This window comes from Chroococcidiopsis sp. TS-821, assembly GCF_002939305.1.
Lineage (GTDB): Bacteria > Cyanobacteriota > Cyanobacteriia > Cyanobacteriales > Chroococcidiopsidaceae > Chroogloeocystis.
This window is the reverse complement of sequence record NZ_MVDI01000002.1, coordinates 230,687-346,029: the sequence shown is the minus strand read 5'-3', so window position 1 is coordinate 346,029 and position 115,343 is coordinate 230,687. Positions and strand designations below refer to the sequence as shown.

105 protein-coding genes, 1 tRNA gene and 3 pseudogenes (2 of these 109 running past the window's edge) are annotated in these 115,343 nt (G+C 42.9%); 52 read left to right on the top strand and 57 right to left on the bottom strand.

Features of this window, described 5'->3' with window-relative positions; genetic code table 11:
• The 7 genes from B1A85_RS24475 to B1A85_RS09140 all read left to right on the top strand — a co-directional run.
• Positions 1 to 204 carry the 3' portion of a hypothetical protein gene (locus tag B1A85_RS24475; protein ID WP_210404331.1) on the top strand. It extends 90 nt beyond the left edge of the window, so 204 of the gene's 294 nt are visible here — the last part of the coding sequence; its start codon lies off the left edge, out of view; it ends in the stop codon at positions 202 to 204.
• Between the two features lie 680 nt (positions 205 to 884).
• Positions 885 to 1,490: a hypothetical protein gene (locus B1A85_RS09165; RefSeq protein WP_104546598.1), complete on the top strand. Its 606-nt coding sequence runs from the start codon at positions 885 to 887 to the stop codon at positions 1,488 to 1,490.
• A gap of 344 nt (positions 1,491 to 1,834) precedes the next feature.
• Positions 1,835 to 2,845, top strand: a complete 1,011-nt coding sequence (locus B1A85_RS09160; protein ID WP_246841381.1) for a PstS family phosphate ABC transporter substrate-binding protein — start codon at positions 1,835 to 1,837, stop codon at positions 2,843 to 2,845.
• Positions 2,846 to 2,971: 126 nt separating this feature from the next.
• Positions 2,972 to 3,898, top strand: coding sequence for a phosphate ABC transporter permease subunit PstC (gene pstC / locus B1A85_RS09155; RefSeq protein ID WP_104546596.1), 927 nt, complete (start codon positions 2,972 to 2,974; stop codon positions 3,896 to 3,898).
• A gap of 2 nt (positions 3,899 to 3,900) precedes the next feature.
• Positions 3,901 to 4,821 carry a phosphate ABC transporter permease PstA gene (gene pstA, locus B1A85_RS09150; protein ID WP_210404329.1) on the top strand — a complete coding sequence of 307 codons (921 nt, stop codon included), beginning with the start codon at positions 3,901 to 3,903 and terminating at the stop codon, positions 4,819 to 4,821.
• Entirely contained in the window at positions 4,815 to 5,594 is a 780-nt protein-coding gene (gene pstB / locus B1A85_RS09145; protein WP_104546594.1) for a phosphate ABC transporter ATP-binding protein PstB, read from the top strand. Before pstA ends, pstB begins: the two co-directional genes overlap by 7 nt.
• Before the next feature lie 142 nt (positions 5,595 to 5,736).
• Positions 5,737 to 6,477: a hypothetical protein gene (locus B1A85_RS09140; RefSeq protein ID WP_146087160.1), complete on the top strand. Its 741-nt coding sequence runs from the start codon at positions 5,737 to 5,739 to the stop codon at positions 6,475 to 6,477.
• Here B1A85_RS09140 and B1A85_RS09135 read toward each other — a convergent pair.
• The 3 genes from B1A85_RS09135 to B1A85_RS09125 all read right to left on the bottom strand — a co-directional run bounded on the left by B1A85_RS09135 (position 6,467) and on the right by B1A85_RS09125 (position 7,977).
• On the bottom strand, positions 6,467 to 6,868 hold the full coding sequence (locus B1A85_RS09135) for a biopolymer transporter ExbD (RefSeq protein WP_210404328.1): 402 nt from the start codon (positions 6,866 to 6,868) through the stop codon (positions 6,467 to 6,469). The genes B1A85_RS09140 and B1A85_RS09135 overlap by 11 nt on opposite strands.
• 5 nt (positions 6,869 to 6,873) lie before the next feature.
• Positions 6,874 to 7,242, bottom strand: coding sequence for a biopolymer transporter ExbD (locus B1A85_RS09130; protein ID WP_210404327.1), 369 nt, complete (start codon positions 7,240 to 7,242; stop codon positions 6,874 to 6,876).
• 63 nt (positions 7,243 to 7,305) lie between these two features.
• The gene (locus B1A85_RS09125) at positions 7,306 to 7,977 is read right to left on the bottom strand and encodes a MotA/TolQ/ExbB proton channel family protein (RefSeq protein WP_104546591.1); all 672 of its coding nucleotides are present in this window, start codon (positions 7,975 to 7,977) and stop codon (positions 7,306 to 7,308) included.
• 163 nt (positions 7,978 to 8,140) lie between these two features.
• On the opposite strand from B1A85_RS09125, the gene B1A85_RS09120 reads away from it, so the two are divergent.
• Together B1A85_RS09120 and B1A85_RS09115 are read left to right on the top strand one after the other, a co-directional pair.
• On the top strand, positions 8,141 to 8,491 hold the full coding sequence (locus B1A85_RS09120) for a GNAT family N-acetyltransferase (RefSeq protein ID WP_210404326.1): 351 nt from the start codon (positions 8,141 to 8,143) through the stop codon (positions 8,489 to 8,491).
• Between the two features lie 154 nt (positions 8,492 to 8,645).
• Complete coding sequence (locus B1A85_RS09115) at positions 8,646 to 9,149, top strand: GNAT family N-acetyltransferase (protein WP_104546590.1); 504 nt, start codon at positions 8,646 to 8,648, stop codon at positions 9,147 to 9,149.
• On the opposite strand, the gene B1A85_RS09110 is transcribed toward B1A85_RS09115, so the two are convergent.
• From B1A85_RS09110 to B1A85_RS09050, 13 genes and pseudogenes are all read right to left on the bottom strand, one after another.
• Positions 9,137 to 10,507 (bottom strand): AtzE family amidohydrolase, encoded by a 1,371-nt coding sequence (locus B1A85_RS09110; RefSeq protein WP_104546589.1) that lies wholly within the window; start codon positions 10,505 to 10,507, stop codon positions 9,137 to 9,139. The two genes, B1A85_RS09115 and B1A85_RS09110, sit on opposite strands and share 13 nt — an antisense overlap.
• Positions 10,504 to 10,686 carry a DUF4089 domain-containing protein gene (locus B1A85_RS09105; protein ID WP_104546588.1) on the bottom strand — a complete coding sequence of 61 codons (183 nt, stop codon included), beginning with the start codon at positions 10,684 to 10,686 and terminating at the stop codon, positions 10,504 to 10,506. The genes B1A85_RS09110 and B1A85_RS09105 overlap by 4 nt, the downstream gene beginning before the upstream one ends.
• Before the next feature lie 400 nt (positions 10,687 to 11,086).
• Positions 11,087 to 12,628: an AbgT family transporter gene (locus B1A85_RS09100; RefSeq protein ID WP_104546587.1), complete on the bottom strand. Its 1,542-nt coding sequence runs from the start codon at positions 12,626 to 12,628 to the stop codon at positions 11,087 to 11,089.
• Positions 12,629 to 12,741: 113 nt separating this feature from the next.
• Positions 12,742 to 14,178, bottom strand: a complete 1,437-nt coding sequence (locus B1A85_RS09095) for a sodium/glutamate symporter (RefSeq protein WP_104546586.1) — start codon at positions 14,176 to 14,178, stop codon at positions 12,742 to 12,744.
• A 549-nt stretch (positions 14,179 to 14,727) separates the two neighbouring features.
• Positions 14,728 to 16,449 (bottom strand): calcium-binding protein, encoded by a 1,722-nt coding sequence (locus B1A85_RS09090; protein WP_146087159.1) that lies wholly within the window; start codon positions 16,447 to 16,449, stop codon positions 14,728 to 14,730.
• A gap of 576 nt (positions 16,450 to 17,025) precedes the next feature.
• Positions 17,026 to 17,214: a hypothetical protein gene (locus B1A85_RS09080; protein WP_146087158.1), complete on the bottom strand. Its 189-nt coding sequence runs from the start codon at positions 17,212 to 17,214 to the stop codon at positions 17,026 to 17,028.
• Between the two features lie 10 nt (positions 17,215 to 17,224).
• A complete protein-coding gene (locus tag B1A85_RS25545) occupies positions 17,225 to 17,353 on the bottom strand; it encodes a hypothetical protein (RefSeq protein ID WP_256387443.1) in 129 nt (42 codons plus the stop codon).
• A gap of 40 nt (positions 17,354 to 17,393) precedes the next feature.
• Entirely contained in the window at positions 17,394 to 18,671 is a 1,278-nt protein-coding gene (locus tag B1A85_RS09075) for a S9 family peptidase (RefSeq protein ID WP_104546582.1), read from the bottom strand.
• Positions 18,672 to 19,122: 451 nt separating this feature from the next.
• Complete coding sequence (locus B1A85_RS09070) at positions 19,123 to 19,476, bottom strand: DUF952 domain-containing protein (RefSeq protein WP_104546581.1); 354 nt, start codon at positions 19,474 to 19,476, stop codon at positions 19,123 to 19,125.
• Positions 19,477 to 19,487: 11 nt separating this feature from the next.
• Positions 19,488 to 20,086, bottom strand: a pseudogene (locus tag B1A85_RS26070) (Uma2 family endonuclease).
• Positions 20,087 to 20,283: 197 nt separating this feature from the next.
• Entirely contained in the window at positions 20,284 to 21,921 is a 1,638-nt protein-coding gene (locus B1A85_RS09060; protein WP_210404324.1) for a CocE/NonD family hydrolase, read from the bottom strand.
• Positions 21,915 to 22,370, bottom strand: coding sequence for a cupin domain-containing protein (locus tag B1A85_RS09055; protein ID WP_210404323.1), 456 nt, complete (start codon positions 22,368 to 22,370; stop codon positions 21,915 to 21,917). The genes B1A85_RS09060 and B1A85_RS09055 overlap by 7 nt, the downstream gene beginning before the upstream one ends.
• Positions 22,371 to 22,373: 3 nt before the next feature.
• Positions 22,374 to 23,150, bottom strand: a complete 777-nt coding sequence (locus B1A85_RS09050; protein ID WP_104546579.1) for a cysteine hydrolase family protein — start codon at positions 23,148 to 23,150, stop codon at positions 22,374 to 22,376.
• Positions 23,151 to 23,383: 233 nt separating this feature from the next.
• Between B1A85_RS09050 and B1A85_RS09045 the strand changes: the two genes are divergently transcribed.
• The 5 genes from B1A85_RS09045 (at position 23,384) to B1A85_RS09025 (ending at position 27,853) form a co-directional block, all read left to right on the top strand.
• A complete protein-coding gene (locus B1A85_RS09045; RefSeq protein WP_104546578.1) occupies positions 23,384 to 24,802 on the top strand; it encodes an amidohydrolase in 1,419 nt (472 codons plus the stop codon).
• 189 nt (positions 24,803 to 24,991) lie between these two features.
• The gene (locus B1A85_RS09040) at positions 24,992 to 25,537 is read left to right on the top strand and encodes an adenylate kinase (protein ID WP_104546577.1); all 546 of its coding nucleotides are present in this window, start codon (positions 24,992 to 24,994) and stop codon (positions 25,535 to 25,537) included.
• 216 nt (positions 25,538 to 25,753) lie between these two features.
• Positions 25,754 to 26,041 (top strand): hypothetical protein, encoded by a 288-nt coding sequence (locus B1A85_RS09035; protein ID WP_210404322.1) that lies wholly within the window; start codon positions 25,754 to 25,756, stop codon positions 26,039 to 26,041.
• A gap of 75 nt (positions 26,042 to 26,116) precedes the next feature.
• On the top strand, positions 26,117 to 27,430 hold the full coding sequence (locus tag B1A85_RS09030; protein ID WP_104546576.1) for an NAD(P)/FAD-dependent oxidoreductase: 1,314 nt from the start codon (positions 26,117 to 26,119) through the stop codon (positions 27,428 to 27,430).
• A 33-nt stretch (positions 27,431 to 27,463) separates the two neighbouring features.
• Positions 27,464 to 27,853, top strand: coding sequence for a DoxX family protein (locus tag B1A85_RS09025; protein WP_210404321.1), 390 nt, complete (start codon positions 27,464 to 27,466; stop codon positions 27,851 to 27,853).
• Positions 27,854 to 27,945: 92 nt separating this feature from the next.
• On the opposite strand, the gene B1A85_RS09020 is transcribed toward B1A85_RS09025, so the two are convergent.
• The 3 genes from B1A85_RS09020 to glsA form a co-directional block, all read right to left on the bottom strand.
• Positions 27,946 to 28,542 (bottom strand): hypothetical protein, encoded by a 597-nt coding sequence (locus B1A85_RS09020; protein WP_104546574.1) that lies wholly within the window; start codon positions 28,540 to 28,542, stop codon positions 27,946 to 27,948.
• Complete coding sequence (locus B1A85_RS09015; protein WP_104546573.1) at positions 28,542 to 29,171, bottom strand: ParA family protein; 630 nt, start codon at positions 29,169 to 29,171, stop codon at positions 28,542 to 28,544. The genes B1A85_RS09020 and B1A85_RS09015 overlap by 1 nt, the downstream gene beginning before the upstream one ends.
• A gap of 328 nt (positions 29,172 to 29,499) precedes the next feature.
• Positions 29,500 to 30,504 carry a glutaminase A gene (gene glsA / locus B1A85_RS09010; protein WP_104546572.1) on the bottom strand — a complete coding sequence of 335 codons (1,005 nt, stop codon included), beginning with the start codon at positions 30,502 to 30,504 and terminating at the stop codon, positions 29,500 to 29,502.
• Positions 30,505 to 31,434: 930 nt separating this feature from the next.
• On the opposite strand from glsA, the gene B1A85_RS09005 reads away from it, so the two are divergent.
• Positions 31,435 to 32,037, top strand: coding sequence for a VWA domain-containing protein (locus tag B1A85_RS09005; RefSeq protein WP_104546571.1), 603 nt, complete (start codon positions 31,435 to 31,437; stop codon positions 32,035 to 32,037).
• Positions 32,038 to 32,042: 5 nt separating this feature from the next.
• Positions 32,043 to 32,351 carry a salt stress protein, Slr1339 family gene (locus tag B1A85_RS09000; protein ID WP_104546570.1) on the top strand — a complete coding sequence of 103 codons (309 nt, stop codon included), beginning with the start codon at positions 32,043 to 32,045 and terminating at the stop codon, positions 32,349 to 32,351.
• A gap of 182 nt (positions 32,352 to 32,533) precedes the next feature.
• Here B1A85_RS09000 and radC read toward each other — a convergent pair whose 3' ends face one another.
• The 3 genes from radC to B1A85_RS08985 form a co-directional block, all read right to left on the bottom strand.
• On the bottom strand, positions 32,534 to 33,265 hold the full coding sequence (gene radC / locus B1A85_RS08995) for a DNA repair protein RadC (protein WP_104546569.1): 732 nt from the start codon (positions 33,263 to 33,265) through the stop codon (positions 32,534 to 32,536).
• Between the two features lie 130 nt (positions 33,266 to 33,395).
• Positions 33,396 to 34,352 (bottom strand): phosphoribulokinase, encoded by a 957-nt coding sequence (locus B1A85_RS08990; RefSeq protein WP_104546568.1) that lies wholly within the window; start codon positions 34,350 to 34,352, stop codon positions 33,396 to 33,398.
• Positions 34,353 to 34,532: 180 nt separating this feature from the next.
• Positions 34,533 to 34,605: transfer RNA gene (locus tag B1A85_RS08985), tRNA-Val, on the bottom strand.
• Positions 34,606 to 34,696: 91 nt separating this feature from the next.
• Here B1A85_RS08985 and B1A85_RS08980 point away from each other — a divergent pair.
• The 3 genes from B1A85_RS08980 to B1A85_RS08970 are packed head-to-tail and all read left to right on the top strand — an operon-like array spanning position 34,697 to position 36,589.
• On the top strand, positions 34,697 to 35,257 hold the full coding sequence (locus B1A85_RS08980) for a metal-binding protein (protein ID WP_104546567.1): 561 nt from the start codon (positions 34,697 to 34,699) through the stop codon (positions 35,255 to 35,257).
• Between the two features lie 9 nt (positions 35,258 to 35,266).
• Positions 35,267 to 36,127 carry a nucleoside triphosphate pyrophosphohydrolase gene (mazG, locus tag B1A85_RS08975; protein ID WP_104546566.1) on the top strand — a complete coding sequence of 287 codons (861 nt, stop codon included), beginning with the start codon at positions 35,267 to 35,269 and terminating at the stop codon, positions 36,125 to 36,127.
• A 12-nt stretch (positions 36,128 to 36,139) separates the two neighbouring features.
• On the top strand, positions 36,140 to 36,589 hold the full coding sequence (locus B1A85_RS08970) for a DUF2141 domain-containing protein (RefSeq protein WP_104546565.1): 450 nt from the start codon (positions 36,140 to 36,142) through the stop codon (positions 36,587 to 36,589).
• Between the two features lie 94 nt (positions 36,590 to 36,683).
• On the opposite strand, the gene B1A85_RS08965 is transcribed toward B1A85_RS08970, so the two are convergent.
• Positions 36,684 to 38,669, bottom strand: a complete 1,986-nt coding sequence (locus tag B1A85_RS08965) for a M48 family metalloprotease (protein WP_104546564.1) — start codon at positions 38,667 to 38,669, stop codon at positions 36,684 to 36,686.
• Positions 38,670 to 39,014: 345 nt separating this feature from the next.
• Between B1A85_RS08965 and B1A85_RS08960 the strand changes: the two genes are divergently transcribed.
• Positions 39,015 to 40,319: a glutamate-5-semialdehyde dehydrogenase gene (locus B1A85_RS08960; RefSeq protein WP_104546563.1), complete on the top strand. Its 1,305-nt coding sequence runs from the start codon at positions 39,015 to 39,017 to the stop codon at positions 40,317 to 40,319.
• Here B1A85_RS08960 and B1A85_RS08955 read toward each other — a convergent pair.
• On the bottom strand, positions 40,311 to 41,714 hold the full coding sequence (locus tag B1A85_RS08955; protein ID WP_104546562.1) for an isochorismate synthase MenF: 1,404 nt from the start codon (positions 41,712 to 41,714) through the stop codon (positions 40,311 to 40,313). The two genes, B1A85_RS08960 and B1A85_RS08955, sit on opposite strands and share 9 nt — an antisense overlap.
• 337 nt (positions 41,715 to 42,051) lie before the next feature.
• Here B1A85_RS08955 and menA point away from each other — a divergent pair, with 337 nt between their 5' ends.
• The 3 genes from menA to B1A85_RS08940 are packed head-to-tail and all read left to right on the top strand — an operon-like array spanning position 42,052 to position 45,325.
• Positions 42,052 to 42,957, top strand: a complete 906-nt coding sequence (gene menA / locus B1A85_RS08950; RefSeq protein ID WP_104546561.1) for a 2-carboxy-1,4-naphthoquinone phytyltransferase — start codon at positions 42,052 to 42,054, stop codon at positions 42,955 to 42,957.
• A 38-nt stretch (positions 42,958 to 42,995) separates the two neighbouring features.
• Entirely contained in the window at positions 42,996 to 43,973 is a 978-nt protein-coding gene (locus B1A85_RS08945) for an o-succinylbenzoate synthase (protein ID WP_104546560.1), read from the top strand.
• Positions 43,943 to 45,325: a 2-succinylbenzoate--CoA ligase gene (locus tag B1A85_RS08940; protein WP_246841380.1), complete on the top strand. Its 1,383-nt coding sequence runs from the start codon at positions 43,943 to 43,945 to the stop codon at positions 45,323 to 45,325. The genes B1A85_RS08945 and B1A85_RS08940 overlap by 31 nt, the downstream gene beginning before the upstream one ends.
• 15 nt (positions 45,326 to 45,340) lie before the next feature.
• On the opposite strand, the gene B1A85_RS08935 is transcribed toward B1A85_RS08940, so the two are convergent.
• The 5 genes from B1A85_RS08935 to B1A85_RS08915 all read right to left on the bottom strand — a co-directional run bounded on the left by B1A85_RS08935 (position 45,341) and on the right by B1A85_RS08915 (position 51,908).
• A complete protein-coding gene (locus B1A85_RS08935; protein ID WP_104546558.1) occupies positions 45,341 to 45,748 on the bottom strand; it encodes a thioesterase family protein in 408 nt (135 codons plus the stop codon).
• 72 nt (positions 45,749 to 45,820) lie between these two features.
• Positions 45,821 to 47,953, bottom strand: a complete 2,133-nt coding sequence (locus B1A85_RS08930; RefSeq protein ID WP_104546557.1) for a DEAD/DEAH box helicase — start codon at positions 47,951 to 47,953, stop codon at positions 45,821 to 45,823.
• The gene (locus tag B1A85_RS08925) at positions 47,950 to 49,266 is read right to left on the bottom strand and encodes an ATP-binding protein (protein WP_104546556.1); all 1,317 of its coding nucleotides are present in this window, start codon (positions 49,264 to 49,266) and stop codon (positions 47,950 to 47,952) included. The genes B1A85_RS08930 and B1A85_RS08925 overlap by 4 nt, the downstream gene beginning before the upstream one ends.
• 19 nt (positions 49,267 to 49,285) lie before the next feature.
• Complete coding sequence (locus B1A85_RS08920) at positions 49,286 to 50,572, bottom strand: tellurite resistance TerB C-terminal domain-containing protein (protein WP_104546555.1); 1,287 nt, start codon at positions 50,570 to 50,572, stop codon at positions 49,286 to 49,288.
• 49 nt (positions 50,573 to 50,621) lie between these two features.
• Entirely contained in the window at positions 50,622 to 51,908 is a 1,287-nt protein-coding gene (locus B1A85_RS08915) for an ATP-binding protein (RefSeq protein ID WP_104546554.1), read from the bottom strand.
• A 134-nt stretch (positions 51,909 to 52,042) separates the two neighbouring features.
• Between B1A85_RS08915 and B1A85_RS08910 the strand changes: the two genes are divergently transcribed.
• On the top strand, positions 52,043 to 52,363 hold the full coding sequence (locus tag B1A85_RS08910) for a TMEM14 family protein (RefSeq protein ID WP_104546553.1): 321 nt from the start codon (positions 52,043 to 52,045) through the stop codon (positions 52,361 to 52,363).
• A gap of 7 nt (positions 52,364 to 52,370) precedes the next feature.
• Here the strand turns inward: B1A85_RS08910 and B1A85_RS08905 are convergent, their stop codons facing one another.
• The 3 genes from B1A85_RS08905 to B1A85_RS08895 all read right to left on the bottom strand — a co-directional run bounded on the left by B1A85_RS08905 (position 52,371) and on the right by B1A85_RS08895 (position 56,406).
• Entirely contained in the window at positions 52,371 to 53,186 is an 816-nt protein-coding gene (locus B1A85_RS08905) for a Uma2 family endonuclease (protein WP_104546552.1), read from the bottom strand.
• A gap of 119 nt (positions 53,187 to 53,305) precedes the next feature.
• Complete coding sequence (locus tag B1A85_RS08900) at positions 53,306 to 54,454, bottom strand: AAA family ATPase (RefSeq protein ID WP_104546551.1); 1,149 nt, start codon at positions 54,452 to 54,454, stop codon at positions 53,306 to 53,308.
• Between the two features lie 182 nt (positions 54,455 to 54,636).
• Entirely contained in the window at positions 54,637 to 56,406 is a 1,770-nt protein-coding gene (locus B1A85_RS08895; protein ID WP_104546550.1) for a cyclase family protein, read from the bottom strand.
• Positions 56,407 to 56,504: 98 nt separating this feature from the next.
• Here B1A85_RS08895 and B1A85_RS08890 point away from each other — a divergent pair, with 98 nt between their 5' ends.
• The 6 genes and pseudogenes from B1A85_RS08890 to B1A85_RS08870 all read left to right on the top strand — a co-directional run bounded on the left by B1A85_RS08890 (position 56,505) and on the right by B1A85_RS08870 (position 64,507).
• A complete protein-coding gene (locus tag B1A85_RS08890; protein ID WP_104546837.1) occupies positions 56,505 to 56,921 on the top strand; it encodes a secondary thiamine-phosphate synthase enzyme YjbQ in 417 nt (138 codons plus the stop codon).
• A 55-nt stretch (positions 56,922 to 56,976) separates the two neighbouring features.
• Positions 56,977 to 58,410 (top strand): NAD(P)/FAD-dependent oxidoreductase, encoded by a 1,434-nt coding sequence (locus tag B1A85_RS08885; protein WP_104546549.1) that lies wholly within the window; start codon positions 56,977 to 56,979, stop codon positions 58,408 to 58,410.
• Positions 58,411 to 58,746: 336 nt separating this feature from the next.
• The gene (locus B1A85_RS08880) at positions 58,747 to 59,583 is read left to right on the top strand and encodes a metallophosphoesterase (RefSeq protein WP_104546548.1); all 837 of its coding nucleotides are present in this window, start codon (positions 58,747 to 58,749) and stop codon (positions 59,581 to 59,583) included.
• 221 nt (positions 59,584 to 59,804) lie between these two features.
• Positions 59,805 to 61,391: pseudogene (locus B1A85_RS26065) on the top strand (esterase-like activity of phytase family protein); the annotation flags it as partial.
• A 204-nt stretch (positions 61,392 to 61,595) separates the two neighbouring features.
• Positions 61,596 to 62,642 (top strand): glycerophosphodiester phosphodiesterase, encoded by a 1,047-nt coding sequence (locus B1A85_RS26060; protein WP_371681649.1) that lies wholly within the window; start codon positions 61,596 to 61,598, stop codon positions 62,640 to 62,642.
• A gap of 455 nt (positions 62,643 to 63,097) precedes the next feature.
• Positions 63,098 to 64,507 (top strand): MlaD family protein, encoded by a 1,410-nt coding sequence (locus B1A85_RS08870; RefSeq protein WP_104546546.1) that lies wholly within the window; start codon positions 63,098 to 63,100, stop codon positions 64,505 to 64,507.
• Positions 64,508 to 64,658: 151 nt separating this feature from the next.
• On the opposite strand, the gene B1A85_RS08865 is transcribed toward B1A85_RS08870, so the two are convergent.
• On the bottom strand, positions 64,659 to 64,955 hold the full coding sequence (locus B1A85_RS08865; RefSeq protein ID WP_104546545.1) for a DUF3288 family protein: 297 nt from the start codon (positions 64,953 to 64,955) through the stop codon (positions 64,659 to 64,661).
• Positions 64,956 to 65,152: 197 nt separating this feature from the next.
• On the opposite strand from B1A85_RS08865, the gene B1A85_RS08860 reads away from it, so the two are divergent.
• The 4 genes from B1A85_RS08860 to B1A85_RS08845 all read left to right on the top strand — a co-directional run bounded on the left by B1A85_RS08860 (position 65,153) and on the right by B1A85_RS08845 (position 69,325).
• A complete protein-coding gene (locus B1A85_RS08860; RefSeq protein ID WP_104546544.1) occupies positions 65,153 to 66,604 on the top strand; it encodes an AAA-like domain-containing protein in 1,452 nt (483 codons plus the stop codon).
• 191 nt (positions 66,605 to 66,795) lie between these two features.
• Positions 66,796 to 67,569 carry an aquaporin Z gene (gene aqpZ / locus B1A85_RS08855; protein ID WP_104546543.1) on the top strand — a complete coding sequence of 258 codons (774 nt, stop codon included), beginning with the start codon at positions 66,796 to 66,798 and terminating at the stop codon, positions 67,567 to 67,569.
• A gap of 477 nt (positions 67,570 to 68,046) precedes the next feature.
• Entirely contained in the window at positions 68,047 to 68,328 is a 282-nt protein-coding gene (locus B1A85_RS08850; RefSeq protein WP_104546542.1) for a Precorrin-3B methylase, read from the top strand.
• 106 nt (positions 68,329 to 68,434) lie between these two features.
• Positions 68,435 to 69,325: a hypothetical protein gene (locus B1A85_RS08845; RefSeq protein WP_104546541.1), complete on the top strand. Its 891-nt coding sequence runs from the start codon at positions 68,435 to 68,437 to the stop codon at positions 69,323 to 69,325.
• 7 nt (positions 69,326 to 69,332) lie between these two features.
• Here B1A85_RS08845 and metK read toward each other — a convergent pair whose 3' ends face one another.
• The 10 genes from metK to B1A85_RS08795 all read right to left on the bottom strand — a co-directional run bounded on the left by metK (position 69,333) and on the right by B1A85_RS08795 (position 82,665).
• Positions 69,333 to 70,514: a methionine adenosyltransferase gene (metK, locus tag B1A85_RS08840; RefSeq protein ID WP_104546540.1), complete on the bottom strand. Its 1,182-nt coding sequence runs from the start codon at positions 70,512 to 70,514 to the stop codon at positions 69,333 to 69,335.
• A complete protein-coding gene (locus tag B1A85_RS08835; protein ID WP_210404319.1) occupies positions 70,511 to 73,384 on the bottom strand; it encodes an HAD-IC family P-type ATPase in 2,874 nt (957 codons plus the stop codon). The genes metK and B1A85_RS08835 overlap by 4 nt, the downstream gene beginning before the upstream one ends.
• Positions 73,385 to 73,390: 6 nt before the next feature.
• Complete coding sequence (locus tag B1A85_RS08830) at positions 73,391 to 73,912, bottom strand: DUF5132 domain-containing protein (protein ID WP_104546539.1); 522 nt, start codon at positions 73,910 to 73,912, stop codon at positions 73,391 to 73,393.
• 22 nt (positions 73,913 to 73,934) lie between these two features.
• Positions 73,935 to 74,291, bottom strand: coding sequence for a hypothetical protein (locus tag B1A85_RS08825; protein WP_104546538.1), 357 nt, complete (start codon positions 74,289 to 74,291; stop codon positions 73,935 to 73,937).
• A 228-nt stretch (positions 74,292 to 74,519) separates the two neighbouring features.
• Positions 74,520 to 74,699 (bottom strand): hypothetical protein, encoded by a 180-nt coding sequence (locus B1A85_RS08820; RefSeq protein ID WP_104546537.1) that lies wholly within the window; start codon positions 74,697 to 74,699, stop codon positions 74,520 to 74,522.
• 832 nt (positions 74,700 to 75,531) lie between these two features.
• Complete coding sequence (locus tag B1A85_RS08815) at positions 75,532 to 76,536, bottom strand: zinc-dependent alcohol dehydrogenase family protein (RefSeq protein ID WP_104546536.1); 1,005 nt, start codon at positions 76,534 to 76,536, stop codon at positions 75,532 to 75,534.
• Positions 76,537 to 76,592: 56 nt separating this feature from the next.
• Positions 76,593 to 78,281 carry a GspE/PulE family protein gene (locus B1A85_RS08810; RefSeq protein ID WP_104546535.1) on the bottom strand — a complete coding sequence of 563 codons (1,689 nt, stop codon included), beginning with the start codon at positions 78,279 to 78,281 and terminating at the stop codon, positions 76,593 to 76,595.
• 424 nt (positions 78,282 to 78,705) lie between these two features.
• Positions 78,706 to 80,016: a dihydrolipoamide acetyltransferase family protein gene (locus B1A85_RS08805; RefSeq protein WP_104546534.1), complete on the bottom strand. Its 1,311-nt coding sequence runs from the start codon at positions 80,014 to 80,016 to the stop codon at positions 78,706 to 78,708.
• 190 nt (positions 80,017 to 80,206) lie between these two features.
• On the bottom strand, positions 80,207 to 80,656 hold the full coding sequence (locus B1A85_RS08800; RefSeq protein ID WP_104546533.1) for a YlqD family protein: 450 nt from the start codon (positions 80,654 to 80,656) through the stop codon (positions 80,207 to 80,209).
• A gap of 38 nt (positions 80,657 to 80,694) precedes the next feature.
• Positions 80,695 to 82,665 carry a long-chain fatty acid--CoA ligase gene (locus B1A85_RS08795; protein ID WP_104546532.1) on the bottom strand — a complete coding sequence of 657 codons (1,971 nt, stop codon included), beginning with the start codon at positions 82,663 to 82,665 and terminating at the stop codon, positions 80,695 to 80,697.
• 729 nt (positions 82,666 to 83,394) lie between these two features.
• Here B1A85_RS08795 and B1A85_RS23890 point away from each other — a divergent pair.
• Positions 83,395 to 83,559: a hypothetical protein gene (locus B1A85_RS23890; RefSeq protein WP_168192375.1), complete on the top strand. Its 165-nt coding sequence runs from the start codon at positions 83,395 to 83,397 to the stop codon at positions 83,557 to 83,559.
• A gap of 24 nt (positions 83,560 to 83,583) precedes the next feature.
• Here the strand turns inward: B1A85_RS23890 and recQ are convergent, their stop codons facing one another.
• A complete protein-coding gene (gene recQ, locus B1A85_RS08790) occupies positions 83,584 to 85,389 on the bottom strand; it encodes a DNA helicase RecQ (RefSeq protein WP_104546531.1) in 1,806 nt (601 codons plus the stop codon).
• A 168-nt stretch (positions 85,390 to 85,557) separates the two neighbouring features.
• On the opposite strand from recQ, the gene B1A85_RS08785 reads away from it, so the two are divergent.
• Positions 85,558 to 85,842 (top strand): DUF427 domain-containing protein, encoded by a 285-nt coding sequence (locus B1A85_RS08785; RefSeq protein WP_104546530.1) that lies wholly within the window; start codon positions 85,558 to 85,560, stop codon positions 85,840 to 85,842.
• Positions 85,843 to 86,086: 244 nt separating this feature from the next.
• Here B1A85_RS08785 and B1A85_RS08780 read toward each other — a convergent pair whose 3' ends face one another.
• Both B1A85_RS08780 and B1A85_RS08775 read right to left on the bottom strand, forming a co-directional pair.
• On the bottom strand, positions 86,087 to 87,187 hold the full coding sequence (locus tag B1A85_RS08780; RefSeq protein ID WP_104546529.1) for a Gfo/Idh/MocA family protein: 1,101 nt from the start codon (positions 87,185 to 87,187) through the stop codon (positions 86,087 to 86,089).
• 55 nt (positions 87,188 to 87,242) lie between these two features.
• A complete protein-coding gene (locus B1A85_RS08775; protein ID WP_104546528.1) occupies positions 87,243 to 88,022 on the bottom strand; it encodes a response regulator transcription factor in 780 nt (259 codons plus the stop codon).
• 558 nt (positions 88,023 to 88,580) lie between these two features.
• On the opposite strand from B1A85_RS08775, the gene B1A85_RS08770 reads away from it, so the two are divergent.
• Positions 88,581 to 88,829 carry a DUF6761 family protein gene (locus B1A85_RS08770; protein WP_104546527.1) on the top strand — a complete coding sequence of 83 codons (249 nt, stop codon included), beginning with the start codon at positions 88,581 to 88,583 and terminating at the stop codon, positions 88,827 to 88,829.
• A 135-nt stretch (positions 88,830 to 88,964) separates the two neighbouring features.
• Here B1A85_RS08770 and grxD read toward each other — a convergent pair whose 3' ends face one another.
• From grxD to grxC, 6 genes are all read right to left on the bottom strand, one after another.
• Positions 88,965 to 89,288, bottom strand: coding sequence for a Grx4 family monothiol glutaredoxin (gene grxD / locus B1A85_RS08765; protein ID WP_104546526.1), 324 nt, complete (start codon positions 89,286 to 89,288; stop codon positions 88,965 to 88,967).
• Positions 89,289 to 89,359: 71 nt separating this feature from the next.
• Positions 89,360 to 89,611, bottom strand: coding sequence for a BolA family protein (locus tag B1A85_RS08760; protein ID WP_104546525.1), 252 nt, complete (start codon positions 89,609 to 89,611; stop codon positions 89,360 to 89,362).
• A 65-nt stretch (positions 89,612 to 89,676) separates the two neighbouring features.
• Positions 89,677 to 90,309, bottom strand: coding sequence for a hypothetical protein (locus B1A85_RS08755; RefSeq protein WP_104546524.1), 633 nt, complete (start codon positions 90,307 to 90,309; stop codon positions 89,677 to 89,679).
• Positions 90,310 to 90,526: 217 nt separating this feature from the next.
• Positions 90,527 to 91,285, bottom strand: a complete 759-nt coding sequence (locus B1A85_RS08750) for a 1-acyl-sn-glycerol-3-phosphate acyltransferase (protein ID WP_210404318.1) — start codon at positions 91,283 to 91,285, stop codon at positions 90,527 to 90,529.
• 234 nt (positions 91,286 to 91,519) lie between these two features.
• Positions 91,520 to 92,044 (bottom strand): tRNA adenosine(34) deaminase TadA, encoded by a 525-nt coding sequence (tadA, locus tag B1A85_RS08745; protein ID WP_246841377.1) that lies wholly within the window; start codon positions 92,042 to 92,044, stop codon positions 91,520 to 91,522.
• A 3-nt stretch (positions 92,045 to 92,047) separates the two neighbouring features.
• Positions 92,048 to 92,362 (bottom strand): glutaredoxin 3, encoded by a 315-nt coding sequence (grxC, locus tag B1A85_RS08740; RefSeq protein WP_104546522.1) that lies wholly within the window; start codon positions 92,360 to 92,362, stop codon positions 92,048 to 92,050.
• A gap of 380 nt (positions 92,363 to 92,742) precedes the next feature.
• Between grxC and glpX the strand changes: the two genes are divergently transcribed.
• From glpX to B1A85_RS08725, 3 genes are all read left to right on the top strand, one after another.
• Entirely contained in the window at positions 92,743 to 93,780 is a 1,038-nt protein-coding gene (gene glpX / locus B1A85_RS08735; RefSeq protein WP_104546521.1) for a class II fructose-bisphosphatase, read from the top strand.
• Positions 93,781 to 94,056: 276 nt separating this feature from the next.
• Positions 94,057 to 95,343 (top strand): glutamyl-tRNA reductase, encoded by a 1,287-nt coding sequence (locus B1A85_RS08730; protein WP_104546520.1) that lies wholly within the window; start codon positions 94,057 to 94,059, stop codon positions 95,341 to 95,343.
• A gap of 86 nt (positions 95,344 to 95,429) precedes the next feature.
• Entirely contained in the window at positions 95,430 to 98,375 is a 2,946-nt protein-coding gene (locus tag B1A85_RS08725) for a UPF0182 family protein (RefSeq protein WP_104546519.1), read from the top strand.
• A gap of 30 nt (positions 98,376 to 98,405) precedes the next feature.
• Here the strand turns inward: B1A85_RS08725 and B1A85_RS08720 are convergent, their stop codons facing one another.
• The 3 genes from B1A85_RS08720 to B1A85_RS08710 all read right to left on the bottom strand — a co-directional run bounded on the left by B1A85_RS08720 (position 98,406) and on the right by B1A85_RS08710 (position 100,492).
• Complete coding sequence (locus B1A85_RS08720; RefSeq protein ID WP_210404317.1) at positions 98,406 to 99,140, bottom strand: carbonic anhydrase; 735 nt, start codon at positions 99,138 to 99,140, stop codon at positions 98,406 to 98,408.
• 70 nt (positions 99,141 to 99,210) lie between these two features.
• Complete coding sequence (locus tag B1A85_RS08715) at positions 99,211 to 99,519, bottom strand: P-II family nitrogen regulator (RefSeq protein WP_104546518.1); 309 nt, start codon at positions 99,517 to 99,519, stop codon at positions 99,211 to 99,213.
• 4 nt (positions 99,520 to 99,523) lie between these two features.
• Positions 99,524 to 100,492: a sodium-dependent bicarbonate transport family permease gene (locus B1A85_RS08710; RefSeq protein ID WP_104546517.1), complete on the bottom strand. Its 969-nt coding sequence runs from the start codon at positions 100,490 to 100,492 to the stop codon at positions 99,524 to 99,526.
• A gap of 627 nt (positions 100,493 to 101,119) precedes the next feature.
• Here B1A85_RS08710 and B1A85_RS08700 point away from each other — a divergent pair.
• The 3 genes from B1A85_RS08700 (at position 101,120) to B1A85_RS08690 (ending at position 103,654) form a co-directional block, all read left to right on the top strand.
• Complete coding sequence (locus B1A85_RS08700) at positions 101,120 to 101,836, top strand: heme oxygenase (biliverdin-producing) (protein WP_104546515.1); 717 nt, start codon at positions 101,120 to 101,122, stop codon at positions 101,834 to 101,836.
• Positions 101,837 to 101,956: 120 nt separating this feature from the next.
• Positions 101,957 to 103,012: a cobalamin biosynthesis protein CobW gene (cobW, locus tag B1A85_RS08695; protein WP_104546514.1), complete on the top strand. Its 1,056-nt coding sequence runs from the start codon at positions 101,957 to 101,959 to the stop codon at positions 103,010 to 103,012.
• A gap of 45 nt (positions 103,013 to 103,057) precedes the next feature.
• Positions 103,058 to 103,654: a chromophore lyase CpcT/CpeT gene (locus tag B1A85_RS08690; RefSeq protein ID WP_104546513.1), complete on the top strand. Its 597-nt coding sequence runs from the start codon at positions 103,058 to 103,060 to the stop codon at positions 103,652 to 103,654.
• 55 nt (positions 103,655 to 103,709) lie between these two features.
• Here the strand turns inward: B1A85_RS08690 and hemF are convergent, their stop codons facing one another.
• Positions 103,710 to 104,738: an oxygen-dependent coproporphyrinogen oxidase gene (gene hemF, locus B1A85_RS08685; protein ID WP_104546512.1), complete on the bottom strand. Its 1,029-nt coding sequence runs from the start codon at positions 104,736 to 104,738 to the stop codon at positions 103,710 to 103,712.
• A 480-nt stretch (positions 104,739 to 105,218) separates the two neighbouring features.
• On the opposite strand from hemF, the gene B1A85_RS08680 reads away from it, so the two are divergent.
• The 7 genes from B1A85_RS08680 (at position 105,219) to B1A85_RS08650 (ending at position 112,445) form a co-directional block, all read left to right on the top strand.
• The gene (locus tag B1A85_RS08680) at positions 105,219 to 105,743 is read left to right on the top strand and encodes a polyketide cyclase / dehydrase and lipid transport (protein WP_104546511.1); all 525 of its coding nucleotides are present in this window, start codon (positions 105,219 to 105,221) and stop codon (positions 105,741 to 105,743) included.
• A 236-nt stretch (positions 105,744 to 105,979) separates the two neighbouring features.
• Positions 105,980 to 107,050 carry an Mrp/NBP35 family ATP-binding protein gene (locus tag B1A85_RS08675; RefSeq protein WP_104546510.1) on the top strand — a complete coding sequence of 357 codons (1,071 nt, stop codon included), beginning with the start codon at positions 105,980 to 105,982 and terminating at the stop codon, positions 107,048 to 107,050.
• Between the two features lie 92 nt (positions 107,051 to 107,142).
• Positions 107,143 to 108,396, top strand: coding sequence for a rod shape-determining protein RodA (gene rodA, locus B1A85_RS08670; protein WP_104546509.1), 1,254 nt, complete (start codon positions 107,143 to 107,145; stop codon positions 108,394 to 108,396).
• 238 nt (positions 108,397 to 108,634) lie between these two features.
• The gene (gene psaC / locus B1A85_RS08665) at positions 108,635 to 108,883 is read left to right on the top strand and encodes a photosystem I iron-sulfur center protein PsaC (RefSeq protein ID WP_015189585.1); all 249 of its coding nucleotides are present in this window, start codon (positions 108,635 to 108,637) and stop codon (positions 108,881 to 108,883) included.
• A 271-nt stretch (positions 108,884 to 109,154) separates the two neighbouring features.
• Entirely contained in the window at positions 109,155 to 111,050 is a 1,896-nt protein-coding gene (gene glmS / locus B1A85_RS08655; RefSeq protein ID WP_104546507.1) for a glutamine--fructose-6-phosphate transaminase (isomerizing), read from the top strand.
• 78 nt (positions 111,051 to 111,128) lie between these two features.
• Positions 111,129 to 111,251 (top strand): hypothetical protein, encoded by a 123-nt coding sequence (locus B1A85_RS25540; RefSeq protein ID WP_255348352.1) that lies wholly within the window; start codon positions 111,129 to 111,131, stop codon positions 111,249 to 111,251.
• A 30-nt stretch (positions 111,252 to 111,281) separates the two neighbouring features.
• Positions 111,282 to 112,445 (top strand): pyridoxal phosphate-dependent aminotransferase, encoded by a 1,164-nt coding sequence (locus B1A85_RS08650; RefSeq protein ID WP_104546506.1) that lies wholly within the window; start codon positions 111,282 to 111,284, stop codon positions 112,443 to 112,445.
• Here the strand turns inward: B1A85_RS08650 and B1A85_RS08645 are convergent.
• Positions 112,439 to 113,122, bottom strand: a complete 684-nt coding sequence (locus B1A85_RS08645) for an SDR family oxidoreductase (RefSeq protein ID WP_104546505.1) — start codon at positions 113,120 to 113,122, stop codon at positions 112,439 to 112,441. The genes B1A85_RS08650 and B1A85_RS08645 overlap by 7 nt on opposite strands.
• A 112-nt stretch (positions 113,123 to 113,234) precedes the next feature.
• Between B1A85_RS08645 and B1A85_RS08640 the strand changes: the two genes are divergently transcribed.
• Positions 113,235 to 114,665, top strand: coding sequence for a bifunctional orotidine-5'-phosphate decarboxylase/orotate phosphoribosyltransferase (locus tag B1A85_RS08640; RefSeq protein ID WP_104546504.1), 1,431 nt, complete (start codon positions 113,235 to 113,237; stop codon positions 114,663 to 114,665).
• A 310-nt stretch (positions 114,666 to 114,975) separates the two neighbouring features.
• Positions 114,976 to 115,343: pseudogene (locus tag B1A85_RS08635) on the top strand (Na/Pi symporter); its annotated part runs 367 nt beyond the window's last position; the annotation flags it as partial.

The window sequence follows — 115,343 nt, the reverse complement described above, 5'->3', positions numbered from 1 at the left end:
GCTTTGATATATACTGGTTCCGATTTACCTGTACTCTGGGGTTTGACAGTAGAACCAAATTTGATGGCTCATCTTAGTGGATTAGCTCGCGTATTTGCTGATGATTACCAAATACAATTCCACGGTTTGTATAACAAAATGGCTTTAACTAATCATCAGCTTTTAGCTGATTTTGATACATCTGAAGGCATCAACTTGCAGTAGACAATGCAGATGAAATAGTACAGTTATATCGCGTGAGTTATCTAGAAAACTGGTTTGACTTGCAGATGATAGAAACTGAATGCTACTATGGTGTTCGACGCGAAAATACTCTCGTGAGTCTTGCTGGAGTCCACGTGTATTCCCCACAATTTCGCAGACAAGGATTGAGTAAAAAGTTGTAACTAAGTTTTGGCAAGGACTTTGCCAGACGGTGAATTGTATCGGTTTAAAGGTGAAAGCCGATAATGCGAGCGCGATTGCGTTTTATATAAAACTTGGCTGCGAGTGGATAGCTACATATGAAGAATGCTTATTGACTTTGTACTGACTATCAACAATTACTTTTACTAATCGTACATAATCTCTCAACAATAGACAAATATTCTGTCTATAATGAGTTTTTGATACGTTACCAAATTAATTTTGTTAACTGCTTGAATATGCAAACTAAATAATGCGATCGCTTGTGCAAGTTACAGCAAGTTTACTGCAAATATATTGCAACTTGCGAAGAACACTTGCTGGTCTTTGCGAAATATCAAAGTTACTTAACAAAGGAAACAGTAGCCATTTTTACTGAATATAGTTGTTAGTCGTCACAAAGACGAAAGCGGTATGTAGACTAACTAAGTCTAATTCCGCTCTGGAAGTAATTTGAATCAAAAATAGGAAAGAAACAGATGAAAACAGCAGTTGCTGGAGCTATTTTGGCTACCTTTAGCTTGAGCTTGCCAGCAGTGGCAGCTACTACAACTAAGTACCAGTTTAAAGGACAAAATGCTTCTGCTTCATTTTACCAGTATGATGATTGTAATTCAACCTCTGTTTATATTAACGCTTTTACTAGCAGAGTTAAAGACGGTCCAGGCGCACCGACTCCACAGATGGGAGCAGACTTATATTACGATACCTATAACTTTTGCAATGGAACATATTCATCTGGATATGGCTCTAGTCCGAATGCCAACTTCACAATCGATAATCAGCTTAGCTCAGCCTCTTTGAGAGGTACATTTGTAGTCTATGACTACTCGTCAGGAACTAATAAAAATGTATCGGTGGCGTTAACTTGGACAGGTATAGGATCTACATCCACAGGTAGATCCGATTACACTTATCAAACACAAAATTATTTTTCGCGCTATCGATCTAATGGTTCATATAGGGAAGCACAAGTTACAGGCAGCATTACGATAGATGGCACAAATCTGATTGAAAATCTATTTAGCTATGGTAGCCTAAGCTCTTCTAAAAGCGGGAGTTTAGAGCGTACCACTAGAAGATAAAGTAGCGAATCAGGTTTATCAGGAATTCAACGAGTTGAATCGTCGTTATTACTGTAGTTCTGATTTTATGGCGACAACTCGTTCTTTTCGCAAAATGGTATCACAGATGAAATCCCGTTCGATGATTTTATAGACTCAGCTAGCTCTAAGTCACATTAAGGACTTAAGTAACAACAAAGTACAATTAACCGAGAATTAATTTCTTTTTAACCTTTTATTATAACCTCTTAACCATAGCTCAGTATTCTATCTGTAGTGAGATTTTTACGCGTTTTTAAAATCAATACACAGATAATATGCTGGGTCACAAGATGAGTATCAAACTTGGTCGCTTCAAGGCAAGTATGACAAGTCGAAGAGCGATCGCATCGCTACTCGTAGCAGGTGCAACAATTGGTTTATCAGTACCCGCAGTAGTTCGTTCTCAAAACCCAACGACAATCCGCATTGATGGTTCTAGTACAGTTTTCCCAATTACGGAAGCTGTAGCCGAAGACTTTCAAAAACAAACCGGTGGGAGAACGCGCGTTACAGTTGGTATTTCTGGTACTGGCGGTGGATTCAAAAAGTTCTGTCGTGGCGAAACCGAAATTTCTAACGCTTCTCGACCGATTAAAACTGAAGAAATGGCAGCGTGTAAGAGTGCTGGGATTCAATACATCGAAATGCCAGTAGCTTACGATGCTCTAACCGTCGTTGTCAACCCCAGAAACAACTGGGTAAACAGCATGACTGTCGCTGAGTTAAAGCGCATTTGGGAACCCGCCGCGCAAGGTAAAATTACGAACTGGAGTCAGGTACGTCAAGGATTTCCTAACACGCCCATGAAGCTGTACGGTCCTGGCGCAGATTCGGGAACTTTTGAATACTTTACTGAAGCAATAGTAGGTAAAGCTAAGTCTAGCCGCACAGACTACACAGCTAGCGAAGATGATAACGTTCTGGTACAAGGAGTTAGTCGCGATCGCGGCGCGTTAGGTTACTTTGGCTATGCCTATTACGAAGCTAACAAAAATCGCTTAAAAGCTGTAGCAATTGATAATGGCAACGGTAAACCTGTATTACCTTCTAGAGAAACCGTAGAAAATGGTACTTATCAGCCTTTGTCGCGTCCTTTATTTATTTACGTGAACGCTAAAGCAGCAGCTAGAGATGATGTCAAACAATTCGTCAACTACTACATGAGCAACGCACCTAGATTAGTTGCTGAAGTTGGTTATGTAGCTTTACCTGCACGTGCTTACACGTTAGCAAGAAACCATTTTCAACAAAACAAAGTAGGAACAGTATTTGGTGGTAAAGAAGCTGTTGGACTTCGTATTGAAGAACTATTGCAACGCGAAGCTAGACTGTAAATAATCGTTGCTAAATATAGCAATTGCGATTAGTAGTTGACTCAAAGTTGATTACTAATCGCTCAATTATAGTTAAAGAAATTACTGCGAATAAATTCGCTAGGTATGCGCTGAATTCACATAATTATGGTAGAAAGGCAAATACAACTTACAAAAAGACCATTATCATCTAAATTACTGCGAAATATACAGGAAAAAGCAATTGAGATTTTATTATTTCTCGCAGCTTGTTCTTCTGTTGCCACAACGATCGCTATTCTGGGAATTTTAGTATACGAATCGATCGCTTTTTTTCGAGAAGTTTCTATAATAGATTTTCTCACAGATACACAATGGTCGCCACTATTTGATGATGCGCACTACGGAATTTTACCACTTCTTTCAGGTACTTTAGTAACAACGGCTGTTGCTTTGTCAGTTGCAGTACCCCTAGGAACTATCGCAGCAATTTATTTGAGTGAGTTTGCACCTTTTCGATTTCGTGAATTTATTAAACCGTGTTTAGAATTATTAGCTGGTATTCCTACAGTAGTTTATGGCTATTTTGCGCTCTTATTTGTAACACCACTATTACAAAACTTTTTATGGGATCTCCCTGGTTTTAATATGTTAAGTGCTGGCATTGTTATGGGAATAATGATTATTCCCTATGTCAGTTCAGTAAGTGAGGATGCAATGCGCTCTGTACCTGTACAACTACGCGAAGGTTCGTATGCTATGGGTGCGACGCGTTTACAAACAGCATTAAAAGTTATTTTTCCCGCAGCTATTTCAGGAATTACAGCAGCTTATATTTTAGGAATTTCGCGTGCAGTTGGCGAAACAATGATTGTGGCGATCGCTGCTGGTTTGCAGCCGACTCTCACCTGGAATCCGATGAACGAAGCTGCAACAATCACCGCCTATATTGTTTCTGTAAGTTTAGGCGATCTACCTCACGGTAGTTTAGAATACCAAACGATCTTTGCTGCAGGACTAACACTGGTATTAATGACTTTAGTTTTTAATATTTTTGGTTATTTTCTTAGCAGACACTTTCGCGAAAAATACTGATTATGCAGCAAGACTTACAACACATTAAAACAATTATTGCCCGCAATAAACTTTGGCAGGCAATGTTTGCTGTCGTTGGCTTGTTGTCTGTATTAGTTGGAATTGCCACACTAATAATATTAATAATAGATCTATTTATTGATGGCTTACCTCGTTTATCGTGGCAATTTTTAACATCTTTTCCTAGCCGAAAGCCCGAAGAAGCTGGAATTTTAGCCGCTTGGGTAGGTACGATTCTAGTGATGATTGTCACGGCGATCGCAGCCATACCTGTGGGAATTGCTTCAGGTATTTATTTAGAAGAATACGCTGGGAAAAATTGGTTAACAGGTTTAATTGAAATTAATGTGACTAATCTAGCAGGTGTTCCTTCAATTATTTACGGACTTTTAGCATTAGGGTTATTTGTTTATCAACTCAATTTAGGTGAAAGTATTCTGACTGCAGGATTAACTCTTGCATTACTTGTTTTACCAATTGTAATTGTGACTACCCGCGAAGCATTACGCGCAATTCCTAATAGTATCCGCGAGGCTGCTTATGCAATGGGTGCAAGTAAATGGCAAGCAATTTGGGATCACGTCTTACCATACTCGATTGGCAGTATTCTGACAGGTGTCATTATTGGGTTATCGCGCGCAGTTGGCGAAACAGCACCTTTAATTACAATTGGGGCTCTAACTTTTATTGCTTTTTTACCCGATCCGCCAATCAAAACAGAATTTCCCTACATTTCTTTCAGTTGGTTACAAGCGCCCTTTACAGTAATGCCTATTCAAATGTTTAATTGGGTATCGCGTCCTGAACCAGCTTTTCAATTAAATGCTGCTGCTGCTGGAATCGTATTAATTTGTATGACACTGGGAATGAATGGTTTAGCCATTTATCTCCGCTATCGTATCCGTCAACGAATCAAATGGTAGAAATAGCCTCCTTTAAAACTAAAGCTAAAGTTAATCACCTGAACTTTTATTACGGAAAAGTCCAGGCATTAAAAAATATCAATTTGCTTGTACCTGAAAATAAAGTGACAGCTTTAATCGGACCTTCAGGATGTGGTAAAACTACCTTACTGCGTTGCTTTAATCGGATGCACGATCTGTATCCTGGTAATCGTTACGAAGGAGAAATCTTCCTTGATTCTGAACAAATAAATATATTAAGTCGTCACATAGATCCAATAGAAGTAAGAATGCGGATTAGTATGGTATTCCAAAAACCTAATCCTTTCCCAAAATCAATCTATGAAAATATTGCGTATGGATTGCGCGTGAGAGGCGAGTCGCGACGAAGCGTTATTGATGAAAAAGTAGAACAAGCTTTATACAACGCAGCATTATGGGATGAAGTAAAAGATCGCTTATACGATTTAGCTTTTAATCTTTCTGGAGGACAACAGCAGAGGTTATGTATTGCCCGTGCCTTAGCAACGAATCCTGAAATTATCCTTTTTGACGAACCAACATCAGCACTCGATCCAATTTCTACAAGTAATATTGAAACCTTAATTACTCGATTAAAAGAAAAAGTTACAATTTTAATCGTAACACATAACATGCAGCAAGCTGCACGAATTTCTGACTATACAGCTTTTATGTATCTGGGAGAAATTATCGAGTTTGAACAAACAAAGCGAATGTTTACGCATCCTAATAATAAACAAACCGAGGATTATATCCGCGGTAGATTTGGGTAAATATGATGAAAGAGGTAGACCTAAGCACTGTAAAAGCATTATGAATCAACCTTATTTATTCCGAAAAAATCTACCTCCTCTCTTACAATTGTTATATCGACCCATGCTATTTATTTCTTTGGGTTTGCATGGGATACTTCTAATGCTACCAATACCACAGCCAACAAAATCACAAATTGAACAAAAACCAAAACAAGAGGAACTAGAAATTACCCAGTTACTCGCACCGCCAAAAAAACCTTCTCCTCAAGCATCTGTACCAACTAAACCTTCGCCACGTCAGCTTCCACAACCAAGCCCCAAAATTACACCACAACAGGTAACACCGCCAACAATATCGCAACCAAAACTATCTCCTAGTAGTTCGCCAACACCTCAAGCTACACCGAGTTCCACAACTACGCCTTCAGCATCTCCAACGCCATTACCTTCACCAGAGGAATCAACAACTCAGGAACCAACGCCCGAATTGACAACAGAAGCATCTCCTAACACCTCAGATGATAATGAGACATTCCAAAATCTCTTTGGAGAAATTTCGGGAGAGGTTGCGGAAGAATTGGGCGTCGATCCGAGTTATTTTGCACAGCCTGAATTATTTTTTACAGCAGAAAGCTTAGAGACAGATGAACCACAACAAAAACAGGAAATTACGCGAATTAAATGGATTTCACTAAAAACACCCGAACAAGTCTTTACTGAAATTGAACCACAGCTAACAAATAGTGGCATAGAAGTTTCCTTACATGGCGAGTACGGTGGAGGAAACATTTACAAGCTACAAAAAGGTAATTTTGTCAAGTATTTAAACTTAGTCCCTACAGCAACGAGTATCGGTACAATGATTGTTGTCTGGAATAGCGATCCGAATGCTAATCAATAGCTAAAGAAACGCGATCGCCTCCGACATCGCGCATTTCTGCCAATAGTTGAACGACAACTTCATAGGGTAATTCAAGATCAGGTTGAAGCACAACAGCAGCTTGGGGATTTTGCTGAAGATAAATTTGCATTTGTTGCAGGAGTTGCTGTTTACTCACCTGTTGTTGTTCAATAAAAATCTGTTGTTGTCTACTTAATTCTACAACTAGTGGTTCAGGGGCGTTTTGCGGTGATGTAGTATCTCCTGCGGGTAGCTGAATATCAACGCCTTGTTCGGTTGTCAATGTCATCGAAATCAAAACAAAAAAAGCCAGAGTTGCCATCATGACGTTCAACATTGGCGTTAAGTCAATTGTAGGTATTGCAGCACGTTGCTGTTTAAATCGCATCATCTTCTTTAATTTCTTTCGATAGCCAAAAAAACGCGATCGCCTCCGATATCGCGCATCTTTTCTAAAACTCGGACTACTTGTTTATACGATAATTTTTTATCAGCTTTTAGTACGACTAGTGCTTGCGGATTTTTCTCTAAATAACCTTGAACCTCTTTTTCTAGGAGCGTTAAAGTAATCAATTGATTTCCAATGATAATCTCGCCGCGGAAGTTTAATCCTACAACTAAAGGCTCGAAAGTCTTAAGTGAAGAACTTTGTTCGCGCACTTCACTACTTACTTTTGGTAAACTCACATTAGCAATTCTTCTACCAGATAATGTCATTGAAGTGATGATGAAGAACGTGAGAACAGACATCAATACATCCATCATCGGTATTAAATTAACTTCTGGTAGCTGCGAGGAGCGTCTGTGCTGATTTCTAAACAAAATAAATTACCCGTTACCGCGAATACTGTTTTGTCCAACAGAACTTAACATTGGTTCATACCAAGTTTGGCGATAGATGAGTTCTAATTCACTACCTACCTCTGAAAAGTAATCAATTTGCTGTGATTGCAGAGATACAAAAATTCGGAAAAAAATTAACGCAGTAATTGCGACAATCATTCCCGCAGCTGTAGTAATTAAGGCTTCACCAATACCCGCAGCTGCACGTGTAGCTTCCGCTGTTGTACCTCCACCAATATTTAAATTATTAAACGTACCTATTAAACCTGTAACTGTTCCTAGTAATCCTAATAAAGGTGCAAGCGCTACGACAGTTTCTAATAATTTATCACCTTTACGCATTTGCGTAAACTCTTTATCTCCTGCGGCTTCCATCGCGAGACGAAACGTTTCAGGAGTAGGTTGGTTTAACTTCAAAGGCGCAAGTAAAAAACGACCAATCGGTAAAGATTGAGCTTGATAAGCTATATTTGCAGCTTTGGCTAAATCAAATCGTGCTGCTGCTAACACCTCGCGAACAATTCGATCTTCTTTACTAAGTAATTGAAACCAAAACCAAGCTCGTTCTAAAGCACAAGCTAACGTCACAATAGAAAGCCCTAACAAAGGCCACATTACAGGACCACCTGCAATAAAAGTGTCATATACTCTAGCCATACTTATTTTCTCTGGCTCTGGAAATCAATATGTATGCAGATACCTGTTTTCCTTAAATACACTATGAAAGTTAAGGGAGGATTATCAAATTAACTAAAGAAGTCATGCTTGATGTGAAGCTTGGGTCTGGAATGCTTTCTGTAATTGCACGTACTTTGAGACAATGAGTATTAAAATTATTCAAGTACAAACAGAAGAACGCAAAAAACATATTTATAGATTATTTGAAGAGAATTTAACTGCAACTCAGTTACTTGTTGAACGTGATTTTAGTATCACTTTTGATGTAGAAATTCTTTTGCAGCAGGATCTCATAAGAATGCCACAGTTTGTCCCTCCAGCAGGGCGATTATTAATAGCAGAATATGACACTCATATTGCAGGGCGTGCTGGACTGCGGGAAATTGCCGAGGATGTGGGCAAAATTAAAAGAATGTACGTTCGTCCAGAATACCGCAGAAAAGGAATTGGTAAGGCTTTAGTGCAAGCTATTATTAGTGAACGCAACAAATAGGTTATTTAAAGTTACGTTTGGATTGCGCACCTTTTGCTAAAGCAGCACAAGCACTTTATCATTCAGTTGGTTTTCAGAGTATTCAACCCTATCCTGAAAGCGAAATTCCTGAAGCATATCACTCAAACTGGAAGTTTATGGAGTTAATAATCAAGTGATTCGTTGTGAAAGTTTACTAGATGCTTCTGCGATTCATAATGTTCATACTCAAGCTTTTGAACGTGAAAATGAGGCGCAATTAGTTAAGAACATTCGGCATTCAGATCGTTATATTCCGCAGTTATCTCTTGTTGCAGAAGTTAACAATACTGTAGTTGGTCACATTTTATTTAGCTATATTGACCTTGTAGGGAAAGAAACTTTACGCGTATTAGGTTTAGCGCCCTTAGCAGTCATTCCTAAATTTCAAAAACAAGGAATTGGTAGCGCACTTGCGCAAGTTGGTTTAGAAACTGCGGATCAGATGAGCGAAGCTTTAGTAGTTGTTTTAGGACACCCTCAATTTTACTCGCGCTTTGGTTTCCAACCATCAATTAATTATGGCATTGTATCGCCTTTTCCAGTACCAGAAGACGCTTTTATGGTGAAACTGCTGACAAATTATCAAGAAAAATATCAGGGGAAAGTTATTTATCCACCTGCTTTTCAAGAAGTATAAGTGGAAACGATGCCATTTGCTTCTAATGTAGCCGCAACACGTAGAATCATTGCTTCATTGTAAGGTGCAGCGATTAATTGTACGCCTAAAGGTAAAGAACCAGGGCGGTGAATTGGAATAGATAAAACGGGTAAACCGATAAAGGATAGTGGTTGGGTGAAAAGTCCTAAATGCGGACGAATTAAAATTTCTTCACCATCTAAAATCATTGTTTTTTGCCCGATGAAAGGTGCAACACATGGTGTTGTCGGCGCAAGAATGATGTCTACACTCTGGAAAATTTCACGAACTCGATCGCGAAACCACCTCCGAAAACGTTGCGCTTGAATGTACCAAGAACTCGGAATCAACGCCCCAGCTAAAAAGCGATCGCGCGTTGCGAAATCAAAATCTTGGGGACGCGATCGCAACTTCTCCATATGCAGATTTGCACCCTCACACGAAGTCATAATAAATGCGGCAGCACGGGCGCGGTGTGCTTCAGGGATCGTGATATATTCAGTAACATCCAACGCTTGCGCAACTTGTGCAACTGCGGCGAGCGCTTCTGGTTCAGCGCCTTTGGTAAAGTAATCACCTGCAACAGCAATTCGTAAATTCTCAATACCTCGATCGAGTTGCGGTAAACACAATTCGGGCGATCTTCGCGTACATACCGGATCGCGATCGTCGTGTCCTTGCAATACATCAAATACGGTTGCTATATCGCGCACTGAACGGGCAAATGGTCCAGTATGATCTAAACTACTTGAAAACAATACCACCCCCGCGCGAGATAACCTACCATATGTTGGTTTTAAGCCGAATATGCCACAAAAAGCCGCCGGAACGCGAATTGAGCCATTTGTATCTGTACCAAGCGTTATGGGGACTAAATTCGCCGCTACCGCTGCTGCGGAACCACCAGAGGAACCGCCTGCAACGCGATTGAAGTCGTGGGGATTGTGCGTCGCGCCGTAATGGGCATTTTCTGTGACAAAACCATAGGCGTACTCATCCATATTTAACGTACCGACGAGTATTGCGCCTGCTTGTTTTAATTTCGCAATCAGTGTCGCGTCGCGCGTCGCTGGTGGGTTTTCTGCGTTAATTTTTGCCCCTGCAAGCGTTGTAATTCCGGCAACATCGTATAAATTTTTGACAGCGAAAGGAACTCCCGCAAGCGAACCTGGGTGATTTCCTAGGGCGATCGCATCATCAATTCGTTTTGCATCGTGCAATGCAGATTCCGCAGTAATTGCCGTAAAACAATTAAGTTCTTGGCGTTGTGCAATGCGCTGGAGTGCATTTTGTGTCACTTCGACAGCGCTTATTTTACCTTCACCGACAGCAGCAGCGATCGAGACAGCATCGTTCATGGCTCAAACGTTGGTAATGCTTCAACAGTTTCTGGTAGCGTAAATTCATTCACAAGTTGCGCGATCGCGTATATGCGCTCAAAATTGGCGATGACATTTTCGCGATATTCTGGATGAATTTCTAAGTCGAGAATTGCAGCTATGCGATCGACATACTCTGCGGCATCAAATTTTTCCATATTGCACAATCTAGCTTACATAATAATGAGCGTGGGAAAATAGTATCATTTATAATTCAACCAAAGTAACATTAAGCGAGAAAATAATTTACAAGATTCATACACCTGATACTGAAAGGAACTTTAAAAACTCTGCCTTTGCGTCTACCCTGCGAAAACGCTATGTCAATGCGGTTCGTTCCAAAACCTGCATAACGTTCTTCTAAATTTAACCATCAATGCAAGAAGTTACTATTAACTCCGTCCCTGAATTTTTTGAGTGCATTAGCAACATTAATCGCAGTAAACGCGCGCCTTATCGCGGGCAAAGCAGTACTATTTCCTGATTTAGAAGGAATTTATACAAAGCTTGCTGATGGGTACAACTTACAAATCTACCGCTTCCTCAAAGGAATTAGCTTTAAATTCGGATTGGCGCACCAGGACCTAGAGGAATACCTAAGAATAACCAAATAAAGAATAATATTGTCCAGCTGATTAAAAAACTGACAGAATATGGCAACATTAATGAAATTAATGTACCAATGCCCAAGTTTTTATCATATTTTTGCCCGAAAGCGACAACGATAGGAAAATATGGCATTAAAGGAGTAATAATGTTCGTTGTAGAGTCCCCAATTCTATATACTGCTTGCGTTAATTCTGGAGAAAAACCAACTAACATTAACATGGGTACAAAAACAGGAGCCATGATAGCCCATTTTGCGGAAGCAGAACCCACAAATAAGTTGAGAACCACAGTTAACAAAACAAATAACAAAAGTATTGGCGAACCAGTAACACCTGTAGCCCTCAAAAAATTAGCGCCGTTAACTGCGGTAATTAATCCTAAATTACTCCAACTAAAATACGCTACAAATTGAGCAGCGATGAAAGCTAGCGCGATGTAGTAACCTAAAGAACTCATTGCATTACCCATCGATTGGGCAACGTCTTTGTCATTGCGAATTGTACCTGCTGCTGCACCGTAAGCGATCGCAGGAATGAGAAAAGCGATCGCAATCAAAAACACAATGCCATCAATAAACGGTGAAGGAATAATCTCGCCCTCAGGACTGCGTAAAACACCCTGCGGCGGTAGTAGCAATGCCAAAACAAAGACAACAAAGGCAAGCAAAGCATAACCCGCCCAACGCAATCCTTTACGTTCGCTGGCACTCAATTCTTCAATCGGTGTCTCTTCTTCTCCCTGATAGGTATCGAGGCGCGGTTCGACAATTTTGTCGGTAACGTACCAACCAACAAGCGTCACAAGCAAAGTGGAAAATGCCAGGAAATAGTAGTTCGCTGTTGCATTAACGACATAGTTGGGGTCGATTAGTTGTGCTGCACTTTGCGATAATCCGGCGAGGAGAGGATCTAAGGGGCTGAGAAGTAAATTAGCACTAAAACCACCAGAAACACCCGCAAACGCCGCTGCCATACCTGCTAGAGGATGACGCTTAAATGCTAAAAAGACGATCGCCCCTAATGGTACTAAGACGACATAACCTGCATCTGAGGCAATGTTAGACATCACCCCAGCAAACACAACTGTAGGCGCAATTAACTTCGCAGGAGCAATGAGTACCAACTGACGCAGTAAAGCTGCTAGTAATCCTGTAGCTTCCGCAACTCCTACACCTAGCATTGCCACAATCACGGTTCCCAAGGGTGGAAATTCTGTAAAGTTAGTAACGGCTTCGGTAACTATGCGGCGGATACCATCAGGTGTCAAAAGTGAAACAGCGGTGATGGTTTCATTAGTAGCTGGATTAACGACACTCACGTTCATAGCAGCAGCGATCGCACTAATCGCAATCACAGCTAGACAAAAGATAAAAAACAGCGTCAGCGGATCGGGTAGTTTATTACCTACTGCTTCAATAAACGCCAGAGACTTACTAATCCAACCTGATTTTTTAGGAGAGCTAGATTGTTCTGGAGGAGTTGTTTGTGTCATGAACCCCTTCCTTGATTAACTTGGTAATTGGGAATTGGTGATGTCCGCGATCGCTCATTTTGGTTGGTTGGTAATTGTAAAATCTTCACTATTACCCATTACCCCTTACCCCTTCACACGACTTGACTGCGTTTAGTAATCTGCTTGAAGTTGTACATCCCAAACACAAGCCAAAACGCTAAGATTCCTGTTGTTAGCAGTAGCACCGGAACAGGACCAAACTGCGCGATTAAGAGTGGTGCAGCCGCAGTAAATAAGCCACCACCAACGATCGGTTCAAACAATAGCTGCTTGTAGGCAAAACTTTCAAAAGCACCGGAACGGTTGTCAGGATCGACCATCCGCAGCAAGACTAAGCCCGTTGCCGTGACACCCATTGATTGCCCTAAATCTCCAATACCGCGCTCAAACCAGAATGTAGGTAGGATACGCGGTCCAAGGTAGATAAAGGCAAGCACGTTCCACGCGATACCAGCGACTGATAAGATTAAAAATGGACCAATATTGCTACCCAAGACAGCTAGCGAAATTGAAGCGAGTGCGGTAACAATTGTCACGTCTAAAGCGACTCCACCAATGCGCTCGATTAACGGACGACTAATGAGGTAACTGCGTCCTGTACGTTCTACAAGTAGCTGAACAATCAGCCCGCCAATGAGTGCGATCGGAAATAATGGCACATAAGAGAATAATTCGACGCCTGCACGTCCCCAAGTAATTGATTCAACGTAGATGAGTGCTTGTAAAATTAACCAGCCGATCGCGATCGCTAGTCCCACAAAGCTCAAGTTTAACGACAGCGGATCGATCAGTAAATCGCGCATGAGTCGGGCGCGGGCGACGCGAATTGTTTGAGTTTCAGTTGGGCGATCGTGCGAATCAAAGCTTCCTGCTTCAGGATCTTCGCTGCGGACAACTTGAATTCGTCCGGTTTTCCGCCCCCAGTCTGCAAGCATTGTCCCTGCAACAATACCAGAAACAATACCTACCGTAGCTAAACCTAAGGCTAAATCAGGTCCAACAGTAAACCCTAAGTTATTGAAAGTTTCTGCCATTCCTGCTGAAGTTCCGTGTCCGCCTTCAAAGGCGACTTCGATTAATGCTCCTGCGATCGGACTCATACCAAATACTGGAGTTAAGATCAGTATAGCTAGCAGTAGTCCGACTACGTATTGTCCCCAAGCAAGCGTTTGTCCAAAGGCGACTTGCGGTGAAGCTTTGCGCCAAATATCGCGCGGACTTGGAATCGATTCTCCGATAAAGAGTGTTGCGAAAACGACGTTAATGAAAACACTGGGTGATTGCGACCACACGGTACGCATAGTCTCTGGAAACAAACCTTGAGCAAAGGGTGCTTCTGGTCCTGCAACCGCGGAAACGATCGCACCTAAAGCTTGTGGACCTAATAGTAAGGCAATCACTCCTGCAACAATCGAACTGGGTAAATAGAGATCTCGCAGCAATTTAACGCGCTGTCGCACAAATCTCCCGACTAAGACTAACAGCGCGATCGTAATAAAGGCGAAAAAAACATCTATAAGTTGAAACATAGCACCCTTCCCCACAAACACCCGCTAGGCGTTTGCTGCTTATGTTAAGTTAGGCGTTTGCAGCAAGTTTACACTGTTAAGGTGTCACTAACACAAGTAATTGAAAAGTTTGTAACCTTATTGCGTTAACTCTGTTGTATTTGCAGATACAAAGCGAGTACTTATGATTGAATAGCTAAAAAAGAATCGACATAAATACTCTGCTGATAAACTCGCTATCTACAAAAATATACTTAATCGGTTTTACTTTCCCGAGTAGTTTTTGTTTCTTTATGATACTTGTTAACTAAGTTAATTAATGAACTGCTCGTAAAGCTCCTTTTTGTGCATATAAAATAAGTAGTGATTGCTCAAGAAATTTTAGGGAAGCTACTTTTAGAATTCAAACTCCATCACCAATAAACAACGATTCGTGAATTTAATAATACAGTATGAAAAAGGCTAATTGTTAAGTTTAGCAGTAACAAACAAGATTTTTATGCTTCTACTAACTACGAACAATTAGCCAGCAAGAATTTTTTCTTGATAACAGCGTTTTAGGCGTAATGTCTAAACAACCTCGATATCAGTACTAGGGCTAAACCCTGAATTTGATTGGAGGGTTACTAAAGCTGTTGTATCAAAGAACAACGTATTGTTACTAAAAGAGAACTTACTCGTATCGCCTACAGTAATTCCAAACCCCGCAGCCGAGACTTCTATTTTATCTCCCTGCCCAACAGAGAAATCTGTAATTGTATCCAGTCCTTCTGACGGAGACAAAAATATAAAAGTATCAGCACCTGTGCCACCAGCAAGCACGTCGTTGCCACCTTTACCTGTTAAACGGTCATCATCACTTCCACCTATCAGAGTATCGCTATTGAGCGACCCAACTAGCGTATCGTTACCAGCCCCACCATCGAGGTAATTGCTACCAGAAAAGAAAGTTGTCACCCATTCTCCAGAGTAGGAATACTCCGATCGCTTCCCGACACCAGCAACCAGCGAGTCGAATCCGTCACCGCCAATCAGAGTATCGCTACCGGCTCCGCCCTGTAAAGTATCGTTACCCGCCCCACCATCGAGGTAGTCATTACCAGAATATTCTACGCTGGCGTAAGGATTGGCTCCTCTGCCAACCACTGAAATCAACAAATCAGATCCAGCGCCACCCAACAGAGTGTCATTACCAACACCGCCTTTTAGCGTATCGTTGCCAGCCCCTCCATCGAGGTAATCGTTGCCTGATTCATCGCTAACATAACCCCAGCCAACGTCTGTAAAAAGACCAGCATCTAAGTTATCGTTACCGTTTCTGCCAAATAAAGTGTCATTACCAACCCCACCTTTTAGCACATCGTTGCCATCACCACCGTTGAGGTAATTGTTGCCCGAGTAGCTATAGAAAATACCAATGCCAGCGGGATCCTCATCAGAATTACCAATACCAGCAACTAAGGTGTCGTTGCCGTCTCCACCATAGAGGATATCGCTACCAAAGTTGCCAGCGATGTAGTTATTTAGCGAGTTGCCTGTGCCATTAATATTTTTGTTACCCGTGAGGGTTAAGTTTTCTAGATTATTGCCGAGCGTATAACTGACAGAAGACACAACGGTATCTGTACCTGCGTTAGCAGCTTCAATTATGACATCAGCAGTGGAAAACACAATATACGTATCATTGCCACTACCCCCATTTAGAGTATTTTTTGCTCCATTGCCTCCATGTAGCGTGTCGTTGCCATTGCCTCCGTATAGTACATCTGCACCGATACGGGAACTACCGCTTAGGAAATTCTTCGAGTACAAAACGTCATTGCCATCGCCACCATAAAGAGTATCATTGCCACTGTTGTTAACTGCTCCTCCCATTAAGGTGTCATTTCCTGCTCCCCCACGCAAAGTATTATTAGCATTATTGCCTGTGATGGAGTTGTTCAAGTTGTTTCCTGTACCATTAATCGCACTGCTACCTGTTAGCGTTAGATTCTCTAAATGACTACCCAACACGTAGCTAACTGAAGACACAACCGTATCTATTCCTGCCTTCGCCGCCTCTATAACTATGTCACCTGTGTTGTCAACAATATAGCGATCGCTGCCAGTTCCTCCCACTAGCGTATCGATGCCAACTCCACCCTTGAGTGTATCGTTACCACTTCCACCTTCAAGCCTATCTCTGCCTGCCAACCCACGTAAAATATCGTTGCCAGCCAACCCAAATATCGAATCAGCAAACGCTGTTCCTGTTAAAGTATCATTTCCAGGTGTACCATATATAATTGCCATTTTTGACCCTTTTAATTGTTAGATATAAAGACATGCTTCACGTTTATTAAACTTGAGGTTTATGATTTGCTTCCCAAATCTAGAAGCTATGTTTACTATTATCAGAGTTACTTTGAAACTTTATTTACTTTGATATAAGCTATTAATCTTTTGTAATAGTTTTTCATGATTGCTTAGACCATATAGAAGCTCAAGTATTTGCTATAGAATGACTTGTATTGGTAGCAAGGAGAAGTAGCACTTCAAGACTTCACTCTTTTTGATTTAATTACTCTTCGTTTAATCAATAAAACTTCAATGCTCAGGTATTATGTTCTTAACAAACTCCTCTCACAACTATTTATCTAGGTAGTCAACAGTAATTAATGTTTATGAATGTATTTACAAAAAATCACTTTATTGATTTTGCATCTATCAATAATTGCTGAAGTTTTTTGTAATTGCTAAAATTTTCAATTGCATATTGAACATTTTTGTTGAATAAAGTATCAAGACCAATAAAGGGAAGCTTTATATTAGCTGCCGCTTTTACATCCCAAGTTCCATCACCAAGAAATACAGTTTTTTGGAAATTCTTTACTTCATACCATTTTTCGATTTTAAAATGACTGTTTCTATGGTGTCTTCTCTTGAAAAACAGTCATTGGCTGAGGCTAAAGGAATATTAGTAATATCTATACCAACTTTTTGCAGTTTAAATATTGCAGACTTATACCAGCCTCCAGTTGCAATAATAATACAATAATCAAGCTGCTGTAGTGGCAAAACGCAGCTTTCATCCTTCCGCTGCCATGAAGTGTTGGAATGCTGGCTGCAAACCAAATTGAAACTCATGCCTAATCACTTTGCCTAGTGCCTCTTGAATCTCGATGATGCGTGTCCCCGTGGCGGTGCTTGAGTACATGACCGCCCCTACCTGTAGCTCACGTAAACAGGAAACCTCATTACGCCAAATCTCTCTTTGCCGCGAACACCTCATCAAGCCAGTCAAACGTTGTATGACGGATCGCCGTCAGGTTTGGTAGCATGTTTTTGCCGCCTGCCCCCATATCTGTCCGACCGATCGCCAGGTTCTTGATAGGGTTTTGTATCTTTGCGAGTGCCTCGTGCTGGAAGTGCTGCGAGTTGGGATAGGCATACTCATCCTCTCCGATAAGCAGCAGCGTCGGGCAAGTGATTTCCGACGGATCGACCACATACTCTTTGCACGCCTCCAGCCACTCGGCCATTGTCGAAACACCCCACTTGTATTTCCAGATATCCATTATGTTGTACAGACCAGCAAGCCACGAGCCAGTGAGGCGGGTAAACAGCTTGAAGCCTGGCATCCGTTCCAGTCGCGCAAGGATGAGCAGTTCCTTTGCCTGAACCAAGTAGTCGTACAGGTTCAGGATCAGACTGTTGACCACGATCGCCTTGATCCTCTTATCATGCACTGCTGCACGCGGCACCGCGTACCCGCCAAAACTCGGTCCAAACATGGCCAGCCGGTCAGGATCAACATCATTCCGGCTGAGCGCGTAGTCTACGATCGCCCCCAGCGGCTCTTCTGCTTGCGGTGTCATCTTCATACCCTCGATGAATGTGCTACCCTGCCCCGGCATATCGACAGTTAAGTGGTTATAGCCACGCGAGGCATCGCCAATGCCGAAAAGCAAACACATATCCTCGGCAAATGATTCCCCGCCACCAGCATTGATCAAGGTTGGGCGTGGTTCAGAAGAGGTATCCGTCTTGATAAAGTAGCCCCGCAGTATATGGTTGCGAAAGGGTATGCTCACTGGCTCAATCGGCGTATCAAACAGGGCAGCAGCCATGTTGAAATGTGAGCGAACACGCTCACAGATTTCCAGATAGCGATCGGGCTCCTTGTTTGGACTTAGGGACATGAGTGCAGCGCGATTGAGGTAGCTGGCGCGGAGGAATGTCTCACGGGCTGTGATGTAATGTCCAACTGCTTGCGCTTGTTCCGCCTGTTCTGCTACCCGTTTCGCCAGCGATGTGAACTCGCGAACCCACGATTCGGTGTCGTACTGCCTAATGCGGGATGCAGCGAAAAATGCCTCACCGACATCGGCCCCGCCGCGCGCGCCAAAAGCAAGAACGTAGGAGAAGTAGCCATCGACAATAGGGTTCTTGAAATAAAATTTGAGCTTCCCGACAAGCGGCATGTTGCCCCTCTCAATGGCGGGTTTGCTTGTATCGATGTTCGGCTTTTCCATGAAACCACTCCCTGATACCCAACGTTAAGCTCGCCGGACGCCAATAACTTTTGCGACTCAACCAACCATCTTTTCCGTTCCGGTGCAGCGCAATGTAGGGCAGCTGTTTCAAACTAGTCTAGCAACGCTTTCTAGACAATTAGCTACAAAGGCATGATTTAAGGAATGATATCTAATTAATCCTTCTCGTCGTTTTCTGACAACCCCTTCATCCACCAGTATCTTTGAGTGATGAAGGTATTGATGGCAACAAAATGAGATCTTTATTTGTGTTGCGATAATTCGATTGATGCTGCGTCAGCTCACCTACAACCAGCAGACTTGCCTTTCAGTTACAGTTCTTTATAAACTGCTTCTCAATATCAAAGATTACTATTGCATATGGTAATTTTATAATGAACCACTAAGTGCACAAAGTGCGCAAAGATTAAGAGATGAATAGAGAGTGGTGTTAAGACATAAAGCTAATAATCTCTAGAGGAAAGGCGAAACTTCCGTCTTGATTAGGTTGAAAATTAAGTACTTGAAATACAGCATCAAGATTTAACGCACCATAAATATGCGGAAAGAGTTCATCTTGTTGTGTTCCTTCGTAACGGATTTCTGCTTGAACTTTATCAGAATCAATACAAAGCAAAACTAATCCTTGTTGATTTCTAAAAAATGTATTGGCTACATTGATAACTTGCTGTGGAGTAGAACAGTGAATAAATCCTTCTGATTCTAGGGTGTTGCTGCGATAAATTCCAACTTTTTGTGCGGTTTCCCATTGAGCGCGTTGCGTGATATGTAAAATAAGGTTCATAATCTTTTCTACTACCAAACTTTATTTAATTCCAATACAAATCCAGGCAATACCGGCTCTTTACTAACTGTTACCGGATTATCGAGACATTTTAGAGGAAAATTAGGGCGAAAAACATAAACTTTCTGATGTTTGCGGTCAATTAACCATCCTAGGTGAACGCCATTATCAATGTACTTTTGCATTTCTTCTTGTAGCTTTTTTAAACTGTCACTAGCAGAACGCAGTTCTCTAACAAAATCAGGGGCGATGGGTGCAAATTTTTCTTGTTGTTTAACTGCAAGTGTGTTCTATCTTTTTAGCTTTATCCACGCTGCATCAGGAGAACGCATCGCACCATTTGGTAAAATAAATCCAGCACTAAAATCAAATCCAATTCCGGTTCCATCAATATCAGTCCAGTTTGCTAATTGCTGGCTAATTTTAAAATTACGATTTCCTGTGCTGAACCCGCAGGTAGCATAATAGATAGTTCTCCGTTAGCCGTACGTTCAATGCGTAAGTCTCGATTAAGTTGACAGAATTCAAAAAACTGGTCATCTGTCATTTCTATTACAGGATGCAACTGCGACACAATTGGGGATTCTACGAAGTCAATGACGTTTGTCATAAAGGGATGTGGGTGAAAAGAAGTGTAAGGTAACAAATGGTAACTGGTAATTGGTCATTGTAAAAATTTCTATTAATAGTATCTTGCACCAACTTCATCTATTACCCACTCTCCCTCCGCTAACAGCCCAAATCCGATCAATCAGACTGAATCAGCCTTTTAGTCCACTTTGAGTGGGCTGTCGGGTTAACTGAGAATTAAGAAGGTGTAACGACGGGTAACAAAACTTGTGAAGGGCGATCGCCTCCACAATGAACCATCAAAGTTACAATTTGCGAATCCATCAGTCGCGTACTTCCCATCGGCGAGCCTGTACCAGGATTAATCGGATACGCTGGAAAACACGCGGCGCTTAAACTGAGACGTAGGGCATGACCTTTAGCAATTTTGACACAAGTTGGTTGCAACACGACTCGTAAAGGCGATCGCATTTCATTTACGTGTAAATAACCTTGCGTTAGGTTATATACTTTACCATTGCTGCGAACTTCAGAAAGCACCGCACACAAGTCATGATAGGGAGTATCTGCACTGCACCAGATTTTTACTGCAACATCTCCTGCAAAATAAAGGTCAGTTTCCAAGGGATCTGTTGTATAAGTTAAAACATCCGAACGGCGGTCAATGTGCGATCGCTCAAACGAACCTGCGGGTAATGCGGCGTGACCTCCAAGTGCTGGAACCGGTCGCCACGGGTCATGCACTAAAACATCAGGTGGACAGGGGTCAGGATGAATTGTTACTAATTTACCTTCATCTTCGCGGACACTTGCTAGTCCTGTACTTGACAAATAATAAGGTTTATGGGTGTACTTGTCCCAGCTATCAAATTTGCGCCATTGATTGCTACCCATTTCAAATAAGCAGACTGCTGGTTCTTGCGATAATCCGCGATCGATTCCTTTAAGGAACTCATCAAACCATTTGATTTGCAAGCGATCGACAGGGTTTAAAGCTTCAATGCCAAAATCGACATCACCTACTTTGCGACTCCAAGGTAAATGCGCCCAAGGTCCGACGAGTAACTGTTGACGATACGCACTACGTGCTGCAAAATCTTTATACAGATGAATTGTCCCGCGCAGATAAGTGTCAAACCAACCGCCGATGTGAAGCATGGGTAGATCGACGTTTTGCAAGTATTTCTTGGGCGAAATTTCTTCCCAATAACTATCAGGCTGCGAATGTTCGAGCCATTCGTGATAAAAAGCATTCGGTGCGAGTTTGCGCAAGCATTCGTTTAGGCTAGGAACAGGGTCGTATAGTGGTATATTCTGTGCTGCGGCATAAAGTGTATGATGCGCCGCTGCATCACCTTGCAATCTTGCGGTTTCCGCTGCTAATTGAATCGCCCAACCTAAATTCGTTTGCAAACAAAACGCGCCACCCTCATATACCCAGTCGGTATACAAATCGTACGCAACCATCGCTGGACAAATCGTTTTTAATGCTGGTGGTTTTGCTGCGGCTGCATATAGCTGCGTCATTCCTTGATAGGAAAAGCCATACATTCCTACCTTGCCATTACTACCAGGTAAATTTGCTGCCCAGTTTACTGCGTCCTCACCGTCGTTGATTTCGTTGACGAATAACTTGAATTCGCCTTGTGAGGTTCCGCGTCCGCGTACGTCTTGAATCGCGACAATATAGCCGTGAGCAGCATACCAAATTGGGTGCGCGTAAACTACCGTAGATGCGATCGCTCTGCCATACGGCTGGCGCATCAACAATACTGGAAATTCTCCCTCCGCGTCAGGGCGGTAAATATCCGCATCTAACCGTACTCCATCGCGAGTCAGCATTGATGCGCTTTCTTTCGGACGCACCGTCAACATAATACTGGTGCAGGTAAGCGACGCAAAACAGCTAAATCCTCCGCATCGAGTTCTACAGGTGTACCACTGCGAATTAACTCCGCAAAGTCTTCATTCGGCACCATAATACACAATGCGTACAACCGCGTCGAGCCTGTGTTTTCAATCATGTGCGTTCCTGTGGGAGGTACTAACACGCTATCTCCTGCTCGAATTGCTACCGTTTTGCCATCACAAGTGGCGCGTCCTTCACCGGCTAAAATAAAAAACATTTCGACTGCCATTTGATGGCGGTTTGGTGGGGTTTTGCCACCAATTTCAAAAATTTCTACGCAAATGGTTAAGGAAATATTTGCAGTTGCAGTGTCGAAGACAATTGCTAGTTTATTCGTATCGCCAGGACTAATTTTAAAAGCTTGATAGTCTTGCGGCGATTTGGCAACGGGGATCATGCAGCGAGTTGTGTCCATATGCTAATTGCTAGTTGCTAGCGCATGAAGAATAGCTTGAGAATCGGTCACAAAGCCAAAACACTGCTTTACGTTATAAATTGTTGCTTGCCAGCAGTATTCTGGGGAAGTTGTCGCGGTGCAGTCTTTTATTAATACACAGTCATACCCTAAAAAATTGGCATCTTGCAAGGTGACTAAAACACATTGATCGGCGTTGACTCCTGCAAATAACAATGTAGTTCTACCCAAATTACGCAGGATGCTATCCAACGGTGTGTCCCAAAAGCCACTCATGCGATACTTATCAACACAGATATCTTGTGGTAACTGTTTGAGTTCGTCTACAACAGCCGCTGCCCAACTTCCTGCCATTAATACTCTAGCGTTATTACTCGGCAATGGATCGCCAAGTCCGATACCATCGCCTGTAGGATTGTAGACGTGACGCACGTGGGCGCTGATATTGAGTAAGTCAGAACGATTTCCCCAGTTGAGCCAAATCACAGGAACATCGCGATCGCGTAATTCTGGTAACAGTTTGTTAATCGGATCGATGGGCTGGCGGGCGGGGGTAATATCAACACCAATGTGTGCTAGCCAACCGTCAGGATGACAAAAGTCATTTTGCATGTCAATGACTAAGATGGCGGTTTTGGCTAAGTCGAGGTATAAGGTTTTAGTCTCGGTTTTCAGTGCGATAATTTGAGGGGTTAATGGCGGACGGGTAATATCGGCGATCGCTTCATCTACCGCCCACGCATTTGGTGGAATTCCTAAGGTTCGTAAGGGTCGATTCATCGTTTTAAATTTCGTTTCTCTATAATTGTCTTAGGTGAATTATGGTTGAATTTAAGTATTAATTTTTACGGTTGTGTGGGGGGAGAAGAGGTTATTTTGAATGAACCACCAAGGACACAAAGGACACAAAGGAATTATGAATTTAGAGGGTGTTTTGAAGGATTTTTGATAACAGTTTCTTTGTATAAGTGTTTTAGAATTAATTGATTAGTAGATATTTTAAGGTTAATTTTGTGAGTTTTACAATTCAGAATGTTTTGATTCCAGTTGATGGTGGTTATGAAACTGTAGATGTACAAATCGAGGGCGATCGCATTACAAAAATTGCTCCTAATTTGGAAATTGTTGGTACAGTTGTTGATGGTAAGAACAAGTTATTACTTCCTGGTTTTGTAAACGCTCACACGCACTCTTCGGAAATGTGGCAACGCGGGCTGATTCCGCCAGTACCACTTGAATTATGGATTGCGGAACTTTATGATTTTGCCCCTCTCGACCCTGAACAAGTGTATTTAAGTGCGCTGGGAACCGCTGTAGAAACCTTGCTGTCGGGTGGAACGAGTGTTGTCGATCACTTGGTATTAATTCCAGGAAAAGAAATAGAAACTGTCTCTGCTGTGGTTAAAGCTTATCAGGAAGTTGGCATTCGAGCATTTATTGGACCATTAATTCAAGATGAGGCTTTAGCAAGTGGAATTCCCAAGGGTGAAGCGCAGCGCGAAGCAACACCTTATTTTCGCTCGACGCAAGCAACGCTAGAACTGATGCAAGAAGTCGTCACGCAGTTTCACGCTCCAGAAGCTGGCGTGCATATTTTAGTTGCACCAACGGGAATTCAACTGTGTTCGGATGCGCTGTTTGCTGGATGTATTGAATTAAGCGATCGCTACAATCTTTGTCGTCACGCGCATTTGTTGGAGACGAAAGCCCAAAAGCAGCTAGCCCAAGAAAAGTACGGTTGTAGTGGAGTTGAACATCTGAAGCGCATTGGTTATTTAAGCGATCGCACCTCGCTAGCACATTGTGTCTGGTTGAGTGATGCAGATGTTGCAATCTTGGCAGAAACGCAATCTACCGTTGTTCACAATCCTTTGAGTAACTTGCGTTTGGGAAGTGGCATCGCCCCTGTTTTAAAATACCGCCAAGCCGGAGTCAATGTCAGTTTTGGTTGCGATGGTTCAGCTAGTAACGACTCGCAAGATCTTCTTGAAGCAATTAAAATCGGCTCAATGCTGCACAATATCACCGACTTCGACTACCGTAATTGGATTACTCCGCGTCAATCGGTAGAAATGGCTGCATTCGGTGGTGCTAAAGGCTTGAATATGGCTGAGGAGTTGGGTTCTTTAACCGCAGGAAAAAAAGCAGATCTCGTACTGTACGATCTCACTAGCTTATCACTGCTACCGCGTACCGATCCTATTGGTTTACTGATTCTTGGTCGTCCTACCCAAGCTGTCAATAGTGTTTGGGTAAATGGCAAGCAAATCGTTGCAAATGGCGAAGTTATAACAATCGATGTCAATGAATTGCGACAAAATTTATTTGAACGCAGTCAGTGGGATTTCAACCGTCAATCAAAAACTGTAGGTGAAATCGAAGCGCACTACCGCGAAGTTATGGGCTTAGGCTTAGCCAAAGACTATTCATAACCTTCCCGCTTCGTCTTGATTGCTCGTACTTCACACCTAGCACGTAAACTGTAATTTTAGCACTAGCCGATATTGATATTAAATCCAGTTGATTAGTTATGATAAAAATGGTGAAGAGTTACTAGTCACTAACCACAAACAAAGGCTATTTAACCAGAGATAATCTCATTGCTAGGTTACAAAATCGCTATGAAAAAAGTAGCAGTATTTGGCAATGCTGGCGGCGGTAAATCAACGCTTAGCAAGAGATTATCAGAAATAGCTGGTTTACCACTTTACGTCTTGGACAAAATTCAATATCCATCAGGAGATACTGAAGTTTCCCAGGAAGAATATCAGCATATTCATCAGAAAATTTTGGCGACTGACCGATGGATTATTGACGGGTTTGGTAACAAGGAAACCCTCTGGCTACGACTAAATGAGGCAGATACTCTAGTTTTTGTCGACCTACCGCTCTACGTGCATTTCTGGTGGGTGACTAAACGCCTAATTGTAGGTTACTTTAAACCACCAGAAGGCTGGCCTCAAAAGAGTTCCATCTTGAAAAGTTCGCTTCGTAGTTACCGCGTGCTTTGGTTATGTCACAAACGTTTAACGCCAAAATACCGCGAGTATATCCAGCAGGCTCAAAGTATAAAGAGTGTATATCACATTCAATCGCCTGCACAAATTTTGCAGTTTTTTAAATGCATTGAGAATAAGACTAACTCTAACAATGGTGCGTCAGCCTAATAGTAGGTTGGTACTTGATACGCAAAATTGCGATCGCTTTCACACCTCTCTACCGTGAGTTAAGGAAATCACTATGAGCATGAATCATAAACTTAAACAAAATGTGCCTTCGCTATAAGCAATAGATTTAAGGGGGTAAGGCGTACCTGACCCATAGTTCGCGCAGGGGTGTATTGAGTAGCGAATTTATTTGTAAGCATTCATGCAGGAGGTCTAATGAGTACCAAGTTAGCACTTGAGCACATGATTTCAACTGCTGTGGCGAGTCAACCGAGTTTTGCAACAACGAATCAAATCATGACAGGGCGGACACTTGTGGTGAAAGCAGTGTTGAAGGTAGCGAATCTAGCAATTTCCATTGCTAGGGGAAGTGCATTCTATCGTCAGCTCGGTTTGGAAAAATTGTTTTGCGATGTACAGGGAATTCGCTATCATCCTTTGCGCGAGAAGCAAGCATGCAATTTGTCGGGTCAACTCGCACTCAGGTGCGATGTATCTTCTTAACAGAGTCGTGTTCCCCAGCTTTACATTTCCCGCTACTATACAACCAGTAGATTGTGTAGACGAGAGCTATTCATAGTGCCAAGACGCCCTCGTGTTGTTGTTGTTGGTTCTGGTTTTGGTGGGTTGCGAGTAACCCAATTGCTAGCGCGCGCTGGTGTCAATGTCTTACTCATTGACCGCAACAACTATCATACCTTTATTCCGTTGCTATATCAGGTAGCTGTTGCCGAACTTCAACCCGAACAAATTGCTTATCCTGTGCGCAGTCTTCTGCAGCGATTAGCTTTTGCTAATTTTTTGATGGCAGAAGTGACACGCATCGATTTTGCTAATCAGGTTGTCGTCACCGATGGTTTAACAATTCCGTACGATTTTTTGGTTCTCTCTACTGGTAGTGAATCGCAGTTTTTAGGAATACCAGGGGCTGATAAGTATGCTTTACCCATGAAAACGCTGCAAGAAGCGGTGTACTTACGCAACCATATTTTGTCTTGTTTTGAACAAGCGGTACGCGAAATCGATCCAGAAGTGCGTCGCTTACTCTTGACGTTTGTCATCGTGGGTGGTGGACCTACTGGCGTAGAATTAGCAGGAGCGTTAGTAGAACTGATTCAAGGTCGGTTAGTTAAAGACTTTCCCACGCTAGAGATGGATCAAGTCCAGGTAATATTGCTGCAATCGAGCGATCGCCTACTTGCCGATCTGCCACTGCGCTTATCCGACTATACCTATAAACAGCTACAGCGAATTGGCGTGAAAGTTTATCTGCAAGCACGAGTTAGTAAAGTAACGCCAAATGCTGTATATCTGGAAAATGGTGCTGTTATTTTCTCGAAGACGATCGTTTGGACTGCGGGCGTACAAGCCTCTCCACCTGCACCAACAGCTGAACTCTTTCCAGCGGCTAAAGGACAAGTTGCAGTTTTACCAACGCTACAATTACCAAATCATCCACAAGTATATGTCGTTGGCGATTCAGCTTATGTGGAACAAGACGGCGAACCGCTACCATTAGTCGCACCCGTCGCTTTACAACAAGGTACGCTAGCCGCACAAAACATTTTGCGTCAAATTAAAGGTAAGGAACCAAAACCGTTTCGTTATGTAGATAAAGGTAGGGCGGCGATAATCAAACGCAATACGGGTGTTGCGCAAGCTGGAAACTTCACGTTTACAGGATTTCCGGCGTGGTTGTTGTGGTTAGGCGTTCACTTGTATTATTTGCCTGGCGGACGAAATCGCTTGATTGTGCTTCTCGATTGGCTGCGCGATTATTTCTTTGGCGATCGCGCCATTCGTCTCATCTTTCCCTCGATTCCCAGTCCAAAATCTACTAAAGCAGATTCGCCCAATTCTCCACTGAAAAATTGGCACAATCAACAGCATTGAGGTATTCTGTAGCTCTAACAAAGGAGAATAACAATGAAATATATTCCGCTTGTTGCGCGTGTTTTTCTCTCGGTTATTTTCTTACGTTCTGGCATTAATAAAATTTTTAACTTTGCTGGTACGCAAGGGTTTATGGCTAGCGCGGGGATTCCAGAAGGACTAACCGGCTTGTTGTTGGTTGGTTCGATTGTTTTAGAACTGCTCGGAGCTTTATCGGTAATCTTAGGCTACAAGGCTCGTTGGGGTGCGATCGCGCTCATCGTCTTTCTCGTCCCTACGACGCTAATTTTTCACACTAATTTTGCCGAAGACATGCAAATTAATCAATTCCTCAAAAATTTAGGACTGATCGGCGGCTTACTCATGGTAGTTTACTTTGGTTCTGGTCCTCTGAGCATAGAGCAACGCAAAGATATGACATAGTTAAACGCAAAATAGTTAGCGGTTAGAATCTGCATAAATCTTCCTAACCTCATCTTGCGCCTAGTCCGCGGAGGTGGACTTTGTTTGTAAAGCTACAGTAACCAAGTATTCCGCGCAAAATCAGTAGACTCTCCGTCCGAATCGACTTGCTCTTGTTGGGGAAAGACAACTGTTTGTCTTGCTGGTTTATATTTAGGCTGTGGCTGTGATTCGGTTTCTTTCTTCTGTAAAGGAGCAGGTTCTTTTTTCAAAGAATTCACTTGCTCAATCAACTTGGAATTAGCTTCTACAAGCTGTAAGATAGTTGATTTAGCTTGTTCGAGTTCAGCGTTGACAGCGTCAAAATTTGCGACATCTTGACGAAGTTGCTTGACTAAAGCTTTTTCATCCTCTAGCTCGACGAGTAGTTCTGCAATGCGATGCTCTAGCGATTTTTCCTTCTCTTGTGCTTGCTTTAAAGCTGCACGTAATTCCGCAACAATTCCTTCTGTATCTGATGCAGTTTGACTTTGTCGAGTCCGATTTGTATTACGCGATCTTGCCGTCGTTCTTGTTGATTTTACCACTTCTGTATTTTCCTCGTTGCTTGACTCCTCATTATTTGTAGCATCTGCCTCAGATGAACTTTGCTCAGATGTTAACTTTTCTCCTTCTTCGTTCAATAAATCTGCAATTCGTTTTCTAACCATTATTGCCTCCAATCGCGTTGTATTTCTGCTGCTACTCGGCGGTAATCTGCTGCGGCTTCGCGCGCATTTTTCCCTTTTAGTTGAGTGATTGGTAATCCTTCAAGTGCGGCTCTTTCGTGAGCTTTATAAATGCGGATAAATGTTTTACAAACAGGAATACCCAATTTTATAAGTGTATTTTGTGCTTCTAAAGCTTCTCCTATGCTTCTAACATCAACTTTGGTTAACAGTACGCGATGGGGAATTCCGGAAGGTTTAACGGTTGCTTTAACAACTTCAATCAAGGCTGATAAATCCATTGGCGCGCAAGGTGTTGGCAAAACCATGTAATCCGCGATCGCAATTACCGCTTTCAACGCATCCGAACGTAGTGCTGGCGCTGTATCTACTATAACGAAATCGTACCCCTCAACTTTTCGCAACCGCCCCAATAGCTTGGGGTCTGTTTCTTGCGCAACATCAAAGGGCATCTTACCGCGCGTTGCCCACCAAGAACAACTCCCTTGGCTATCTGCATCTACCGTTAAAACTTCGTATCGCTCAGAAAAGATCGCGGATAATCCCATTGCTGTAGTTGTTTTTCCTACTCCGCCTTTTCCATTCGATACAACGATAATCTTCGGGGGCATGACATTAACAAACGAGAGGTCAAAGATAAAATTTTGTGAGGTAGGTGTGTCTAGTTTGGCAATTTACAAAACTATTTAGTTATCAAATTCATAATTTTTGCTGTTCTGAGTGCTACGAATCGTACTCATAGCTTCTTGGCGCGATCGCCACTTTCCTATACCACAATACATCAATTTTTTACTCTACAGGTCATTGCGGCATTTAACTGACTGGCACAGGATAATATTGTAAGTTTTGTGGAAGAATTTGCAGTAATTTGTCAATATTTATGTCATAAAAAGTTAGCTTGAGTTGTCGAGATTAGTCAACTAAAATTGATGCAAAGCGCTAATTGCTCTGCGCCAGGATTTCAAGGAACTTCGTACAGCCCCGCGACGAATCAAACAAATGCAAGCCATATTCTTGCGAAATATCTTCGCAAACTTTGATGCCGCGAATACTATTACCGTTAGTATCTAGCAAGGGTGAAAAAACACCAATCCCAATTTGGTTGGGCACAATGACAATAATTCCTCCACTAACGCCACTTTTTGCGGGCAAACCAACTTTATACACCCATTCACCAGCAAAATTATACATTCCACAGGTATACATCACGCTCAGGACATCTCTGACATAGCGTGCATCGACAGCGCGTTCTCCAGTCATCGGATTTATACCATTATTGGCAAGCGTTGCAGCCATGACTGCTAAATCACGACAAGTTACCATGATTGAACACTGCTGAAAATAAAGATCGAGGGCTTCATCGATGCGTTCGTCAATCATGCCAAAATTAAGCATCAAATGTGCCATACCTCGGTTGCGGTGTCCAGTAGTACGTTCTGACATGAAAACTGAAATATCCACAAAAATTTCATGACCGATGTAGCGCTGAAACATATCCAGCATTCGATTGAGGCGTTCAGTAGGTCCAGAACCTTTAATCAGACTCGTGGTCGCGATCGCACCAGCATTGACCATTGGGTTATAAGGACGTTTTGAGCGTTCGTCGAGAATAATCGAATTGAAAGCGTCTCCGGTAGGTTCTACACCGACTTTGGTTAAAACGTAATCGCGTCCGTGTTCTTCTAGCGCCATTCCATAGACAAAGACTTTAGAAATCGATTGAATCGTAAATAACTGATTGTAGTCTCCAACCTGATAAACTTGACCATCGACGGTAATGACACAAATGCTGAATAAGTCAGGATCCACTTTCGCGAGTTCTGGGATATAACTTGCGACTGCACCCTCGCGGAGGTGTTTGTATTTGAGGTACAAGCTTTCTAGGTATTCTTGAAAAGCGTGTGAGTGCGAGGAAGGGCGATCGCATTGTCTCTCGTCTGCCATAAATAGTAGGGGCCAGAGGTCAGGGTTAGAACAATAGTTTTAAGACTTTATAATGTCACAATCATCTTGACCATTGCTATAAATAAAAAAAGTCCTCCTGCGTGGACTAACAATAAATTCAGATTCTGAGAAGCTTGCTAACTAATCGTTTGCTTAATATCAGTATCGATAAGTAGCGTTGCAGCACCAGAAGTGTCACGAATATCAACCGCGAGTGTATAGTACCACTATCACCATCAATCCGGCAATCAATTGCACCATAACTGATATGCTTTGCAGCAAGTCATGTTGGCAATACGGGGCTATTCGTTTTGAAAAAAACTTGAAATGAGTTAAAAACGAAATTCTTTTTCAACCTAATAAACTAGGTTAAGTCAAATAAGTCACTCAAACATAAAGATTTAATAAAGTTTAGTCGGATTAACTACTCTTTTATAAAGCTTAGGTGAATGATTGATATTTCAAGCACAGTACATTTACATGCAATATTTTCTGATGTATAACTGACCGCTTTTTGTTTTGTAGAAGACTAGATTCTATTAATAATAAACTTGCCTATTTTCTTAATTCAAAAGAGTAAAATACACTAAGTAAAGCCAACTTTTGAGATGATTTTTCAAAAACCAAAAGTTGTCTATTCCTGAGAAAGTAGGCAAATTAGCAAATGTTGTCAAACTATCTAAACCTACTTTGAGAAACTTACTTGTATTGCAGATGACAGTACAATCTCTTTAAGAAGTTTTACTAGGAACTCCAAGGCGATCGCATCAACACTCAACGCAAAGCTTACGCCTGTCTGCTTGGAAAGATTCTCAAACAAAGTGTGTTTTAAAATACTGCAAGTTTTTTTGGAAAAACCACCTTAACAGCTGACGTGCGATCGCATCGAGGTTAGACTAGACCAAACTCTAACTTGGAGGCATCAAAACCGTGCAAGACCGTGACTACACCTTAATCGTCGATAAAAGTGGCAGTATGTCTACACCCGATCAAGCAGGTGGTAAAAGTCGATGGGAAATTGCCCAAGAATCTACGTTAGCATTAGCGCGAAAATGCGAACAATTCGATCCAGATGGCATCACGGTTTATGTCTTTTCTGGTAAATTTAAACGCTACGATGATGTCACTTCGAGCAAAGTTGCTCAAGTTTTTCAAGAAAACGATCCGATGGGAACAACAAACTTAGCCATCGTTTTGCAAGATGCGATAAAAAACTACTTTCAACGCAAAGCCGCAGGAAAAACTAAACCTCAAGGCGAAACGATTTTAGTTGTCACTGATGGCGAACCAGACGATCGCCGCGCCGTATTTGAGGTGCTTATCAACGCAACTCGGCAAATGGAACGCGACGAAGAACTTGCCATTTCTTTTATTCAAGTTGGTTCTGATTTGCAAGCAACAAAATTCCTCAAAGCAATCGACGATCAACTCCTCGGAGTTGGCGCAAAATTTGATATATGCGACACGATTACCTTGGACGATCTAGAAGATATGAGTTTATCCGAAGTTTTGCTTAATGCAATTCATGATTAACCACAATGGACGAACTTGATAAACTATTAGCTCAAATTGATGCAACACCGCACCGAAAGATAGCACCACCAGCAAATAAATCAACTAAATCTACTTCAGATATTGAGCATATTTTAAGTGAAATTAAAGTAGATTATGCCCAAAAAGAAAGCGAATTAGAACAGCAGAAAGCTAAAGAGAGATACCAACGGGCGATCGCTTGGCTCAAAACTTTAGATCCACTGTCGAGTGAAGGATTGTGGTTTGAGCAATTTGCGGCAAAGTACCCATCCAAAATTGCAGCCGCAGTTGATTACTTAAACCTTTATATGTAATGGGCGATACTGGATTTGAACCAGAAAAATGCGAGTGCGAATGAATTTGCTGCTAATAAACAAAGTCCACTTCCGCGGACTTACTATTAAGAATCTTGTTTTAGTGTACCTTCTTACATTTTGTCTAGATAGGCTCCGACTTCAGTCGAAGGGCGCCTATGATTTATGCAGGAAATCTAGTGCTAATCTCCCTGCGGGTACTCATCCCATAAATTTGTGATTTCGCGCAGACTTTGATGATTGCCATCACCTAAAATTAGATGGTCGAGTAAGGGAACGTCTAAAAACTGCGCGCCAGCCAAAAGTTGTCGCGTTAATTCGATATCTTGCAGACTCGGTTCGACATTACCAGAAGGATGATTGTGAGCAACAATAACTCTGGTTGCACCTTGGCGAATCACTTCACGAAAAATTTCGCGGGGAGAAGCTAATGTTTCGGTGGCTGTACCAATTGTAATCACCTGCGTGCCAATGAGCCGATTTTTAACATCTAAAAGCAACACCGCAAATCGTTCTTGTGCTTGCCACATCAAGTCTTGGCTTAACGTTGCAGCAGCTGCTGCTGGGCTATCAATGATTGTACGCTCCAACGGACGCGATTGAAACGCTCGTTTACCAAGTTCAACAGCAGCAACAATTGTCGCTGCCTTGGCTGCTTTGATACCGTGAATTTGCATCAGTTCTTGAGGTGTAATCTCTCGAAGAACAGCAAGAGGGTCGCGCTGATTTTTGCCTAGTTCTTGTAAAATAAACTGCCCTAAACCTACTGCGGAAAGTTTTCCCTGTCCTTGACCTGTACCTAGTAAAATTGCAATTAGTTCAGCTGTGGCTAAGTTCTTTGCACCATGCGTTAACAAGCGTTCGCGGGGTCTTTCAGTTGTGGGTAAATCTGCAATCCTTAAACAGTAGGTCATGACAACAAGGCAATACTCATTACTTACAGTGAGACTACCTTTAGTTATGCCCTTTTTTGTCTAAAAAGTTACAACAAAGTTAAAAATATTTCATTGTGAGAAAGACCTTTATAACAAACCTCGTTTTCACTCAAATCATTATTGGCTGATAAATTTGTGTCGCTTTTAGCATATGATAAGTAATCAAAAGTTGCGTCATTGCCAGCGGATAACTCTGAATTGTTTCCCCCGTAGTACCAGCAACTTTACCGAGTTCGGGGTTACTTTCGCGACTGCAAAAGTGCGAGAGATGCGGTGGCATATCGTTACAGATAATCTTTTCTAGTTCGTCTACTTGTTCGGATGTTGCATGACCGTCAACTTCTAAAACATCTACCGGCTTATTCATATCTCGATCTAATTCTAGGCGGATTGCCGGATGCGGATGGCTGCTAATGATATCCAAAATTTGCGTAAAATCTGGATGTGGGATCGTCGGACGCAGTACTAAGCGAACATTTAAGTGACCGTTGCCTCGATCGGGTTCATCGCTTGGAGGATAAAAACTAACGACGACATCTGCCCATTGGCGCTGAGGACGAATAAATTGTTCGGAATCGGGTTCGCGCTTTTCGAGTTCTGCTTTGACTTGTTCTGCGGTATAGCCTCGTTTTTGCGTATCGCGCTTAATCTTCCACTGCGCGCGTAGTGGTTCGGGTGGTGCGAGATAAACTTTGACGTCAAACGAGTCTCTTGCACCCCGCGTCGAATAGCCGAGAAGTCCTTCTACGATGACAAATTTACTGGGCTTAACGTATTGTGGCGGCTCAAAAGTACCAGTTTTATGGCTGTAAATTGGTTTGAGGATTGGTTGTCCTGTCCTAAGTAAGGACAGGTGCTGTTGCATAATATCAAGATAGTTGCAGTCAGGATGTAGTGCAGTGATACCTATCTCAGCACGTTGACGGCGATCGTAGCGATGATAATCGTCTGTACAGATAACCGTAACATTCTCTGGACCGAGTACCTGAGCAATTCCCTTTGTTAAAGTAGTTTTACCAGCAGCACTGTCTCCAACAATGCCAAGCATAATCGGGCGATGACTCATGATTCCTCCAGGGCAAGAGCGCGGATCCGGCTAGATGCAAAATTTTTATCATTTTAAGCAGTAATCGAATGTAACTCAATACCACTAAATCTGCTTAAGCAAAAAGCATCTTTATCTTATTAAAACTGACTTTTACGCCTAAATGCTAACTTGTTAAGATGACTACAAAACAAGATTATATGGGCGGTACTGGACTCGAACCAGTGACATCCTGCTTGTAAGGCAGGCGCTCTACCAACTGAGCTAACCGCCCGTTTTGTACGCGAGTATTCATGGTAGCAAATTGTTGGCAGAAAAGCTAGTATTTTTGAAAAATATTTTGCTGACGATTGTCTTTAAACTCAATGCCCTCTGGTGGAACGCACGATCGCATTACTTTATGGGGCTTGCCGTTAGTTAGTGGTGTCACTTTTTTCCATACTCAAAGTGGTAACTTAACCTTAATTGTGGCTGGAGCCTATCTCTTTAGTGGCTTAATGTTTGGTCCAGATTTGGATCTGTACTCTAGACAATACCAACGTTGGGGTTACTTGCGGTGGATTTGGCGACCTTACCAAAAAGCTCTCCGCCATCGGTCAATATTTTCGCATGGGTTCCTGATTGGGACAACGCTGCGGGTTCTGTATTTAGGTATTTGGCTAGCGTTTATGGGGATTTTTATTCTAGGAGTGGTGCATTTGATTTGGGGAGTGGAATTAAGTTGGCAACAACTGGTTGCCCAAAGTCGGAGATCGCTGCTGCAAAATTCGACGGAATGGCTTTACTTGTTTCTCGGACTCGAATTAGGTGCAATGAGTCATTCAATCAGTGATTGGAGTAGTTCTGCCTACAAGCGCAGACAACAAAATCGTGCCAAAATGAAGAAACGTAAACGAAGCTCAACACAAGTCAAACGTCGTAAATAGCGTTTTCGGATGACTCACCCTCAAAAACCAAATCAACTGCAAGCTACTGACGAAACTTTGGTAGCCCTACAAGAACTTATCAATGTCGTAGCCAAACTGCGATCGCCTGATGGTGGTTGTCCGTGGGATTTAGCACAAACACCGGAAACGTTAATTCCTTACGTAATTGAAGAAGCCTACGAAGTCGTAGAGGCAATTCGCACTCAAGATCGAAAAGCGATCGCAGAAGAACTTGGAGATTTACTCTTACAAGTTGTGTTGCAAGCCCAAATTGCCTCAGAAAGTGGTCAATTTAGCCTCAAAGAGGTGGCGCAAGGAATTACGCAAAAACTGATTCGCCGTCATCCGCATGTCTTTGGAGACGTTAGCGTTCAAAATGTCGATCAAGTGCGGCAAAATTGGGAACAAATCAAAGCAGCCGAAAAAGGCACATCACCAACTGATGCGCAAAAGTTGAGTCACAAACTCAGTCGCTACGCGCGATCGTTACCACCACTTCTAGCAGGAATGAAAATTTCCCACAAAGCAGCGGCGGCGGGATTTGAGTGGGAAAACGTTGAGGGCGTGTGGGCAAAATATTACGAAGAACTTGCCGAATTTCAAGAAGCGATCGCGCACAAATCATTAGAAGAACAACAAGCCGAACTTGGTGACTTATTATTTGTGATTATTAACTTGGCACGATGGTATCAACTCGATCCTGACGCAGCATTGCAAGGAACGAACCAGAGATTTGTTCAACGTATCATCCAAATGGAAACTTTTGCAGAGCGTCCTTTGTCAGAGTATACGCTGGAAGAATTAGAAAATTTATGGCAACAAGCTAAAGCCAAATTAGCTAAAGTCCAGCCTTCTGAGGATACGGTTTAGTTTTCATATTTTATGGTAAAAATATTGCAAGTTTTCAGCTTGGCGATCGCAACTTCTACAAGTTTGATTGCCAGTACAACCTTAGCCCAACCAAGCCACAAATTAACCGTAGTTGTAGACGGAATTGCTCGTCCTAGAGGTCAAGTTTGCTTTAGACTTTACGATAAAGACAAAGGTTTCCCGCAGAGTGATGCGGGTGTGATTCAAAGTGGTTGCACGAATGCGCAACGGTCTTCAGTTGTAGCAGAGTTTCGCGGATTACAATCTGGGACTTATGCGGTAACAGTATTTCATGATGAAAATAACGACCAAAAACTCAACACAAACTTCTTAGGTATTCCGAGAGAAGGTTTTGCAATTTCTAATAATCCTCCTATCAAAATAGGTGCGCCAAAGTTTAATAATGCTAGTTTCAGTGTCGAGGGAGATACGACGATTCGAGTCAATATGCGATATTTGTAGAAATTGGGGTATAGAAGCGATCGCGCTAATGAAATGAGTTACCCATAAATGCACCAACAATACAGAAATAACGCGATCGCAGTTTACTGTTAAGTTAAGCAAGCATTGGTAGTACCAATACACCTAAAATAATTGCTCCAGTGCCCGTAAAATATAGCCAAAAGCGGTGATAGCTGTTAACAACGGTACCTGCATCAGTACGTAGCTGTGCTAAATCTAGCCAGGGCATAACACCACGGCGAAACCAACCAACGGTACTCACTGAAGAACCAATTAAGTTCTTAACGCGGTTCATACCAAACAAGAAGTTTCCAAACGAACCAAAACGCGAAGCATAGCGTAGATAAATCATCCCTGTACGATCTTGTAGCTTCAAATCAGAACCAAATTGATAACCAGCATCACCACGCCCGATTAATTCACCTTGGATTTGAACAGGTTTACCGCGTAAGGGACTTGCGTAAGGATTAGACATCAATTCCAGAACATCAAAACTCGCAGCAAATTGGAAATTAGGGAACATTACCGCAGTTTTGATTAAAGTTCCTACACCAAAACCAATTAAAACTGTTGCCAGGACGACTGTTCCACTGGCAACTTTGGCGGAAACTAAAGATATACCAACAATCAAACCACACAGAACTCCGATTGCTTGCGCAGCGTAAAGCAACACATCTAACACAAAGTTACCGTAGAGCTTTTTCTTATCAAGTCTTTTACCCTCAGCAACAACGCGACTAAGGTCGAATTCTGTTTCTAATCCTAGTTGTTCGGCATAAGTACTTAAGGCACGGACGCGTTTTCCAGTAAGGGGGTGAGTAGAATTTAATTCCATAAACCAACCCCAAGGATTAAACATATCCCACAAGAAAACACGCCCTAGTTGTTGCGGTTGCGCGATGCGATACGCGGTTCCGGTTGCTGTTGCAGCTTTAGCGTCGTAAATTCCTAACGCACGAGTCCCTTCAATTAAGCGACTCGGTTCAGCAGCGTGTTTGCTTTCTTCTAAGATTCCATAAGCAATCTTGACTAAAGCGCGAGATAGTGCATTGGGATTTCCTGTTGTTTCAGCCGCGAAATGATCGGCGTAGTATTCGCGCGTACGTGAGAGATAAAGAAGTAAATAAGTTCCGACTAGGTAAAACACATAGGCTGCTAGTGCAGCTGTACCTGCGGCATTTTTGATTTTTTCACCACCGCTTCTTCCTAACCTGCGAGCAAAGGTATAAATTAAGTAAGTGATTTGCACTAAGGTTGACGCAAGCGTCATTACCGCAAAGTCCCAGTGGACAATGTGACCGAGTTCATGCGCGTAGACTGTGGCAATTTCTTCGTCTTCTAAGTAGGTGAAAAGTCCTTGGCTGACGACTAATCGCGCTGTATTGGGTAATGAACCGTAGGTGAAGGCGGTAGGATTTTGATCGTCGATAATTCCCAATCGGGGCTGTTTTAGCTTTTGTTGCCCACAGATGCGCTGAATGATTCTGGCGGCTTCTGGGCTATGTTGCTGTATTTCTGCAAGAGATACCCAGCGGGTACGATACAGCCAATTTTGCATCAAGTCCAGAAGGAATGGTGATAGGAAAAAGGCTGCAATATTGAATAAAAGTGTGCCAGTAATCGCAATATTTAATCCATTCACCGGATCTTCGCTACTCAGGATGAATGTCAGTGCTAAAAATAAGACAAACACCATTCCTAAAAGCAAAGTTATCGTTACGCCGGATGCTAGCGTTAAATTACTAGCAACACCTGCTACAGCAAGTTTAATACCTGCTTGGGCAGCACGTTTGGGTTTGCTGTGTTTGACATTGTTTAAAGACTCAAGCGCAAGTTTTGCCCATTTTTGGGCTTCTGGGTTGGGGTGGGTAGAGAGTTGTTTTGCTAGCGCGATCGCTTGTTGGCTTTGGTGTGTTTTTTGGTACGCTTTGACTAACCAAAATTGTGCTTGTAGATAGTATTTACTGTTATGGTCGATACTGCTGTTGCAATAGTTTTCTAGTATTTCTACTGCTTCGCGGTAACGTTGTTGTTGATAGGCTTCTATAGCAGTTTGTAATAATTCAAATTGAAGAGACATAAATTCGCCTCTATACGTTCTTGTCTTTATATATACCCACAACTTCAACGTTATATAGAATGAATTCGGGGAATTTTGATGAAGATTGTGTAAATTAAGACATTTAACAAGAGATTAAGGTACAGAGAATGTAGAGGCAAAAGGTCGCAAGTAAGAGGTAGGAAGTAAAACCCTCTCAAGTAAAAAAAATTTAGCTGGCGATGCACAAGCCACAAATACAAGGTATCCTTACTCTCATCTCACGTTTTAAGTGTGGTTTCCTTCCGCCTTCCTTCAATTAATCTAAAATTCCCATTTGGAGCAGTGATTGATAGGATCGTAGAGCAGTCATTAGTGTGAGTTTTTATGACTACTCAAATTGACCTTCCTTTAACTGCGATCGCCCGCAAAACTCGTGACTGCGCGCAAACATTGGCAGTTTTATCTACTGAAAAGAAGAATCAGGCGATTGAGGCGATCGCGCAAGCGTTAGAATCGGCGGCGGATGAAATATTAGCGGCGAATGCGGCGGATTGTGCGGCGGCTACACAAGAGGGAATTCCAAAACCTTTGTATCATCGGTTGAAGTTAGATCGGGCAAAGTTGCAAAGTGCGATCGCCGGAGTTCGCGATGTTGGGAAACTTGCCGATCCGGTAGGGGAAGTGCAGATTCACCGTCAGCTTGACGAGGGTTTGATTCTCAAGCGCGTCACTTGCCCTTTGGGCGTGTTGGGAGTGATTTTTGAAGCTCGTCCTGACGCAGCGATTCAAATTTCGGCTTTGGCGATAAAATCAGGCAATGGCGTGATTCTCAAAGGTGGTAAAGAAGCCCTTCGCTCGTGTGAGGCAATTGTGAAAGCGATTCATCTTGGATTATCGCAAACTGCAATTAGTCCTGATGCTGTGCAGCTACTCACTACCCGCGAAGCAACTTTAGAATTACTGCAACTCGATCAATTCGTTGATTTGATTATTCCTAGAGGTTCTAATTCGTTTGTGCGCTTTGTGCAGGAAAATACGCGCATTCCGGTGTTAGGTCATGCGGATGGTATTTGTCATCTTTATGTTGACCGCGCAGCAGATTTAAGTCAAGCAGTGGCAATTACTGTAGACTCGAAAACGCAGTATCCAGCGGCGTGTAACGCGATTGAAACCTTGTTAGTCCATGAAGCGATCGCACCTGCATTTTTAACGCTTGTCGCCCCAGCTTTGCAACAGTACAACGTTGAGTTACGCGGCGATGCTAGAACTCGTGAAATTCTAGACGATATTACACCGGCAACGGAAGCTGATTGGTCAACGGAATACAGCGATTTAATCTTATCGATTAAAGTTGTCGATTCTTTAATAGAGGCGATCGCGCATATTAATGAGTATGGTTCGGGACATACAGATGCGATCGTCACCGAGAATGCAGATGCAGCAGCGACTTTCCTCTCGCAAGTCAACGCGGCTGGCGTGTTTCATAATTGTTCGACGCGCTTTGCCGATGGTTTCCGTTACGGCTTTGGTGCTGAGGTCGGAATTAGTACGCAAAAAATGCCCCCACGCGGACCTGTGGGCTTAGAAGGTTTGGTAACTTACAAATATCAACTTGTGGGGAATGGACACATTGTTGCAACTTACAGCGGTGACAATGCCAAACCGTTTGCGCACAAAGATCTAGACTAAAGCTTTGAGCAATGCTTGAAGTTTGAGTTGAATTTCTGCAACTTCGCGATCGGGATTAGAACCAGCAACGATACCTGCGCCTGCATAAAGTTTAGCGCGATCGCGATCGAGCATGGCTGAACGAATGCCGACAATAAACTCGCTGTTTCCTTGCGCATCTAACCACCCTATAGGCGCAGCGTATAAGCCGCGTTCAAAGGTTTCATAATCTCGAATTTTCGTGCAAGCCGCATCGCGCGAGACACCTGCTACCGCTGGCGTAGGATGTAACGCCGCAACGATTTCTAGCGGGTGAACGTGCGTTGGCAGTTGGGCTTGAATTGGCGTCCACAAGTGCTGAATATTAGTAAGTTGCCGCAGTCGCGGCGGTAAGATTTGCGGTGTAATTTCCAATTGATCCAAGCACTGGGTAATAAAATCACTGACAACGCGATGTTCGTGTCTTTCTTTGGCGCTTGTCAGTAAGCTATTGGCTAGTATGGTATCTTCAGCTAAAGTTTTACCGCGCGGTGCCGATCCTGCGAGGGCGTCAGTGCTTAACTGTTGGTTGTGGATACTAATTAAACGTTCTGGGCTAGCACCAATAAAGTTTTGCCCTTTACCGTTACTGATAGCAAAGATGTAGCATCCTGGATGAATCGTGCGTAAGTTGTCAAGCGATCGCCACAAGTCTATAGGTTTTGCATACGTCACGTCGAGAGGATGCGCTAAAACAATTTTCTGGAAATAACTCGACTCGATTAACTCTAGGCAAGATATAATCGATTTTTTAAAATTCTTAATATTTTGTTCTTTGTTGCAGATGATTGAATTAGTGTTATTGATTGCAGTTAATGTGTGTTTTAAGAAATTTATCGTTCTAATTTTTTGACACCAATTTTGGTATAATTTATCCAAATTTGTTTCAGCATTTATCAAAAAGTTAGCAACTAATGTGCAGCGATCGCGGTGTCGAGAAATTTGCCAGCGAGGTAAAAAAACTGTAGCTGCTGAAAACGGATAATTGCTTTGCGTTATCTCATCAAAAAAGCTAAAGCTACAGAAGAAGTGTGGACTTACAGCATCTTTGGTTGTCCCCGCAGTGATAGTTCGAGCGAGGCTGGAATTAATAAATTGTTGGGCTTGGACGAAGCGATTTGCACCACAAGTTTGTAATTGTATTAGTGCGTCAACTGCGGCGATCGCTTGGTTTTTACTTTTGTTCTCAAAGTAAAAACTCTGTTGATTTGGTTCGGCTATTTGCTGAAGTACGACTAATGGATCGACGCTATCAAGTTCGATTGAAACGCTTACGATCTGCGAATCATTTGCTGCATTTTGTTGACAATAGGAAAGAAATTGGTATAGCTCATTATGGTAAACAAAAGTATGCGGGTGACACGGTAAAACTGGCATGGATGGCGACAAAAGTAAATTTTTTTAAAGTTTTCTTCCTAAGTTGTGATTAATCGTGGTGTATTGCTAGTAACATAACTCATGCTGCGATCGACCACTTTGTTGTCTAATCTAAACACTAGACAGGCGAAGGAGGGCTTTTACCGTGTACTGCTTTTCTAGCAAGGTGTATCATCGCTTCCATTTGATATCTCATTTTATGTTACAGAATAATCGACAATGTTCAAAGCAGTTTTTATAATTTTCTGCGAACGCGGCGAAACTTTTATCTATCACAAAAAAAGTTTACTAAAATAATAGCTTTTGTGCGATTTAGCAGTTTAATCAAACTAACATAATGACTACAAAACTGATAGAATATCCAAATACCAAGTTATGGATGGCAGCAATTAAACCACCAATGTATAGCGTGGCAATTATGCCAATATGGGTAGGAAGTGCGGTCGCATTTGCTGAAACTAAATATTTTCACCCAGCAGTATTTTCGACTTTTATCGCTGCGGCAATATTCATTCTTGCTTGGGAAAATTTGAGTAATGATGTGTTTGATTCAGAAACTGGAATCGATAAAAATAAACCTCATTCGCTCGTTAATTTAACAGGAAATAAATCATTTATATTTTGGCTAGGAAACTTATTTCTAGCGTTAGGATTACTCGGAATTTTAGCAATTGCTTGGTGGCAACAAGATTTAACTGTTGTTGGGATTATCTTACTGTGCTGCGTGTTGGGTTATATGTACCAAGGACCTCCTTTTCGCCTAGGGTATCAAGGTTTAGGTGAAATTATTTGCTTTGTTTGTTTTGGTCCATTGGCAGTCGCAGCAGCATATTATAGCCAAACGCAATCATGGTCACTTACGAGTTTAGCGGCAAGTGTTATTGTGGGAATTGTCACGAGTTTAATTTTATTTTGTTCGCATTTTCATCAGGTAAAAGACGATTTAGCCGCCGGAAAGCGATCGCCAATTGTGCGGATGGGAACGCAGCGCTCTGCACAACTTTTGCCTTGGGTTGGTGGTAGTATTTATGTCATAGTTAGTTTATTTGTCATTCTCGGCGTATTTCCCGTTTGGACGTTACTCAGCTTGCTCAGCTTACCGTTTGCATTCAAGCTATTTCGTCACGTTTGGCAATATCACAATCAACCCGAAAAAGTGAGCAATTGCAAATTCTTAGCCGTAGAAATGCATTTTTGGAGCGGTTTGCTACTTGGTTTAGGGTTTATGCTAGCAGCAGGTTAAGTCATGCTGGTCATTAGTAACTGGTAATTGGTACTGCTATGACTGATTATCCAGTGGAAGCAACTTACCAGTTTGAGTTTCGTCGCTACCAACGACAGTTTCAGTCACCACTTCACACAAGTCACGGTAGTTGGAAAGTGCGTGAGGGAATTATTCTGCGTTTGATAGATGCGATGGGTAAGATAAGCTATGGTGAAATTGCTCCTGTAAGTTGGTTCGGTTCGGAAAGCATCGAACAAGCTTGGAATTTTTGCTGTCAGCTACCACCAAAAGTGACTCAAGGAATGATTGCTACGATTCCCGATACTTTACCCGCGTGTCAATTTGGATTTGAGTCAGCGTTGGAAGTTAGGGATAGGGAATCTTGTTTAACTTATAGTGGGTTGTTACCTGCGGGGGAAGCAGCTTTAGAGACTTGGGGGAAATTGTGGGAAAAAGGTTATCGTACCTTTAAATGGAAAATTGGCGTTGAGGCGATCGCCGAAGAATTAGAAATCTTTGCCAAACTGATGGAATTACCCGTGTCGGCGAAACTACGCTTAGATGCGAATGGGGGATTAAGTTACGATCGGGCGCAGTTGTGGTTGCAGACGTGCGATCGCTTTGCAGAAAATCCCGCAGGATCTGTAGAAGTTGAATATTTAGAACAACCCTTAGCGGTAGAAGAATTTGCAGCGATGTTGGAGTTGAGTCGCTGTTATCAATGCGCGATCGCCTTAGATGAGTCTGTCGCGACATTGAAACAATTACAAGAATGCTACGCCAAAGGTTGGCGGGGGATTTTTATTATCAAGCCTGCGATCGCGGGGTTTCCTTCACGTCTGCGTCGGTTTTGTCGTGAATATCAAATTGACGCGGTTTTTTCCTCTGTGTTTGAAACAGAAATTGGTAAGTCAGCAGCTTTGAAACTTGCAAGGGAATTATCTTCGCCAAATCGGACGGTAGGGTTTGGAGTCGATCATTTGTTTGCACCAGAAGATAGCCAATGGCTAGAAAGGTTATGGAGTACTCACTAGCAGATTTTAAGAACTACACCAAAAATCATTTGCTTTGTGAAAACAGCGATCGCCTACCGCAGTTAATTGAGGAGATTCATTTACAAATAACTCAATCTCCACAAAATTCGAAAATTCTGCTTGCTGAACGCGAACCCGTAAGATTTTTAGCAAGTTTTATCGCCGCATATACGGCTGGTTTTCCTATATTTCTATGTAATCCTGATTGGGGAAACTACGAGTGGCAACAAGTCATTGATTTAGTGCAACCCGACATTATCTTAGCAAGTCATTTAAAAATCCCTGCCACAGTTACGACGAATACCAATTACCGCTGTTCCGCCTGGGAAACCACAGGCGGCGTGCAGCAGCTTCGCCGATTACCTATCCCCAACTCCATCATGATTCCTACTGGTGGTTCGTCAGGCGAAATCAAATTTGCGATCCACACTTGGGAAACGCTTACAGCAGCGGTAACAGGTTTTAGAAAATATTTTCAACTTGAAGAAGTTCATTCGTACTGCGTACTGCCACTGTATCACGTTAGCGGTCTAATGCAATTTATGCGTTCCTTTCTAAGTGGGGGCGATCTCGTTATTCAAAACTTCCAGCAAATGGAACAAGCAATTTATCCGAACTTACAACGTTTTTTTATTTCCCTAGTACCCACACAACTACAACGACTTTTGCAATCGTCACTTAGCGATCGCTTAGCAGAATTTCAAACGGTATTATTAGGTGGTGCGCCAGCTTGGAGTGAATTGTTAACACAAGCCCGAACCCAAAACATCCGTTTAGCACTAACTTACGGAATGACAGAAACCGCTGCGCAGATTGCAACGCTTAAACCTGAGGAATTTCTGCAAGGGAAAACCAACTGTGGGAAAGTTTTACCTCACGCGCAAGTGACCATTTGCAATCAACAGGGTAACATTAAAATTCAAGCCGAATCTTTAGCGCTAGGCTACTATCCGCATATCTTTACCCAACCCGAACTTACCCTAGACGATCTAGGTTATTTCGATAGTCAAGGATATTTAAACATCATTGGGCGTAGCAGCGACAAAATCATTACAGGTGGCGAAAACGTTTATCCCGTCGAAGTTGAAACAGCAATCCGCGATACCCAAATGGTAACGGATATATGCGTCATCGGCATTCCCGATCCTCACTGGGGACAAGCTGTAACAGCGATTTACGTTCCCAAATCAAACACATCCGCAACAACCTTACAAACAACCCTCAAAAGCAAACTCAGCAAATTCAAAATTCCCAAACATTGGATTCCCCTCACCACCTTACCCCGCAACTCCCAAGGTAAAATCAATCGTCAATCTTTACAACAACTCGCTTTAACCTTACTCCAAAAGTAGATATATCTATCCCTGCTATCTGTCCCCCCACTGCTGCAACCATTGTTCCATTTCCACCGATAAACTTTGCCTTTTTCGACTTTCCGCATCAATACAAACGTGTTGAGTCATTGCTTTTGCGACAACCTTTTCCGTCGCCATCACCTCATAAGCAATTGTGAAACAATCTGCTTGTAATTTTTGCGGAATCAAGCGAATCGATAAGGAATCGCCACAAAATAGCGGGCGAAAAAAATCGACACTCGCACGCACAATCGGAAACGCCACCGCAGGATTGCTAAAAAAAACCTTCAGATCGAACCCTGATGTTGCTAGCGACGCTTCGTAAGCTTCATGACACATCGCCAAGACGTTAGCAAAGTAAACAACACCAGCTGCATCGGTATCTTGAAAGCGAACAGTACGGTGATAAGTAAACGCCATTTTAGGAAAAATAATTTGAGGAAGATGAAAACCTGCATTCGCACCTCACAATCGCAGTGTTCGATAAGTAGCTTACCAAACAGCTATACATTGCTTCAGTTCGTCAAGGTCGAGATAATCGGTTGTAAAAGCTTTGCGTAGTAATACTGGTGGGATAAATTCATCGTATTTTTGAATTCTTGGGGCTTCAGCTGCTGCTACTAAATCTTGGGTAGTAATGTGGCGATCGCCTAATGAAGTCATAACATCATAAAGCTGCGTCATCTTTTTGCCTTTAAGTTTAAGAAAGTAGGGATTCATTCCTGTCATGCTTTTTATTTCCAATTCTTCTCTCAAGCAGTAGTTTAAAACTCTTTCTAACGTTCTATAGGCAACTGTGCCCATCCAAGGAAAAAGATAACAAGCATCATCTTCTTGCACAATCTTATCTAAAGCAATTCGTTTTGCAAGTTGTCGTGCTTTTTGCAGGCGATCGCGTGCATTTTTTTGGAGATAACTATACTCTATATCTTCTAATAAAACCTTACGCATTCGTTGCAAAACTTTGGTGTGAATATTACCGCTTCCCCCACGCCAAGCGATGCTAGCGCTTCCCGTAACTTGCTTAACAACAATTGTTTTTCTTTTAAAATCTACATCTAAAACTTCCCAAGTTCTTCCGGCTAAACCGAATTGATCTCCCACAGGTGGTGGAGTTAGAATACTGCCAATTTCTGTAGAATCGGTTTTTACTGTATATTCTTCATTGTCAGGAAATACTGCATAAAACTGAAATTTTGAGATAATTTTTTCGCCAGCTAAACCAATAATTAACTTTCCCGACTCCTGCTGAATATGATCGAGATCGATTAAATAGCGTAGTAGGATTTTGTAGTCGTCTTTTGAGATCGCAGTAAACGGTGGTAAACTAAGAACTTGCTGGGCTAAAGCCGCAGGCGACAATTCTCCTGTTGCTGCTAAAATGCTCATCGTTTGGTGATACAGCAAGCTAAGCGGATATTTCAGGGGTTGTATCGGTTCAATCCAACGTTCTTCGAGATAAAGTTGAATAATGGCAATACACTGCAAAAGTTGCCAAGGAATTTGTGCGGGTAACGATGCTTCAAGCGATAACTCGTCTTCTGCACAAACAAAGCGCATATCCGCAGGTTCGCCGCGTCTTCCAGTACGTCCCAAACGTTGCAAAAAACTTGCTACACTCAATGGTGCTTCTAGCTGAATAACTCGTTCTAATTGTCCAATATCAATTCCTAATTCCAACGTTAATGTTGCGGCTGTCACTGCTAAAGTTGTATCGCGCATCGCCTTTTCAGCCGCTTCTCTTAAAGAAGCCGATATACTTCCGTGATGTACGTGATAAATATCTGGTAATCCTTCTATTTGTGCAAGTTGACGCAAAGAGGCGATAACTGATTCAGTTTGCGAACGATTATTTGCAAATATTAAACATTTACAATGACTTAAATTGAAAATATATTTGTAGTAATGACTACTATCTTGCGCGTTAACGTAAAAATGTTCTACAGCTAATTTAACTTGGCGCTTTTCTGCTGTTATCTGAGGAGTGATGACAATTCTATTTGTACCAGAAGCCAGCCATTTTTCTGCCAAAGAGTAATCGCCCAACGTTGCAGATAAACCAATTCTCCGAGGATAATTGTAAGTAGCATTTTCTAAACGTGCTAACTGACAAAGAATTTGATAGCCGCGTTCAGAACCCATAAAAGCATGAATTTCGTCAATAATGACAAATCGCAAGTCACCAAACAGGCGAGTTAAGTCGTAATTTCTGAGTAACAACCCTTCTAGAGATTCTGGAGTAATTTGGAGAATTCCTTGTGGGTTTTTCAGTAGCTTATTTTTACGACTTTGCGCAACGTCACCATGCCAATGCCAAACCGGAATATCAGCTTCTTTAACTAAATCATTTAACCGTTCAAATTGGTCATTGATTAATGCTTTAATAGGACCTATGTATAATGCGCCAATCGTTGACGATGGTTGTTCGTGCAGTAGAGTTAACACAGGTAAAAATGCTGCTTCGGTTTTTCCCGCAGCCGTACCAGCGGTAATTAATAAGTGAGCGTCAGTATCAAAGATAACTTCGCAGGCAGCAATTTGTACTGAACGTAATTCACTCCAGTTGCGATCGTATATGTATTGCTGGATAAAAGGCGCGAGTTTATGAAATGCATCTGGACTCATAAACTAAATTCCGCAGCGTCGTCAGCATCAACTTTACTAGAAGTTAGGTGTAAATCTGAACCGCGAATCAGTTGCGAAAATGCGATCGCTGGATTTTGGTGGGTAACATTAAGAACACCGATAAAGTCGCGGACGATTTCCCCTGGAGTTAATAACGCTTCTGCACCCAAACGATTTTCGACAGCTTGCACAAAATCTTGAAAATCTTGTTTTTTCAACTTGACTTCATAGCCAAAATTAACAGCATGAACATCAGCTATTCGTTGTAGAAGTGCATAAATTTCTGCTGAATTTAAAGGAGTCAAACGCACCACTGGGCTAAAAGTATCTTGCATACCAGCTTGTTTTACAAAACGGCTTTCTTTAGTGCGTCGTTGCCAAGCAGGGTTTTTAAAAAGTCCGCGATTGGGGTCTTCTAAAAAATTTGGAGTACCACTCACAAAAATTCCTAAAGATTCGGCTCTACCTTGCATCGTATCATTAAAAATTGCCAGGAGTTTATCGTAATTCTTTTCGCGGGCGATCGCATTCGCAATTCGATATAAATGTACAGCTTCGTCGAGAAAGACTAAAAGTCCCTGATAACCAATATCCGCAGTAAATTTAGCAATTAATTTAATATAGTCGTACCAAGTATCATCGTCAATAATTACGCGCACTTCGGCTAATGCCGATCTTGCTTCGGTTTTCGTATTAAATTCACCGCGCAGCCACCGTAAAGCTGCATTTTTTTGATCGTCATTTCCTAATCGATATCCACGCCAATACGCACTGATAACGTTACCAAAATCAAATCCGTGAACTAATCCTTCTATATTTGCAACAACTTCTTGAATGCGAGTTTCTACATAATCGTCAAAGCGATCGTCATGCGGGCGGGTTCCGGTTTCTTTTGCAACTTCTTGTTGAATTTTATTAATCCAACCTTCTAATATAGAAACTAATGCACCGCCTTCAGGGCGATTTTTAATTGCCATATTTCGCATCAATTCGCGATAAGTTGCTAATCCTTCTTGATTTGTTCCTGCTAGTCGCTTTTCAGACGATAAATCAGCATCAGCTACGACAAATCCTTGTTCCATTGCTTGATTGCGCAGCAGTTGCAACATAAAACTTTTCCCTGAACCGTAGTTTCCCACAATAAAGCGAAATGCAGCACCTCCTTGTGCAACATCTTCCAAATTCTGCAAAAGACTTTTGATTTCTTTCTCTCTACCCACCGCTACGTTGTCGATTCCGATTCTCGGTACAACGCCAGCACTCAAAGAGTTAATAATAGCACTCGCAACTCGTTTACTGATTTTTTTGGACATTTAATTTAAATCTCTATAGTTAGCTACCCATTATACCTTCATATACCTGAATGACTTGTTTCACATTTTCGCGGTAATCTTCGATAATTTCTACTTGCTTTGAGTCAAAATTGATGATGCGATCGCCAATAGTATTAATAGCGCGTTCATTAATATTATCAATTAACAGCGCAGGCATTGTTAATTTCGATTCGGCAACTTCTTTAATAAATTGGTTTGGGTTATTTTGCTCTAAAATAACTTTTAAAATTTGAATTTGATACCCAGGAAGCTGTTCCATAAACTCATTCCACTCTGGTGCCAGTTCGGGGGACAGATCAACTTCTATGTCTGGTGTTTCTAAGCTATCAATTAATTCGAGAAAGGGAAATTCTGTATCTTCCTGATGATTGTCGCTTACCGGTTCGGCGATTAAAGCTTCTATCTGTTGGTGAAACTCTAAAATTTGGCTTTGGAGTTGATTTCGTTCTTCTTGTAAAGCAAGTAATTCAGTTTGTTGTTGCTCTTTTTGAAGTTGTAACGCTTCTAGAATCGCGCGTACTTCTTCTTTCTCCGTTTTGAGGGAGTTAAGCTTTTCTTGAAGCTCTTTCTTATGGTGTTCGAGTTTTTCAACTTGGTTTTGAATGATGTAAGTTTTAAGTTCTATTTGTCGCTTTTGTTCTTTAAAAGTTTGTAAGTCAGCTTCTAACTCAGACTTTTGGTGCGTGAATTTTATTTGTTCTATTTGTATTTTTTTAACTATTTGATTATACTGAGAATTTAAACTTTCTAACTGAGATAATAAAGTTGATTTTTGCTGATGTAAGTTAGAAATTTCTTGTTCTAAAGCTTCTTTAGAGCGTGTTTTTGTAGTAAAATCTTCTTCTAATACTTTCTTTTCTGCAAACAGCGTTGCTTTTTCTTGCTCAAGTTCGCGGAGACTCGTTTTTAAAATCTCTAATTCTTTTTCTAAATCGTCTTTATATTGATGCCTAACTTCAAACTGACTGCGTAGTTGATGGCACTCGGTTTGTAGATAATTAATGCTATTTTCTAGTTCTTGTTTTTTTAAGTTTGCATTCGAGAGAATGCGATTCATGTTAACTTCTTGAGTTTCTAGTTCGTGAATTTTCTGGCGTTGAGATGCTAAGACGAGTAGTTCGCGATGTTTTTGACGCCGATCGACAACAATTGCAGCTGCGTAGGTAGCAGGGAGAGTGATTAAACCTGTAAGTAACGCCCGATTTGCGTTTCTGTTCGCCAGGAAGCTGATTCCAAAGCTGACACCAAAGGCAACTGCACCTAATACAATTCGATTGTTAACCATAGCGCGATCGCTTATCTTAATGGTTATAAAACTGCATCCAGATTAACAGTTAGGTTTGAGAAGAACCAAAAACTGCTAATTCGGCTTTAAGAAAATCAACAAACTGTCGTGCGGTACGTCCCGATCGTCCATTATGCCGCGTTGCCCATTGCAATGCACGATATTCTAAATCTTCTGGCGAAAGAGAAATTCCTGCTTGCGCGGCGAGATGACGCACAATACTTAGATATGTCTTCTGATCTGCGGGTTCAAAAGTCAAAGTCAAACCGAAGCGATCGCTAAACGACAGCTTTTCTTGCATAGTATCCCACACGTGAACTTCTTCACGATCTCTCGCCTGTGGTCGATCGTCAAAAAATTCTCGAATCAAGTGGCGTCGATTAGAGGTAGCATAAACTACAACATTTTGCGATCGCGCAGTTAAATTACCTTCTAAAACAACTTTTAAAGCTTTAAACGCGTCATCGTCTTCTTCAAACGAAAGATCGTCAACAAAGATAATGAATTTCTGGGGAACACTACGCAATTTTTCAACAATTTCCGGTAGATCTTTTAAATCTGACTTAGCCACTTCAATTAAGCGCAAGTTGCGGTCTTGATAGTGATTTAACAACGCTTTTACCAACGATGACTTACCTGAACCGCGACTACCGTAAAGCAGTACGTGTAAGGCAGAATATCCAGATAAAAGAAACTCGGTATTTTTGAGCAAAGTTTCTTTTTGCAGTTCATAACCTACAAGTTGATTGAGTTGAATCGAATCTGGATGTGCAATAGCAACAAATTCTCCAGCTTGCCAACGTAAAGCACGATTTACAAATAAACCTGTGCCAAATCTACGGTAATAAGCAGCTAAATCTGATACAAGACTTGCCCAATTTTCTGTTTGGTGGAAAGGAATTTCGTACGTTTCTTGCGCTTGAGTATCCCATACCGCAAGTGGTGTTTGTAATCCTGTGACAACTTGTACCCACTGACTCAAAGTCTCGCCACCGCATTGATAAAGACTCTGTAACGCTTGTAAGTCTTGTTTTGCAGCCGTTAAGAGAACTGGCGGTAAGGCGTCTGTTCGCTGAACTTGTTGCGAGAAGGGGTTATCGTCTTGCAGAATTTGCGCGATGAGGTAGTCTTGCCAACTTTGGTTACTTGCTGCTAAAACCTTGAAGTAGTTGCCATACGCTTGCAAACAACTGATTCGATCTCCACCGTTGCTGAGTGTTTGTAATAAATGTAAAAAAGCTTGACCAACTTCGTTATGCAGTACAGATTGATATAGTAGCAACGATGCTGCTTGACATCTTAAAGTTTGTATTGAGCTACTGATGTGATTATCCATGAATTCTTATAGCAATTTACCTCCGTTATGGTAAATTGTCTGCTGATAGTTAAATAATTTGTGTAGAAAACAGCTTACTATGAAAGCGTTTCAAACATTGATATAAATAACGCACTTGGAATCAGATCTTAGAAATGAATGTAGCTATTATTGCAGCGATCGCCTACGGAATTATTGCCATCATTGGCGGTATTATTGGTTACACGCAAGCTCGAAGTACGGCATCTTTAATTTCGGGAATCATTAGCGGTTTATTGCTGATAGCTGGGGGAGTTTTTTATCTACAAGGACAAGCTTGGGGATTCCTTTTAGCGTTAGTTGTTACGGCTATTTTAGTAGTTGTATTTACAATTCGATTCGTAAAAACACGTAAATTTATGCCAGCAGGGTTAATGCTGACATTGGGGGTTCTGACGCTAGTCATTATGGTAAGTCAATTAGGAGCGATCGCCTAAAGACTGATTACACTTCGGGTTCTACTCCTAATGCTCTTAATTGTGCTGCTAAGCGCTCCGCTTTTAGACGTTCTTGTTCAGCTTTCTGGCGTTCTTGTTCAGCTTGTTGAGTAGCTTGTTCCGCTTTTAGACGTTCTTGTTCAGCTTGTTGAGTGGCTTGTTCCGCTTTTGCTTGCGCTGCTTCTTCGGGTAATAAGACTAAATTGCCAGAACTATCAAAAAAACGCAACCAGGGTGCGGTTTCTCGCTCGATTGTTCCCTCCCAAATACCTAACCAAAAGCCCAAAGTTGCACACCACAGCCATCCGCGTTCGTTTGCTTCTAACGGTTGATAGCGGTGACTAGCATCTAATTGCCATCCTTGTAGCGAACTCGGATTAAAAGGATCGTACACGAAATAATTTGGCGTTCTAAACGTGCGTTCGTAAATCTCTTTCTTTGTTACCTTATCTACTTCCGCTGTTGACGGCGACATCAACTCGACGATCGCATCTGGATATCGCCCGTCTTCTTCCCACACTACCCAACCTTGACGCGATTTCGTGCCATCAACATCTAAAACAACAAAAAAATCTGGTCCGCGAAAGTCGCGATTGCGTGCTTGAGTACTGCTATAGTAAATGAACATATTACCGCCTGCAAAAAAGTCATTGCGGTCCGACCAAGCTTGTTCTAGCGATCGAATCAAGACATTTATGGCAATACGGTGGCGATTGCTTTCCAAGGGTTCACCATCATCGAATATCAAATCAGTGGGTGGCATCGGCGGTTCCCAATCCCACCCCACATCTTGGGAGATTGTCTTTTCTTCCGTAGACGACATCGTAAAACTCTCCCTCGCTAAATTGGCATTGTTAGTACATTTATATTACATGATGAGCATTGAGGAAGGCGATTTTAAGCAAAAAGTAACCACTCACTAGCCACTCAACTGAAAAAGTATTATTCCCGCAAAATTCCAATTCCCGCTTTCTGCTCGATATAATCTGCTAAGTTAATAAAATCTTCACGCGGATAACATCTTCCACCAATTAAGTTAAACGCTAATTCACTACGGGGATTGTCTGGACTTTCTAATATATGAATACCCCAGTAATAAAGAAGATCGCTTGCACGAATACACACTTCCTCAGGGTCGATACAGTGAAACTTATCGTCTATTTTACTCGTTTCTTTATAAACATCTGCGTAAGATCTTTTCAAAATCTGCAAACGTCTGTATCCAGGGTCTTTAAAGTTATTGACTAATACGAATAAATGTGCATTTTTATTAATTTTACGTATATCTTTTACCGTTTCTTGAATAACTTTTCCATGCTTATTAATACCCAAAGGATTTAAAGTTGTAGGAATAATACAATAATCAAATTTTGCTACCAACTCGGAATGATTTCTTTCCATTGCTGGCGAACAATCAAAAATCACAATCTTGGCATCGCGTGCCGCATCTTCATCCCAATCTTCACCTTTAAATACTTCAATAGTTGTTCCTATTCCTTTAGGATTAGGAACATAAACACCATCCCCGACAAGCTTCTGTAAATTTTCTTCAGGATCTAAATCGACAAGTGCAACGTTGAAACCTTGTAACGCAAATGCACCTGCTAAATGTGCTGCAACTGTTGTTTTACCTACTCCACCTTTGCATGTAAACACACCGAAATAGATTTTGCCAGGCTTGGGGGGTTCATGTGGTGGCGTTACTTCAACATCACCATTTATGAAGTTAAAACTACTATCAGTTGCAACACCACAACGGATCTTACTATCTTTGCCCCAAGATTTAATTAAAGCACGCGCTGGACCGCCGAAACCTTTTGTTGTGAGAAAAATCCCAGCATTAAACTTCTTACCTTCAGGCGAATCTAGATAATCAGCAAACTTTGATATTTGTGTTGATGTTGCATTATTTTTTAGCCATTTGACTTGTACAGCTGCAACACAATGATTCTTTTTAAGAACTAAATCGTATCCAGGTTGATTAGGTTTAGCAGTTTCTACAATCCAACCATGTTTGTGAAAAATTTTAGCAACGTGTTGCTCAAAATGAGTAAAGTCCTGTGTGAAGTTATGTTCTAATATTGCAGGCATAGTTAGAAATTTTAAAGAATATCAAGTTCAGTATATTTTGGGATAAAGCACTCCATAATTGGAGCTTCATTAGTATTTAAAAGCTATGCTAGCACCACAACTATAGTGAATATACGGAAGTGATGATGAAGAATCGATGAAACTTGATGAAGAAAATGCGAATTTAAAAAATGACTTCACAATTATGGAACAAATGCCATCACCGCAGCTGGCGAACCTGAACCATTTTGTAGGCGTAAAATCCCAATTACTAGCGTAGTTCCACGTACGGGTAATTGATCGAGATTTGTTAAATTTTCCAAGACAATTCTTGGTTTTTCCAACACTAAGCGATTTGTTGCAAATGTGGTATCTTGTCCAGGATCGACACCGTGCGTATCAATTCCTACTCCTGCAATTTGTCGTTGTAGTAAAAACTGCGTCGCCTCGCGGCTAAATCCTGGAAAATGAAGATTACCTGCTGCATCAGCATTGAGAAACGCAACTCGATCCCACCACTTGTTTTGCCAGCCTGTGTACAGTAACACCACGCATCCAGCATCAATTTCACCGTGTTGTTGCTCCCAATTTAGAATATCAGCAACGCTCAACGCGTAGTCAGGATTTGCTGCTTGCGCTTGGATATCCAACACAACCGCAGGGACAACTAACAAATCCGCAGGATATTGATCGATTCCTATTCCATCAGCGTAAAAACTTTTAGGCGCGTTGATATGCGTTGCAGTATGTTCGCCGAAAGCAAAACGTCGGAGGTAATAACCATCTTGATGCAACTCGGCAACAGTTTCAAATTCGACAGGCGGATCGCCTAGCCATTGAGGAATATGAGGGTGAATTACGTGACTGAGATGAATGACTTGTGAATAGGAGATGGTTTGAGTTGGTTTTGAGTGATATCGCGGTGGGGAAGTTAATTGCTTTAAAGTTGCTTTCATAATTGCGGGAGTTTGTCCCGAAACTGTGTATACGATCGCTTCGCGATAAACTCGTTGTGCTGGATGCGCAGTATCATTAGCACTACCACTCGAAACTGTTACTGCGGCGCATGCAATGCGTACTGCTAAATCAATCGCCCAGGCGCGAAGTTGTACTTTTTGTGTAAATGTGGAATGTTGTGCTTGCGCGATCGCCTCTCGACATTCACTCAATTCTCGTTCTAACGCCGCAAAAGCTTCATCAATAAAAGCTAAAGATTTCGTTTGTGCTGTTGCTTTGACAATATCCAACCCCGCCATTGCGCATCCTATAGCTAATGGAGTTGCGCGCAGCACATTTTTGATATCGTTATCATGAATCCACCCCGCAGGTTTTATAAAAACAACGCGATCGCTTGGTAAAAAGAACTGAGTAAGAGTCGCGCTAACTGTATTTGTCGACCGCATCGCGGCGAGTTGCATTGGAGGGCTAAAACGAATAACGCCACCTGTAGCTTGTTGCGTCTCAACAAAAGGGACAATCCCAAAAACAGCACCACCATCAGGTAAAGTTGCAGCAACGATAAATTCAGCAAACAAGTTCCAACCAGTTACCCAAGGAACAACACCATCGATTTGATAGCCTCCGGTGACAGGTATCGCGATTATGGAATCTTTTAGCCGTCGAATATGTGAAAAGCCAACACCGAGTAAAACGTCTCCGTTACCCATGCGTGGAAGATACGCTTGCTGTAGCGCCAAATTACTGCTTTGCATCAACATCCCCGCAGCGCTTTGGTGTTGTGTTTGCAAAAAAGCTAATGCACCAGAATACCTAGCTACCAATTCTTGAAAACTGGCAAAATCTCGGTCGCTAATACCAACTCCACCCCATTGTTGCGGTACTCGTAGAGCAAGTAAACCGAGATTACCTAATCCCTTAAGAGCTTTCAGTAATATATCGGAGTTTGTGTCGATTTCGTTAGCGAAGGGTGCAACTTCTGCGAGTAGATAAGATTTAGCGGTGTCTAAGATCATTGGTAACAGGTAATGGGTAACTGTATCTGCATCAGATTTGTGTCTGACTTGCTAGTGTAGGATTACGCCAGATTAGAGTTTTTTGAGTGTTGTCGATCGTGATTTACCAAAACCACATCACTTTATCAACGCAAACGCACGGGGATATGCATGATATTACCGATCAGGTTAACTCGATTGTGAAAAAGTCGGGAATCAAAACCGGAATGGCGCACGTATTTAATGTGGGTAGTACTGCCGCGATTGGTACGATTGAATTTGAACCAGGATTGCAGCGTGACTTACCCGAACTGCTTGATAAACTCATTCCACCGAGTCGCGAATACGGACACGAGCAAATGTGGCATGATGGCAACGGACACTCGCATCTGCAAGCTACATGGCTAGGTCCATCGTTAACAGTACCTGTGCAAAATGGCAAGCTTGAGTTAGGTACTTGGCAACAAATCTTTCATCTAGAATGTGACATCAAACCACGCCAGCGGAAAGTCGTCGTTACGATTTATGGGGAGTGAACAGTGGCTAGCGATTAGCAAATCAATTTAATAAAAGTATGTAGCAAGAAATATTATGGCAGTAGAATACGATCTGGTTGTGATTGGCGGTGGTTCGGGTGGTTTAGTCGTTGCGGGAGTCGCTGCTGCACTCAAAGCCAAAGTTGCTTTAGTTGAACGCGATCGCTTGGGTGGTGATTGTTTGTGGTATGGTTGCGTTCCGAGTAAATCTTTAATTCACGCATCTCGCGTTGCTTACGAAGTTAAACACGCCGCGCGGTTTGGAATTCACTGTCACGATCGCAAAATCGATTTTGCCAAAGCCATTGGACACGTGCAAAGTGCGATCGCAGCGATTGAACCGCATGATTCACCCCAGCGATTTGCAGCTTTGGGTGCTGAAGTGATTTTTGGGAATGGGGAATTTGTCGATTCACGCACCTTTGTCGTTAACAATCGTCGCTTAACAGCTAGAAGATTTGTAATTGCGACAGGTTCGCGCCCTGCAATTCCTGCAATTCCAGGATTACAAGCAGCAGGGTACATTACGAATGAAGAAGTTTTTGAAATTACGGATCGTCCCGACACTTTAGGTATTATTGGCGGTGGACCAATCGGGTGTGAATTAGGGCAAGCTTTTGCACGGCTAGGTTCTCAAGTTACGATTATTGGCAGTAGCGATCGCCTTTTACCCAAAGAAGATCCCGAAGCCGCCGCTGTAGTTCAGCAGCAACTCATTTCCGAAGGAATTCGCGTTTTGACAAAAACACGAGTGGAACGTGTCGAAGTTGTCAATGGTAAAAAGTACTTAATTACTAACAATGAAAAGATTGCCGTCGATCGAATTCTGGTTGCGACGGGGCGCGATCCCAATGTGGAATCGTTAAATTTAGCAGCCGCCGGTGTTGAACTGCAACAAAGCCCGAAAAAAGGAATTCGCGTCAACGCCAAACTGCAAACAACCAACCCGCGAATTTATGCTTGCGGTGATGTGATTGGTGGTTATCAATTTACTCATGTTGCCGGTCATGAAGCAAATGCGATTATCCGAAATGCCTTGTTCTTGCCAATACTCAAAGTTGATTATCGCGTCATTCCCTGGGCGACATTTACCGATCCTGAACTCGCGCGCGTTGGTTTAACTGAAGCCGAAGCGCGACAGCGGTATGGCGATCGTATCGATGTGATTAAACAAGAATATGCAGATGTAGACCGCGCCCAAGCGGAAGCCGCAACGCAAGGCTTTGCTAAAATCATCACGAAACGCAACGGCGAAATTCTCGGCGCGCATATTGTAGGTGCAGCCGCAGGCGAATTAATTCATGAAATTGTTTTAGCAATGTCACATAATCTGAAAATTTCTGCCTTAGGAGGGATTCATATTTATCCCACGCTTGCAGAAGTCGTCAGTAAAGCCGCTTTTGCTCGAACACAAGAGAAATACGAAAAAAATTACGCGCTACAAAGCATCTTAGAAAAAATGTTTCGCTTACTGCGATCGCTCGGTTAATTCCAAGTTAACGTCTACAATTATTACTGATAAATAATGAAACAAGCGCGACTCATTTCGATGAAATAGTTGCAATGAAATAGAAGCTACCTGCTGTTTTACAGGTAACTACTTGACTAACTCAACAACTTGCTCATTAGTCAGAGTTAAAATTGGCATTGTTCACTTCCATCGGGTCATTTAATTACTTTTTATTGTAAGAACAGGTAGGTGGAAAAATCAGTTTAAATTTAGTAGAGAGCATTCGAGTACAGTAACACTGTGCATGCACCTTGGTACTACTTCAGGTTTTGCTAAGCTGGAAGCGCTACCAAACGAGGAGTGAATACAAGCTATATGCACTGGCTGTTATCTGGATCTTTGAGTGTAGAGAAATTAACAGTTGCGATCGCCGATCTTCCTTCCTCCTTACAGGGGACAAAGCTGGTGCAACTATCGGATCTGCATTACGATGGCTTGCGACTGTCCGAAGAAATGTTAGCGCAAGCGATCGCCGCCAGCAACGAAGCTGAACCGGATCTCATTGTTCTCACAGGCGATTATGTCACCGACGATCCTACGCCGATTCACCAACTGATACTGCGACTCAAACACCTGCAAAGTCGTGCGGGAATTTGTGCGGTACTCGGAAACCACGATATATATTACCCCGAATCGCAAGCCGAAATTACCAAAGCGCTGACTAGCATTGATATTAACGTCCTGTGGAATCAAATCGCGTATCCTTTAGGGAAAGGATTACCGATTGTCGGACTTGCTGATTACTGGTCAAAAGAGTTTAAAGTCAAACCTGTGATGCGTCAACTCGACCAAAACATACCGCGCATCGTTCTATCACACAATCCTGATACTGCCCAAGTCTTAAAAAAATGGCGTGTTGATTTGCAGCTATCCGGTCATACGCATGGCGGTCAGTTTACCATTCCTGGTATGGGACCTGCGATATCTATCTACAAAGATTTTCGGCGTAGCCTTCCCAAAGAAATGCGGCGATGGGTACCATTTATGCAAAAAGAATGCGCTAAAGTTGTCCGACATTGGGAATGGGCGCAAGGCTATCATCGTGTTGGTGAAAATCAGTTGTATGTCAATCGCGGCTTGGGAACGTACCTTCCTGGGCGCTTTTTTTGTCCTCCAGAAGTGACTGTGATTACATTAGTAACTAGTGGCTAGTGATGAAAAATTCACTAAGCGCTCATTAACTAAATTATGGCAGTCTATTAATGCAAAGTTAGTCAGTTCTTAACAATAGAGTGAGATATTGTTAATGCTGCGATCGCAGGCTTTATGCTTTCATTCCACTTTAAGAATTGAAAGCCGAATTAAATAATCAGGACTAGCGCAGTTGCTACACCCCATCTCCTGAAATTGAAAGTCTTTACCTATGTCTTTCGATGCGGATTGTTTGTCAAACTGCATTACGTCTAGTCCCGTTTTGCTGTGCGCTTAATTATGGTAAGGAGGGGAGTCGAACGATGCTGCAACTCCAAGGTTTTGCTAAGTTGCCCGCAGATACTTTTGCCGAAGGACCGCCATCAGGGCAATATAATGATGATGGTTCGCTCAAAGCTGAACCGCGATTTCCTGGACAACCTGTTCAAGGTTTTAGTGCAGTTCAATTTGCTGACGAAAATTCTTTCTGGTTTCTTTCAGATAATGGCTTTGGTGCTAAGTTAAATAGTCAAGATTATCTCCTACGTATCTACCGCATTGAGCCAAACTTTCGCGGATTAGAAAATAAAGACGGTAGCGTAGATGTATTGAACTTTATCCAGCTTGCCGACCCTGATAATAAAATACCCTTTCCTATCAAGAATGAGAACACTAATGCCCGCCTTTTAACTGGTTTTGATTTTGATGTAGAGTCGTTTGTCGTTGCGGCTGATGGAACGCTGTGGGTAGGCGAAGAGTTTGGACCTTATTTATTACATTTCGATCGAACAGGTAAACTTTTAGACGCACCAATTCCCACACCAGACTTTAACGGTGATTTTGTGCGATCGCCGGACAACCCTGATGTGTTAGCAGGTAATGCAACGGCAAATTTAAATCGTTCTAGAGGCTACGAAGGCTTAGCAATTACTCCTGATAAAACAAAGCTATACGCTTTACTCGAAGGAAGCGTAGCAGGCGATCCAGAAGATGCATTGCGAATTTATGAATTCGATTTAGCAGCGAAAGAATTTACTGGTATCAAAGGCTATTACCGCAAAGAAAATCCTGACTACGCAATTGGGGATTTTGCCGTTATCAACGAAAACGAATACTTAGTCATTGAGCGCGACAATTTAAGTGGAGACGCAGCGCAATTTAAGAAGATTTATAAGGTTGATTTGTCACAGCAAGATGCGAATGGTTATGTTGCCAAACAAGAAATTGGCGATCTGCTAAACATTCGCGATCCTCAAGATCTCAATACTGACTCTAGCACAACATTTACCTTTCCCTTCGTCACAATCGAGAACGTCTTAGTAATCGACGAAAATACAATTCTTGTCGCTAACGATAATAATTACCCTGCAACAGGCGGGCGTTCGGATACCGAATCCGATCATAACGAGATTATTGTGTTGCGGTTAGAACAACCTCTAAACCTCGATCCGCGTGTTGGGATCGGTGCGATCGCAGGTAGTAACCTCCGCTTTGGTACTCCCAACGACGATGAACTATTCGCGACACGCAACGATACCTTATTCGGTGGTGCGGGTGACGATACTCTAGATGCTACCGCAGGTCAAGGTGGAAATCGTTTGTATGGCGACAGCGGTAACGATGAATTACTAGCAGGTATCCGCGATCGCTTGTTTGGCGGTGATGGTAATGATATGCTCGATGCTTCCCAAGGGCGTGGCGATAATCGTCTGTACGGTGGTGCGGGTAACGATACTTTGTTTGCAGGTAGCGGCGATCGCTTATTCGGTGGCGATGGTGACGACGTATTATTTGCAGGCGCTGGTGATAACATCCTTACAGGTGGTGATGGTCAAGATCAATTTTGGATTGTCGCTGGAGAAACTCCCACATCCCCAAATACGATTCGCGACTTTCAATCGGATGTTGATGTTATTGGTTTAGGCGCGGGTTTAGCTTTTGTCGATTTGGCGATCGCCCAAACAGGAAGTGATACAACAATTAGTCTCAAGGATGGCACATTAGCTATTCTTGAAGGAGTTGATGCGGGTACGATTTCTATTTCCGATTTTGTGAGTACTGCACCCCGTCCTCTGATTATCGGTCATCGCGGCGCCAGCGGTTTGCGTCCAGAACACACGTTAGCTGCATACGAGTTAGCCATCGATCAAGGCGCTGATTATATCGAACCGGATATCGTTTCAACTAAAGATGGTGTATTAGTCGCGCGTCACGAAAACGAAATTTCTGGAACGACAGATGTCGCAGACCGCCCCGAATTTGCCGATCGCAAAACAACAAAAATCATCGACGGGGAAGAAATCACCGGTTGGTTTACCGAAGACTTTACCTTAGCTGAACTCAAGACTCTCCGCGCTAAAGAACGTTTACCCGAACTCCGCAGCACGGAATATGATGGTTTGTACGAAGTTCCTACCTTGCAAGAAATTATCGATCTTGCACAGCGCAAAAGCGCCGAGGTTGGGCGTACAATTGGTATCTATCCTGAAACGAAGCACCCGACTTACTTTGATAGCATTGGGCTATCACTCGAAGAACCTTTAGTCGAGATTCTTGATGCGAATGGCTATAGCGATCGCGACGATCCTGTGTTCATCCAATCGTTTGAAACCGCTAATCTCAAACAACTTGATGAATTAACAAATGTTCCTTTAATTCAGCTACTTGGCGACAGCGGACAACCGTATGACTTTACCGTAAGTGGCGATCCGCGCACTTATCTCGATTTAACAACTCCTGATGAATTGACAAATATCGCAACTTATGCAGATGGTATTGGTCCTTCTAAGCGGTTGATTGTTCCAGTTGATGAAGCAGGAAGATTGCAATCTCCCACATCACTTATCAATGACGCCCATGCAGCAGGATTACTCGTTCACGCTTATACTTTCCGCGATGAAGACGTTTTCTTAGCTCCCGATTATCAAGGTAATCCAGAGTTAGAATACGAGCAATTCTTTAGCTTGGGGTTAGATGGTTTATTTACCGACTTTCCTGGAACTGGTTTTGAAGTCGCGCAGCGTCTTTATCCTTTGACTGCGGCTGATCCTTTACTTGGTGTAGGTTTGTTATCAGCATAAACGTTGATTTTATCGACACTGATAAAGTGGCAAAGTGGCTATTACTCTTTGTCACTCTGTTATTATTTATACTTTTTGTAACGAGGCAGCGATCGCTATTTCTGCTAAAATCGCGATTAATTAGCAAATATTTGAGTTTTGTAGACAAAGCACAAAGATTTTCTTAACACCTCCCTGCCACTAAGTGACCAGATTCAGGCAAGCCCTTCAACTTTACTCCTCATAACCTGTGTCGCTGCATCTTGCATCTTGGGAAATGAGCACTAGATTCATCTTTGCTATAGAGCAATGACCTATTATCATTGTCAAAAAACTTTTCTCTAGCAAGAGCCTTCTTATTGAATCACACATGAAAACTCATGAACCAAACTCGATCTTAAACAGTGTTTCAAATTTAAAACCTAAAATTCAAAATAGTGTAACGCAGTTTACAGTAGGGGCAGGGGGATAAAAAGATGCAGCGATCGCGTTCAGTTCGAGAAGGTTCTGTAGGATTATTGTTACTTCTAGGAGTCGGGTTATTTGTTGGGTTAGTTCTCTGGCTACGGGGAGTCACGCTTGGTAGACGCAGCTACAGCGCTGTTATTGAGTTTGCCAACGTTGGTGGAATGCAAGAAGGCGGCGTTGTCCGCTATCGCGGTGTCAATGTCGGTAGTATCGCTGCGATTCGTCCTGGTCCTAATGGCGTAGAAGTAAATGTCGAAATCGCGCCAGCCAACTTAATTATTCCGCGTGATGTCCAAATTGCTGCTAACCAATCAGGATTAATCAGTGAAGTGAGTATCGATATTACACCCCAGACATCGTTACCTCCAAATGTAGTGACGGCGCTACCACTCGATCCGAACTGCGATCGCACGTTGATTGTTTGTAATGGCGCGCGTTTACAAGGTGAAATTGGCATTAGCCTCGATCAATTGATTTCTGCGACTACGCGTTTTACAACAGCTTATAGCGATCCTAACTTCGTCAATACGGTGAATGAAGCAACAAAAAACGCCTCGCAAGCAGCCGCCGGAGTAGCCCAACTGACGCGCGAACTTTCTAGCCTGACACGCGCTACGCAACAACAAATTGGTAGCCTATCAGCAACGGCTAACTCAGTACAACGCGCCGCCGATGAAATTACCGCTTCCACAACCCAAACAGCAGCGCAGTTTGGTGCAACTGCGGATCAAATTCGGTTAACGACGGTGCAAGTCAATCGCCTTGTCAACAATCTTGATAATTTAGTCACGACAAACCGCACAACGCTTGTGCGAGTGTTAGAAAATATCGATCAAAGCAGCGAACAATTACGCTTAACGGTTGGGGCGCTTTCACCGACAGTGAATCGCTTCACTCAAGGAGAATTAATTCAAAACTTGGAAGCATTATCCGCTAATGCTGCACAAGCATCCGCAAATTTGCGCGATATTTCTAATGCGTTAAATACTCCCACCAACCTTGTCGTACTACAACAAACGCTAGATTCGGCGCGAGTCACATTTGAGAATGCGCAAAAAATCACATCAGATCTCGACGAACTCACCGGCGATCCTGCATTTCGCGAAAACGTGCGGCGACTGATTAATGGCTTGAGTGGCTTAGTCTCTTCTACCGATCAATTACAGCAGCAAATCGAAGTCGCACAAACTTTAGATTCTGTATCTGCTACAGTCAAAAGCGCAAAACTCGAAACTTCTGAAGCATCCGCTCGCGGTGAAGATGTTGCGGTTGATAGTTCAACGATCGCCACTTTACAAAGTCTCGAAGATTTACTAGAACGCTCAGCGGATGCAGCAAAAACAGCAGGTACGCAAGCCTTACCTCACCCCCAAAATTTTGATGTCCGCGAAAGTTCACTCAAGCTATTTCCGCAGTAGTTGATTAGTGTTAACAAAAATGGTCAGTGAAAGTGAAGGGTGAGTAGTAACTAGACACTAATCACTTATAACAAGGTAACGATACCGATATTCTGATTATTTAGCTGGAGATGATTTAACAAGTGCGATCGCTCCTTAAGGTCAAACGATACTAACTCCAATCTTCTGTCTCGCTTTTATTGCTAAGATTCGTATAAACTGACTTGGTAGCATGCAGTTGACGCGTCTTCTCAAAAAGTTCAGCTTCGGTGAGACCCCACATTTGTATAATTTTATCTAAGTCAGCTTGCAGGTCTCGCGCACCAGGAAAGCCATTATAACGAATGCGCAGTCTTGCAAGTTCCGCGAGATTTAAATCTGTAGGTGCTGCGGTTAGTAGAGAATTAACCAGCGCGCGATCGTGCTTGTAGAGGGGATGCTGTTGGTCTTTATTTTTTGCTTCTAACATAACTGCTATTGAGTAAGGACAATCGACCTTCTGTATGAATTGTATAGCAGGATTCAGAGCCAACTAGAGTAATTGAGCTTCTACCATGTCCTCAGTATCCTTGTTTTACACGTTCCATATTTTTCTCTTATAAGTTTTTTATTGTTTCCTTCTATGCTTAACATGCAAGAGTAATGAGACTCAAGTTGTAAAAGTACGTGGAATCAGCACTGTTGTATAAACCAAAGCGATATCGAGGAACAGTCCTGACGCAAGCCGGATTACAAAAGCTGCACGCGCAGATTCAGCAGCTTTCTAAGGATGAAGGGTGCGAGATAACGCCGCGTCGCATTGCAGAAAAAACGCAACGTATTGAACCTCAAGGACTAAACGCTGCTACCGTTCGTAAAATCTTACAAGCGCAGACTGGCGTTGACAAAGAGTCAATCCACTTAGTGTTTCAAGCTCTCGATCTTAAACTCGAATCTTTAGACTTTCATTATTTTTATGCTACCCGCGCTGAGCAGGCTGCACCTTTTGTAGTCAATTCTTTGTCAGCTACAAATCATTCAGTATATTTCACCAATGCCAGGGGTAGCGATCGCTTCTCCACAATTGATGTCCCTGAATATCCAGGTAGTCCTCTTCCTTTAAACTCTAGATTTTATATTGAACGTTCGGCAATTCAAACTCAAGTGTATGCTCAATTGCCTAAATCGGGCAGTTTAACGTGGATCAGAGCACCACATAAAATGGGCAAGAGTTCTTTGCTATTACGCATTCACAACCGCGCTCAGCAACTTGATTATCACGCAGTTCATCTAGACTTTCAGCAAGCCGATCGCGTCATTCTTGCCGATTTGAGTAAGTTATTGCGCTGGATATGTAAAACTATCAGCATTCAGCTACAAGTCCCATGCTGCTTGGAGCAACACTGGGATAGCGAACTTGGTAGCAAATTTAGTTTTATTGTTTGCTTGCATCATATCTTAACACAATTACCGCGGCCATTGGTTTTGTCGTTGAATGAAGTCAATCGCTTGTTTGAATATCCTGATGTTTGTTGCGAGTTTTTACTGCTGATGCGATCGCTCAATGAAGAAGCAAAGTATGATGAAGTCCTACAAAAGTTACGGTTAGTTTTAGCCTACTCTAGTGATGCGTGTATTTCCGCAGACTTTGCGCATCAGCTATTGAACATTGGCATGACGCTTTATCTTCCTGAATTTAGCTTTCAAGAAGTGCAACAACTTGCTTTAGCCTATCAGTTGCCTTGGGAAGATTCTGCTTTGATCGCGCAACTTATGGAGTGGGTCGGCGGGCACCCGTATCTTATTCAACTCGCATTTTACCACCTGACAACCTCAACTTCCCCAACCACAACCGACACATGCCAATTACAACAATTGATGCAAGCCGCAATGATGTCGATGGGAATTTATCAGTATCACTTGCAACAAATTTGGTCGACGCTACAAGCAGACTCGTTATTACTCGCAGCAGTTGAGCAATTAATATCTCAAGAAGAAATTATCATTGAGTCAAGTATTGCGCGCAAATTGGAAAGTTTAGGAATTACTAAAACCGAAGGCGATCGCACAATATTACGCGGTCGTTTGTATCAAAAATATTTTCAAAAGAAAAACTCAAGCCTCATAAAACTCAGTTAGTAACCTAGAATTTAATACGTTAAATCTTTTCTTATAAGTTTCTTATAAGTTTCTTATTTTGTCGATCTAGTCTGAAAAAAAACATTCTTTGAGCTTCTATTAGCTACATAACTAAACACAACTAATCAATGAAAAGTGTTAAAGCATTTTTCAGTAACAGTCGTTATCGATACATCTATGGAGTTTAATAAATGAATCTAACAAAACGTTGTATTGCTGAGTTTATTGGGACTTTTTGGCTCGTGCTTGGGGGTTGTGGTAGTGCAGTACTTGCCGCAGCTTATACTACTGAAAGCTCAACAATTGGTGTTAATACTTCTTTCCCTTTAGGAATTGGTTTCGTTGGGGTATCGCTGGCGTTTGGCTTAACTGTATTGACAATGGCGTTTGCGATCGGTCATATTTCCGGTTGTCATCTCAATCCTGCGGTTTCATTTGGATTGTGGGCAGGTAAGCGTTTTCCTGGCTCAGAATTACTACCATACATCATTGCTCAAGTACTAGGAGCGATCGTTGGTGCTGGTGTTGTTTACCTGATTGCTATTGGTAACTCCGACTTTACACTCGCAGGTTCTAATCCTCTAGCAACCAATGGATATGGCGTGCATTCACCAGGCGGCTACAATTTGCCAGCAGCGTTTATTACTGAAGTTGTGATGACTTTCATGTTTTTGATGATTATTTTAGGTGCAACTGACAATCGCGCCCCTAAAGCCCTAGCACCCATCGCAATTGGTTTTGGCTTAACGTTAATTCACCTCATTAGCATTCCAGTTACTAATACCTCAGTTAACCCTGCACGCAGTCTAGGTCCAGCCATTTTTGTTGGTAGAGCGCTTTTAAGTCAAGTTTGGTTATTCTGGGTAGCTCCCATTATCGGTGCATTACTTGCTGGTTGGCTTTATCTCGCAATTTTTAGCGAATCGGTTGTCGAAGAACCCCCACGAGTTCGCGAGCCAGTTTAACAATGAGAACGCACATTTGCAATTCTTCGTATTAAATAATTAATGTCATTGCTAGTGGTTAGTAATTAGTTACTAGTCGCTAGCTACTTCCATTTTTAAGCATTAATAACTATTAGCTTGTGGTCGTTCCGAATTGTCACTCAGAAGGGTTATATAAAGCAGTTTTGCAATCCCTTGTTGATGAAGTCTGCTACCGCCAAATGCTGTGATTTCAAACAAGTCAAAATCAGGGTTTCTACTTCAAGCAGAGTAACGTTTCCAGCTTACACAAGTATCTCCTGAATATTCTCGAACGCAGTATGCAAGAAGGATGTTTTCGGACTCTCGACAATTCACATGTTGAGTATTTGTATTTCCTACTTCACCGTGCAAGATAACTAGCACATTTACGCCAGAAATTCGCCTCAGCCCAGAAATGGTAGAAAAGTCCAGTGCCAAGCTCGTAAGATAAATATGTAGGCTTTTTTGTTGATATCAATGCCTAAAAAAGATAAAGATACTCCACTTACAGAAGAAGCACTCATAAAAGAAGTTTGCCGACGGATTCGCGTAGCGAGAAGTTACTGGGATGCGCATAATAATGCTGCTTGTCGTCACGAACGCGATCGCGCACTGCAACTGTACAACACTCTCACCAAAGAACAGAAAGACCAAATTCCTCAAGTGTTGCGAGTTTGGCTGCGCTACCGTAGTGAAAAATATTTTGGCGCACACCGCACTCCACCACAACGTAAAGCAAAGCAGAGTCGGAAAAAGTAGAAATTAACTTTACGTTAAACTGTTAACTTTTGCAGCTGACGATTTAAAAAATGTGGAATATCGTTGAATAATCAACTGCCGATTATATAATTTGTTAGCTGACATTATGAATACTTCTATTAAGCAAATAAGTCGTTATTTTATTCTTGCAACTTTATTTATTTTTACGACTCCAGTATTAGCTAAAACTCAGATTGAAATTGATTATGATACAGCTTCATTCAAAAATGAGAAACTAAAAGCTGGAAACATAGAAGTAGCTGTCAGCTACGACAAAAAAGAAGAATTTGATGAAGTTGATAACTTGCGTTACCAAATTTTATATAATGGCGTTCCGCAAATAACCAATGGTGCTTATACTCGACTTACTGGTGGTGTTTTCCTGCAAGACTTAGACGGAAATGGCATAGCTGAAGTCGTTGTTAGAACCTTTAGTGGTGGCGCGCACTGCTGTACTAATTATACTATTTATACGCTTCAAAATCATCAATTCATGCAAACAGAAACAGGCTTTCTGGATGGAATTGGTGGAACATTTCAAGATCTCAATAAGGATGGAAAGATAGAATTTCTCACTAGTGATAACTCATTTCTTTATGCTTTTAGTTCTTATGCGGGGTCGTTCGCGCCGTCGAGAATTTATACATTTATAAACGGTAAGTTTAATAACGTAACTCGTCAATATCCTCAGTACCTTAAATCGCGTGCTTGGGAAATGTATCAAGCCTTTCTCCAAAGTAAAAAAGAACAACATGAAGTGAATGGAATTTTAGCAGGATATGTAGCCCAGAAGGCACTATTAGGAGAATATGAAGAAGGTTGGAAGTTCATGCTTGCGAACTACGATCGCACCTCTGATTGGGGTTTAGCTATTTATCAAGAAGACCGAGAAATTGATAAATATCCTGATTTTCCAACAGCTTTAAGAGCGTTTTTAATTCAACAAGGTTATTTGGATAAAAATGGTAAACCTAAAATGACCTATAGCAAGGATTAAGATTTTCTCAGGACGCTAATGCAGACACTTTATCCGTTGCTTCCCAGGGTAAATTGATATCCATTCTGCCAACATGACCATAAGCAGCAAGTTTTGTATAAAATCCACCAGGGGTGAGTGCTGGAAGAAAGCGTAGTTTGAAGTCGCGCACGATCGCCGCTAACCGAAAATCAAAATACTTTTCGAGAAGCATTGTCAATTCAGTATCGGAAATTTTACCCGTACCAAACGTTTCGACTTGAATGCTGACTGGGCGAGCAAGTCCAATAGAATAACTAAGCTGCACTTCACACTCATCCGCCAAATTTGCTGCTACGATATTTTTTGCCGCATACCGTGCCATATATGCGCCGACTCGGTCGATGCGGATGGGGTCTTTACCACTCAACGCGGCACCGCTATGCTTCGAGTATTCGCCATAGGTATCAATAGCATTCTTTCTCCCTGTTAACCCAGCGTGGACGTAAGGACCACCTGTCACAAATAAACCTTCAGGGTTGATAAAAATTCGCGTCGCCGGATCGGGGCGAATATCTTCATCAGCAAAGACTGCGTCAATGACGGTTTGGCGAATGTCATCTTGTAATTGTGCTAAATCCGGTTTGGTATCATTTTGACTGGCAACAATGGTGATACTGTGGATGCGATGCGGTTGGCGATCGCGGTATTCAACTCCCACCTGGGTTTTACCATCAGGTGCTAAATAGGGCAGGATGTGTTTTGCAGTACTCAATCGCTTTGCTAGTTTGTGCGCTAGCCAAATCGGTAATGGCATCAAAGCCGGAGTTTGTTTGCACGCAAAGCCAAATACCGTAGCTTGATTTTTCACCGGAATTTGCTCAATGTCTGCGTCCGATAACTGATTTTCATCAAAATGATACAAGCGATCGCGCGGCAATTCTTTGAGGCTAGTCAAGATGCTACAAGTGCGTGCATTAAACTCAGGTTGGTCGTAGCCGACTTGTGCAATCACTTGGCGAGCAATGTTGGTAAAATCAACGTTTGTGTTAGGTTCAAACCGCGCCGCGATAAAGACAATTGCGGTAGAAACGGCACATTCCGTTATCACTCGCGCGTAAGGATCTTGCTGCAAAAAGCGATCGACAATCGCGTCACTAATGCGATCGCAGAGTTTATCAGGATGTCCCTCAGTCACAGACTCGGAGGTAAACATGAAATCTTGTTTCATTGCTGTGTACCCTGATTTTTTGTACCTTCATTAACAACCAAAGGAAACAACGCACTACTAGCGATAACGAGTAAATCCCAACCATCCAACGGCGTGAGTTTTAACAAATTGCGCAATCCAGGAGCTAAGACAAGGAATTGTAACGTCAGCGAACCACCTAACGCTAGATTGAGATAATGGTTAGTTGGGACGTCATCAAAAATCCTACGTTCAGTACGGCAACTGAGCGCGTGCAAAAGTTGACCGAGTGTTAAACTCATAAAAGCGATCGTACTTGCTCGCATACCGATACCATAACGGGCAATTCCGTAGGCATACGCGGCTAAAGTACTACCAGATAATGTTGCCGATTCAAACAGAATTCTTTGAAAGTCGGATGCTTTAACGATTGGCTCATCGGGACTACGCGGCGGTTTTTGCAAAATATCAGGTTCCGCAGGTTCTAGCGCCAAAGCCAAAGCGGGAAAGATATCTGTGACTAAATTGAGCCAGAGAAGTTGCAGTGCGTTTAAAGGTTGTCCAAAACCTCCAGCTGTAGCGATCGCCATGACAATAATTTCGCTGAGGTTTGTCGCGAGCAAAAAGTGGACAGCTTTGCGGATATTATTGTAAATCGTCCGCCCCTGACTCACCGCCACAATCATTGTTTCAAGATTGTTGTCTTCTAAGATAATATCTGCAACTTCCCGCGCCGCATCGGTTCCGGCTTTTCCCATCGCTACCCCGACATTGGCAGCTTTTAAAGCAGGTGCATCGTTAATTCCATCACCTGTCATCGCAACAACTTTACCTACGGCTTGTAGCGCTTGCACGATTTGCAGTTTATTGGCAGGGCTAATTCGCGCAAAGATATCAACTTTATCGCACAAAGCTTGCAGCGCCTCGCGGTTAATATTCACTAAATCTTGTGCATCTAAAATTTGAATTTGGTCGTTGCGAGATAATTTTAATTCTTTAGCAATAGCATAAGCTGTAGGAGTTTGATCGCCGGTGATCATAACTGTATCGATCCCTGCTTGATGAAATTGCGCGATCAAATCTTTGACACCGCGACGCACCGGATCTGCCATACCGATTAACCCTAACCAGATTAACTCGGTACTTTCGTGCCCGTAAGCAACTCCTAGCACGCGTAAAGCCTTACCTGCCATGCGCTCGTTTTCCAGCGCGATCGCCAGTCGATCCTTATCAGTGAGTGGTACCCGTTCGCCATCATTGAGCCGCCAACGACACAAATCCAGAACTTCTATAGGGTTACCTTTAACTGCAACCAGGGGATGTTGCTGATGCTGGCGCAACATCCGCACGTAATTGCGATTTTCTGCACGCGGTTGAGTTTCAATCAAGGGATACTGTTCGCGGAGTGCTAAAACATCAATGCCAGCAGCGATCGCCATATAAACTAAAGCATTCTCGGTGGCTGAACCGGTGACAACATATTCGCCACGTTCATCGCGCGTGACGACGCTTTCATTGCATAAAACTGCGATTTGAATCAGTTTGAGCGTGCCAGCATCTGCTACATCAAAATGTCCATCTACCAAAGAAACTGATTTTGTGTCTGCGTGAATTTCAACAACGGACATTTGGTTTTTCGTAATTGTCCCCGTTTTATCAAGGCAGATCGTTTGGACTGCCCCTAAAGCTTCAACTGCATTCAGACTGCGCGCGAGAATTTTATGTTTGCGCATCTCTTGGATACCCAGCGCCAAAATTGTCGTTGCGATTGTCGGTAAACCTTCAGGAACAGCCGCAACAGCAAGTGATATTGATGTTTTGAGCATTTGTAGCAAACCGTAGCCGCGCAGCCATCCTGCCGCAAAGACGAGGGCACAAACTCCACTGGCAAGCATGACGAGTTGCGAACCGACTTCATCAAGTTGTCGTGCTAAGGGCGTTGTTTGAATGGGCGTTTCGCCGATCATCGCTTGAATCTTACCGATTTCGGTAAATTTACCTGTTGCGACAACAACACCTAAACCTTGTCCCCCAAGTACTAACGTTCCTTTGTAAGCCATGTTAATGCGATCGCCCAAGGGAATATCAGCAGCAATCAAAGTTGCAGTGCTTTTGCTCGCGGGTAAACTTTCGCCTGTCAGTGCAGATTCATCAATACTCAGGTTTTCTGCCACAATTAATCGCGCGTCAGCGGCAACATAATTTCCGGCTTTGAGAACTAAAATGTCTCCAGGAACAACTTCGGCGGTATTAATTTCAACGATTTGGCGATCGCGCACGACAGAAGTTAACGGGCGATCGCGGCTTTTGAGCGAATGAATGATTTTTTCTGACTGACTTTCGGTGAAATAACCAATTGCAGCATTAATACCGACAACACCCATAATTACTAGCGCGTCTGCAACTCCTCCTGTTGCCACCGATAACCCCGCTGCCATACAGAGTAAACCAACAGGTAGCGATTGAAACTGCTCAAGCAGCATACTCCATTCTGAGCGAGTTGCAGTTTCTGGTAACGTGTTGGCGCCGTATTTTTGTAGGTTTTGGCTAGCAACTACCTGAGTTAATCCGGTGTTTGATGTTTGCAACTGTGCTAAAACAGCATCGACATCGAGAGCGTGCCAATGGACAGTTTTTTGCAGATTTTTACTTGCTGCTGGAGGAGCAACGGCGTGTGGATTGTAAGTACGTGCAATTTCTGCAATGAATTTTTCTACCTCATCAGCGCTGAGATCTAACTCAAAACGAACTAAAATGTTGCCTGTTAAGGGATTTGCTGTAGCGCTGACAATCCCTGGGTGTTGGGATAAATGAAATTCCAGATGCTGTTTGAGTTCTACACAGCGATAAAGCTTGTCAATGCGATATCTTGCTCTGCCTGGAACTGCGGTATGTATTGCTTGAATCACCATTACTCCTTATTCCGGCGATCGCAGTGTTGGCGTCTCGTTGAGTTTTGTAAAACTATCAAAAGCATACCAAGCGAGGACATACCAGGGAATTTCTTCAATTTGTAAGCCTTTTGTGAGGAGTTGGCGTAAAGCGATCGCGCTGAGTCCTAGTGGTAGTAATAATCGTAGATCAGCAACACCATTTGTCATTTCTTTGACTTGCTTATTAATCTCAGTAACTACATTAATAATGTACTCACTCGCTTCTGAGTTATTCCGCGTAACTCCTCTATTTGTTGAACTCATCTCAGTTTCGCGTCGAGCAACTAATTCTGCTTTTGCTTCTGCCACTAAATCTGCTATTGTCTCTTCTATTTGTGCTGTTTTCTCCTGTACTTTTTCTGCTAGAATTATACTTTCTTTGAGAACAGCTTGAGTTAAAGGATGACTCAGGGTTGCTGCCGTAGGAAAGATAATAGGTGCCAAAACTACTGCAGTTAAACCTTTAAGGATTTCGCTGGCTTCAATTTCCACTTCTTGTGCCGACATCAATACAATTCCTTTTATTCAATTAACCAAACCAATTAGAAGGAGTAGATTCCGAATTTATTTCTGCGGGGATATGGTGATGTACGTATTCAGCATATTTATCGATGAGATAATGAATTCCCTCATGAATATAAGCTTCTCTTTCTTTTTTCTGCTCTGGTTTATGATACATATGTTGAAAATCTATGCGCTGCTGTTTTTCCTCATCAACCACTACATATAAACTCAATACTCTACTCAAAACATAAGCAATGAGTTCTTGGCGTAAGTCAGGATTAGCAAAAGCTTGCTGATAAGGGTGATGGGGATATTGATTGAGCGCAAACTCAATTTCCTCTATTAAAATGGGCAAGGTTAAATTTACAATGGTTTTAGTCATTGTTTGTTTCCTTTATCTTCAATTTATGTCATTATTTAAGGAGACATTTTGTAAAATTTTTAAAGTTGAGTTTTTTTCAACAAGAAGCTAGCTAAGTTTTTATAAACTGTAGCTAACAGCTAACAGTTGCAGGTTAAGTACGATATCCCTGCAACCTATCTGAGCAAATTTTTATCAATTTATCTGCAATTATGCAAAGATAAAAATATTTTAATTCCTGCTACGATTTCACCAATCATCTGTTTTATCGTCAGCTGGTTCTCCTTCAAAAGGTTGAACTCCTGTAGCGGGATAGCGATCTTCGCTAGGACCAAAAATTCTACTAACTGCTTCCCAGATATATTGAACTAATCGTACTGGAGCAAGAAGTATGTTTTTTAAAGTAAGTCCAAATTTGTTGTTAGACATAACTTATCCCTCCTTTGCTTTACTTAAGAAATAAGACGTGGAAAGATAGTATTTTCAGGTAGTAGATGATGTAGCAACCTTAACTTATTTATCCCCTATCTCTTGTCTTCTTGCATGTTTGGTTTTATACGTAGCCACTAACGTACTTAGGCGCAAACTCGAATTACGAAGAGATATTACAAATTAGAGAATATTGTGACACATATGTTGCTTTTCATCTTTTTCCTTAACTTTTCCTCCTGCTTTGCTCGGTAGCGAACGAGTAATGATTAGAGTGCTGACACTTTAAAGTTATAAAAACAATTTGAGGAACTTGTGAGCAAGCAAGAGCATTTGTGGAATGAAGGCTGGAATCAACAGAATAAGTAAAATTAGATGAAGCAATGTAAAATTATGTATATTTTTGATTTATTCTCATGGTAAAGGGAAACTGCGTCATCAGCACAAAGACTTCCTTGACAAGCAATTTTCCCAATGATTAGTTCCACTCCTCAACATCACAACTATTAAGAGGCATCAATAGCTTGCTACTCAAGCCACTGTTACGTGTTTAACTAGAGAACTTATCTTTTCCGTTAATATATGATTTACCAGCGCAGTTGCGATCGCAGAAGCGGACTCTGATGGAGCAATCTATTGCTGCTAATTTGATATCGAGTCGTCTACTACCCTTTTATGTTCAAAATTGCGATCGCGCGTTGATAGCACTTTCAGTGTAGTTGTGTAAGTGTGTTTTAGCTATTCAGGAGACCGATTTGCATGTGTCTATAAGTTGTACTCGCGAATACAAAACAGAGTGCAGCGTCACCGAAAAAAGATGCTAGCGTACAAGTCACTCGTTGCCAGTCACTAAAACAATTTTACCCATCGTCGAGCCAGCTTCGAGGACTTGATGTGCGGTCGCTGCTTGTTCTAGGGGGAAAATTTTATTGAGGTGAATTTTCAGCTTTCCTTCATCAAACCATTGCCGACACTGATTGAGAATATCGGCTTGATGTTGTTGCGCGCTCGTGAGTCCCTGTAGCATGGGAGTGAGCATCAATTCATAGCTAATGCGGAGATTGCGATTGCGCGCGACTTTCCAATTCGTACCCGCATCTGGCTCAAGGATTGTCACGAGGTCTCCGTATATGCGCACTGCTGCAAAAGTTTTCGCAAAAGTCTCGCCGCCAACTGTATCAAAAGCTAAATCGACACCTTCTCCACCTGTCCAATCAAGTACAGCTTGAGCGAAATCTTTTTCTTTGTAAAGGATTGCATAATCAGCGCCTAGTTGATGGACAAATGCAGCTTTTTCGTGCGAACTCACGGTTGTGCAAACTGTTGCACCGTGCAACTTAGCTAGTTGAATTGCTACATGACCAACACCACCAGCCCCAGCATGAATGAGAACTTTTTGCCCTGGCTGAAGCCGTCCGCGATCGCATAAAGCCTCCCAAGCGGTAATTAACACTAAAGGTGCTGCTGCTGCGGCGACAAAAGATAGTGAAGTTGGTTTAAGAGCAACAAAACGTTCGTCTACGACTATGTATTGCGCGTAGTTTCCTTGCTTACCGCCAAGTCCGCCTTGACAAAAATAAACTTCATCTCCAACACGAAACTTTTGAACGCCAGAACCCACCGCTTCAACAACTCCTGCACCGTCACAGCCCAAAATTGCGGGCATTTGCTCTGGATAAAACGTGCCGCGCCGGCGTAATTTTGTATCGATGGGATTAACACCTGCAGCTTGCAGGCGCACGAGGATTTCTGTATCGTTTTCTATTCTAGGAGTCGCGACTTCCTGTAGTTGCAAAACATCTGGATTACCAGGTGCAGTCATCAAAACAGCTTTCATTGTCAGAGTTTTGAATTGTGAGTTTTGAGTTTATTCTATTCATAATTTAAAACTCATCATTCATAACTTTGCACAGCGCTCAAGCGTTTAACTTTTGTCCAGTCTTTTACTGAAGACTTCGAGTACAAAGCGGTACGCGGGATGACTCGTAATACTTCTTCTATAGTAGTCAAACCACTCGTGACCTTAGCGATCGCTGCTGTTCGGAAAGAAGCAAAATGAGTTTCCTGCAGATAGTGGCGTAGTTGAGTAATCGTTCCTTCGTAAATAATTTCGCGCACAACATCATCAATATCGAGTAACTCGACAATCGCTTCGCGTCCCAAGTAACCTGAATGAAAACACGCACTACATCCTTTACCTTTGCGCCATTGCGATGCATTCGCTTGGCTCCAATCTATTCCCAGAATGCGTAAGTCAGCTTCTGTCGGTGTATAAGATTCACCACAGTGGGGACAAACACGCCGGACTAACCGCTGCGCCACGACTCCTAATAAAGCATCGCTCAGTAGTGCGGGATCGGGTCCAATATCTTTCAAACGCGGAATCACGCCGAGCGCATCATTCGTGTGCAATGTTGTAAACACCAAGTGTCCTGTTAGTGCGGCACGAACTGCGGTTTCTGCGGTTTCGCGATCGCGGATTTCACCTACCATGATAATATCAGGGTCTTGCCGCAAAATTGCCCGCAAACCAGCAGCAAATGTCATTCCTGCAGCTTCGTTAACTTGAGTTTGTGTAATTCGAGGTAAGACGTACTCTACCGGATCTTCTACTGTCACTACATTGACGTTTTCTTTCGCGACGCTTTGCAGACTTGTATACAGCGTACTCGTTTTACCCGAACCTGTAGGACCTGTAAGAATAATCATGCCCTGGGGCTGTTGTAACCAGTTTGTGTAAAGCGATAATGTTTCTGGAGAAAAGCCTAAACTATCGATATTGGAAAATGGGTTTTCACGCGGTAGCAAGCGAATGACAGCCTTTTCGCCGTTGACGCAAGGAAGCGTACTCACGCGCATATCCATACCGACATCAGTAGCCGTTGCTGTCGAATATTTCTCCTCAATCCGCCCATCTTGCGGGCGGCGACTTTCAGAAATATCCATATTGGACATCACTTTCAGCGCGACAATCACGCGGCGGCTTTGTTCGGGTGGCAGCATGGTAATATCACGCAGTACGCCATCAATACGGTAACGCACGCGCAATCCTTCCGCTGTCGGTTCGAGATGAATGTCACTCGCACGGTTGCGTAACGCCCCCGAAAGTAAGGTTTTGATGCGTTCGATTTGATCCGCCGCCCGCGATAACGAGATCTGAGTAGTTTCGGAAATATTTTCCTGTTCTTGTTCGCCGGTCAGCGGGTTAACTAAGGGGGCGGCGTTGATGCGATTATTATTGAGATTTTGGCTGTGAAACCAGGTTCGATAACTTTTATCAGAAATCGGAATAATTTTAATTTCGCTACCTGTACGTTTTGTAATGAGTCCGATCGCTTCAGGAGTAATCTTGACAGGACTGCCTAGATAATAACAACCGCGCCACAGTAATAACGGAATCGTTGGCGGCAATAAACTTTTATCAGGAAAGTGACGTAAGAATCGGTAGCTAACATCGTTATCTAGCAGTTCATAATTAACGTTTCCCTGTTCATCTACTAACAGTTTTAAAGCTTCAGCACACGTAATTTCTTGATTTTTTAATCTTTGCCAAGTTGAGGTAGTATTGGACGAAATTTGCATTTTTTATATAGTTAAATCTTAATTAGGAAGGCAGAAGGTAGGAGATCTAAAGCAGAAGGTTTCTTTTAGAAAAATCAAAAGTATAGTCGGATCTTAAACCTCTGACTTTCTGCTACAAATTAAAAATCCACACTAAACTTAGCGTTGTTCGTCTTTAGATTCCAAGCGAAATTACACGGATAGCTTGTCAGCAGTTTAATATTTTTCAACAAATATTCTCGGTAAATTTACAGGAATTCCTGACTATAAGGATTTCTGAAAAATAACGTGATTTTACGCTTGACTCAACTTTATAAGTGAATAAATTTGCTGTTATATAAACAAAGTCCAAAATCATCAAAAAAGTGCAATTTATGCAGGAGGTCGATAAAAAAACTTGGGGTTTTGTCCCCCAAGCTTGCTACTCAAATTGATGGCAAACAGTCTACATAGTGAGCGATTGTGGATTTGTCTCAATCAACTTCGCTAAATCTTGTAAAAAGGCAGCCGCGTGCGCACCGTAGATAATGCGATGGTCGCACGTAATATTGACTTGCATTTGCTGTCGCACGCCAAACATGTCATCGATCGCGACGACTTGCGATCGCGCAGCACCTACCGCCAGAATCGCCCCTTGACCTGGGGGTAAAATCGCATCAAACCGGTCGACACCAAACATTCCCAAATTGGACAACGTGAAAGTACCGCTGTTATACTCCTCAGGTTGCAGTTGTTTGAGACGAGCGCGGTCAACTAGCGATTTCCAATTTCGCGATAGCGAGTAGATATCAATTTGGTCAGCATTTTGCAACACCGGCGTAATTAACCCGCCGTCATCCATCGCGACAGCAACCGCAATATTAATCGCACTATGATACTGAATACCCTGTTCTGAGTAGCTGGCGTTCACAAGCGGATGTTTCTGCAAAGTTACGGCAACAGCTTTAGCTAATAGCGCCGTCATTGTCACGCCCTTAGACTTGATCTGCTTGTAAAGCTTATCTAATTCATTGGTCGTAATCGTGTAGCCGACGTGGAAGGTAGGTACTTGTAAACTTGCTACCATATTTCGCACTACGGCATTTTGCAGCGTATTCAGAGGAACGACTTGACCTCCTAGTGCGGGAGTGGGAGTAGGTGCAGGTGCGCTTTTAACGGTTGGTGTGGGTGGTGTTACGGGAGCTTTAATTTGCGGTGGTGCAGTTGGTGTCGATTGAGTTTTACCTGCGGCAGCTTCAACATCTTGTGCCACAATGCGACCGTGAGGACCACTACCTTGTAGATGACTCAAGTCTACTTTGAGTTCTTTAGCAAGTTTCCGCGCGCGTGGCGAAACCATCACGCGTCCAGCACGGTGGGTTGCACCATTTCCATTTGAGGAAGTTTCAGCAGTTTCAGCAGCCGTTGCAGTGGACGTTGAAACATCTGCAATTTGTCCTGGTGAGGTTGTCGTATTGGCTTCAGATTGTGTTGCACCGCCAGATTGAGCCTGTTGCTTGGCAGTTTCAATTTCAGCTTCGGTTTCTGCCAAGAGCGCGATCGCCGAACCAACTGGAGCGGTATTGCCTGCATCAACTAAAATCGTCGCGATATATCCTTCATAAAAGGACTCGACATCCATATCAGCTTTGTCAGATTCGACAACTACAACTGTTTCGCCTTTTTCTACTTTGTCACCAGGCGATTTGACCCAAGAGACTATTTTCCCTTCAGTCATTGTCGAGCTAAGCGCAGGCATAAATATTTCGTGAATCATGAAGCGAAATCCTGAAACGAGCAAGTAAGAATTAGTTTAAATTGAGTTAATTGCACGCCGTCTGTCTAAGACGGCAGTTGCTTGGAAGGGGGAGAAGCTGCAAGAAAGATAACACCATAGTACGAAATAGTACGAAAGTATGAATTTCTTTACAGCCACTAGTTACTAGCCACCGATCGCTCGCCCCTGATTAAATATCACCGCGAATTTCTTGGACAACTCCGTCACGCAGTAATATTTCTACTTGTAATTTGCTAATCAAATTGTCTCCAATTGTGGTACTAAAAATACCTTCAATTTGAAATTGGTTAACTTCCTGCTCAAGTTCGAGTAGCTGCACTTGTTGCAAGTTCTGCAAACTTTGATTTTTCTGTTCGAGGAGTTCGCTTTTTTGCTGATTCACCTGCAACTGAATATTTTCAATTTGTTGCAACGTTTGCGGACCAGGAGGCTGTAAACTCTGCTTTTGAATTTCAGCGATCGCCCGCTGTCCTTGCATTTCTAACTGTTGCAACTGACTATCCACAGCATTGATTTGAGCTTGCAGTTGTTGTTGTACTTCTTCTTTCCAGCGAGGAGTGACAACAGCTTTTACGTTGACGGCGCGCTTTAGTAGTAATTGTGGTTTGGATGCATCCATAAGAGTTTTGCGATCGCTATTAATATTTAAAAGTAAAATCAAGCAAACATCTTGTTAATGATATCGCGATAACGCTCTGTCACAACCGGACGTTTGATTTTCAAAGTTTGGGTCATCATCCCATTTTCCATCGAAAACGGCTCTAAAATGAGTTCAAATGGACCAATTCGGTCATCTGGGCGATAACCTGGGCGATTTTTGACTTCACGGTTGAGTTCTTGGCGGAACAAGTTATGAATCGTTTTGTTGTTTAAGTCGGTGGGCGAATCAACTTTTAATTCTATATTCTGGCTAGCCGCCCATTGTTGTAAGGCTTCGAGATTAGGAACAATCAGTGCACCAAGCGATTTTTGGTCTTGTCCGACGAGCATAATTTGATCGATATAAGGCGATCGCAAACAAGCATCCTCAATCGGTTGCGGTTCAATATTTTCGCCGTTCGTCAATACAATCGTATCTTTCGCGCGACCAGTAATCACTAAATCATTTTCTGGTGTCAACCAACCAAGATCCCCCGTATCAAACCAACCTTCAGAATCAATTGCCTTAGCTGTGGCTTCAGGATTTTGATAATACCCTTGCATAACTTGGGGACCGCGTACCATCACGAGTCCTCGTTCTCCTTGTGGTAGCGGTTGGCGCGTTTCGGGATCGACAATTCGCACTTGCGTTCCTGGTAATGGTTGTCCCGCCGAACCGCGCAAATTACGCCACGGGCGACGCGCATTCGTCACAGGAGAAGTTTCGGTAAGTCCATATCCTACCAACAGTTCTACACCGATAATTTCAAAAAAGTTCTCTAGGTGCATCGCTAAAGAACCACCACCGCTAATGACTTGTTTGAGTTGTCCGCCTGTTGCTTCGCGCACTTTTCGATAGACAATTTTTTCGCCTAAAGCATGAATAGGAGCCAAAGCTGTTGCTTGTACCGAAGCGCTAAGGCGTTCTGATAAACTCGGATTTAAAGAGTTTAAGCTTAACCCGTGGACGATTCTACGGGCTTCAATAAATTGCTGACTCTTCGTCAGGAAAAAATCAATTAATCGCTGTTTATTCGCCGGTTGTTCGCGAAATTGTTTTTTGACTCCTTCATAAATCGATTCCCACAATCGAGGAACGCCAATCATGTAATTTGGCTTAAATTCGCGAATGTCTTTTTTGACTTGACGGATACTCGTATAAATCTGCGTACAACCTTGCGAAAGTAAAAAGTATTCGCAAGTACGTTCGTAAACGTGCCAAGTTGGCAAGATACTCAAAACGCGATCGCCCTCTTTTGGCTGCACAATACAGCCCAACGTTTCCACTTGGTGTAGTAAATTACCGTGCGTCAGCATCACGCCTTTCGGTTTACCCGTCGTGCCAGAAGTGTACATCAGTGTCGCTAGCGTTTCGCGATTTTGTTGAACTGACTGTAACGGTTGATTTTCGCCTAATGCCATCAACTGCGAAAAATTCAGCACTTTTAATTGTGATACATTCGCTTCTGGAATTTCATCTGAGAGTAAAACAACAAACGAAATTGGTAATGAATCTAAACCTGCTTGCAGTTTTTGTAGCGTTTGTTGATTTTCAACGACTAAAGCGATACTGCCGCTATTTTCCAAAATAAATAATAACTCTTGCCGCTCTGCTTGCGAACTGCGCACTACATTCGCCGCCCCAGCCGCAATGATTCCCTGATCCGCAATTAACCAGCGCGGGTTATTATCAGAGATCAGCGCGACGCGCGGCGGTATATCGCCACTTTGTCCTTCTACTAATTGTAAAGCTTGTAAAGCAGCGGCAAATTGTTGAATTTGCTGATACAACTGCGTATAGGTAATCGCAGCTTCTGGCGTGGCGTGGGGATCTCGCAGCGCGATCGTCTTACCAAATCGCTGATGCGCTAATTGCCAGATTTCTGGTAAAGACTGTACCGATGAGTAATCTACTAACTGCTTGAGGCTAAAGCGTTCTTGGTCAGTGAGGTTATAAGCCATATTAGGCGCAGGGCTGTTTGATAACATATATCACTCGCCAGATCAACTAGCTACTTTTACAAATTACCCTGCAATTGGCATAAATTAGTGAAATTGTAGGACACTATTACATCTGTAATATATAATTCTCAGTTAGCTATCAGATGTTGTCGAATTTGGTAATTGGTAGTAAGGCTAGAGTAGTTCAGATTGACAACAAATGTGGTTTAGACAAGTTCGCTAACCTAGTTAAAATCTCATCACAATAACACAATAAGTTTTATAACAATTAGTAAAGTAATATATGGCGAGTCTATTCCAGTTGTGATTTGCCCTTAAGGCTGTCAATAGTTAAAAGCAATTTACCTTTAACTATCAACTAATCAACTATGAACCGCCTTGATGCTGATGTTCATCAATCAAATAGTAACGCTATAGCGATCTTGATTATGTGTAAAAAGCTCTTTCTACGTCTTTTCTTCCTGTCCTATCCTAGTGTCTGCGGCTAACAGCAACCCCTACGGGAAATAATGTGGTTTTCAAAAAAATCTGACAACTTAAATAGAATTGCGATAACTTCGTTATAAAAGCTTAATTTTTACTCCAAAAGTAATTCTTTACAAATCTTTAATTCAGATTATCTTATATCAAACACAAGAAAATCAAAACAAAGAATGGGTTGCAGTTTTGCAGTTTTGCTTCAAACTAAATACATGACGAATTAATACGGATAGACTTGGCAATTCCAGATAGCTTTGGTGGGAGAAAACAAGAAATATGAACTTTATAGATTGTGTATTACTAACATTATTTAATGCTGGCGTCTGCGTTACTCTTCCTAAGTTGTTATCTTTAGCGACGACTCCCAGAACGCGTACTCAATCACCTCAGAAAATAGCTGTGCAAGAAGTCGCGGCGAATGTTCCTGTTTTTCCTAACTAGTACGCTTGACCTATCGCCACTACTTTACGAGTCTTCGCAATAAGCTTGAATTTCGGCTAAAAATTGAGCGCCATAACGCGCGAGTTTGTGACTACCCACCCCAGAAAGTTGGGCAAACTCAGCCAAACTTTTAGGCTGCTGTATTGCCATTAGTCGAAGTGTAGAATCGGCAAAGATCGCATACGGGGGAACTCCTTGTTCGTCAGCAAGTTGTTTACGCAATTTACGCAACCGTTGAAATAGCAATTCAACTTCAGCCGCAAGAGTATCTTTGTCAGAAATATGAGTAGCTGTCGCCCTGACAGCAATCAATACCGATCGCTGTCGCCGCATGACTTCCCAGCTTAAAGCGTTGAGTTTTAGTACCGAGTAACCATCGGTAGTTTGTGCGAGTAAACCTTGATGAAGCAGCGATCGCCCTAGCATTCGCCAGTCATCGATACTTCGATCTTTCCCAATGCCATACGTTGAAAGGTTCTGGTGTCCGTTTTGCCAAATCTTCTGATTTTTTGCACCGCGCAAGACATCAATAATATAAGTCATACCAAATCTTTCTTTGCACCGCGCCACACACGAAAGAAACTTCATCGCTTCAATCGTCCAATCTTGCATCGGTTTAGGGTGACAGCAGTTATCGCAGTTATCGCACTTTCCTGCAAATCGTTCGCCAAAATAGCCTAGTTGAATTATCCGTCGGCAATCGATTCCTTCAGCGTAGTCAATAACTTGACGCAGTTGTTGTTTGGCAATGCGTTGTTCTTGCGGATCGGGTTTTTGCGCAATCAGATATTCAATCGTTTTAATATCACCATAGTTAAGCAACAGCGTACACCTAGCAGGTTCGCCATCGCGTCCCGCGCGCCCTGATTCTTGATAATAGCTTTCTAAATTACGCGGTAAGTCGTAGTGAATCACAAACCGCACATCAGGTTTATTGATTCCCATGCCAAAGGCGATCGTTGCTACTATAATTTGCACGTCATCGCGAATAAAGCTTGTTTGATTCGCCGTGCGAGCGCGATCGCTTAATCCTGCATGATAAGGTAAAGCGGCAACACCATCATTTTTTAGTTTGAAAGCAATTTCATCAACGCGGCGACGACTTAAACAATAAACAATTCCCGCGCCTGATTGTTGACGGATGAGTTGTAGCAATTGCTGATAGCTTTGTTTCTGCTTCGGCTGAACTTCATAGAACAGATTTTGACGGTTGAAACTAGCAATATGAACGCTTGGTTCAACTAAACCCAACTGTTGAATAATATCTTGACGCACGCGCTCGGTTGCCGTTGCCGTAAGTGCTATGGTAGGTACACCAACAAAGCGGTGACGCAGTTGTTTGAGTTGTCGATATTCAGGGCGAAAGTCATGACCCCACTCAGAAACGCAATGCGCTTCATCAATTGCAAATGCAGAGATGCTTATTTGGTGATGTACCAGATCGAGGAATGGTAGAAATTTTTCACTTAATAGGCGTTCGGGGGCAATGTAGAGTAGTTTAACTTTACCACTAAGAATGGTTTGTTCGCGCGATCGCACTTGATACGCACTCAAGCTACTATTAATAAATGTTGCGCCGATACCATTATCTTGCAGCGCTTCTACTTGATCTTGCATCAACGCAATTAATGGCGACACAACCACCGTTAAGCCTTTTCTCAAAAGTGCTGGTAGTTGAAAACACAGTGACTTACCGCCACCCGTCGGCATCACAACCAGTAAATCTCGATTTTGCAGTGCTTGCTCTACAATATACCGTTGTCCTGGACGAAAGCTATCGTAGCCAAAATAATGTTTTAATGCAGTTTCTAAAGAGGATAATTGCGGCATGGGTGGATGGAATCAACGCTGCAAAGTCAACAGGTAAATGGTCATTGGTGATTGGTAGTAATTAGCTGTTAGCATCTGTGTAGGCTAACCCCATTACCCATTACCGATTACCAACTTCATTTTCACCGCATAATAATGGTTAGATCTATAGCTTAATCAAAGAATCATATGCCGAAAGCAATCTGGAATGGGGCTATTTTAGCCGAAAGCGATCGCACCGAAGTTGTCGAAGGTAATCACTACTTTCCGCCCGACAGCATCAATAAAGAGTATTTCAAAGACTCTTCAACGCACACTACTTGTCCTTGGAAAGGTATAGCAAGTTACTACAGTATTGAAGTAAATGGACAAGTGAATAAAGACGCGGCGTGGTATTATCCAGAAGCGAAGGAAAAAGCTAAGAATATCGAAGGTTACATCGCATTTTGGCGCGGCGTCAAGGTTGAGCCGTAAGTGCAATCGATAAGGAGTCAGAGACTTTTGCAGGTTTTGCACATATCATCTCTGGCTCGCTCTCTAAATCTACGCTAGTTCAATACTACTTTTGACAGCATCTATTGGCAAAGCAAGTTTTTATAGTTGTTTTATCTTTGGTTTTTTGTGCAAGTCCAGTTCTTCAAAACAAGCCACGTGGGTGTAGCCTTTGCCTTGGAGAAGTTTTCTATCTAATATCAGCTTGATTGGCAATTGTACTTCCCTAAATACTTGTTAAATCAGGAACGTCTACCCAAGTACCGCGATCGTTTGACGTATGACTGAGATCCATCAGTAGCTGTGAATAAACGCCTTCTTTTAAAGAAGGTGTCAAAGACTTACCTGCATCGATTCCTTGAACCCAGCGGTCCACAACGCGAATAAACGGCGCAATCCGACCATCAGGATAAGTTCGCGGAAAGTCTAAACGCTGCGGAATTTCAACCTCAGTTAAAGGTTCGCCCGCACTTGCAGCCCAGAGGCGAAAACCATGCACGTAATCTTTTTGATTGTCACTGCCCAAAACTAAAGTACCGCGATCGCCATAAACTTCGATCCAGTGTCCTCGCCCTTGAAATGTACTTGCACTGATACAAACATCACAAGGAGTTCCATCGGCTAACTCTAAGAGCAACATACACGTATCATCAGCATCGACAGGCTTCATTTCTCCTGTATCAGGGTCTGGACGCATCGGAATTGCAGTATTTAAGCGGGCAAATAACCGCTTTACAGAACCAAATAGCCAATTAATGTAATCAAATGTGTGCGAAGCCAAAGCACCCAACGCACCACCACCCTTTGCTTTTTGCGAATACCAATTCCAAGGTCGCGCAGCATCCGCACGGCTAGAAACTAGCCAATCAATTTTTATCAAGCGTTTTTGCCCGACAACTCCTTCGCTGAGCAGTTCCGCAAAACGTTGCCATGCAGGAACAAACCGAAATTCAAAATCAAGCGCGCTAACGACGCGATTAGCTTGCGCAAGTCGGTATAACTCTTGTGCTTCTGATACAGAAAGTGTAGTTGGTTTTTCGAGTAAGAGATGCTTTCTTGCTTGCAGGACTGGTTTTGCCATCTCGTAATGGAGAAACGGCGGTGTGGCAATACTCACAGCTTGTACTTCTGGTAGGGAAACAACTTCTGCAATTGTTTGACAAGCATGAGGAATATTATGCGCTTGGGCAATTTCTTGGGCGCGATCGCGATCTCTGTGATAGACAGCAACCACTTGCGTGCGATGATGCGCTTGAAATCCAGGCAAGTGGACTTTTTGACCGAAACCAGTTCCGACGAGTGCTACGCCAATAGTTTGTTGAGCCACGAACGTTTACTGAATAACAACGGCACAAATTACATCATAAATTTATTCTGTGTTTTTAAAACTGGCTACTGAGTGCTGAATGTTGCGGATTTGCGTGTTCTGTAGATTGTTTGCGATGCACAATTTCTGGTGCGTGGTTGACATTGTTATTCAACAGTTCCATATTGAATCGATAGCCTACATTCCGCACCGTTTGAATCAAACTTGGCTGTCGCGGATCGCGTTCGACTTTCTTGCGCAGTGATAACACGTGAGTATCGATTGTCCGTGGATTATCAATCGCTTCAGGCCAAGCACGACGCAGCAACTCTAACCGACTTAAGGGTAGTCCCCCAGCTTGTGCCAAGACGTAGAGCAAGCTAAATTCTTGCGGAGTTAAATCGATGAATTCTCCGTGAAAACAGACGCGTCGCTGCACTAAGTCGATTTGCAACGCGCCGTAATCTAAATATGCGGGTGCTACTGGCGTGCGTTTGCGGCGAATTAAAGCTTCCACGCGTGCAAGGAACTCTTGCATCCCAAAAGGTTTTGTCAGGTAGTCGTCCGCGCCTGCCTTTAAACCTGCGACAATATCTGCTTCTGAGTTGCGGGTCGATAGCATTAAAATTAAGGGCTGTTGCTGTCGTTGCAACCAGCGACAAAATTCTATGCTGTCGCCATCTTTCAGTTCGCCATCAAGAATCACTAGCGTTGGTTGCCGAACCAAAAAGACTTCTTGTGCTTGATAAAGACTCGCTGCTTGATGTACTCGATAGCCGACTTGTTGCAAATGCCAACTAAGTAGCGATCGCAGATGCGGATTTCCCTCAACAATTTCAATACAAACCGAACCCACTGTGGCAAGTTTCCTTTGCGTTCGTGTGTTTCCAAAACTACCAAAGCCAGCACTATGGTTTTGTAACTATTGCTACGATGGGCTTGATTGTATCCCTAGTCGCATTAGTTACTCAATTTACTGGATCGCTCGTTAGACTAAGAACGCTAAATTGCATTCGCACTTATTTTTTTATTTTAAAGTGTCAGGAGACACTGCATGTAGCTTCGCCGTCTGTGAAATTCTTGGCACAAATATATCCTCCTACAACCTCTAAGTAATAACTTGCTTGCGTTAATTTGAAATTTTTTACAAGCGAAATAACCCAGTAGATACATGACGTCGAGTGCTTTTCTGATTAGGCTGAAAATAGCTGAAAGTACGATCCAACCTCAGATGACTAACACTACTCGAAAGTCTGGAATAATGCCACAAATACCATACGCTTAAACCAATTAACGCCCCTCTTACTAAGTCTAGAACGGAAGAAGCATGAACAGAACTAAACTAGATAATATGTAGACTTTTAATTCTGGTAGTTTTACATTTACTTGTTATTTAACTTGTGATACTGCAACCATGCTTCAAGATCCTCTCACAATACGCTTTTACCAAAAACTCACCGACGCCCTCGTCGAAATGTGGAATCGCGGCTACCGTGCCGATGATTTACGACTTTATCTCGATGGTTACTTAGCAGCGTTACGTCACAGTAATGCTATTGAGCCTTACTTAATCCATCGATTGGAAGAAGAAGCTGCTCGCTTTCTTTACGATCCGTTTAACTTTGAATTATCACAACCCGAACCTGAATCAGACTATTATTAGCAATCCGCAACAGGAGCGTACATCAACATTGTTCATGTCATGTTGGATTTATCAAGCTAGTTGCGATTCAACCCAAAAGAAAATCCCCTCGCTTGCATAACAGTAATCGAGGGGAAGTTAACTAAAGTTAAGTATTTATGAAGCAAGTGCAACTTCTACCATCTGTTGCAATTCACCTTTTTGGTACATTTCAATCAAAATATCTGAGCCACCAACAAATTCACCATTGATATAAACTTGTGGAATTGTAGGCCAATTTGAGTACTCTTTGATTCCTTGACGAATTTCAGGATCTGCCAAGACATCGACAGTTTCAAAAGGGACACCTAAAACGTTTAAAATTTGGACAACGTTATTAGAAAAACCGCATTGGGGCATTAACTTTGTCCCTTTCATAAACACCATAATTTTGTTCTGTTTAATCAGATCTTCAATGCGCGCTTGCACTTCTGGAGTCATAATTTATTTTCCTACTCATGCTAAGGTTTACCATGCTGCTAGGGTTAATGAAGTTACCCTATCGATACGACTCAACTAACTGCCTGCCAAGCTTGAGGAGTGTAAGTTTTTAGTGCTAAGGCGTGAATAGCTTCGGAGGACATGGCTTGCCGTAAAGCGCCGTACACTAGTTGATGTTGTTGCACTAGTCCCTTATTCTCAAATTGAGACGAAACCACCGTTACTTGATAGTGATCGCCACCACCCGTCAAGTCTTGCACCTGAACCTGGGCATCTGGAATTTGTGACCTAATCATTTCCTCAACCTGTTGGGGGCTTATCATTGCAATTTCGATAAAGACTACTCAACTCTCTTTATTTAATTTAACTGTTTCGTTGCCAAAGTAGATTAGCGTTGATTGCTTTGAGACGTATTTGGAGTAGTGGTCGAACCGGTTCGAGGAAAAGGTGTATCGACAAATCCTAGCTCAAATAACTGTTGATAAGCTTTCTTACCTAAGTCGCGAGTCGGATTTTGGCTGCGAATAATCTGTACTAGCAGCGGGACAGCTAATTCAGAGCGATTTTGGGCGCGATGAACAAGTGCTAGCTGATAAGTTGCATCATCGCGCATTTGGGCTGTTTCTAAAGCTTTTTTGCGTTGACTATCCGCAATGCGGTTGTCAATTCCAGAGAAGCTAGCAGCAAGTTCCTGGTAAAAATTAGACATTTGGTTAAAAACTTCCCGTGCTTCCTGCAATTTTTGTGCAGCTAGCGTATAGTTCTGAGAAGCTACAGCATTACTAGCTTCAGTCATCAGGCGCTGTCCTGCTGCTGTACTTAACAACGTATTGTTTTGTGATGTAGGACGCAGGACATTGGGATTATTTGGGTCCAGTGGTTGGGCTTGATTAGAGGTGTTTGGTAAGTTTGGCGTAGGTGATTGAGCATTTACTGGTGGTAAAAAGCTAAAAGCTGCCATAACCGGAAGAAAAGTCAGGCAGGTGTGGCGGAAGAAGCGAACAGTTATAGCAGAAATCATGGAGTTATTAGTTTACGTTTGAGAAAACACAAAAGTAATTCAAACTTCGGGTATCTTAACTCCGATTGAGTCTTTCACCAAGCCAGCGGCAGTTCCCAAAGTTTCTTGGCTTAGACTTAAGCTACACTAAATTGGTTCCCTTTTGCTGGATTGCGGGATCGAGATAGGAATAGCCGTAGTTAGCGCTCTTCTAGAGCAGAGGATCCCAATTTTTTGTCTAAAAACTAGCGATTGAATCATCAGAAATCGAATCATTGCTTTTGACTTCTGATGCTTGTTCTGTTGGTAATCCTGCCTCGCGAGCATTCAGAGCTTGCAGTGCAGCTTCTAAGTCTGTGGTCAGCGCTTTAGCATTTTGCTTGATTGAGCCTGTATTATAATCTGCAACTGATATTGGCGAGCCAATGCGAATTGTTACTTCGCAGCCCCATCGAGGGTAAGGTTGACTATAACACAAGTGGATTGGCACAATTTTGACTCCTAATCCAGGCTGGCTTGATTCTGCACTCAAAGCAATACGCGCTAGTCCTGGCTTGAGGGGATGAAGCTTACCATCACGAAAAATGTTGCCTTCTGGAAAAATCACCATCATTTCTCCTGCTTGCAGTAGCTCGACTCCATGACGCAGCGTAGAAATCGCCGGATGCTTCGTATCGATTGGAAATCCTCCCAAGCGGCGGATAAACCAACCCTGGATGCCTCGCACTTCATCTGCAGATACCATGAAGCGTAAGTCTCTTCCCGTTACAAGTCTGCCTGTAGCATAAGGTACTAGTAGAGCATCCCAACGCGAGCGATGTGTCGGTGCAAGAATCACTGGTCCTGTAGTAGGTAGGTTTTCTTGTCCGATGACTTCAAGTTTACTAAAGAAAAATGGCAAGACAACATGACTTCCCAACGGATAGACAAGCTGAGCTAACCAAGGTGAAACACGAGATGTATTAGAGGAAGTAGGAGGAGCCACCTTGGTTTTCATGCGTGTTTCCAATGAACCTACAATAACAAAAGGAGGAAAGTCGAGCTGAATCATAACGGTGGCTAGTAAAGGCAAGCAACAATTGTGGCAATAACATTTCTTCTTCCACCGTAATTTTTCTGTCGCAAAATGTCTTGTGTTTCCAGGACACTTTTAGTAGCGTCATGAGGAGCGAGTAAGTGGCAAGCGATCGGTTTTGAGTTGTGAATTAAAGAAATATTTTTAACTTTAGAATCATAACTCTTCGTCTTTCGCGGCTTTTTTGTGCTTCAGTTGTCGCTGCTTGGCAAACCATGCTTGGAGTTGGGCGCGACACGTTGATTCGAGAATACCGCCAATAACTGCGATGCGGTGATACGAGCACGCACTATCGGGGATGTTCGCCACTGTGCGAATTGCTCCAGTTTTGGGATCGTCTGCGCCATAAACGATTAATTTCAGCCGAGCTTGGATAATTGCACCTGCGCACATTGGGCAGGGTTCTAAGGTTACATAAAGCGTGCAGTTGCTGAGGTACCAATTGTGCAGAACTTGACCGGCTTGGCGTAAAGCTAGAATTTCAGCATGAGCTGTAGGATCTTTATCTCTTTCTCGGCGGTTTTGTGCACTTGCAACAAAATTGCCTGCGGAGTCAACAATCACCGCTCCTACAGGTACTTCATTTGCCTCTCCTGCTGCTTGCGCAAGCGCGATCGCTTGACTCATCCATTGGCGATGTATGAGATATTCTGGATGGTCAATAATTGGCGTAGAATTCACAATCTAAACAGCTGCTGGTTGCGCTAACAAAGCGTCTAATTGTCCTTGTGCATTTAGCTGATATAAGTCGTCACAGCCGCCGACATGCCGATCGTTGATAAAAATTTGCGGCACCGTGCGTCGCCCCTTGGCGCGTTCTGCCATCTGATTTCGGGCAGCTGAATTGCCGTCAATCTTGTATTCCGTAAAATTGACACCTTTCCACCACAAAAGTAGTTTGGCGCGAATGCAATACGGGCACATCTGCCAAGTGTAAATTTCTACATTCGCTTTAACTTGTTCAGGATGGCGATTGAGAAGTAAATTGAGGTCAAACATAATGAAAGGTTAGGAATCGGGAATCAAAGGTGAGAAATACAACGAAATAAAGTTGCAAGGTGATGTTTTCTGCAGATTTATGCTATCTACTAGCTTAGATCAACTTAGAAAGCAGTACGTGATGAAGCTTTACAGCAGAATTTGCCGCTGAAAAATTAAGAAAAAAACACTCAACTCTAGCTGTTCAATACCGCTTCGCTCAACAAAGGAAAAGAGCACATCTTTTACATAGCTCCTCCTTGCTCCTAGTAATCAGCAGCAAAACTTAACACCAACTCTGGCAACACCTCTCGGCATAGGTATCCTCCCTTTGGTAGACTTGAGAACTGGAATCGCTCGAAGAACAATAGTTGTAGCCAGCAGTTGGGAGGAAAGAGTTAGTGGAAAACACATTGGGGTTAGAAATTATTGAAGTTGTCGAACAAGCTGCGATCGCCAGTGCGCGCTGGATGGGCAAAGGCGAAAAAAACACCGCTGACCAAGTTGCTGTAGAAGCAATGCGCGAGCGAATGAACAAAATCTACATGCGGGGTCGCATTGTTATCGGTGAAGGCGAACGCGATGATGCTCCGATGCTTTATATCGGAGAAGAAGTCGGCATTTGTACCCGCGAAGATGCCAAAGAATACTGTAACCCCGACGAGTTAGTCGAAATCGATATCGCTGTTGACCCTTGTGAAGGTACGAACTTAGTCGCCTACGGACAAAATGGCTCGATGGCGGTGCTGGCGATTTCCGAAAAAGGTGGTTTGTTTGCAGCACCTGACTTCTACATGAAAAAATTGGCTGCGCCACCTCTAGCACGCGGTCATGTTGATATCAATAAATCGGCTACCGAAAACCTGAAAATTCTTTCTGAGTGCTTAAATCGTGCAATTGAAGAATTAGTCGTGGTTGTTATGGATCGCCCCCGCCACAAAGAGTTAATTCAGGAAATTCGCCAAGCGGGTGCGCGAGTACGCCTAATTAGCGATGGTGATGTTTCGGCCGCAATTTCTTGTGCCTTTTCAGGAACAAACGTTCATGCATTAATGGGCATTGGAGCAGCTCCCGAAGGCGTCATTTCGGCTGCTGCTTTGCGGTGTTTAGGCGGACACTTCCAAGGTCAACTGATCTACGATCCAGAAGTAGTAAAAACAGGTTTGATCGGTGAAAGCAAAGAAAGCAACATCGCACGACTCAAGGAAATGGGCATTGACAACCCAGATAAAGTTTACAATGCTGATGAGCTAGCATCTGGCGATACTGTACTATTTGCGGCTTGCGGCATTACTCCAGGAACTTTGATGGAAGGTGTCCGTTTCTTTAAGGGAGGCGCGCGCACTCAAAGTTTGGTTATCTCCAGCCAGTCTCGAACAGCGCGTTTTGTCGATACAATTCACATGTTTGAAGAACCAAAGACGTTGCAACTGCGATAAACCGCAAAGCATGAGGCAAGAGGATAGCTCCTAAATCCCGTAAAATATAAATCTACAACGGGATTGCCTCGTAATTACAATTTAGTTTACGCTAACTCACTGCAGTTAATGCAGTTAGGTTAGAAAAAAGCAAATCCTTCAATCCTTAGCTTGCGACATTACTTATGAGCAAGCACTTAGTATAAAAAAATTTTGTTTAGGAAATAGGAAAGCGGTAAACCCCGCCCCGCTTTCCTCCCTATCTCGCCAAGGTAGGGTATCCAGCGGGCAATAAGAATGAATATTGCGGTAGTGGGACTCAGTCATAAAACAGCCCCAGTCGAAGTTAGAGAAAAGCTAAGTATTCCAGAATCACAAACTGAAAGCGCGATCGCGCATCTCCTAACATATCCACACATTGAAGAAGTTGCGATTCTCAGCACGTGCAACCGCCTAGAAATTTATATTGTCGCGCGGGAAACACAGCAGGGTATTCAAGAAGTTACCCAGTTTTTGGCAGAGCATAGTAAACTTCCTGCGTCAAGCTTGCGGCAACATTTATTTATCTTTCTGCATGAAGATGCCGTGATGCACTTGATGCGCGTCGCAGCGGGATTGGACAGCTTGGTATTAGGAGAAGGGCAGATTCTAGCCCAGGTAAAGCAAACACACAAGCTAGGGCAACAATACAACGGCATTAAATTAATTCTTAACAAACTATTTAAACAAGCGCTCACGGCTGGAAAGCGCGTCCGTACAGAAACAAGTATTGGGACAGGCGCAGTGTCAATTAGTTCGGCAGCAGTCGAACTAGCACAGCTAAAAGTTCAAAATCTCGCTGCTTGTCGGGTGACGATCGTTGGCGCGGGTAAGATGTCGCGCTTACTCGTACAGCATCTCATTGCCAAAGGCGCAGCCCAAATTTGTATCATCAATCGTTCGCGACAACGCGCGGAAGAATTAGCAAATCAATTTCGCCAAATCGACTTGCAGTTATACTCGATGTCCGAAATGATGTCAGTGATGGCAACGTCAGATTTAGTATTTACAAGTACCGCAGCGACAGAACCACTATTGGATCGCGCGAAGCTAGAAGCAGCGTTAGAACCTAATCGTCCTTTAATGTTGTTTGATATTTCGGTTCCCAGGAACGTTCATGCGGACGTGAATGAGTTATCCTTTGTGCAAGCCTTCAACGTCGATGACTTGAAAGCTGTTGTTGCACAAAATCATGAAAGCCGCCGCCGCATGGCAATGGAAGCCGAAAAACTTCTAGAAGAAGAAGTGAATGCATTTGAGGTATGGTGGCGATCGCTCGATACCGTCACGACAATTAGCTGTTTGCGCGACAAAGTAGAAACAATTCGCGAACAAGAATTAGAAAAGGCATTATCGCGGCTCGGGTCAGAATTTGCGGAAAAACATCAAGAAGTGATCGAAGCATTAACACGCGGAATTGTGAACAAAATCCTGCACGATCCGATGGTACAACTGCGATCGCAGCAAGATATCGAAGCCCGCAAGCGCTGTATGCAAACCTTGCAAATGTTGTTTAACCTAGATGTAGGAGAACAATTTAGTTAAGGGTTAATTGGTAATTGGTAATTGGTGATTGGGGTTATATTCTTGTCTTAACCCATTACCGATGACCCATTACCCACCTCCTGATTATGTCTAAAACTTTCGGGAAACGCATTTTTTCGCCACTGGCAATTCTCATCGGCGCGTGGATAGTTATTGAGCTAGTCACGCGGTTTATTGGTGAGTGGCTGTGGTTTCAGGAAGTTGGTTATTTATCCGTTTTTCTCATCCGGTTGCGGACGCAGATAGGATTGTGGGCGCTTGTCTTTTTTCCTTCGGTGGCGTTTTTGTTTGGCAATTTAGCGATCGCGCAACGTCTCAAATATTCCAAGTACGAACTTACTCAAACAACGAGGAGAGATAGCTACCCATCACCAAAAAGCTTCGGTCTGCGCTGGCTACTCACGCTTATTCTTTTGTTATGCGTGTTGGTGGGATTAATCCTGGGGTACTACTTGTATGAATTATTGAGTATTTGGCAGCCTCAATTTCGCGTTCCACCAGTCTTCCAATTACAATCATGGTTGCCTATTGTTCACTTCTTCCAACAAATCGGGCAATCACTGCCATTTCCCATTCCCTATTGGCAAGTTATTGTCATTGTAGGATTGTCGCTGGCTTTGGGTTTGGGAGGTTTGAGTACAGCAATTTTAGCAGGTCCGTATTTTTGGTTAAGACTGATCGCCCTTGTAATTAGTTTAAGTATTGCCCTCATCACTGCGTATCGTTGGGATACAGTCTTGAAGTACTTCTATCCCACCAGTTTTAATGAAGTCGATCCGCTATTCGAGCGCGATATCAGCTTTTATGTGTTTTCGCTACCAGTCTGGGAACTCTTGCGATTTTGGATTTTAGGATTGTCTCTGTACGGTTTAGTCGCAGTTACTTTAACTTATCTACTCGCAGGCAATACACTAAGCCAAGGTAAATTTCCAGGATTTTCCCTAGCGCAAATTCGTCATCTAGACATTTTAGGTAGCTTTGTTTGTGGGGCAGTTGCGCTGCATTATTGGTTGGGACGTTACGGACTACTTTACTCTACGCGTGGTGCTACCTATGGTGCAAGCTTTACAGACGTTACCGTTGATTACCCAGTTTACACCGCGCTCAGTCTAGGTTCAGCCGCAATTTCGCTCATCTTAATTTGGCAAGCCATTTTCTCCACCAACAGGCGTTCTCCTTGGCGTCCTTTGCGCCTTGGGGGTTCGTTTATTTCTGGCGCGGTTTTGTATGTCACCGTGATTGCGATCGCCACCTACACCGTTCCCACGATTGTACAACGGCTAGTTGTCGAACCTAACGAACTCGCACGCGAAACGCCCTACATCCAGCGCAGTATTGCTTACACGCGTCAAGCGTTTGATTTAACCCGAATTGAGGTAGAAACCTTTAACCCGCAACCAACGCTAACCGCTGCTGACTTAGAAGAAAACGATCTCACAATTCGCAATATTCGCTTGTGGGATACGCGCCCTTTACTGGAAACGAATCGTCAACTACAGCAAATTCGTACGTATTACAGCTTCCCGTATGCGGATATCGATCGTTACACGCTCCTCAGCACAGTTCCTGGCGAAACAACCGAACGCCGCCAAACGATCATTGCTGCTCGCGAACTCGACTATAACGCTATTCCCCCACAGGCACAAACTTGGGTCAACCAACATCTTGTCTATACGCACGGCTACGGCTTTACCCTAAGTCCAGTCAATACTGTAGCTCCCGGAGGCTTGCCAGACTACTTTATTCAAAATATTGGTGTTGATGGTGAAGATGGGGCTTTAGAAATTGCCAATGAACAAATTCGCGCCAGTGTTCCTATCGGACAGCCACGTATCTACTACGGAGAAATTACGAATAATTACATCATGACAGGTACGCGCGTCCAGGAGTTGGATTATCCCAGTGGCAATGAAAACGTCTACACCACGTATGACGGTCGTGGCGGAATCGGGATCGGCGCATTTTGGCGGCGGCTATTATTTGCGCAATATCTCAAAGACTGGCAAATGCTGCTGACGCAGGATTTTACGCCGCAAACAAGATTGCTATTTCGACGTAATATTAGACACCGAGTGCAAGCGATCGCCCCGTTTTTGCGGTACGACAGAGATCCCTATTTAGTCGCAGCAGATGGTGGTAATACGACACTGACAGGTGAAAATACTTATTTGTATTGGATTATAGATGCGTATACAACCAGCGATCGCTATCCGTACTCCGACCCTGTTGCCGATGACTTTAACTATATTCGCAACTCGGTTAAAGTTGTCATTGATGCTTACAACGGCTCAGTAGATTTTTACATTGCCGATCCTACTGATCCCATCATTCATACAATATCAGCAATTTTTCCTGGGTTCTTAAAACCACTAGAGGCGATGCCAGCAGCTTTACGCAGTCATATTCGTTACCCCATTGATCTTTTTAGTACGCAGGCTGAGCATTTGTTAGCGTATCACATGATTGATGCCCAGGTCTTTTATAATCGCGAAGATTTGTGGCGAATTCCCACAGAAATTTATGGTACCCAACCACAACCAGTCCAACCGTATTTTTTAATTACGCGCATTCCCACAGAAGAAACCGAGGAATTTATTCTGCTCATACCATTTAACCCCGTATTACGTCCTAACTTAATTGGTTGGCTAGCAGCGCGTTCTGATGGCGAACAGTACGGTCGGCTGTTGTTATATGAGTTTCCGAAACAACTTCTCGTTTTTGGACCTGAGCAAGTTGAAGCAAGGATTAACCAAGATCCTGTAATTTCACAGCAAATTTCACTATGGAATCGTCAAGGTTCGCGCGTGATTCAAGGAAATTTACTAGTTATCCCTATAGAAGAGTCTTTGTTGTACGTAGAACCGCTTTATTTAGAGGCAGAAGAAAACAGTTTACCAACATTTGTGCGAGTGATTGTTGCCTACGAAAACCGCATTGTAATGGCAGAAACATTGCAACAAGCACTCGATGGTATTTTCCAGCCAGAAACAACGCCTGCAACACCCATTATTCGTCCTGTGGAGGAGAATTAAGTGAACTATAAGAGGTCAAGGGGAGAAGAGTTATGAGTTATGACCATATTGACTATTACTGTCAGTGGTGATAAAGACTTTCCCCGTGTCCAAATCGTAGCGACCGCCAACTATTTTCAGTTTGCCCGATCGCAGCCGTTCGCTTAAGAGTGGCGATCGCCTAAGTGTTGCAATTTGATATTGCACATTCGCAATCACCGCATTATCAACCGCATCGCCTGGTTGTTCCTTAACTCGATCAACCGCTGGCAAAATTGCCTTCACAAAGCTACCAATCTCACCAGGTAATGCTTGATTTTCCACCGCAGCAGTAACCGCACCGCAGCGCTCGTGACCCAACACCATTAACACAGGAGTGCCTAATAAGACAACCGCGTACTCAATACTACCGATCGCCTCAGGCGTAGCAATATTTCCTGCAATGCGAACATCAAAGATATCGCCAATACCTTGATCGAAAATAATCTCGGCAGGTACGCGCGAATCAGCACAACTCAAAATCGTGGCAAATGGGTGCTGGGCTTGCGCCACTTCCTGCAATCGTTCTGGCGATTGATCTGGATATTCTGGATGGTGTTCGGCAAATCGCAGATTTCCCGCAATGAGCTTTTGCAAAGCGGCGTCGGGATCGAGTGATTGCACAATTGGTTTTGCAGCTTGCGCGGGTTTAGCACGCCAGAAAATATCATTCGCCGTTACAAGTAAACCAACTGTTCCCAATCGCAAGAAGTCACGGCGTTGGATAGAATGCTTTACTAATTTCATGTTTTCTTAAAAATCTCTCTCCTCTGCTTTTGAAGCTGCTGAGATCGTAGGTTTTTAACCAGATCTGATACTACATCGAAGCAACACATTTTACCGAGCGAATTTCCATCGCATCAGTGATGTAACAGGTTCCCCCAAATTTATTAAGTAGCGGTCTAATATTCTCCACGACAGGTTTGAGTAGTTCCGGCTTACAAAATGCGATGATGTACACATTGTCAAGCATCGTCATGTCGAGATCTTCACCTTCGCGCAATCCTTTTCCAGCAACATTGCGAATCACTGCATGACCGCGAACGCCTGCTTTGTCTAAACCTTCTAAAATTTTGCCAAGCTCAAACGAGTTCGCAATAATTTCTATTCTTTTGACAAGGTGCATACGATTATCTCCACAACAGTTCAATTCCGTATAGATAGAGCGGAATGCCAACAATGATATTGAACGGGAATGTGACGGCTAAAGCAGTAGAAACATAGAGACTGGGATTGGCTTCGGGAACCGTTAGCCGCATCGCTGCTGGAACCGCAATATACGAAGCGCTAGCACACAGCACTGCAAACAAGAGTGCATCGCCTTGCGGCATTCCAATAAACTTAGCGATAGATAAACCAATAGCTGCGTTAAGGATTGGAATCAAGATGGCAAAAAAGATGAGGAAAACTCCCGTTTTTTGCAAGTCTTTAATTCGGCGCGCCGCAACGAGTCCCATATCCAGCAAGAAGAAGGCAAGAACGCCATAGAACATTCCTTGAGTAAAAGGTTCCATGACCTGCCAGCCGTGTTCTCCAGTCAAGATCCCAATCAGCAGACTGCCAACGAGGAGAAAGACGGAACTATTCAAAAATGCTTCTTGCAACACTTCTGACCAAGCAACTTCGCGGTTGCTATCGGTAGTGAAAAGATTGACTAAGATTAAACCAATAATAATTGCGGGAGATTCCATCAGCGCGAGGGCGGCGACCATGTAACCATCAAAATCAATTCCCAGTTCTGTGAGAAAGGCACTAGCCGTAATGAAGGTGACTGCGCTAATCGAGCCATATGTAGCGGCGATCGCTGCTGAGTCGTAATGATCCAACTTCAACCTCAGGATGAAAAAAGTATAAATTGGCACAAAACATGCCATTAACATTGCAGCTAATAGTGTCAGAACAACCGCTTGTGTTACCCCACTTTTAGCGAGTTCTACGCCTCCCTTAAATCCGATCGCCAGCAGCAGATAAAGCGAGAGGAGTTTGGGGACAGGAGCGGGAATTTCTAAATCCGACTTGACAAAAACAGCACTCATGCCCAAGAAGAAAAATAAGACAGGCGGATTCAGGATGTTGGATACAATCAAGCTACCATCCATCTCCAATCCTCCTCACGCCAATAAAATCGAAACTTTAAAAATTGCATGACAAAAGGCTTGCGCAACCATTGAATCATGATGTATCGCGTACAGTTACCCTCTGTCAATATAAATTGATAATGCCTCTTGTAGCGCAATTGCATGACCAATTTGTAGATTTGTGCCAAGCCGCTAACTGCCATCGAGGCTGGTGAAATACTGAAATGAAGTGTTTGCAATAGCACATTAATGATGCAATTTTCTTCGCAATTTTACGGTGATGAGCGAGGTTTACTCTTTTGCCAACTACATCCGCGGTATCGGACGCTCCATTTTTAAAAAACTTTGTGAAGTGTGTTGAGTTGTAATAAATTGTAATATTCGGGCGATTGCTTTTGTCAAAACCTTGTATTTCCTGCCTATTAGCCTAGATTTTTAACATATCAAAATGGTGAAATGAATGCTAATAGTTAGCGGCTAACTCCCTAAATACCCGATAACGACAACCGCCAAGCAGACAATTTTGGCGACAACTTCAGAATTTTTAACACAAATCTTAAGCAAATCGTTTTACTGTAACGATTTAGTGGCTCTAATTTGCCGTTATTGATACTTCAGCAGTAAAAAATTAAGATTGGGAATTTTAGCATGAGCAGTAATTTAGCAACAAAATTGCGCGAGGGGACAAAAAAAGCCCATACGATGGCAGAAAACGTTGGTTTTGTAAAGTGCTTTCTCAAGGGAGTCGTCGAAAAAAATTCGTACCGCAAGCTAGTCGGCAATTTCTACTTTGTCTACTCGGCGATGGAAGAGGAAATGGAGCGGCATCAGCAGCACCCAATCATATCAAAAATTTATTTCAAACAACTGAATAGACAGCGCAGCCTAGAACAAGACTTGAGTTACTACTATGGTCCTAACTGGAGAGAACAAGTTGAACCGACTCCCGGTGGTGAAACGTATGTTAAGCGCATTCGCGAAATCTCGAATACGGCGCCAGAGCTCTTAGTTGCGCACTCTTATACGCGTTACATTGGCGATCTCTCTGGCGGACAAATTTTGAAAAACATTGCTCAACGCGCAATGAACTTATCAGAGGGACAAGGTGTCGCGTTTTACGAATTTAAAGATATTCCCGACGAAAAAGCATTTAAAGCCACTTACCGTCAAGCATTGAACGAACTACCCATTGATGAAGCCACTGCCGATCGCATTGTGGATGAAGCCAATGCAGCTTTTGGGTTGAATATGAAGCTGTTTAACGAGCTAGAAGGCAACTTGATCAAAGCTATTGGTCAAATGCTATACAATAGCCTGACACGCCGTCGTACGCGCGGTAGCACTGAATTGGCAACTGCTGAATAGATGAGATAATAACTCATATAATCGTTGAATAATTTTGAGGGGCAGTACCCTTGAGATGACTTGGATATTAATTCAGGCGATCGCAAGGAGATTGCCCCACTGTTGTCTCTCAAAGTAAAAATGGCACTTAAAAAAATTCCGGTTACGATCGTCACTGGCTTTCTTGGTAGCGGTAAAACGACACTCATTCGCAACTTACTACAAAACAACCAAGGTAGACGCATCGCGGTTCTTGTCAACGAATTTGGCGAGTTAGGAATCGATGGCGAGTTACTCAAATCTTGTCAAATCTGTCCCGAAGATGGTGACGGTACAGATAATATTGTTGAACTCACGAATGGGTGCTTGTGCTGTACGGTGCAAGAAGAGTTTTTACCGACGATGCAGCAGCTATTACAGCGGCGTGACAGCATTGACTGTATCTTAATCGAAACTTCGGGTTTAGCCCTCCCCAAGCCTCTTGTAAAAGCCTTTCGTTGGCACGAAATTCGTAACGCTGCGACTGTCGATGCTGTTATTACTGTAGTCGATTGCGCCGCCGTTGCCGCCGGAACTTTTGCCAGCGATCCGGAAGCTGTTGAACGCGATCGCCAAGCCGACCCAAACTTAGAACACGAAACACCCTTACAAGAATTATTTGAAGATCAACTCGCGTGTGCGGATTTAGTCGTTTTAAACAAAACAGATTTAGTCGATAGCGCAACTCAAGCAGAGATTGTTGACTTAGTGCGGCAAGAATTACCAAGAGTCGTCAAAATCGTCGCGTCCACAAACGGACAAATCGACACTGATATTCTTCTCGGATTCAATGCTGCTGTAGAAGACGACTTAGCCGCACGTCCTAGCCACCATGATACTGAAGAAGACCACGACCACGACGACGAAATTACCTCGACACATTTAGTTCTTAATCGCAGCTTCGATCCGCAAAAACTCCAAAAGGAACTGCAAACCTTAACCCAAGAACAAGAAATTTATCGCATAAAAGGCTTTGTCGCTGTACCAAATAAGCCAATGCGTCTCGTATTACAAGGAGTCGGCGGACGCTTTGAACAATTTTATGACCGGATGTGGCAACCGGAAGAACCGCAGCAAACCAAATTAGTCTTTATTGGGCGTAACTTGAAAAAAGAAGCGATTGAGTCGCACTTAGGCGTGGTTAGTGGTAATAGGTAATAGGTAATAGGTAGATGGCAGAATTAACGAGCTAGTTATCAAAATATGACTTTATCATCAAAGCTAAAGGCGCTAGCGCAATATCTAACTGGCGAATTTACGAATCAAGAACAAGCGATCGCTGAACCTGCTTGGTATGTTCATCTGCGTCTTTGGCATCAACCTGTACCGCTATTTAGCGAAGATAGTTTTACACTGTTTGCCGAACAAGCAAATATCGTTAAACTCGATCAACCTTATCGACAGCGCCTAATTCGTATCCAACAGCGCCCTGACGACCTTGCACTGCAAGTACAGTACTATATGCCTAAAAATCCTACTGCGCTTCGCGGTGCGGGTGCTAACCCCGATCTTCTCAAAAAGCTAACACCTGAAGACTTTGAGTTACTTCCAGGGTGTCTTCTCGATGTCACCGTCAACCAACTCGAACGCGATCGCTATCATTTTCAAGCCACTCTACCAAGCGATCGCCGTTGCTGTTTTTCCTACGCAGGTAATACCGTACAAGTCTCCATCGGCTTTGAAGCTTCTTTTGAAGAATTTTTAAGCTACGACAAAGGAATCGACTCCACAACAGGGAAAGCCACCTGGGGAGCGATTCTTGGTCCATACCGCTTTCGTAAGATGAGGGGTGAGGGGTAAGTGAAGAGCGATCGGTACAAAAGAATCTTGTTATACCCCCCATGTCCCTCTAAGTCTAGCCTTGCCAATTCGCCCAGTCTTGCGGTTTTAAGAACGTTTCGTACAATTCAGCTTCGGGAGTATTGGGTTCGGGTTCGTAGCAGTATTCCCAGCGTACCAAAGGCGGTAGCGACATTAAAATTGACTCGGTACGTCCGTTCGTTTGGAGACCGAAAATCGTGCCTCGGTCGTAAACTAAATTAAACTCTACATACCGACCGCGACGATATAGCTGAAAATTCCGTTCGCGATCGCCGTATTCCATCTCTTTCCGGCGCTTGACAATTGGTGCATATGCTGGTATAAAGGCATCACCGCAATCACGCACAAAAGCAAATAAATCTTCCCAGCTGCGCTGTGGTAGATCGCCTAATGAGTGACTATACACCGCCGCCGCACCATCAGGAGAAGGACCGCGATACAACTGTCCCTGACCATCTTGGTAGTCAAAAAAGATACCACCAACACCGCGAGTTTCTTGACGATGTTTGAGGTAAAAGTATTCGTCACACCAGCGTTTAAAAGTTGGGTAGTATTCTTTGTGATGCGCGTCGCAGGCTTGCTTGAGTGTGGTATGAAAATGTGCTGCATCCTCTGCAAACGGGTAGTAAGGTGTTAAATCTGCACCACCGCCAAACCACCAAACTGGACCTGCTTCAAAGTAACGATAGTTTAAGTGAACCGTTGGGACATACGGATTGCGCGGATGTAAGACTAACGAAGTTCCTGTCGCGAACCATTGATGTCCAGCCGCTTCGGGGCGCTGCGCCAAAATCGAGGGTGGTAAATGCGTTCCCCAAACCTCAGAAAAATTCACTCCGCCTTGTTCAAAAATAGCGCCATCACGCATCACGCGCGATCGCCCGCCGCCACCTTCTTCGCGTTCCCATGAATCTTGGCGAAACTTACCGACACCGTCGAGTTGCTCTAATTCCTCGCAGATTTTATCTTGCAGATTCTGCATCAGCTGCTTAACTCGAACTTTAGCATCTTCTGGTGGTGGAGATTGGGAGGAAGCTATCTGAGGATTTAAAGCAGTCGTCATAAGTCAACTTAAATTTCTTAAAAGCAATATTTCCAGACTTGTGTCAGGCTGAGTCTATAAAATTGTTTGCTATTACATTGCTCAGCTAAGGCACAAGTAACAATTGTGCCTTGTTCTGTACCTTCAATTTTAAAATGCAACAATTCTTTCCAGATTCTAGTTGTGTCGTATAGTAACGATTATCTACAATGCATTTGTCTATCTTCTGATGGCACTTGGTTTAACGCTCGTAACTTTTATCAAGTTCTACCCTGTGGGAGAAGACAAAAACCGAGCATTCGCTAATCAGGTGACAAATAAATAGTTGAAAAACGTAGTAACAATCCTTAAAGTTAGCAGGAATTGAAATTTTGCAACAAACGTACTAGATTTTAGCGGAGGAGTCTAAAAAAACTAGGCTACATTGAGCGCTCAAACTCAGTAGCGATCGCCAATAAACAAACTAAGTTTTGGCACGCTACAGACAGGAGGATTAGAAAGATGCTAGGCTGCTTGTCCAAAATTATTCACCGTAGAGGTCGTCGGGTTCAATATTCTTTGGTACGAACATATCGAGAAATCAGTTCAGCTTCGGTGGATGAGCTTTGGCAAAAAGTCGTCAATTTGGCAGATGTTTCTTGGCATCCTTTGCTCACTAGCACCAATGTTCCCAACGGACTAGTACCCAAACCAGGTTTAATCTTCCAAGCAGTGACGCGCTTAGGTCCCATTCCAATTCGGATTTTTGTCGAACGCGTGCATCCTAGAGAAATGATGAGCGTGCGCGTGTTATCAATTCCAGGAATCGAAGAACGCGTCATTTATCGCGTCGAGTCAACGGTGTGCGGTAATTGTGTTTCCTACTCAGTGACACTAAATGGTTGGTTATCACCTTTGATCTGGTCTTTAATTCGACCTCGTGCGGCAAAAGTTGCGTCGGCTTTAGCAGCGGCGGCAGAAAAAGCGGCAAATACGGCACTCTCAACCGAACCGAAGCCTTTAAATGATAGGTGTTTTGATTTTTGATAAGGAAGGCAGGGGGTAGGTGTGCTTGCCAAGCTCAAATATATAAGCGCCGTCAAAGTTACTTATCAATAAATTAAATCGTCTGTTTTAAATCCTCACAAAGTGCCTTATCTATTGGTTGTCGTCTCTCGCTTCTCGTCTTGAGTTCCTCACTAAGGACAGCACTTGCCCGTTAAGATTTAGGCAGGAGGCAATTTTTTTGCCACAGTTGCGCCTTGCTTGAGAGTAAACCAACCATGTCAGAAATACTCAACTCCAGTTCCGTTTTAGAAGTTTTGCGCCCCGTACAAGATCCTGAACTTCGCAAAAGCTTGGTGGAACTGAATATGATTCGCAACGTCAAGATTGACGATGGCAAGGTCAGCTTCACCTTAGTGTTAACAACTCCAGCTTGTCCGTTACGCGAGTTCATCGTAGAAGATTGTCAGAAAGCCGTGAAGCAGTTACCAGGTGTAACCGATGTATCTGTTGACGTGACTGCCGAAACACCACAACAAAAAAGTTTACCTGACCGTGCTGGAATTGTTGGTGTCAAAAATATTTTGGCAGTATCTAGTGGTAAAGGAGGAGTCGGAAAAAGTACTGTGGCGGTGAATGTTGCCGTTGCACTTGCCCAAACAGGAGCAAAAGTTGGGTTACTCGATGCCGATATTTATGGACCAAATGCACCAACGATGCTAGGACTTGGGGATAGCCAAGTGATGGTACGGCAAGGCAAACAAGGTGAAGTGCTAGAACCGGCGTTTAATCACGGCGTGAAATTGGTATCGATGGGATTTTTGATCGACCGCGATCAACCCGTGATTTGGCGCGGACCTATGCTGAATGGTATTATTCGTCAATTTTTGTATCAAGTTGAGTGGGGAGATCTAGATTATCTCATCGTTGATATGCCTCCAGGGACAGGCGATGCCCAGTTAACGCTGACGCAAGCAGTTCCTATGGCGGGTGCAGTCATTGTCACGACACCACAAACTGTAGCGTTACTCGATTCGCGTAAAGGCTTGCGGATGTTCCAACAAATGCAAGTTCCCGTGTTAGGCATTGTCGAAAATATGAGCTATTTTATTCCCCCAGATATGCCGGATAAGCAATACGACATTTTTGGTTCGGGTGGTGGCGAAAAAACGGCTGCGGAACTTGGCGTACCGTTACTCGGATGCGTACCGCTAGAAATATCTTTACGTCAAGGTGGCGATCGCGGCGTCCCAATTGTAGTCGCAGACCCTGATTCTGCCTCTGCCAAAGCCTTGAAAGCGATCGCACTCAATATTGCTGGTAAAGTCTCCGTCGCAGCTTTAACTTAGAGATAAGGGAACTTGAGTCAGAAAGTAACCTGCCTACCGAATCAACTGACTCAATTTCCTGACCCCCGAACCCTAATCTCTGCCCTCTTTCAATGTTGCGAATCTTATCTCCCCTGCGCTGGAAATATCTACTAGCACCCTGGCAACAAATCGATTGGATATTACTGATTGCCGTTGTCGGTTTAACTGTCTTCGGTGGCATAATGATTCGCAGCGCTGAATTAAATCAGGGCTTGACCGATTGGTGGCAGCACTGGCTTGTTGGTGGTATTGGTCTTGTGCTAGCGTTATTCATCGCGCGTTGTCGCTACGAAAACTTGCTTCAGTGGCACTGGGTTATTTATGCACTGACGAATATCTCGCTACTGATTGTCATTTTCATCGGTACGACCGCTAAAGGCGCGCAACGCTGGATCGCCATTGGTGGCTTCAATGTCCAGCCTTCAGAATTCGCTAAAATTGGCGTCATAATCACCTTAGCCGCACTGTTACACTCGCGCACTGCTGCCACAATTCCATCTGTTATTCGAGCGTTAGCTGTGACTGCGGTTCCTTGGTTGTTAGTATTTATTCAACCTGATTTGGGTACATCGCTCGTTTTCGGTGCAATTACACTAGGAATGCTTTATTGGGGAAATGCTAATCCTGGTTGGTTGCTCTTACTTATTTCTCCGATTGTTGCTGTTATTTTATTTAATGTTTATTTACCTGCGTGGTTTGCTTGGGCTGCGGTCATAACTTTTATTGCGTGGCGAACTTTACCTTGGCGGTGGTTAGGGACGCTAGGTGCGATCGCTGTTAATTTTGTTGCTGGTCAATTGGGTCACGTCCTTTGGGGATTGTTGCAAGACTACCAAAAAAATCGCTTGATTTTGTTCCTCAATCCTGAAAAAGACCCGCTTGGCGGCGGCTACCATCTCATTCAATCGCGAATTGCGATCGGCGCAGGTGAATTGTGGGGACAAGGTTTATATCAAGGAACGCAAACGCAACTCAACTTTGTCCCAGAACAACATACCGATTTTATTTTCTCGGCAATCGGCGAAGAACTCGGCTTTGTCGGTAGTTTAGCCGTGTTGTTTGTCTTTTGGTTAATTTGTCTGCGCTTAGTCGTTATTGCACAAACTGCAAAAGACAACTTTGGCTCTCTATTGGCAATTGGTGTGTTATCGATGGTCGTTTTTCAGGCAATTGTGAACATTGCGATGACGATTGGTCTTGCGCCCGTTACCGGAATTCCTTTACCTTGGTTGAGTTACGGACGATCTGCTTTACTCACCAACTTTATTGCGATCGGCATTGTCGAATCTGTCGCCAACTACCGCCAAAAAAGACTTAAGTATTAATTAGCTGATCGTGGCTAGGCACTATCCTATTAAGGCTGGTCATGGGTAATAAGAATTGTCACTGTGTCAAGAATTTTAACCCTACCAAAGCAGCTTTCGCTCCCTGACCGCTGGCTCTTTTCTATTACAGAATTTAAAGTTCTGTAGCCTTTTGCTGAAAGCGACTTCCTCTGTGCGGTAAACTATGCGTTGATTATGAGTTTGTAAGAAAAAACGACTCGTTTGGAGCCTTTATTCAATGTCTCATAGCGTCAAAATTTACGATACCTGCATTGGCTGTACCCAATGCGTTCGTGCCTGCCCAACAGACGTGTTGGAAATGGTTCCCTGGGACGGCTGCAAAGCTGGTCAGATTGCTGCATCTCCGCGAACGGAAGATTGTGTAGGTTGCAAGCGGTGTGAAACTGCATGTCCTACCGACTTCTTAAGCATTCGGGTTTATCTCAGTAATGCTGAAACGACACGGAGTATGGGTCTCGCCTATTGAGAAGTTCCCTTGAATTTCTCTATGGACGAAATCAAATTCCATAGTAAACATCGCAATACAGAGCGTCTTTTACTTGATTTTCATAATTCAATTCAGGTCAAAAATAGGGGAAATTTGATTCCCCTTTTTCTTTCTCAGGGTAGAACCAGTGATAAAAGCCTTATAGTAAGAATGAAAATCTTGTTTATCCAAAATTCAATTCTTGACGATTTAAAAATCGTTATGTACTTTTGAGAAGCAAAGCATTTGTAAAGAAGAGTGGTGTTGTAGAATGTGCGGAATTGTAGGCTATATTGGCACTCAAGCAGCTACAGAAATTTTACTTGCTGGGCTAGAAAAACTAGAGTATCGGGGCTACGATTCCGCAGGAATTGCCACAATCTTTGAAGGTGAGATTCATTGCGTACGCACTAAAGGTAAACTCCACAACCTGCGCGAAAAGTTAGAACAATTCGAGAACCCTGCACAAATTGGAATTGGACACACGCGTTGGGCCACGCATGGTAAGCCAGAAGAGTACAATGCCCATCCGCACATGGATATGGCAAAGCGCGTAGCAGTTGTGCAAAACGGTATCATCGAAAACTACCGCGAGTTACGCGAAGAACTTAAAGAACTAGGACACGAGTTTCGCTCGGAAACAGATACCGAAGTGATACCGCACCTAATTGCGCAATTTCTCAAAGAAGATTTATCCGCGCAAAACCCTCACAATTCACCGCTGCTAGAAGCCGTTAGACAAACGGTAAACAAACTTGAAGGGGCATTTGCGATCGCGGTCATTTCTGCCGATTACCCTGATGAATTAATTATTGCCCGCCAACAAGCACCACTCGCCATTGGCTTTGGACAAGGAGAATTTTTCTGCGCTTCGGATACTCCGGCTTTAGTACCGCATACGCGTGCCGTATTAACACTCGAAAATGGCGAAGTGGCGAAGTTAACACCTTTGGGTGTAGAGGTGTATAATTTTGCGGGCGATCGCCTGAAAAAACAACCTCGTAGACTCAACTGGAATCCAGTCATGGTAGAAAAACAAGGATTCCGACACTTCATGCTTAAGGAAATCTACGAGCAACCAGGAGTCGTCAGAACATTCATCGAAGCTTACCTAAAACACGATTGGCACCCAGACGCAACTGAAACACCGATCAAACTCAATCTACCAGAAGAGCTATACACTAACCTAGAACAAGTGCAAATCGTTGCTTGTGGCACAAGTTGGCACGCAAGTTTAATCGGGAAGTACTTACTCGAACAACTAGCAAAAATTCCCACATCTGTGCAATACTCCTCGGAATTTCGCTACGCACCACCACCATTAACCGCTAATACCCTAATGATTGGCGTTACCCAATCGGGAGAAACGGCTGATACTCTCGCCGCATTGGCAATGGAAAAAGAACGCCGTAAAGATGCACCGCCAGAGTACCAAGTAAGATTGTTAGGAATTACCAACCGCCTTGATAGTTCAATTGCAACAATCGCGCCTCACTTAATTGATACGCACGCCGGAATTGAAATCGGTGTAGCAGCAACGAAGAGTTTCATTTCTCAATTATTAGCGTTTTATTGCTTGGCACTAGATTTAGGATTTCGCCGCAAAACAATAGCGCCACAGCGTTTGCAAGAAATCCTAGAGGGAATACGTCAATTACCCGCGCAAATCGAATTAATCTTAGAAAGCCAAGAACGCTATATTCAAGAGTTGACGCATCAGTTTAACGATACGCAAGACTTTATTTTCATTGGACGCGGTATTAATTTCCCGATCGCTTTAGAAGCAGCGCTGAAGTTAAAAGAAATCAGCTACATTCATGCGGAAGGTTATCCCGCTGGAGAACTGAAACACGGTCCAATCGCATTACTCGATGCGAAAGTGCCTGTAGTGGCGATCGCAATGCCTGGTAGTGTTTATGAGAAGGTGCTATCTAATGCGCAAGAAGCCAAAGCACGAGACTCGCGCCTAGTAGGGGTGACTTCAATGGATGATTCCGAAGCAGCGGAAACGTTTGACGACTTGATTCCGGTACCAGCAGTAGAAGAATTACTGTCACCAATTATTAGCGTAATTCCTTTACAACTCTTGGCATATCATATTGCGGCGCGTCGCGGCTTAGACGTCGATCAACCACGAAATTTAGCAAAATCAGTAACTGTGGAATAGACTTGCAAGAAATGCGATCGCACTCAAGCTGAAACCGAAACCACAGGCGTGCGTAGCGTCATCTCTTAAAATGAGTTCATGAACAGTGACTTAATTCCTTTTCTTGTTGGCGTGAGTTTACTCGTTGCTTACCTCATCTTTTCGGCAAAGACAGAGATGGGAACGAAACTTTTCTGGAAAAAGAAACCGCCAACGCGCTAAATTTGGGAGATTGACGCACGATCGTAGACAATGGATTTAACAACGTCGCGGATGCAGGCGGTACAGTCGCCAGTGATTCCGATTGTGGGGGAACTGATTCGCAGTTTTCCTGGCACAATTTCTTTAGGACAAGGTGTCGTTTACTATCCACCACCACCGGAAGCAACAAATCTCACTCAATTTTTTGCCGATCCAGCAAATCATCAATATAAAGCCATTGAAGGTATTCCGCCTTTAATTGCAGTCATCAAAGATAAACTGCAAAATTTTAATGGTATTGCGCTTGACAAGCGATGCATTATGGTGACGGCTGGTAGCAATATGGGATTTCTGAACGCGCTGCTAGCGATTACGTCAGTTGGCGATGAAGTTATTTTACAGACGCCTTATTATTTCAATCATGAAATGGCGATTCAAATGGCAGGGTGTCATCCAGTTTTTGTAGCGACTGATGAAAATTATCAACTTTGTCCTGAGGCGATCGCCCAAGCCATTACAGAAAAAACCAAAGCGGTAGTGACAATTTCACCAAATAACCCCACAGGTGCAGTTTACTCTGAAGACGCATTACAGGCAGTCAATCAACTGTGTCGCGATCGCGGAATTTATCACATCAGTGATGAAGCTTACGAGTACTTTACCTACGATGGCGTCAAACACGTTTCGCCTGGTGCGTTTTCTCAAAGTCATACACACACAATCTCCTTATACAGTCTTTCTAAAGCGTATGGATTTGCAAGTTGGCGAATTGGTTACATGGTGATTCCAGAACACTTACTCGTTGCGATTAAAAAAGTACAAGATACAAACTTAATTTGTCCGCCAGTTGTTTCGCAGTATGCTGCATTGGGTGCATTACAAACCGGATTTGACTATTGCCAAAGTCATATTCAAGCGATCGCCAACGTCCGCCGAGTTGTTTTACAATCACTAAACGCTTTGCAAGGCTTGTGTACAATTGCACCTGCAAATGGTGCTTTTTACTTTTTCCTCAAGGTGCACGCGCAATTAGATTCCTTTGAATTAACCGAACGCCTCATCCGCGAACATCGAGTTGCAGTACTTCCAGGAACAGCATTTGGTATGGATCGCGGTTGTTACCTGCGCGTCGCTTATGGTGCATTACAAGAAGCAACTGCTAAGGAGGGTGTGGAACGCTTAGTCAAAGGTTTACAGACGATTTTAGCTCATTGAGGAACTGTCAGCGGCGAACCGTTATGTTTTGGACTGAGTTGCAACAGAAAAGGAACAGCTTGACGACTCCATTCTTGTAGAGGGGTGTAGTCTGCTGCTGCTTCACCGTAACAAATTTCCAACATATCTGTATGAATAATTCCTGGATTGAGGGGAATTGCTGCCATACCATCCGGTAATTCTTGCGCCAGCGATCGCGTTAAGCCTTCAATCGCCCATTTAGAAGCGCAATAAGGTGCAACTTCCGGTGAAGTCGAACGTCCCCAACCCGAACTAAAGTTGACAATGATACCTTGCTTTCTTTGAATCATTGCGGGAACGAAGTGGCGAATGACATTAGTGACACCAATAATGTTGACATTGATAACGCGGGCAAATTCCTCCGCAGGTACTTTCCATAGAGGTGCTAATTGATTAATTACGCCTGCATTATTCAGCAACAAATCGGGTGGTGCGTAGTTTGCTAGTACGTGTTTTGCCCAATCGGCTACTTGTCGATCTACAGCAACATCAACGACGGTAAAACTATGCGGCGAACCGAATTGCTGACGTAGTTTTTCGATGGCTGTTTGCGATCGCGCACAACCAATAACAGTATGCCCTGCTTGAATAAACGCCTCGGTCATTGCCAATCCCAGACCGCGACTGACACCTGTAATGACAATCAATTTTTTCATGGTGCAATTTTACAGCTTGTTGACAGAAAATCCAACCTTTGCTTGCCACGTGTATGATCTGAGGAATGCAGCGATGCTACCCTAGCTTGCCACATGACTAGTCGAGATAGTTATGACCTTTTTTGATAAATTGAATACGGCGATCGCGCGAAATAATAGCTTGCTATTTGTCGGACTCGATCCTAATCCTGAAATGATGCCACAGCACAAAACAGGAGATTTGATCGAAGACTTATGGACTTGGCTACAATTTCTGATTGCTGAAACTGCGAATTTAGTTTGTGCGTATAAACCGACACTTGGTTTTTACGAAGCTTTGGGTAGCCGAGGATTAGAACTACTTGAACGCACTTTAGCCGCGATTCCCGACGATATTCCGATTATTTTAGATGCCAAGCATAGCGACTTAAATACCAGTACAACCTTTGCGCGCACTATTTTTCAAGACTGGCAAGTTGATGCAGTCACCATTAATGGTTACGCTGGACAAGACCACGCCGCTTCGTTTTTAGTTCATCCTGATAAAGCTGTATTTGTTTTATGCTGTACTTCTAATCCTGGGGCGATCGCTTTACAACAATATCCGCAAAACGCTTTACCCTTCTACTTGCATTTAGCGCAAGAAGCAAAAACTTGGGGAACTCCCGAACAGCTTGGATTTGAAGTAGGAACCACGAGTTCTGAAATCTTGAGTAAAGTGCGGGCGATCGCGCCTGAAAGATTAATACTTGCGCGTAGTATCTGGGCAGAAGAAGGTAATATTAATAAACTTTTAACTGCGGGTTTGAATGCAAATGGTAGTGGCTTATTAATTCCTGTTCCTCAAGATATTTTAAGTCAAGATAACCCTGCTCAAGCAATTTACTTACTGCGCCAAGAAGTTAATCAAATTCGCTTAGAAAATAGCCAAGAAGACTCGAATTGTTCTATCTGGCTACCAGATGTTTGTTCGCTTGATAAGCATCCATATTTCGATCTTATTTTACAACTTTATGACATCGAATGTATTTTATTTGGTGATTTTGTCCAAGCTTCAGGAGCAACATTTTCTTATTATATAGACTTGCGTAAAATTATTTCTAATCCACAACTATTTCATCAAATTCTTTTGGCATATGCAGACATTTTAAAAGATCTAAACTTCGATCGAATTGCAGGTATTCCTTACGGTTCTCTACCTACTGCTACAGGGTTAGCTTTACATCTCAATCGCCCAATGATTTTTCCGCGCAAAGAAGTTAAAGCGCATGGTACGCGACGGCTAATTGAAGGATTATTTTATCCTGGCGAAACTGTTGTTGTCGTTGATGATATTTTAATTAGTGGCAAAAGTGCGATAGAAGGAGCCACAAAACTTGAATCAGCAGGATTAAATGTAGAAGATATTGTTGTCTTTATCGATCGCGAACAAGGAGTTAAAGAGCGATTACAGCAAAACGGCTATCGCGCGCATTCAGTACTAACTCTTTCAGAAATTACAGATACCTTATATAAAGCTGGTAGAATTAACGACGAGCAATTACGAGCTTTTATAGATTGTTAATATTTTTTATATCTTCTAAATTGACAATTAAAAACTATTTTTTGTGTACTAGCAAACCTTTTATCAAGTAAACTTTAAAGCTTATTTAGTAAAGATTTCAGCTAAAGTTTAAATAAACAATAATTTATTCCTAATCTTAGATTAGTAACTTACTCGTGAGGGTGTCATCTTTTGGTAACAAATAGTTGTCTGTGATTAATAATTGCGCACTTAAGGTATAAATATTAAGTTTTAAAGATCTGATTTTAACCTTACAAAAATCAGTAAAAGGGTAATTCATCAATCTTTATTAAATATTTAGGAGACATTAATGAGTACAGCCTCTACACCCACTGTACCAAAGGCTAGAAGTGGTAGGAATTTTGTTAGCTGGCTGAGCGTTATTGCACTAATTTACTTATTAATTGTTGCAGTTGGAGTTATAGGTGCAGGATTTAAAGCTGCTGTTGGCGACCAAGCAAAAGAATTATTCGCCTTTGCAACCAATCCTTTTTTAGGGCTTATTGTCGGTATCGTGGCTACTGCGTTAATTCAATCTTCTAGTACAACTACCTCAATTGTCGTAGGCTTAGTAGCTGGCGGATTACCTGTACTAACAGCGATTCCTATTATTATGGGGGCAAATATTGGGACGTCAGTAACAAATACTTTAGTAAGTATTGGACACGTAGGCGATAA

Excerpts from the sequence above, each read along its gene's own strand:
- B1A85_RS08845 (WP_104546541.1), top strand. The coding sequence starts at position 68,435 with ATGAATACTTCTATTAAGCAAATAAGTCGTTATTTTATTCTTGCAACT.
- B1A85_RS09140 (WP_146087160.1), top strand. The coding sequence starts at position 5,737 with ATGCTACCAATACCACAGCCAACAAAATCACAAATTGAACAAAAACCA.
- aqpZ (WP_104546543.1), top strand. The coding sequence starts at position 66,796 with ATGAATCTAACAAAACGTTGTATTGCTGAGTTTATTGGGACTTTTTGG.
- B1A85_RS08770 (WP_104546527.1), top strand. The coding sequence starts at position 88,581 with ATGCTTCAAGATCCTCTCACAATACGCTTTTACCAAAAACTCACCGAC.
- B1A85_RS23890 (WP_168192375.1), top strand. The coding sequence starts at position 83,395 with ATGAACTTTATAGATTGTGTATTACTAACATTATTTAATGCTGGCGTC.
- rodA (WP_104546509.1), top strand. The coding sequence starts at position 107,143 with ATGTTGCGAATCTTATCTCCCCTGCGCTGGAAATATCTACTAGCACCC.
- B1A85_RS09125 (WP_104546591.1), bottom strand. The coding sequence starts at position 7,977 with ATGGCTAGAGTATATGACACTTTTATTGCAGGTGGTCCTGTAATGTGG.
- B1A85_RS09135 (WP_210404328.1), bottom strand. The coding sequence starts at position 6,868 with ATGATGCGATTTAAACAGCAACGTGCTGCAATACCTACAATTGACTTA.
- B1A85_RS08795 (WP_104546532.1), bottom strand. The coding sequence starts at position 82,665 with ATGTTATCAAACAGCCCTGCGCCTAATATGGCTTATAACCTCACTGAC.
- B1A85_RS25545 (WP_256387443.1), bottom strand. The coding sequence starts at position 17,353 with ATGTACTCAAGCACCGCCACGGGGACACGCATCATCGAGATTCAAGAG.
- recQ (WP_104546531.1), bottom strand. The coding sequence starts at position 85,389 with ATGCCGCAATTATCCTCTTTAGAAACTGCATTAAAACATTATTTTGGC.
- B1A85_RS09105 (WP_104546588.1), bottom strand. The coding sequence starts at position 10,686 with ATGGAAAAATTTGATGCCGCAGAGTATGTCGATCGCATAGCTGCAATT.
- B1A85_RS08895 (WP_104546550.1), bottom strand. The coding sequence starts at position 56,406 with ATGATCTTAGACACCGCTAAATCTTATCTACTCGCAGAAGTTGCACCC.
- B1A85_RS08680 (WP_104546511.1), top strand. The coding sequence starts at position 105,219 with ATGCTAGGCTGCTTGTCCAAAATTATTCACCGTAGAGGTCGTCGGGTT.
- menA (WP_104546561.1), top strand. The coding sequence starts at position 42,052 with ATGACTACAAAACTGATAGAATATCCAAATACCAAGTTATGGATGGCA.
- B1A85_RS09130 (WP_210404327.1), bottom strand. The coding sequence starts at position 7,242 with ATGATGGATGTATTGATGTCTGTTCTCACGTTCTTCATCATCACTTCA.
- radC (WP_104546569.1), bottom strand. The coding sequence starts at position 33,265 with ATGACCTACTGTTTAAGGATTGCAGATTTACCCACAACTGAAAGACCC.
- B1A85_RS08650 (WP_104546506.1), top strand. The coding sequence starts at position 111,282 with ATGGATTTAACAACGTCGCGGATGCAGGCGGTACAGTCGCCAGTGATT.
- B1A85_RS09070 (WP_104546581.1), bottom strand. The coding sequence starts at position 19,476 with ATGAACCTTATTTTACATATCACGCAACGCGCTCAATGGGAAACCGCA.
- B1A85_RS08835 (WP_210404319.1), bottom strand. The coding sequence starts at position 73,384 with ATGGTGATTCAAGCAATACATACCGCAGTTCCAGGCAGAGCAAGATAT.
- B1A85_RS08900 (WP_104546551.1), bottom strand. The coding sequence starts at position 54,454 with ATGCCTGCAATATTAGAACATAACTTCACACAGGACTTTACTCATTTT.
- B1A85_RS08960 (WP_104546563.1), top strand. The coding sequence starts at position 39,015 with ATGACTACTCAAATTGACCTTCCTTTAACTGCGATCGCCCGCAAAACT.
- B1A85_RS08865 (WP_104546545.1), bottom strand. The coding sequence starts at position 64,955 with ATGTTAGAAGCAAAAAATAAAGACCAACAGCATCCCCTCTACAAGCAC.
- B1A85_RS09095 (WP_104546586.1), bottom strand. The coding sequence starts at position 14,178 with ATGTTTCAACTTATAGATGTTTTTTTCGCCTTTATTACGATCGCGCTG.
- B1A85_RS09075 (WP_104546582.1), bottom strand. The coding sequence starts at position 18,671 with ATGGAAAAGCCGAACATCGATACAAGCAAACCCGCCATTGAGAGGGGC.
- pstB (WP_104546594.1), top strand. The coding sequence starts at position 4,815 with ATGGTAGAAATAGCCTCCTTTAAAACTAAAGCTAAAGTTAATCACCTG.
- grxD (WP_104546526.1), bottom strand. The coding sequence starts at position 89,288 with ATGACTCCAGAAGTGCAAGCGCGCATTGAAGATCTGATTAAACAGAAC.
- B1A85_RS08760 (WP_104546525.1), bottom strand. The coding sequence starts at position 89,611 with ATGATAAGCCCCCAACAGGTTGAGGAAATGATTAGGTCACAAATTCCA.
- B1A85_RS08730 (WP_104546520.1), top strand. The coding sequence starts at position 94,057 with ATGAATATTGCGGTAGTGGGACTCAGTCATAAAACAGCCCCAGTCGAA.
- B1A85_RS08850 (WP_104546542.1), top strand. The coding sequence starts at position 68,047 with ATGCCTAAAAAAGATAAAGATACTCCACTTACAGAAGAAGCACTCATA.
- B1A85_RS08945 (WP_104546560.1), top strand. The coding sequence starts at position 42,996 with ATGACTGATTATCCAGTGGAAGCAACTTACCAGTTTGAGTTTCGTCGC.
- B1A85_RS09000 (WP_104546570.1), top strand. The coding sequence starts at position 32,043 with ATGGACGAACTTGATAAACTATTAGCTCAAATTGATGCAACACCGCAC.
- B1A85_RS08925 (WP_104546556.1), bottom strand. The coding sequence starts at position 49,266 with ATGTCCAAAAAAATCAGTAAACGAGTTGCGAGTGCTATTATTAACTCT.
- B1A85_RS08915 (WP_104546554.1), bottom strand. The coding sequence starts at position 51,908 with ATGGATAATCACATCAGTAGCTCAATACAAACTTTAAGATGTCAAGCA.
- metK (WP_104546540.1), bottom strand. The coding sequence starts at position 70,514 with ATGAAACAAGATTTCATGTTTACCTCCGAGTCTGTGACTGAGGGACAT.
- B1A85_RS09060 (WP_210404324.1), bottom strand. The coding sequence starts at position 21,921 with ATGTTGACGGTGCGTCCGAAAGAAAGCGCATCAATGCTGACTCGCGAT.
- B1A85_RS08910 (WP_104546553.1), top strand. The coding sequence starts at position 52,043 with ATGAATGTAGCTATTATTGCAGCGATCGCCTACGGAATTATTGCCATC.
- B1A85_RS09015 (WP_104546573.1), bottom strand. The coding sequence starts at position 29,171 with ATGCCCCCGAAGATTATCGTTGTATCGAATGGAAAAGGCGGAGTAGGA.
- B1A85_RS25540 (WP_255348352.1), top strand. The coding sequence starts at position 111,129 with ATGAACAGTGACTTAATTCCTTTTCTTGTTGGCGTGAGTTTACTCGTT.
- B1A85_RS08785 (WP_104546530.1), top strand. The coding sequence starts at position 85,558 with ATGCCGAAAGCAATCTGGAATGGGGCTATTTTAGCCGAAAGCGATCGC.
- B1A85_RS08675 (WP_104546510.1), top strand. The coding sequence starts at position 105,980 with ATGTCAGAAATACTCAACTCCAGTTCCGTTTTAGAAGTTTTGCGCCCC.
- B1A85_RS08880 (WP_104546548.1), top strand. The coding sequence starts at position 58,747 with ATGCACTGGCTGTTATCTGGATCTTTGAGTGTAGAGAAATTAACAGTT.
- mazG (WP_104546566.1), top strand. The coding sequence starts at position 35,267 with ATGACTCACCCTCAAAAACCAAATCAACTGCAAGCTACTGACGAAACT.
- B1A85_RS08800 (WP_104546533.1), bottom strand. The coding sequence starts at position 80,656 with ATGGATGCATCCAAACCACAATTACTACTAAAGCGCGCCGTCAACGTA.
- B1A85_RS08965 (WP_104546564.1), bottom strand. The coding sequence starts at position 38,669 with ATGTCTCTTCAATTTGAATTATTACAAACTGCTATAGAAGCCTATCAA.
- B1A85_RS09035 (WP_210404322.1), top strand. The coding sequence starts at position 25,754 with ATGAGTACCAAGTTAGCACTTGAGCACATGATTTCAACTGCTGTGGCG.
- B1A85_RS08715 (WP_104546518.1), bottom strand. The coding sequence starts at position 99,519 with ATGCACCTTGTCAAAAGAATAGAAATTATTGCGAACTCGTTTGAGCTT.
- B1A85_RS09040 (WP_104546577.1), top strand. The coding sequence starts at position 24,992 with ATGAAAAAAGTAGCAGTATTTGGCAATGCTGGCGGCGGTAAATCAACG.
- B1A85_RS08955 (WP_104546562.1), bottom strand. The coding sequence starts at position 41,714 with ATGCCAGTTTTACCGTGTCACCCGCATACTTTTGTTTACCATAATGAG.
- B1A85_RS09110 (WP_104546589.1), bottom strand. The coding sequence starts at position 10,507 with ATGAACGATGCTGTCTCGATCGCTGCTGCTGTCGGTGAAGGTAAAATA.
- B1A85_RS08805 (WP_104546534.1), bottom strand. The coding sequence starts at position 80,016 with ATGATTCACGAAATATTTATGCCTGCGCTTAGCTCGACAATGACTGAA.
- B1A85_RS08920 (WP_104546555.1), bottom strand. The coding sequence starts at position 50,572 with ATGGTTAACAATCGAATTGTATTAGGTGCAGTTGCCTTTGGTGTCAGC.
- B1A85_RS08990 (WP_104546568.1), bottom strand. The coding sequence starts at position 34,352 with ATGAGTCATCGCCCGATTATGCTTGGCATTGTTGGAGACAGTGCTGCT.
- B1A85_RS08870 (WP_104546546.1), top strand. The coding sequence starts at position 63,098 with ATGCAGCGATCGCGTTCAGTTCGAGAAGGTTCTGTAGGATTATTGTTA.
- B1A85_RS08725 (WP_104546519.1), top strand. The coding sequence starts at position 95,430 with ATGTCTAAAACTTTCGGGAAACGCATTTTTTCGCCACTGGCAATTCTC.
- B1A85_RS08980 (WP_104546567.1), top strand. The coding sequence starts at position 34,697 with ATGCCCTCTGGTGGAACGCACGATCGCATTACTTTATGGGGCTTGCCG.
- glsA (WP_104546572.1), bottom strand. The coding sequence starts at position 30,504 with ATGGCAGACGAGAGACAATGCGATCGCCCTTCCTCGCACTCACACGCT.
- B1A85_RS08690 (WP_104546513.1), top strand. The coding sequence starts at position 103,058 with ATGACTTTATCATCAAAGCTAAAGGCGCTAGCGCAATATCTAACTGGC.
- B1A85_RS08820 (WP_104546537.1), bottom strand. The coding sequence starts at position 74,699 with ATGTCTAACAACAAATTTGGACTTACTTTAAAAAACATACTTCTTGCT.
- pstC (WP_104546596.1), top strand. The coding sequence starts at position 2,972 with ATGGTAGAAAGGCAAATACAACTTACAAAAAGACCATTATCATCTAAA.
- pstA (WP_210404329.1), top strand. The coding sequence starts at position 3,901 with ATGCAGCAAGACTTACAACACATTAAAACAATTATTGCCCGCAATAAA.
- B1A85_RS08970 (WP_104546565.1), top strand. The coding sequence starts at position 36,140 with ATGGTAAAAATATTGCAAGTTTTCAGCTTGGCGATCGCAACTTCTACA.
- B1A85_RS09025 (WP_210404321.1), top strand. The coding sequence starts at position 27,464 with ATGAAATATATTCCGCTTGTTGCGCGTGTTTTTCTCTCGGTTATTTTC.
- B1A85_RS08930 (WP_104546557.1), bottom strand. The coding sequence starts at position 47,953 with ATGAGTCCAGATGCATTTCATAAACTCGCGCCTTTTATCCAGCAATAC.
- B1A85_RS08750 (WP_210404318.1), bottom strand. The coding sequence starts at position 91,285 with ATGAAAACCAAGGTGGCTCCTCCTACTTCCTCTAATACATCTCGTGTT.
- B1A85_RS09120 (WP_210404326.1), top strand. The coding sequence starts at position 8,141 with ATGAGTATTAAAATTATTCAAGTACAAACAGAAGAACGCAAAAAACAT.
- B1A85_RS09050 (WP_104546579.1), bottom strand. The coding sequence starts at position 23,150 with ATGAATCGACCCTTACGAACCTTAGGAATTCCACCAAATGCGTGGGCG.
- B1A85_RS08825 (WP_104546538.1), bottom strand. The coding sequence starts at position 74,291 with ATGACTAAAACCATTGTAAATTTAACCTTGCCCATTTTAATAGAGGAA.
- B1A85_RS08830 (WP_104546539.1), bottom strand. The coding sequence starts at position 73,912 with ATGTCGGCACAAGAAGTGGAAATTGAAGCCAGCGAAATCCTTAAAGGT.
- B1A85_RS09055 (WP_210404323.1), bottom strand. The coding sequence starts at position 22,370 with ATGGACACAACTCGCTGCATGATCCCCGTTGCCAAATCGCCGCAAGAC.
- B1A85_RS08720 (WP_210404317.1), bottom strand. The coding sequence starts at position 99,140 with ATGAAATTAGTAAAGCATTCTATCCAACGCCGTGACTTCTTGCGATTG.
- B1A85_RS08645 (WP_104546505.1), bottom strand. The coding sequence starts at position 113,122 with ATGAAAAAATTGATTGTCATTACAGGTGTCAGTCGCGGTCTGGGATTG.
- B1A85_RS08885 (WP_104546549.1), top strand. The coding sequence starts at position 56,977 with ATGGCAGTAGAATACGATCTGGTTGTGATTGGCGGTGGTTCGGGTGGT.
- B1A85_RS09020 (WP_104546574.1), bottom strand. The coding sequence starts at position 28,542 with ATGGTTAGAAAACGAATTGCAGATTTATTGAACGAAGAAGGAGAAAAG.
- B1A85_RS08810 (WP_104546535.1), bottom strand. The coding sequence starts at position 78,281 with ATGCAAATTTCGTCCAATACTACCTCAACTTGGCAAAGATTAAAAAAT.
- grxC (WP_104546522.1), bottom strand. The coding sequence starts at position 92,362 with ATGTTTGACCTCAATTTACTTCTCAATCGCCATCCTGAACAAGTTAAA.
- glmS (WP_104546507.1), top strand. The coding sequence starts at position 109,155 with ATGTGCGGAATTGTAGGCTATATTGGCACTCAAGCAGCTACAGAAATT.
- B1A85_RS09160 (WP_246841381.1), top strand. The coding sequence starts at position 1,835 with ATGACAAGTCGAAGAGCGATCGCATCGCTACTCGTAGCAGGTGCAACA.
- B1A85_RS08935 (WP_104546558.1), bottom strand. The coding sequence starts at position 45,748 with ATGGCGTTTACTTATCACCGTACTGTTCGCTTTCAAGATACCGATGCA.
- B1A85_RS08815 (WP_104546536.1), bottom strand. The coding sequence starts at position 76,536 with ATGAAAGCTGTTTTGATGACTGCACCTGGTAATCCAGATGTTTTGCAA.
- cobW (WP_104546514.1), top strand. The coding sequence starts at position 101,957 with ATGGCACTTAAAAAAATTCCGGTTACGATCGTCACTGGCTTTCTTGGT.
- B1A85_RS08940 (WP_246841380.1), top strand. The coding sequence starts at position 43,943 with ATGGCTAGAAAGGTTATGGAGTACTCACTAGCAGATTTTAAGAACTAC.
- B1A85_RS08640 (WP_104546504.1), top strand. The coding sequence starts at position 113,235 with ATGACCTTTTTTGATAAATTGAATACGGCGATCGCGCGAAATAATAGC.
- B1A85_RS08700 (WP_104546515.1), top strand. The coding sequence starts at position 101,120 with ATGAGCAGTAATTTAGCAACAAAATTGCGCGAGGGGACAAAAAAAGCC.
- B1A85_RS09165 (WP_104546598.1), top strand. The coding sequence starts at position 885 with ATGAAAACAGCAGTTGCTGGAGCTATTTTGGCTACCTTTAGCTTGAGC.
- B1A85_RS08710 (WP_104546517.1), bottom strand. The coding sequence starts at position 100,492 with ATGGATGGTAGCTTGATTGTATCCAACATCCTGAATCCGCCTGTCTTA.
- B1A85_RS08905 (WP_104546552.1), bottom strand. The coding sequence starts at position 53,186 with ATGTCGTCTACGGAAGAAAAGACAATCTCCCAAGATGTGGGGTGGGAT.
- hemF (WP_104546512.1), bottom strand. The coding sequence starts at position 104,738 with ATGACGACTGCTTTAAATCCTCAGATAGCTTCCTCCCAATCTCCACCA.
- B1A85_RS08755 (WP_104546524.1), bottom strand. The coding sequence starts at position 90,309 with ATGATTTCTGCTATAACTGTTCGCTTCTTCCGCCACACCTGCCTGACT.
- B1A85_RS09100 (WP_104546587.1), bottom strand. The coding sequence starts at position 12,628 with ATGACACAAACAACTCCTCCAGAACAATCTAGCTCTCCTAAAAAATCA.
- psaC (WP_015189585.1), top strand. The coding sequence starts at position 108,635 with ATGTCTCATAGCGTCAAAATTTACGATACCTGCATTGGCTGTACCCAA.
- B1A85_RS09090 (WP_146087159.1), bottom strand. The coding sequence starts at position 16,449 with ATGGCAATTATATATGGTACACCTGGAAATGATACTTTAACAGGAACA.